The sequence below is a fragment of the Crocinitomix catalasitica ATCC 23190 genome, assembly GCF_000621625.1.
Lineage (GTDB): Bacteria > Bacteroidota > Bacteroidia > Flavobacteriales_D > Crocinitomicaceae > Crocinitomix > Crocinitomix catalasitica.
The window spans coordinates 1-96,514 of the sequence record NZ_JHXV01000017.1; the positions used below are offsets into that span (position 1 = coordinate 1).

Consider the following 96,514-nt stretch of genomic DNA (forward strand, 5'->3'; position numbering starts at 1 on the left):
AAGGAGAGGGTCCTGGGTTCGAGCCCCAGCCAGATCACAAATAAAAAAAAGACTTCAATCATTTCGATTGGAGTTTTTTTTTGTTCCAAATTTTATAGGCGAGAAGTTTACCCTGAGCTTTTGTCGATTTAAAAGTTGTTCATTATTGAAACAATCCTTATTGTCAAGATTTTATTATTCAATTCGCTTGAACAATAAATAAATTTGAAACCTTATATTCGTTTTGGGTATGAACTTAAACAAAGCTTTATTACAATCTAAAATAGAAACGCGTTATCATTCAAGAGAATTGATTAAAGCTGTATTTATAGCAACGGAGAACTTCTTAAAGGCAGATCAAGAACAATTTGGTCCTTTACTTCGAAAAAAGGCTTTAGGAATCTCTTCTTATTTAACACACGGTACGGTAAAATCGAACGTAGAGGAGCAAAAAGAAGACTTTATAATAGTAATGGGAGAATTAAGAGAATTACTTAAACTCATTACAATTGCCAATCATTTAGGATATACAAGTGACAAGGACAAAGCCATAGTAAGATTGGGAATTTCAACCTTAATTAATTCCTTAGATAAATTGGTAATTCTCCTTGGTGGCTTCGAACCAAAAAGTTGAGAAATCAAATTCGGTAAAGCTTCGGACAACCATTAGAAAAAAATTACCGTATTAGAGTTAACGAATTAACTTTTATTTTATAAATTAGTGCTCAAATGAGAAAAACAATAACTATTCCGCTTATTACCCTACTTAGTGTTTTTGGGTTCATTAGCTGTGATAAAGTCGGTTGTACCGATGAAGACGCTAAAAATTATAATGTAGACGCTGACGATGATGATGGTACTTGTACTTATACAGGTCAAATTTCATTTTGGTGTTTGCCTGACGTTTCTGATGCTTTAATAGCTGCTGGACATGTCATGTTATATTTTGAATTGGAAGGCGAGATTGTTGATTCTAATTTAACAGAGACTTTTTTCGCTGCAGATGGAACTTGTAATGCACCTGGTGTTAAGACCATTGTTCGTGATTTTACTGGTGATTCTAAGCATTATTACAAATATCGCGTTCGTGGATGGGAAAATGCAGTTTTATTTGAAGATTTTCTTCAATTAGAGGCGAATGCATGTTTGCCAATTGAACTAGAAATTCCTTAAATTTTCCCCTTTATTTCTTCTTTCTCCTAAATAACCTATATCTTCGCAGGCATTATTCGTCGTGACCATGATCTATATTGTTGTATATTTATTACTATAATGGTTTTATTTGCTTATGATAATGATCGAAAAGCGAATTGACTTAAGAAAATAGCATCTATTTTGCCCAGGTGCTGATCCCGATAGCTATCGGGATGGTAGACAGGCTAAAAAAATTGTACCTATTTGCCCAGGTGCTGATCCCGATAGCTATCGGGATGGTAGACAGGCTAAAAAAATTGTACCTATTTGCCCAGGTGCTGAAATTGGTAGACAGGCCACCTTGAGGGGGTGGTGTCCTACGGGCGTGCGGGTTCGAGTCCCGCTCTGGGCACAAAAGAAATCCGATCAGTCTTTGGCTGGTTGGATTTTTTAGTTTACTACGAGTCGAAACAAAGTTTCAGCGAAGTGTAAGCTAAAAAAGATAAAAAGCGCAGCGTATCGGATTTTATGCTCGGGCTGTACAAAATATTGGGATCATAAGAATATTCACACTCTACTTCGAAAAGATTCGCAACCATTCGCACAAAAAAAGACCTAACTCCAAAGTTTGGAATTAAGTCTTAATAATTTCTTTTGAATTTTACTTCACAAATTTCAACATTTTAGTGTTCCCTTCTTTATCTCGAAGGTTGAACAAATACATTTCGTTTTGTAATTCTGAAACATTAATTTCATTAATTCCGACAGTTAATTCGCCGGTTAGCACTACTCTACCATGAACATCATAAATTTCATAGAAGTGAAAGTCATTATTTTCAAAACTCAATAGATCACTTACAGGGTTTGGGTACAATTTAATATCTGTTGAAACAAGATCTTCTACACCTGCTACCCCGCACATTATTTCATTTAAATACTCCCAGATTGTATTGTTAAATACCGTTGGTACTAACGATTCTAATCCTGTTGGAGCTTGCCCCATTCTAATGACGATTAAATTTTCAGATGGAACAACGTTCAAATATTGTCCATTTTTTCCAATCGCTGCAAACATATCATCTGGTGCAGCCTCAATCAAAGGACCATCAAATACCATTTCAGTTTGCGGTAACATATATGATTCTTTGCCATTCAACCACCACAAATATCCATATGCTTCGTTTAAAGATTGACTTGTACTTACCATTGCATCGAAGTAAACTTCATCAGTTAAAACATCTGTTAAATCCCATTGACCTCTATTGAGCATCAATAAACCAAAGCGAGCCATAGATCTAGGTGTACTAAAAAACACATTATTATCGTCAACCGGAACGTATACACCATCCATACCTGTTCTTGATTTTACGCGACTGTTCAGATATAAATTCATTGACAAACCTGTCGCACTAGAGATTACCTCATCCATTAAAGTATAAGGACTATTGTGGTAAGCCCAACGCTCATTTACATCTGCTTTAAAAATTAAACATTCTGGATCAGTACAATATGCTTCAAACTCCTCATCCAGGCCCGTTGTCATTGTAATTTGATTTAGAATAGTAATCTTTTCCTCTTGCTCAGGAGTACAACTCGTCCATCCCTCACCTAAATAAGTAGATGTTGTATCTGTGATACTTAATAATGCTTCTTGTTGCGCAATTCCTGTTAAAAAAGCAGTTAAACCTTTCCCTGCAGATGCCCAATACCATAAACTATCTTTTGTAAAAGTATCAAAGTATTTTTCTAGAACAATTTTACCATCCTTAAGCACTAAAAATGCTTTCGTGTTTTGATCATCTAAATACTCATAAAGCGGTGGAATTTCATCTTCACACCAGCCTAACTCACTTAAGGAAATTGTCTCCCAGCTATCGCCAGCTAATGGCGGAAAATATATGGCGCCTTGTGCATTAACATTTGTCAAATTCAAAAATAAAACACATATTAAAAATGTTATTCTTTTCATATCATTTAATTTAGGTTATACATTATTTGACTAAAAAAATGTCAAAAGGTTTAACGCTAAACAATTATTTTATAACTTCTGTATCTGCCTTATCTATATCACTCTTATAAACAATAGTTCGATAAGGAAAAGGAATTTCTATTTTGTTTCGATCAAACGCTTTCTTAACAGTATAAAGTAAATCACATTTCATTGCGAAACCAATATCATTATTCTTTGCCCAAACATATGCTTTTAAAGTTACAGCATATTCCCCCAAATCAATGACTCTAACCATTACATCAGGCATTCCAGCTTGTACTTCTTCAACCGTTCTTACGTCAAGATAATCCGGATGATTAAAGACTGTTTCTTTTAAAATTTTCATTGCTAAATCAACATCTGCATCATAAGCTATTCCAACTTCTATACTTTGTCTAACCGTTTCATCAATCGCGCTACTGTTGATTATGGTTTCATCGCTAATCATACTATTAGGTATGATAACGCGTCGAGATTCATAATCTCTAATAACAGTATGCCTTAAAGTAATCTCTTCTACATATCCCTTTCTATTGTTAGATATTTCAATAATATCCCCAACTCTAAACGGTTTAAAAAGTACAATAAAAATTCCACCGATGATATTTGAAAATGCTTGTTGAGAAGCAAATCCAATTATAGCGGCCAAAATCCCAGCACTGGCAAACAACGCCGACCCTAAGGAGGAAAAGTAGGGTATTTGATAAAAAATCCAAATTATTGCAATGGAATACAATATAAATGTGATTGAATTTTTTAAAAATGAAAAGGTCGTTGTATTGACACCTAAATGCTCCGCATTCTTTCGAATAATTAAATTAAAAACTTTACGAAGCACAACGGAAAGTATTGTCACCACTGTTAAAGTAACAATAACTAACAATATATAATGAGTTGTTTCTTTTGTCATTTCGATGGTAAAACTAAACGTCGAATTGTGTTAAGTGATGATCCAAATGCTTATAGAACATATTGTTCCATTCTTTAAGGGTCAACTTACCAAAAGAATGAGACTCTTTACCTTCATAAAACACAGGTCCATCTTGCTGTGCTTTAAGTAAATAATTCTTCAATTTTTCCTTTTCTTTTGCAAAATCTCTTTCGTCAGCGATTAAATAATCTGGAGCTGTTCTGCCGTTACGTTTATATGGCTTTTCTCCTACCACTATTCCTTTAATAAATGTTTTAAGAAAAAATTTCTTCAAGCCTTTAGCTGGCGGAGAACTATTTTCATAAATGGTGTCATAAGTAACCGAACAATGCGCCATCATTTGAGCAACATTCATTTTTCCCCAAACAGGTTTTGTGTCTTTATTCAGGGAATCAATGCGACCAATGAGTTCATTGGTCACATTTTCGTCAAATACATTTTTTATTGCCATCGATATTTAAGTTTATTGGTTCCCTAAAATAATTGGTAATCCTCCTTCACCACCGCCTATTACAATAACTTTAGAGTTAGGCGATTTCGACAATTCTAAAGTAGCTTCGATACCTTTTTCTTGAAGAATATTCGGCGTTAAAGATGCATTTAGAATTCGATTCGCATCGGCTTTACCTTGTGCTGCAATTTTAATCCTGTCAGCTTCTTTCTTTTCTTTTTGCAATCTGAATTCGTATTGTAAAGACTCTTGCTCTTTCTTTAACTTTTCTTCAATCGCACTTTTAATTGTTGGAGGCAATGTAATATCGCGCACCAAAACTTCATTTACTTGCACATATTGTTTTTCGATAATTTTTATCGTTTCAACATCAATCTCATCTTGAATTACATCCCTTTTGGAGGCATAAATTTCCTCAGGTGTATATCTTCCAATAACGCTTCTTGTAGCTGAACGAATTGCTGGACGAACAATGTCTTCGATATATTGTTGCCCTTTTTCTTTGTGTAATAATGGTAACGTTTTTTTTACCGGTTGAAATTGTAAAGTAACGTCTACTTCAATTTCCAAACCATTTGAAGATAAGACATTCATTGTCTCTGATATTTTTTGTTGTCTTACTTCATAAACTATCATTTTATTCCATGGCGCTATGATATGAAAACCTTCATCATAAGGTTGGTCTATATAAACACCATTACTGAATGTTTGAAATAAAACTCCATTCTGCCCTGAATTAATTGTTATTGACGATTTAAACAATACGACTATCGTAATTACTACTACCGCTATTAACGCTATTAATTTAACTGGTACTTCCTTCATAATCTTCTTCCTTTATTTAGTATTTACGAAATCCATTTGGACGTTCCAAAATTTGGCTTTCGTTTTTCTAAAAATGCATCGCGCCCCTCTTTAGCCTCTTCAGTCATGTATGCTAATCTTGTAGCTTCTCCAGCAAAAACCTGCTGTCCTACCATCCCATCATCAGTCAAATTCATTGCGAATTTTAGCATTTTAATAGATGTTGGCGACTTTTCTAAAATTTCTTGTGCCCATGCATAAGCAGTCTGCTCCAATTCGTCATGTGGAATAACAGCATTAACCATGCCCATTTCTAAAGCGTCCTGTGCAGAATAATTTCGACCTAAAAAGAAAATTTCTCTTGCTTTTTTCTGCCCGACCATTTTAGCCAAATAAGCAGAACCATAACCACCGTCAAAACTCGTTACATCAGCATCTGTTTGCTTAAATATAGCATGTTCTTTACTCGCTAAAGTTAAGTCACAAACGACATGCAAACTATGTCCACCTCCAACTGCCCAACCTGGCACAACGGCAATGACAACTTTTGGCATAAAACGAATTAATCGTTGTACTTCTAGTATATTTAAACGATGTGCGCCATCCTCACCAACATAACCTTGATGTCCTCTACTCTTTTGATCTCCTCCACTACAAAAAGAAAATATACCGTCTTTTGGTGAAGGGCCTTCTCCTGATAAGAGTACTACTCCAATACTACTATCCTCTTGCGCATCATAAAATGCCCGATACAATTCAGATGTTGTCTTTGGACGAAAAGCGTTCCTCACTTCAGGTCTATTAAAGGCTATTCTTGCAACGCCATTGCACTTTTTATAAGTTATATCTTCAAATTCTATTGCAGTTTCCCACTTTATCATGTTTTTCTATTTTTAGGTATAAAAATAGCAAAGTTAAAAGGTTCGAACGTTATAAACTACCTTTAAATCAAAATTCAATAAGATTTAAATAATGGGCTACTGTTCATCATCTTGATTTACCTTTTATCCTAATAATATACCTAAACTATAAACAAGGCATAATTGTTGAGACTGATCAATTAAATTTAAGCATAGGACATTTATTTTTTTTAAATTGGTACGTCCAAAATATTTTTAGACCAATTTTAACATAAGCTAGTACACGAAAAATGATTAAAACAAAATTTACAATTCTTTCAATATTCTTTTTAACAGTAGGATATTCACAGCATACAGAATTAGAAACTACTGCAAAATTTCAAGAAATTTTCAATTATATTAATGCTGTATATGTTGATGAATTCGATGGCGCAAAAATAACCGATGCTGCAATCGTTGCAATGCTTAAAGAACTCGATCCACATACCTATTATATACCTGCGAAGGAAGTTGACGATGCCAATCAGCAAATTAATGGAAGCTTTGTCGGAGTTGGAATTCAATTCAGAATCATTGATGACACTTTGACTGTGATCAACACCATTGAAGGTGGACCAAGTGAAAAGGTTGGCATCCTAGCAGGCGATAAAATTATCAATATTGACAGTGAGCTTGTCGCAGGAACAGGACTATTAAACTCTGGTGTTAGAGAACGTTTATTGGGAGATAAGGGGTCGAAGGTTACACTTGAAGTTCAACGCAGAAACAATAAAAAACTAGTTCCTTTTGAAGTTATTCGTGACAAAATACCTGTTCATAGTGTCGTAAGTCATTATATGGCAACAGAAGAAACAGGATATATCAAATTGACAAGTTTTTCACGAACTACTACGGAGGAAATGATGAATGCGATTATTGAATTGAAATCGCAAGGGATGAAGAATTTAATACTCGACTTGCAAGGAAACGGTGGAGGGTTATTATTTGTTGCTAAGTATTTGGCTGACGAATTCCTTGATGATGATAAGTTAATCGTTTATTCTAAAGGCCGCATTCAACCAAGAAATGAATATATCGCAGATGATTTAGATTTACGCCATAGACCCTTTAATAAAAGTGGTAAAGGCAATTTTGAAAAAGGAAAATTGATTGTACTGATTAATGAACAATCTGCGTCAGCATCTGAAATCGTTGCGGGAGCTGTTCAAGATTGGGACAGAGCACTAATTGTTGGTCGTCGTTCTTTTGGAAAAGGACTTGTACAAAGACCTTATGATTTGTCTGATGGATCGCAAGTTCGAATCACCATAGCAAGATATTATACACCTTCTGGCAGGTTCATTCAAAAGCCTTATGACGACGGTGCAGACGCATACAGAGAGACTTATTTGAAACGATTCGAACATGGTGAATATATGCACCAAGATAGTATCAAATTTCCAGATTCATTAACTTATAAAACCATGAAACTAGAAAGAGATGTATTTGGTGGAGGAGGAATTATGCCTGATTATTTTGTTCCATTGGATACCACAGAGTTTTCAACATTATATTCAAGTTTAAGTCGTAAAGGTATTTTAAACACCTTCAGTTTTGCTTATGTAGATAAACATCGCGCAGAAATAAATGCGGCATACCCAACTTTTGAGGAGTTTGAAGCTAATTTTGAACCTGATGAGGCACTTATGAAAGAATTCTGGAAATACGCAAAAGATGAAGGTGATATCGAATTCAACGCAGAAGAATTTGAAACATCGAAAAAATTAATCCTGACTTTAATTAAAGCACGTATCGCTTCTGATAATTGGGACAATTCTAAATATTATCCTATATATAATAAGAATGAAAACGAAATTTATATCAAAGCCCTCGAATTAATTGAAGGAAATACGATTAAAAAATTAGGCTTAGATTATTAAATTTGTAAAAAAAAACATAAATAAAATGAAACGAATATTTCTCTCGATTGCTACTGTAGTCGTACTTTTTAGCTGTAATAATGAACAGGATACCTCATCAACAAACTCTTTGGTCGCAACTACAGAACCGAAAGAGGGTATTGGCCCTAATGATGTAGATAAATCTAGCGAAATGACAAGTATTGAATACTTAGAAACAAGCTATGATTTTGGAGAAGTTCAATATCCAGGAGAAAATTTACATACATTTAAATTTAAAAATTCTGGAAATGCACCACTAGTTATTAAAGAAGCTACAGCGTCTTGCGGTTGTACAATTCCAAATAAACCTGACAAACCTATTATGCCTGGCGAGTATGGAGAACTTGATGTAATATTTAAACCTAAACAAGGTCAGGTCGGTAAACCGGTAACTAAAAAAATTACCGTGACGGCAAATACAACTCCTACTCAAACATATTTGGAAATTTCTGCGAGAGTTAAGTAACATTGTTACTAACATTTTATTCATACAATTAAGACTGAGGTTGAAAATTTAACATTTTATTCACATTTGTTAAATATTCAACCTTTTTTTTATAACTTTATCCTTTTAGACTGAAGACTAGAAATTTAACAAGAAATTCCTATTGTTCAGTCCTTAACTTTAATTTAATGATATGAAACAAAAATTTTTAATGACATTTGCTGCTCTCTCTATGTTTTACGGTGCTAATGCACAGTACTGTGGCGGAGGGCCAACATCTACAATTGATTCGAATTTAGAGTCTATTGTTCTAAATGGTGAAGAAGAAACTATTGACTTTACTTTAACTTGTCCAGGTTTAACTGGAATTCAAGATCAAACTGATTTAGTAGCTGACCTAGTAGCAGGCTCGTCGTATTCCGTAGATGTCACTTATGGAACCTGTGGGTCTGAATATAGTTTTGTTGGATCTGCGTGGATTGATTTTGATGGAGATGAATCTTTTGATGAAGACGAATTACTTGGCTCAATCGACCTTGAAGATGGCGGTGTTGTAACAGAAACTTACGATTTCACTGTTCCTGTTGACGCTCTGAATGGTTTTACACGAATGCGTGTAATTCAATATGAATCAGGATCTCTACCTATTAATCCTTGTACAGGTTTTAACTGGGGATCAGCTGTTGATTTCTCAATTCAAATTACAGGAGGTTTTGGATGTCCAAGACCTTATGGGTTGGAGTTTTTAGAACTAACAACTACAACAGTTAATTTCGAATGGGAAACTGGAGGATCAAGAGATTGGGAATTTGCACTTTTACCTAGTGGAGACGATATCGATCTAGATGATTTAACAGAGGTTTCTGTTTTCCCAACTACAGGTGTTATAAGTGATTTAACGCCAAATACTGCATACGATTTCTATTTGAGATCAATTTGTGGTGAAGAAGTTGGTGACACTTCACTTTTCTTAGGTCCAATTACTTTTAGAACGCCTTGCGAAACAATTTCGGGAGATGACTTTTGTGAATCTTTCGAACCAGCTTCTTTATATGAAGATTGTTGGACTGTTTTAAATTTAGATGGTTTAGAGGACACTTGGGATCTTGATTATGGATTCAATGCAAGAACTGGATCTCAGTCAGCTGGTTTTTATACAGATTACAACGCCGGTGACAATGATGATTGGTTAATTTCACCTAAATTAAACTTAGACAGCCCTAAGTTTTTAAGCTTTTGGTACCGCGTACAAAGTGCGTTCGAACCAAACGACTTTGAAGTTCTTTTATCGACTACAGGTGCTGATCCAGAAGATTTTACAGAAACTTTAATGGAATTAAGTTCTTATGATAACATTGTTTATATTGATACATTAATTGATTTAGCTGCCTATGCTGATGAAGATGTTTATATCGCTTTTCACGTACCTTCTGGTGGATTGGATGGTTGGAGATTGTATTTAGATGATATTTGTATTACAAATTGTCCTTCTTTGAGTGATCTTACTTTGAATTCTATCTCGGCTACAACTGCCGAATTTGAATGGCTTGCTGGAGGTGATGAAACTGAATGGGTAATTGATTTTGGTCCAACAGGTTTTATACCTGGAGAAGAAGATCCTTACGGAGTTGCTACTACAATTGAAACTTTAACTGATCTTACTCCTAATAGCTATTACGACATTTATGTTCGTGGTATTTGTCCAAGTGGTGATTCCACTTTATGGGTAGGACCTTTATCTATACACACCAATTGTGAGACTTTTGATAATCCAATTTTCTGTGAAGGTTTTGAAGTAGAATCAACAACACAAGACTGTTGGTCAGTAATTGATGTAAACGGCGACGGTGATATGTTTGATATAAATTATGCATTAAATGCAAGAACTGGTTTAGAAAGTGCTGCACTCTATACTGATTTTAATGCAGGTTCTGATGACGACTGGTTGGTTTCTCCGCACTTAACTTTATCAGGAAATGAAGTAATGAGTTTTTGGTCGAGAGTTCAGAGCACATTTGAACCAAACGGTTTCGAAGTATTACTTTCAACAACAGGAAATAATCCTGAGGATTTTACAGAAAACTTATTAGAATATGCTGAATACGACAATATTGAATATGTATTAACTGAAATTGACTTATCAGCTTATACGGGTGATGTTTATATCGCATTCCACGTACCTACAGGGTCTCCTGATGGTTGGAGATTGTATTTTGATGATGTTTGTTTTAACATTTGTAATCCAGCACCTGGTACTGATGGTGATGTTGACGTATGTAGAGCTGACGAAGTTGTAAACTTAAACTTAGTTATTACACCAGGTGAAGAATTTGGTGAATGGACTTTCCCTGCTAATCCTACGTTAATTACGGATGGATCAACATTTAACTATAGCATTCTACCTGTCGGAACGTATGAAGTTTTCTATACAGTTGCAGGTGCATGTTCTGTTGATTCTACTAGTGCATTCATTACTGTATATGACGCACCTTTATCTGGTGAAGGAACTACACTAACAGTTTGTAGAAACCAACCATTTGATTTATTATCTGGTTTAACAGGAATTGCACAATTAGACGGAACTTGGATTTCTCCAGAAGGAACAGAATTAGATGGTTCAAACATCATCGCAACAAATGAGGCTGGAACTTATACATACACTTACAGTGTGTCAAATGGTGTTTGTCCAGACGAAGAATCGGAAATAACAGTAATCGTTGAAAATTGTGATTATTTATCAATTGATAATCAATTAGGAGCTTCTATTTCTATCTATCCGAATCCGACAAATGGTATAGTAAATATAGCTTTAAATGGCGCTGACGAAGTATTCAATTATACGATCACTGATATTGCTGGTAGAACGATTGGCCAACAAACCAATTCAATGTCGGGTAATTCAATCGTATCTATTGACTTAACTGATTTCGAAAATGGTATCTACTTAGTGAAATTATTTAATGGATCAGCAGAACAAACTTTTAGAATCGTTAAAAACTAACAGTTCTTTTGTTTGAATATTGATTCATTCAAAACTTAATAAAAGCACCAACATTTATTTTTGTTGGTGCTTTTTTTTTGAACAAGTCCCCATTTTAAAAATCAAAATCAATAAAAAACATACAACTATTCTCGGTATATCTAATTTTTAAAGTAATACCTCCATATGTTAAATTTTCTAAAAAGTTGTTAACCACGTGTTAATTTTTCAATTATAATAGTGTATTTTTGTTAAAAAACATAATATGAAATTAAAACAACTACTCTTTAATGCAACTATCGGGTTGCTTGCCTTCCCGGCAATAGGTCAAACTATTTACGAGGAAGACTTTAACGATTCTGACGGCGGATGGACTGTAACGTCAGGTGTTGATTGGGAACACGGCACTCCTCTTAGTGCAAATATTAATCATGAAGGAAATCCTTGTGGAGGAGATGCATGGGTAACCAATCTTGACGGTGATTATACAAACTCTGCAAATGCAGTAGTAGAATCACCAGCGATTGACTGTAGCGGTGCTATTGTCGATCCTATTTTAGCTTTTAACCTTAACTATATTACAGAATCATGTTGTGATGAAGGTTGGGTTGAATTTTCTCTAGATGGAGGAGCAACATGGACAAAACTTATCGATGACGGAGACGCTATTGGTTGGTACAATGATTTAGGTAATGAATGGTGGGACGACTCAAACGATGGTTGGAGTGTTGTTTCTAACGTGATTCCAGGTGCTGCAGGAATGGCTGATGTTCGTATCAGATTTCACTTCAGTTCTGATGGAAGTGTTGGAAGAGAAGGTTTCGGATTCGATGATATCGTAGTAGCAACTTTCTTCCAAAGTCTTACCATGAATGGTCAAACTAACATTAACTCAGGTTTAGTTTTAACGGATTCAGAAAACATTGAAATTTCTTTGACAAATAATACTGCAACAGATCTTACTGATGTTGAAGTATGTTTTGTAGTAAACGAAGAATTACCTGTTTGTGAATTAATACCAACTGTTATTCCTGGTGAAAACACTTATACTTTTGTAGGAACAGCTGATTTTTCTTTAGTAGGTGATTATGAAATATTTACTTATGCTACAGCATTAAGATTTGATCCAAATCAATGTGATGATTCAGCATTAGTTGCGATAGAATTATATGATCCAATCGCTGAATTCCCTTATGTGGAAAACTTTGAAGATGTTAATGCTTTCGATTATTCTGGTGTTTGGGAATACGGTGAGCCTCTTGAAGGATCTCCTTTCGATAATACCTTAGCTTGTCCATCAGATTCTATGGTAATGGGTACTGTAATTCGTGGTGATTATTTAAATAGTATCACTGATTACGTTTATACACCAATTTTTGATTTTAGTAGCTTTATTGCTGATCCTTACGTAATGTTCGATCTTTTTAGAAATACTGAAAGCTGTTGTGACGAAGCTTGGATGGATGTTTCAGTAGACGGTGGATTAACATGGTCTAGAGTTGGAGCTGAAGGTTCTGGTTTTAACTGGTATAACGATGCGTTTAACCAGTGGTGGGATGGAGAAAGTGGAGGATGGGTTTATGCTCACCACGAATTAACTGGTTTAGCTGGTGAAGAAAATGTTAGATTCAGATTTGCAATTAGTACTGATGGAAGTGTAACAAGAACTGGTATTGCTATTGATAACTTTGTTATTCAAGAATCAATTCCATTCATTGTAGATCCTGCAACAGTTAGCTTAACAATGGAGTCTGATTATGTTCTTTGTGGATTTAGTAGCGTAGATTATTTAGTTGCTGATTTCACGAATAATGGAGTAGATTCATTAATCGGTTTTACAGTTTGTTATGACATAGGTTATGGTTTGATTTGTGAAACACTTTTAGATACAATTTTACCAGGTGAAATTTTCACTTATACTTTCGGAGATATCATTGACTTTACAGATGCTGCTTCGCATGATATCATCTTAACAATCTCTTCTGATGATGACTTTAGAAGTTGTGAATTAAACTCTGTATTTACTTTAAGTACGCCGTTAACTCACTTGTCTGGAACAACAACAATAACTGATATTTCTTGTAATGGTGAAGCTGATGGAGATATTTTCGTAAACCCTCAATTTGGTACTCCTGGTTATGGTGTGACATGGGACTCTGGTGATGCTGGATTTATTTTAGGAGATTTAGCTGCAGGTTACCATGTGTATACAATCACAGATGCTAATGGATGTGAATACACTGATTCTGCCGAAGTAATTGAACCTGACGCTATTACTTTAACTGCTGATGCAATAGATGAGTCTGAATTAGGAAACGGAGCAATTAACTTAACTGTTATGGGTGGTACTTCTCCTTATACCTTTGATTGGGACAATGACGGTACTGGTGACTTTGATGCACAAGATCTTACTAATTTAGATCCTGGTACTTATACAGTTATTGTGACTGATGCAAATGGTTGTACAGAAACTTTAACTATCTCTGTAGGTAGTGTTGTTGGTATCAATACTTTAAACGGTACAAATGTTGACATCTACCCTAACCCTACTAATGGTTTAGTAAATTTTGCTTTAACAGGTTCTGACGAAATATTTAATTATACAGTTACTGATATTGCTGGTAAAACAATTGGTACACAAACCAATTCTATTACAGGAAATTCAATCTTATCAATAGACTTAACTGATTTCGAAAGTGGTTTATACTTAGTGAAATTATTCAATGAATCTTCTGAGCAAACTTTTAGAATCGTTAAAAACTAACGGTAAAAATGTTTAAAACGTAGTTCATTCGAACTTTATTTGAAACGCCAACAATATTTTTATTGTTGGCGTTTTTTTGTGCCCAATTCTTTAGTTTTTAAACTGATTATATAAAAGTAATGCCGAAAAAATTGCTTTATTAAGAAAATTACAATAATTTTAAAGTGTATCAAATTAAAACTATTCCTTTATTCTAAATGAAAAAAACGACAGGTAACCAATCATTTATACTCAATATTTCAATTTGATATGAGACTTATAATTCTCTTTATTATAAGTATGACCATGGTAAGTTTTACTGGCCGATCCCAATATTGTATGGATGCCGGACCAACATCAATTGAAGACAGTAATTTAAGTTCCTTTAATTTAATAGGTGAGTCTTTTGAAATAAATTATGAAGGCTGCCCTGGTGTAATTGGTGTTGATGACCAAACTGTACAAGTAGCAGACTTAATTAGCCTATCAACATATGTTTTTGAAGTTAATTGGGGAACTTGCAATAGGATTATTGATTGTGCAGGATCAGCTTGGATTGATTTTAATAATAATGATGAGTTTGAACCTACAGAACTTTTCTTTTCTCAAGAGAACTTTGAAGGAGGATTACTTTCTATTGAGTATGAAATTACTATGCCATTTATGCCTACTGGTGATTACCGATTGAGAATAATGGAGATGGCGCACGGCGAATTACCATTAGACCCTTGTGCTACTTTTGAAAATGGTAGTATAACCGATTTCACCATCCGTATCATTGATGCCCCCTCTTGTCCAGCACCAAGTCGTTTAACTTTGGATGAGTTAAGTTATAATTCGGCTGAAATATCTTGGACTGAGGGTGGAGATGAACGCGAATGGTATATTGATTGGGGAATATCAGGTTTTGTTCCAGGAGAAAGCGATCCAAGGTCAACAATATTTAGCTATCTTGAATTTATTGACCTCGAACCAAAAACAAGTTATGACTTTTATGTAAAAGCAATATGCGCTATAGGCGATTCTTCTATTTGGAGAGGTCCTTATACTTTTGAAACAAAATGTAGACCTGCTGTTTCGCCTTATTTCTGTGAAAATTTCGAAGATACCTCTGCCACATTAAACTGTTGGACAATTTTAAATGAAAATGGTGATGGCGATGAATTTTCTTTAAATTTTACAGAGTATCCAAGGAGTGGTTTAAAATCAGCTGGTATCAATACTAATCTCAACGAAGGAAATAATGATGATTGGTTAATATCCCCTCCAATAGAATTAACGGACAATGGAGCGGCTACATTCTGGGTTAAGGTCTCTAACAGTTTTGAACCAAATATTATGGAGGTTTTACTTTCAACAACAGGCACTGATCCTGATGACTTTACTGAAACAGTATTAGAAAGAGCAGTTTACAACAATTCAATATATGAAAAACATGTAATTGATTTAACTGATTATACTGGTGTTGTCTATATAGGCTTCCATATTCCGACAGATGGACTGGACGGATCAAAACTTTTTATTGATGATGTGTGTTTTGGTAAATGCATGCCAACACCTAGTGAAAATGACACTTTAGACATCTGTATTACAGAAGATTATTTAGACTTGCGAACAGTAATTGATATTCGAGACACTGATGGAGTTTGGACATATCAATGGGACCCTGATCGTGTTGTATCAGATCACTTTTTTGATATGACAGATATTGCAGCTGGGGAATATGAATTATTTTTTATCAGCGAAGGGATGTGTGATAAAGATACAACAATAGCATACGTAAGAGTATTAGAAGAATTAGATGGAAGCGGGGGAACCTTAACTGTATGTATGAAAGAGCCCGTAAATTTATTCTCTGGTTTAGTCGGAGTTGAGATTAATACCGGTGCTTGGACTTTCGAAGATGGTTCGCCTTTACCTACCCCACTCTTCGTAGCTCCAGAGGAAGTTGGTTCTACAAATTATTTATACACGTATGACAATGGTGCCTGTCCTGAAATTACTGTGAGCGTGACATTGATCATAGAAGACTGTAAATATGTTGCTATTGATAATATAACAGACGCCAAATTTATAGTATACCCTAATCCTGCAAGAGAATATCTATTTATTGAGATAAAGAATCATAACGTACCAATGCAATTGGAGCTCCTTGACATTTCAGGGAAAACAATCTTACAATTAAACGAATCAAATTGGATATCTAATCAACTACAAATAAATATTAAAAACCTCACAGACGGGACTTATTTTATAAGATTGATAGATAACGAATCAGTTTATACCTCACCCATCATTATTTCAAAATAACCATCAAATTATTTCCATTTTTCTTAATAAGAAAGAAGCATTCATATTTTGACATATCCCATCCTTAAAACGGTAATCAAAATACAATTCGTCATTCACTATTTCAGCATCAAAGTATTTATTCTCTATTGCTGGATACGTTTCCGACAACTCACACAAGCTTAAATCATGCGTAGCAATAATACCCGTTGATTTAGAATTAACAAGTTTAGATACAAATTTGGCAGAACCTTCAGCTTTATCTTTACTATTCGTCCCTTTTAGAATCTCATCAAGAATGACAAAATAGGTGTCCTTTTTTAACGATTCTACAATAAATTTTAAGCGTTTCAATTCCGAAAAGAAGTAAGACTCGTCATTTTGTAACGAATCGGATGTACGCATGCTCGATATTAATTTAATCGGTCGATAATTAAATTTAGTCGCACAAACAGGTAATCCAACATTCGCTAACACTATATTTATTGCTACTGTTCTCAAAAAAGTACTCTTACCAGCCATATTCGCTCCAGTAATGATTATAAAAGATTCCTTATCAATTTTAAAATCATTGTCCACTCTTTTCTCTTTAATTAATAGCGGATGCCCTAAATCTGCTGCTTCAATTATTATAGATTCATCTGAAACTAGCTCAGGATAAACATAATCAACCGAATTATAAGCAAAGTTCCCGAATGAATTATAAGCATCAAAAAACTCAATCACTTCAAACCAATTCTCAACAGTTTGTGTATGACTTTTGATCCAATTTTCAATTCTAAATGCATACTTTAAATCCCATAGAAACAAACCATTTGCAAACAAAGCAAACAGTATATTATTCCTTTGATCCAAACTATTCAATTCTTTAGATAATTGTCTCAATACAGCAGATGCTTTCTTTTCGCCACCGTAAATATTTTTCTTAGCTTTTTTTAATAAATCTGCTTCAAAATCTTCATTCTCTACTTGATCTAATAATTGGCTATATTGTGTAAAGGTTCCAGTCATTGCAGACGTTGAAGAATACAAATCATTTATTTTCTTCAAATAAACACCTGTAATAAATAATCCTCCGAAAAATGAAACCAAGACAAACCCAATTTCAATTACCGAAAACAAATACAACCCAAACAACGTTACAGAAACTAATGAATAAACTGTCGGCAGATATTTAAATAAATTGGGGATTTTAGATTTATAATCTCTGAGCCAATTCAATATAGTATCCGATTTAATTTCAGTTTTAATCAACGCCCCAATCGCCTGATAATTTTGCCTCCAGTCAATCTTCTTGGAGAGTTCTGCAATGGCTTCTTGTTTTAATTTAATATCTTCCAGCAAATTGCTGTTTAATATCTCAGCTAATAATTGCTCTCCTTTTAATGTACTTGTTCGATTGATCATTTGAAAAACAGATCCCTTTCCAAACAAATCAATATCTTGATTATAATCGTGCAATTCCGATAAATACGTTAACCCCTCTTTAATACCGTCAAAATTTCTGTTAATCACATTGATTTCTAATTTATTTAAAGTTAAAAGTTGAACAACTTTACTTTTTTCTCGCCTTTTATTTTCATTTTTAGAAACTAAATACAAGAATAAAACGATTCCTACTAAAAGGCTAATAAATATTGAGCGTGTATCGTCAATTAACAGATATACAGCTAAACTCGTCAACAAAAAAATTGAGATCCGTAATAGACCAAAAACCAATAATTGTTTTTTTATTTTGACCAGTTGTTCTTCAAGATTCTTACATTTAGCATTGTAGTAATCTTCGGGGTTATAAGACATGTTATTCATTAATTAAGTAGGACTTTGATTTTTGATGATTTTCCAGAATAATTTCGGTGAAAATCGTTTAATATATACCGGCAAAATTTCTTTATTGCCAACTAAAACAGACTTCTTCTTTTTACTTACTGCTACTAATATTTTTTTGACACACACTTCCACAGGCATTCCTGTTGCTTGATTGTGGTCCATTTTTCCATTCGCCTTGCCGTCAGCCGTCAAAGCAGACATTGAAATTGGAGTATTAATTTTACCTGGATAAGCGATCGTCACATTTATATTATGTTCAGCTTCTTCTAACAATAAACTTTCGTAAAAACCTTGTAGGGCGTGTTTAGAAGCGGAATAAGCCGATCTTAGAAAAAAGCCAAACTTTCCTGCAATACTTGAAATCACGACGATATGTCCAGATTTTTTGGTAATCATATATGGCAAGACCGCTTTTGTCAATGCAATATTTCCGAAGTAATTAATTTCCATAATCCTTCTGTCTATCGCTATGCTGGTATCTCTTGCATTACCTCTTTGACTAACCCCTCCATTATTAAATAAAAAATCAATTTTACCTTTTTTATCAACAATTTTTTGCGCCAAGGATTCAAATAATTCAGACTGCTCTAAATCCATTTCTACAACCATTGATTCTGACGGGAATTCTAAACTACTTTGAACGGCTAACAACTCCTTATGTTTTCTTGCTGAGAGAATTACGAATGCCCCTAACTTATTCAGTTGAATAGCCAACTCTGCTCCGATTCCCGAAGACGCTCCGATTATCCAAACGACTTTATTTTTGAATTCATTTTTCATTTGTGACGAATTTACGGATTTATAGAAAGTTGACGAATAGAATTGATAATTATATTCTACTATATTTGTTTGCGTAGCCAACAAAATATGAAGATAATTCCCACACCGAAATACGAAGAGTATTTTGATATCTCGAGATACATTTTAACATTTAAGATTAATCTCTTTATGTCTGTTGTAGAGATTATTTTGGCGACAATATTTTATTTTCTGGAAGAGCCTGCTTTTATACCAACAGTGATAGGCGTTTGTGTCAACTTCATATTCATGGCTATTTTAATTAAAACACAGCGCTACGAATTCGTTGCAATCCTATTTATAATTACAGGACCATTAATATCTATTTATACATTAAATGCTATCGACGATCGCTTGCACTTCGTTGACCCTGTATGGATGCTAATCATAGCATTATACGCCTATTTTACAATTGGAAAAATTGCCGGAAACATAAGTATCCTGGTTCAATTCGCTGGAATTATATATTATCTACTTTTTAATCTAGAAAACAACTTACTCGAACTAAAGGAACTTACAAAACCAGAAATATATTCGTTGTCCTTTAATATCGCATCATGTGGACTAGTTTTATCATATATCATTCACCAATTTATTAAAAGAAATTCGTTCGCGGTCCAGCAATACAAAGACGTTGCAATGGAACTGCAAAATAAGAATATCATCGTTCAAAAGCAGAATATTGAAAAAACTGCAATGTTAAAAGAGATACACCATCGCGTGAAGAACAATCTGCAAGTAATTACCAGTTTATTAAGATTGCAATCAAGAGAAATAGATAATCTTGAAATTCAAGCCCACTTCCAAGAAGCCATCAATAGAATAGCTACAATGTCATTGATACATAATAAAATGTACCAAGCAAATGACTTAAGTCAAATAGATATAAAATCTTATTTTCAAACATTGAGTGAAGACCTGATTCAGTCTTACGCCATTCATAAAAAAATTCATTTAAACCTTAATATTGCTGTTGAAAACATACTACCTAATACGTTGGTTCCACTAGCATTGATCTATAACGAACTTTTTAGCAATTCACTTAAACATGCTTTTAAAGACAATGAAGAAGGAACAATTACGTTTGAAATATTACATCAGGAATCAAGTTTCTATATGAATTATTCAGATAATGGTACTTGGTTAGCCCCTTTAAAATCGGAGACTTTCGGACTCGAACTTATTGATACATTAGCACAACAATTAAATGGCAATGTAAATAGAACAACTGAAAATGGAACGCATTTCAAAATAAAGTTCGAAAACTCTTAATAAATATTTTAAAGTTCCTTAGGCTTTACTTATTTTTGTTAATGTGGAAAAGATAACAATTGCAATAGACGGATATTCTTCATGTGGTAAAAGCACATTAGCGAAAGAGATAGCACGCGAACTAAATTATATTTATATTGATAGTGGTGCTATGTATCGCGCTGTTACTTTACATTTAATGAATAAAGGCATTATTAAAGATCATGCTTTCATAGAAGAGCAAGCGCTACAACAACTAGCAAATATCGATATTGATTTTCATTTTGATTCTCAAACTGAAAAATCTGAAACTTTGCTAAATGGAGTAAATGTTGAAAAAGAAATTCGTTCGAGTATTGTTTCAAGAGAAGTAAGTGCTGTAAGTGCACTAAAAGAAGTTCGAGAAAAACTGGTTGATCTTCAGCAAAAACTAGGTCAAAAGGGAGGCGTCGTGATGGATGGAAGAGATATTGGGACGGTTGTTTTTCCAAATGCAGAAATTAAACTATTCATGACTGCATCCAATAATATTCGCGCAGAAAGAAGGTATAAAGAATTAATCGAAAAAGGTGAAAACATCAGCAAAAATGATGTTGGAGCAGACTTAGCAAGGCGTGATCATATCGACATGACACGCGAGATTAGTCCATTGAGTAAAGCAACTGATGCGATTGAAATTGACAATAGCAATTTAACCCGAGAAGAACAGTTGGATTTAGCACTAAAATATATTAATGAGAAAATTGAACTCGCTAAGAATTAAGCTTAAATTAGTTTAAAATCTTGCGATAATCGATAAATGAACCACAATAGGATAAATTGAAAGCGATAATTAATGAATTTACTGGAAAGTTTTTTATTTTTGCGCCTTCAATTATATTATTTTAAACAGAATTATAATGGCTGCAAACAAAGTTCTTGAATTATTAGGTAAAGAAGGAGAGCAACTTCTACAACACGAATGTAAAACTATTTCTAAAAATTTATTGCACCTTCCAGGGAGTGATTTTGTTGATAGATCGTTTGCATTATCAAATAGAAGTCCACAAGTTTTAAGAAGTTTGGAGGATTTATATAGTCATGGTAGACTAGGTGGAACAGGTTATGTATCTTTCTTACCGGTTGACCAAGGTATCGAACATTCGGCTGGTGCTTCTTTTGCACCAAACCCTATTTATTTCGATCCTGAAAACATAGTAAAGTTAGCCATAGAAGGTGGATGTAATGGTGTTGCTTCAACATTTGGAGTATTGGCATCTTGTGCAAGAAAATACGCACACAAAATTCCTTTTATTGTTAAATTGAATCACAACGAATTTTTATCATATCCTAATACATACAACCAAATTGAATTTGGATCTGTAGATGATGCTTGGAATATGGGAGCAACTGCTGTTGGTGCAACAATTTATTTCGGTTCTCCAGAATCTGAAAGACAAATCGTTGAAGTAGCACAAGCTTTCGAAAGAGCGCACGAATTAGGTATGGCTACAATATTATGGTGTTATTTAAGAAACCCAGGCTTCAAAAAAGATGGGGTAGATTACCATACAGCTACAGATATAACAGCTCAAGCCAATCATATTGGTGTTACGATTCAAGCGGATATTATCAAACAAAAATTACCAACATTAAATGGAGGTTATCCTGCAATTAATTTTGGTAAATCTCACCCTAATATGTACAGTCATTTATCAACTGACAACCCTATTGATTTATGTAGATACCAAGTAGCAAACTGTTATATGGGTAGAAATGGCTTAATCAATTCAGGTGGAGCATCTCTTGGTGACGGCATGAGTGATTTACAAGATGCGGTTAAAACTGCAGTAATCAATAAGCGTGGCGCAGGTCATGGTCTTATTTCTGGTCGTAAAGCATTCCAGAAAGATATGAAAGTTGGTGTTGAATTATTAAATGCAATTCAAGATGTTTATTTAGATGATTCAATTACAATTGCGTAATTTAAAGATAGTTTAACCGAATAAAAAATTGATACGATGGGATGGTTTACGAGAAAAAAAGAAGGCATATCAACTTCAACGGCTGACAAAAAAAAAACACCAGAAGGTTTATGGTATAAATGTCCTAAATGTAAAGCTGTAATACCTTCTGAAGATCACCACCTCAACTTCTTCGTTTGTTCGAATTGTGATCATCATGAAAGAATTTCAGCTTCTGATTATTTTGAAATCTTTTTTGATAGTAAAAAAGGGACAGAATTTGCACGTGGAATATCAAGTGCCGATCCTTTAAAATTTGAAGACACCAAAAAGTATGTTGACCGTGTTAAACAAGTTCAAGAAAAAACTGGACTTAAAGATGCGATGAAGACAGCATATGGTAAAATGAATAATAAGCCTATTGTTATTGCAGCAATGGATTTTGGTTTTATTGGTGGATCAATGGGATCTGTTGTTGGTGAAAAAATTGCTCGATCTGTGGATAAAGCAATTGAATTAAATTGCCCTTTAATGATTATTTCAAAATCAGGTGGAGCAAGAATGATGGAAGCTGGTTTGTCATTAATGCAAATGGCTAAAACTTCAGCAAAATTAAATCAATTATCTAAAGCTAAACTTCCTTTTATCTCTCTTTTAACGGATCCTACTACTGGTGGTGTTACTGCATCATTCGCCATGTTAGGAGATATTAATATTGCAGAACCAAATGCATTAATCGCGTTTGCAGGACCGAGAGTTGTAAAAGAAACAATTGGTAGAGATTTACCTGTTGGGTTCCAAAAATCAGAATTCGTTTTAGAGCACGGATTCCTTGACTTAATTGTTCATAGAAAAGATTTAAAAGACAAAATTGAAAGTTTGATTGATATGTTTGAAAATTGATTTCGCGTTCACTTGAATAAATAATTTAAAAAATAGAGGTAATTAATTTATTACTACTATCTTTGCACCCGAATTACATAATAATCATTTAAAATAATATTGGCATGTATTTAGCACCAGAAAAGAAAGAAGAAATATTTAAAGAGCACGGATCCAGCGCAAAAGACACTGGAAGTTCTGAAGGTCAAATCGCACTATTTACTTATAGAATTGCGCATTTAACTGAGCACTTAAAGAAAAACAGAAAAGATTACGGAACGCAAAGAGCGCTTCAAATCTTAGTAGGTAAACGTAGAAGTTTACTTGATTATTTGAAAAAGATTGACATCGAACGATACAGAGCAATCGTTAAGAAATTGAGCTTAAGACGATAGTTTTGAATTTCATACTGAATTAATTTTAAGGGCAATTGGATATTTTATTCCAATTGCCTTTTTTATTGATTAATACAATTAGACGCACAAAGAGGAAATTAGAAAAAAAGTAATATAAAATAAACAAACGAAGCGGTAACCAGAGAATGCTGGAATAAAGAAGCCCCGCTTCAAAAAACAAACAAATATGAATATAATAACAAAATCAATTGATACTGGCAACGGTAGAGAAATCACTGTTGAAACAGGAAAACTTGCAAAGCAAGCGGATGGTTCAGTTGTAGTGAAATGTGGAGGAACAATGATTCTTTCTACAGTCGTTTCAAATAAAGGTGCTAAAGAAGGAGTAGATTTTTTACCACTTACAGTTGATTATAGAGAGAAATTTTCTGCCGGTGGTAAAATACCTGGTGGTTACTTAAAGCGTGAAGCACGTCCCTCTGATGATGAAATTTTGATCATGAGATTAGTAGATAGAGCTTTACGTCCATTGTTCCCGGATGATTACCATGCGGATACTCAATTAATGATGCAATTGATTTCATTTGATGGTGTTAACATGCCTGATTCTTTAGCTGGATTTGCTGCTTCTGCAGCTTTAGCTGTTTCAGATATTCCATTTAATGGCCCAATGTCTGAAGTAAGAGTTGGTAGAATTGATGGTGAATGGATTATTAATCCAACTTTCGAACAATTTGAGCAATCTGATGTAGATTGTATGATTGCAGGAACAGCTGAAAACATTGTAATGTTAGAAGGTGAAATGCATGAGATTTCTGAAGCAGAAATGGTTGAGATTATCAAAGTGGCACACGTTGCAATTAAAAAACAATGTGAATTCCAAGTTGAATTGGCTGCACAGGTTCCTGTATCACAAACAAAAAGAGAATATTCTCACGAAAATCATGATGAAGATGTTAGAGCTAAAGTTCATGCTGCAACATACGAAAAATGTAAAGCAGTTGCTGCTCAAGGTTTAGCTGATAAAGCGCTAAGAGGTCAACTTTTCGGTGAGATTAAAGATGAATATATTGCTTCTTTATCTGAAGAAGAATTAGCAGTTCAAAGTCCTTTTATTGGTGTTTACTTTAAAGAATCAATGAAAGCTGCTGTTAGACGTGTAATGTTAGATGATAGAATTCGTTTAGATGGTCGTAAAATGGATGAGATTCGTCCAATTTGGTCTGAAATTGATTATATCCCTTCTTCTCACGGTTCTGCAATTTTCACACGTGGTGAAACACAATCTTTAACGACTTTAACTTTAGGTGGTAAACTAGATGAGCAAATGATCGATTCAATGGCTGATAAGCGTTTTGAGAGATTTATGTTACATTATAATTTTCCTCCATTTTCAACTGGTGAAGCTAGACCAATTAGAGGAGTATCTCGTCGTGAAATTGGACATGGTAACTTAGCTTTAAGAGCTTTGAAAAATATGTTACCAACTGGTGAGGATAACCCTTATACAATTCGTTTAGTTTCTGATATCCTTGAATCTAATGGTTCGTCTTCAATGGCAACTGTTTGTGCAAGTACACTTGCATTAATGGATGGTGGTATCAAATTAAAGAAACCAGTTTCTGGTATTGCAATGGGATTAATTTCTGATGCTGACGGTAAATATGCTGTATTGTCTGATATTTTAGGTGATGAAGATCATTTAGGTGATATGGACTTTAAAGTAACAGGAACAGCTGACGGTATTACTGCTTGTCAAATGGATATTAAAGTGGATGGTTTATCTTTCGAAGTATTAACTGAAGCTTTAGAACAAGCGCGTGCTGGTCGTTTACATATCTTAAATGAATTATTGAAAACTATCGATAAGCCTCGTACTGAAATGAAACCTAATGCACCTCGTATTGAGAGTTTCGTTGTACCTAACGAATCGATTGGAGCAATTATCGGACCTGGTGGAAAGATCATTCAAGAAATGCAAAAAGAAACGAATACAACAATCACGATTGAAGAAATTTCAACTGGTGAAGGTTCTGTTCAAATCGTTGCTACGAATGGTGAAGATATGGACAACGCGAAAAACCGTATCAAATCAATCGCTTTCCCTCCAACTGTTGAAGTTGGTGCTGAATACGAAGGAAAAGTTAAATCAATTCAATCTTACGGTTGTTTCGTAGAAATTTTACCTGGTGTTGACGGTCTTATTCATATTTCTGAACTTGAACATAGAAGATTAGAAAAAGTTGAAGAGGTTGTTAAAGAAGGTGACGTTCTTAAATTTAAAGTAATTGGACAAGATCCAAAAACTAAAAAATTCAAATTATCTCGTAAAGTTTTACTTCCTAAACCGGAAGCTAAAACAGCTGAGTAATTTTTATTAAATATTGAATTCGAAATCCCTATCATACATTTGGTAGGGATTTTTTTATTTATTGCTATAATCGAACAATGTTAGACAAAGTAAGCTTTCTTATCATTCGAACATGAATCATCTTACAGGCTTTTCCCCACTACCCATTGAATGTCTGCTAAAGCATAAAAACTTAAACCTAATACACATTGTTCATCTCATATATATCAATCGGAATATATAGCTATTTCTACTTATTTAAGGACATCTCCCTAAAGAATAAAGTAAAGACATCAACATTGTTTAATATATTGTCAAAACCTTCCATTTCCATTCAAGCTCAAGTATCCTATCTCCTCCACTCGCTTAATAAAAATAATGTTTAGTATTCGTGATGCGCTAATTAAGCACAAAAAAAACGTACCCCAAATGAAGTACGTTTTTTAAATGTTTTTTCAAAATCGATTATCCAACCACAACAACTAGATATTTAGATACCTTCCAGAAAGATTTAGGATCTTTAATTTTTATAATATTGTTCTCACCTTCAGTTTTAATCTCATAAGAACTTGATGGGTGATCAGTAATAAAGTTTAATTTCTTACCAATTATTTCAATTGCATCTTTTTGTGTTAAATCTATTTCAGTAAAGTAATCATCGTTAAAATCACTCTTAAGCGCTTGCTTCTTCCCTATTCCAATAAAACCACCTTCTTTAATAATAACACCGTTTGCGATTAATTCATCTTGCGAACCATAAGCATAATAAGCTTTATTCAATTCTTTAATGGTAGCAACTGTTATTTCTGTTTGCTCTTGGTATGCTTCTAATAATTCAACATATTCTCTATCCAATTCAGCTAACTCTACACGCAACATTTCAATTTCTTCTTCTTGCACTTGAATTTTATTCATCAAGTTAGACACCAAAGATTTTAACTCGCTAATCTCAATATCCTTATTGTTTAATTTAACGTTTAACTCTTTTACCTTTTTCTGGTTGGCCTCACGCAAATAATTTATATTTTGAATTTCTTGTATAATCCATTGTTTCCCATCTTCCGCCAACTCAACATCATTCGTTCTAAAACGAATCTCATCTTCTTTAAGGTTAATTTTTGCTAAATTCTCTTCTATTTCATTGAATAACATAAAAGATTCGTTCAATACAGAGTCTTTTTCAACCAATCTATCTTCTAATGCACGATTTTCTGACTTTAACCTTGCTAGTTCCTCATTATTAGCGGATCCAATAGAACCTGTAGTATCATTATCTCCATTACAACTAATTAATAATGACGTTCCAATTAAAAAATAAAATAAATGCTTCATAATTTGTAGTGATTTCTGTTGCAACAAAACTAATTAATATTTAATTCAAATGCTTATTTTTGAACTAAAATCAAGTAAAATGATCAAATCTATTTTTTTATCGTTGGCGTTAATCTCTTTTTCGTTCAACATCTTTTCTTTAACAGTTAATTATTCAGTAAAAATGGAATCTCCGAACAGTCATTATTTTGACGTTGAGATGACCATCTCTGATCTTAAATTAAAAACTACCGAAATAAAAATGCCAGTTTGGGCACCAGGATCATATTTAGTTAGAGAATTTGCGAAGAGTATTAACCAAGTAACCGTTCTAGACGCGTCGGGTAATCCAATCAAAGCTGAAAAAACAGAAAAAAATACTTGGTCAATTGATACAAAAGGTCATCGTCAAATCAAAGTGAAGTATCAAGTTTATGCATTCGAACTTTCTGTTCGTACAAGTTTCTTGGATGATTCGCACGGTTATATTAATGGCTCAAGTGTTTTTATGTATGTGGCTGGAAATAAAAACATCAGTGGAGAATTAGAGATTATACCTCATGCAAGTTTCAAAACTATTTCTACTGCATTGGAAAAAAAATCTAACCGTATTTATGCTTTTAAAAATTATGATCATTTAATTGATTGTCCAATTGAAATTGGTAATCATATCGAATTTAGTTTTGATGCAGCAGGTGTACATCATACAGTTGCTATGTATGGCGAAGGAAATTTTGACGTTGAGACGCTAAAACGTGACATGTCAAAAATTATTGAATCGGAAACTAAAGTAATGGGAGTTAACCCAAACAAAAACTACTTGTTCATCATTCACAACTTAACTGTTCCTTCTGGTGGACTTGAACATGTTAATTCAACTACTTTACAAGTGAATAGATGGACTTATAAAGGTGCTGATTATTTAGATTTTTTAAGTTTAGTTGCGCATGAATATTTCCATTTATGGAATGTAAAAAGAATGCGACCAAAAGAATTAGGACCTTTTGACTATGACAAAGAAAATTATACTGACTTGTTATGGGTTATGGAAGGTTTCACATCGTATTATGACGAATTAATTTTAAGACGTGCAGGTTTCTATTCTGAAGATGATTATCTAAACAAACTATTTGGTACAATTAATTATGTTGAAAACCAACCAGGAAATAGAGTTCAACCAGTTGCTCACGCTAGTTTTGACGCTTGGATTAAATCTTATCGTCCTAACGAGAACAGTGTTAATACTACGATTTCATACTATTCTAAAGGGCAAATTTTAGCTGCCATGTTAGATTTATATATCATCAAGAAATTTGATGCTAAAAAATCTTTAGATGAGTTTTTACAACAACTTTATCAAGATTTTTATGTAAAGTTAGATGTAGGTTTTACCGAAGAAGAATTTCAAGCGAATTTGGAAAAATTTATAGGTGAAGAATTGGATTGGTTCTTTGACAAGTATGTTTATGGTACCGATATTATCGATTATGCTGAGTTTTTTAAAACTGTTGGTCTAGATATCATGGATAAAACAACAAGTTCAAGTCCGTCATTAGGAATTAGAACATCATCAAGTGAAAATGGATTGGTGATCTCTACAGTTTATCTAAATTCTGCAGCTGAACAACAAGGTTTAAGCGTAAATGATGAAATTGTAGCGATTAATGGATTTAGAATGAATAGCGAGACTTTCGCTGAGTTTATGGAAAGTATTGAAATTGGCGACGAATTTGAAATTCTTTTGTCTAGAGATAATATCTTAAAAACTTATACGATTAAAATGGGAGAATCTAAGCGATACCAATATGGCTATGAACCTAACTTTACAGATAAGTCAATCGAACATTTTCAATATTGGTTAAGAATTGATTAATAAAAACGTGGGTACACTTAAAAGTCTGATTCCTAATTATTTTTTAAAGTTTCTATTAAAGATACTTTCGTTAGCTGTGATTTTTACTTTGTGTAGAATCCTATTTTTATTGTTTAACAACAACCTTTTTCCTGTTGTTTATTTTACAGATTTTTTAGCCGGGTTTTGGTTCGACTTAGTGACTGCAGCAATCGTATGTTTACCTCTAGTTGCTATTGAGATGTTTCCCAATAAATGGCGAAATTCTAAAGTTTATAAACAAATAATATTCTACAGTTTTAATATCATCCTGTTCTTAACAGTTTTGATGAATCTGATTGACATCGAATATTTTCGGCACACCTCTTCCCGATCGACGAGTTCGTTATTTAAAATGTTAGGATTCGGCAACGATTTGTCTCAACAATTACCTGGTTTTTTAAGCGAATTTTGGTATTTGCTGATCTTTTTGGTACTCATTCAAATTCTCGGTATTTTCATATACAAAAGAATAACTCGATTAAAAGATGATAGTTCTGAGGTTTCGTGGATTAAACAAATCGTGTTTTTTCTCTTGTCAGCAACCATTTGTGTACTAATTGGCCGTGGAGGCGTTGGTTTGAAACCAATAGCTGCTCCTAACGCTGCAAAGTATACCATTGATCAAAATGTACAACTCATTCTGAACTCAGCTTTTACCGTAATAAAAACATGGGGAGATGTTAGTCTTGACGAGAAGAATTACTTCTCAGAAAAAGAACTTCGAGAACGGTTTACACCTATTCATAACGAAGAACCCATTGCCGTTTTAGACAAACCGAATATTGTATTGATTTTATTGGAGAGTTTTTCTGTCGAATATATATCAAGCATTAACGGAGAAGAAGCGCAATACACACCATTTTTAGATAGCCTAATTGATGAAGGATTGGTTTTTACCAATTGTTATGCCAACGGTAAAAAATCAGTGGACGCAGCTCCGTCTATCATTTCTTCTATTCCGAAGTTGATGGAAATCGAATATTTAACATCCTCTTATGCTGCCAACACTATATCCTCACTACCTAAAATATTAAAAGAACAAGGCTATTCAAGTGGATTTTATCATTCTGCAACCAATGGTTCTATGAATTTTGATGTCTTTTCTGAAGTGAGTGGATTTGATAAATATTATGGTCGAAGTGAATATAATAATGAAGCTGATTTTGACGGTACTTGGGGGATTTTTGATGAACCATTTTTAGAATGGTCTGTTGATCAAATATCGGCCATGAAAAAACCATTCTTTTCAACCATATTTACAATATCATCTCACCCTCCCTATACCATACCCGAAAAATACGGAGATAAATTTAGTAAAGGGCCAACCCAAATGCACGACGCTGTTCGCTACGCTGATCATTCATTAGCTCAATTTTTTCAAAAAGCAAAAGAAAAGGATTGGTATGACAATACTTTATTTGTCATTGTTGCTGATCATACACCAGCCTCTAGTACGCCAATTTATTATAAGGAAATGGGGAATATGCATATACCACTTGTATTTTTTCATCCCAATCAAGATTTCTTTAAAGGGAGAAATGATAAAATTGTAAGTCAGGCAGATATTATGCCTTCCCTTTTATCAATAATAGGTTATCAAAATCCTTATTTTGCCTTTGGAAATTCAGTTTTCTCAAAACAACCTGGATATAGCGCAAGTTTTATAGGCGATCGATTTTTATATTTTGGAACTTTTGAAAACGAACATTATTTACTAACTTTCCAAAACGAGGAGGTTTTAAGTCTCTATAGTTTAGATGACGCCCTGCAAACATTAAATTTAGCAGGCAATAAAACAGCTGCAAGAGTTGAATTAACAGACCAGCTCAAAGCATTGATTCAAACATATAACCATTCGTTAATCAATAACGAAATGACAATAAAATAGCGTGACCGAAAGTAAGAGGCATATTCTTTTTATAATCAATCCAATTTCTGGAGTTGGTAAAAAGAATGTTATTCCTCCACTTATCGAACGTTATATAGATAGCGCAAAATTTAATTGGGAGATCCGATATACCGAATATCGCAATCACGGATTTGAAATTGCGAATATCGAAAAAGTGAATTTTGATGCTATTATCGCTGTTGGAGGTGACGGATCAGTGAATGAAATTGGTCGGGCTTTAATCCATACTAATTGTGCCTTAGGTATTATACCAAGTGGTTCAGGCAATGGAATTGCAAGACATTTAGACATCCCTTTAAACTTTAGTGCGGCCATTCGTCAAATCAACGGATTTGAACCAATGCGTATTGACACTGGCTTGGTGAATAAAAAAGTGTTTATTGGTATTTGTGGTTTTGGTTTAGATGCGCATATAGCTTCAAAATTTGAAGCGCATGCAAAACGAGGATTCTTAACTTACGCCAAGCTTGTATTAAAAGAGTTTAGCAGTTTCAAACCACAGCAATTCCAGATAAAAATTGAAGATACTATTCAAAAAAATCATGGTATATTGTGCACCATTGCCAATTCATCACAATTCGGTAATGGCTTTACGATTTCACCAAAATCAGACCTACAAGATGGGAAATTTGAAATCGTTTTTATTGAACAGTTTAAAGTATTAAAGGGGTTCGACTTGGCCTATAAATTCTTCACTAAATCTATCCATAAATCAACTAAGTTTAAAAGCTTATCATTTACTGATAGTATAGAACTGAACATAGAGAATACGGAAATAATAGATTACCATATTGACGGTGAATCTAACCACTCTAAAGGTCCATTCACTATTGAAATTCAACCACTAAGCTTGTCTATTTTATAGCTTATTTTCTTTCTTCTTTCAAGATAGAATTGTAACTTTTGTTCATCTCATTTGTTTTAGCTTCCAAACGAACCTATCTTAATCTATCACTTATGAAAAAAGTTAATCTAATCCTATTCATTTTATTTCTTGGGTTAAATTTAAATGGACAAGAACGTCTATTTAACATGAATAATTCCATGAGTTTTTCGAATAATCCAGCAAGAACAGGCATGTCACCTGCTACACAAATAAATTATGGTTTGGGGATGTATGACCTGAATTCTAGTTTCCGTAAATTCAATCAATTGTTAAACTTTGATACTTATATTCCTAAAATTAAAGGTGGAGTTGGTTTGGAAATAGGAACATTTAATGCTGGAAAAGATTTCTTAAATGCGCAAACTTTTATCGTTACCTACGCATACCCAATCATAAATAAAACCAATACTTTACTCTCTGTAGGAGCAGGTTTAGGAATGAATAGAAACAAAACTGATTTCACCGAATTAGTATTCGGTGAAATCAATCATATAGTGAGTGAACGATACCACATGAGAGCTAATTATGGATTTCATTTTTCATATAAATCTATATTTATTGAAGGTAGTCAGTCGTTTTACAAAAGAATAAGTTATACACCTAGCGAACTTGATTATAGTGCATTAACACGCCTTCAAATAGGACATACTTTAACTCCATTCAAGAATAAAAACTTGAAATTCTCCAATGCTTTACAATTCATGACTGAGAACGGGTTCTACAATATTAATTGGGGCTTAAACTTCAATACATCACGATTTGCAATTGGCGGAAACATCAATTTTTTATACGATTATATGGCCAATGCAGCTGTTCGACTTGGACCGGTTTGGATTCGATATGCTTATCAATTCAGCTCAAGTCCATTGACTTACGCCAACCACTCAGATCACGAGATTGCTTTAAAATACATTTTCAAAAAACCTATGAATCCACTTTTAAAGAAGTTCGATCAGTTTTTATTCTAAGTAGAAGAAGCGTTAAAGTATTTTCTTTTTATTGATTTCAAAACTCTTGAAGTTTCTCAAAAGGAAATAAAACCCAACCAAAACAAGTGGAATACTTAACCATTGCCCCATATTTAAATTGAGTAATAGCTCACCGTTATCTGCACCACCTTGACTTTCTTTTGTGAATTCGATAATAAATCGCGCAGAAAATAATAGGATAAAGAATAAGCCGAATAAGAACCCTTTGATTTGTCCAGCATTTGTTTTCCAGTAGATAAAGTAAACAACCAAGAAAATAAATAGGTATGCTATTGCTTCATACAATTGAGAAGGATGTCTATTCGGTAAAGTATTTACTAAATCAACATACAATGGATCATTCGCTATTTTATTAAAAGCATCATGAAGATTATCCGTATTTGTAATTTTCATAGCTTGCCAACCTGGAATTTCGTGTCGTAAAAATTTAAAACCGTATTCAGTTAATGTGGGTTTCCCTACAATTTCATGATTAAATAAGTTACCTATACGAATGAAAAATGTTGCTAATGCAGACGGAACAACTAATCGATCCAATGTCCAGAACATTGATCTTTTTGATACTTTTTTAGAGAAAAAATAAGTGGCAATTAAAATACCAAGAACACCTCCGTGACTAGCTAATCCGCCTTCCCATATTTTAAGTATCTCAATCGGGTTTGCTAAATAATAACTTGGTTCGTAAAATAAACAATGGCCCAATCTTGCACCCAAAACACCACCTAAAAGTGTATAAACAAGAATTTTGTCCATCCATTCGTCTGGAACATCTTCTGATTTAAACATTTTCGATAAAATTTTATAGCCTATTATAAAACTAATAGCCCATAAAAGTCCATACCAAACTGGCATTTTTAAAGAAGGTATCACTCTAGGCTCAAAATTCCAAATTATCTCTAATAAAGTCACGCTTATTTTTTTTGCTAAATTAATCAATATCTCACTATGAATTTAGTAATTGTTGAAAAACCGTTAAAGTTTAACCTAAGATTTTATGCTATTTCACATAAAAAAGTTAACCTTTGTAAGTGTATTAAAAAGTCAAAAAATATGTCAACTAAATATAATTTCGGAGCTGGTCCTTGTATTTTGCCTCAGGAAGTTTTCAAAGAAGCATCAAATGCAGTTTTAAATTTTAACGGCCTATCAATTTTAGAGGTTTCTCATAGAAGTCCTGAATTTGTTGCGGTAATGGATGAAGCCATCGCATTGGTTAAAGAAGTATTAAATGTACCTGCTGGTTATAGCGTCATGTTTTTACAAGGCGGTGCAAGCTTAGGTTTTTTAATCTCGGCATTAAACATGTCTGGAAAAAACAAAAAAGCAGCGTATATCAATACTGGAACATGGTCTTCTAAAGCAATAAAAGAAGCAAAGAATGCCGGTCTAGAAGTTGTTGAAATTGGCAGTTCTGAGGATAAAAACTTTAATTATATCCCTAAAGATTTAACGATACCAAATGATTGTGATTTTTTACATTTCACATCGAATAATACAATATTTGGGACACAATTTAAGGCATTTCCAAAAGGAGACATTCCTTTAGTATGTGATATGTCTTCTGATATCTTCTCTCAAGAAATTAATGTCGCTGATTTTGATATTATTTATGCTGGCGCTCAAAAGAATTTAGGTCCAGCTGGAGCAACATTATTCATTGTTAAAGAATCTATTTTAGGGAATTCAACAGCTGAATGGTTGCCAACTTATTTAAATCTTAAAACACATCACGATAAGGAGTCAATGTTCAATACGCCTCCTGTATTCTCAATTTATGTTTCGATGTTAAACTTGAGACACTTAAAGCAAAACGGTGGTGTACCAGCTATTGAGAAAATAAATATTGAAAAAGCAAACATATTATATACTGAAATTGACGTGAACCCTCTTTTTGAAGGAGCTACAGCAGTTGAAGATAGATCGAATATGAACGTTACTTTCAAATTAAAAAATGAAAGCTTAACAGATGCATTTAATAAAGCATGGAATGAGGCAGGTATTGTAGGATTAAAAGGTCACAGATCTGTAGGCGGATATCGTGCTTCAATATATAATGCCCTTCCATTATCTTCAGTTCAAGTATTGGTTAACTTAATGCGAGATTTCGCAAAAGCAAATTCTTAAAAAATGAAAATTCTAGCAAACGACGGTATTGCGCCAGAAGGTGTTTTATTATTAGAAAAAAATGGTTTTACAGTGAGTACAGTAAATGTACCACAAGACCAACTTATTGAAACCATTCAAAAAGAAAATTACGTAGGATTATTAGTGCGAAGTGCTACTACTGCTCGTCAAGATTTAATTGATGCTTGCCCGAACCTTAAATTAATCGGTCGTGGTGGGGTTGGTATGGATAATATTGATGTGGATTATGCTAAATCTAAAGGTTTACATGTAATTAATACTCCTGCTGCATCGTCGCAATCTGTTGCAGAAATGGTAATGGGGAATTTATTTTCATTATCAAGATCGCTTTATAATTCACATTTATTAATGCCACAAAGCGGTGATAGTGAATTCAAAGCTTTAAAAAAGAAATACGGTAAAGGTCAAGAATTAAGAGGTAAGACTTTAGGTATTGTTGGTTTTGGTAGAATTGGAAAAGCACTTGCTGCTTATGCTTTAGGTGTTGGAATGAAGGTTATTGCTGTTGATACACAAACGAATCCAGTTCTTATCCCTATTAAGATTGAAGGCCTCGCAGAAATCAATGCAACTGTTCAACCTACAAATAAATTAGCGGACGTTATTGGCGACATGGATTATATTAGTCTGCACGTGCCAAAACAAAAAGATAATTCGGCAGTGATTGACGCAGATATGATCTCTAAAATGAAAGATGGAGTAATATTAGTGAATGCTGCTAGAGGTGGTGTTGTTGATGAGAGCGCTCTTATTTCAGCATTATCGTCAGGTAAAATCAGAGCGGCAGGTTTAGATGTTTTCGAGAACGAACCTAATCCTAGAAAAGATATCCTTCAACATGAAAATATTGCGAGTACACCTCATATTGGAGCAGCTACTCAAGAAGCACAAACAAGAATTGGAATTGAATTAGCAGAACAAATTATAAATCTATTAAAATAACAGTATGACAATTGTATCTCCTTCACTTTTAGCTTCCGATTTTGCAAATTTGCAAAGCGAGGTAGAAATGATTAACAATAGTAATGCAGATTGGTTCCACGTAGATGTGATGGATGGCAACTTTGTTCCTAATTTATCATTTGGTTTACCAGCTGTTAAAGCTGTAGCTAAACATGCTAAAAAACCTTTAGATATACATTTGATGATTCAAAATCCAGATCTATATATCGATGCTTTTAAAGATGCTGGAGCGGATTATTTGACAGTACATTACGAAGCATGTACACATTTACACCGAACAATTAAAGCAATTAAAGCTGCAGGAATGAAAGCTGGTGTTGCTTTGAATCCACATACACCAGTTGAGTTATTAAACGAAATTATAAATGATTTGGATCTCGTTCTGATTATGTCTGTAAATCCAGGATTTGGTGGTCAAAAATTTATTGAAGCTGCAATCAATAAAACTAAAAAATTAAAAGACCTTATCGTAAATAAAGGAGCAAACACGCTAATTGAAATTGACGGAGGTGTGAATGCTGAAACTGGAAAAAAATTAGTTGATGCTGGAGCCGATGCTTTAGTTGCTGGTAGTTATGTGTTTAACTCTTCGAATCCAAGCGACACAATTGACATCTTGAAAAAATTATAAGCCATACGAAAGCAATTATTAGAACAATTAATTAACGCTTAAATAATATTGAAATAATCTTCAATTGAAATTTGTTAATTAAAAAACAGTAAAAATCGAAATATAACCTATCCTTTTGCTTTAATTTGCGTAATAATAGCAAAGAGAAAGATTCAAGTGATCAAATTACCAAAAAAAAATACCCCACGATTAGTTATTTTTATAGCTGATTTATTTGTTGCGTTCACAGCTTTGCTGATGGCGTATATTATTCGATTTGACTCGTCGCAATTACCTTTTGAAACTGAACTTCATATTTTTGAACGCGGTTTACCGATTTATTTATTAATTCGAGGATTTGCTTTTTATATTTTTAGAATCCACAGAGGAATTGTTCGTTATACAAGTACCGAGGATATTAAACGGATCACAATATCTGTCCTTGTCGGAACTTTCATGATCGGAATCGTATCTGCTTTTTTCTATAAATTTGGAGACGGATACTTCTTATTTCCGATCTCTATAATTCTGGCAGAATTTTTCGCATGTATTTTCTTCATGTTAGTATTTAGATTGTCAATAAAACTGATTTATTCAGAACAATTAAAAAAAGAAAAAGACCTCACTCCTACCATTATTTATGGTGCGGGTATTTATGGCGTAATTACCAAACATGCTTTGGAAAAAGAAGCAAATATAGATGGAAAGATCGTTTGTTTTATTGATGATAATAAATCTAAGTTAGGAAAGACACTTGAAGGTGTTAAGATCTATCACACATCGAACCTTGAGAATATCATTAAAAAAGAAAATGTCAAAAAATTGATCATGGCGATCAAACAGCCCGATAAGAAAAAAAGGCGAGATGTTATTGATGTTTGTCTTGCGAATGATGTTCAAATTCTAAACGTGCCCTCTCCTGCCCAATGGATTAATGGGGAGTTTACATTGAATCAAATTAAACCTGTTCTAATTGAAGATTTACTTGGTAGAGAGAGTATAAAATTAGATCCGGAAAGATTAATTAATGAATTTAAAGGCAAAAAAATATTAGTTACTGGTGCTGCAGGAAGTATTGGTAGTGAAATTGTTCGACAATTAGTTTCTTATGATCCTGAGATTGTAATAATGTTAGATCAAGCCGAATCTGCCATTTACGATCTAGAAATAGAACTTAAGACGAAAAAAACTGACAGTTGTACTGAAACAGTGATCGGTGATATTAGAAATTTAGATCGTCTTAAAAATGTTTTTGAGACATTTAAACCTGATATGATCTTTCACGCGGCAGCATATAAACATGTACCGTTGATGGAAAACAATCCATCTGAGGCTTTAATAACAAATGTTTTAGGAACGAAAAACTTGGTTGATTTAGCGTTGAAGTATGATGTTGAGCGATTTATATTGATCTCAACAGATAAAGCAGTAAATCCAACAAATGTGATGGGATGCTCTAAACGAATTGCTGAGATTTACTCTCAATCAGCTAATCAACTTGGAAAAACTAAATTTATCACTACACGATTTGGAAACGTACTTGGTTCGAACGGTTCCGTGATTCCTTTATTTAAAAAACAAATTGCAAACGGTGGACCATTAACGGTTACTGATAAAGATATTACAAGATATTTCATGACGATTCCTGAAGCTTGCCAATTGGTACTTGAAGCTGAATCAATGGGGAATGGCGGTGAAATATTTGTTTTTGACATGGGTGAGTCAGTGAAGATATACGACTTGGCTAAAAAAATGATCAAACTCAGTGGACTGGAGTTAGATAGAGACATACAAATTAAGTTCACAGGACTGAGACCAGGCGAAAAATTGTATGAAGAGTTATTAACGAATGAGGAGAATACAATAGAGACACATCATCCGCAAATACTTGTGGCTAAAGTGCGAGATTATAATTTTGAAACAATCTCTAAAGATATCTGTCTTTTAACCAGTTTGTTTGAAAGTCAAAACAATTCCCTTATCGTTCAAAAAATGAAAGAAATTGTTCCAGAATATAAAAGTAACAACTCTATTTTTGAGAAATTAGATCAATGATATCAACCAAAATTCAATTAAGATTTAGTGATTTTGACATGGGCAATCATGTGCATAACGCCGCTTATTTACAATATTTTGAAATCGCTAGAATTGGTTTTTTTACCAAAAGTTTAGGTGACGATTGGGATTGGAAGAAAAATGGTATCATCATAAAGAAGAATACGATTGAATATCTGAAGCCTATCTTCATTGACGCACAGATAAGTGTTGAAGTAACATGTAGCCAAATAGGAAATAAAAGTTTTACCTTGGCATATCAAGTCAAAGATCAAAATGGAGATTTAAAAGCATTTGGAGAATCACTCGTTGTTTGTTTTGACTATATCGATAATGTGACCACAACTATTCCTAAAACAATACTCAATATTCTCGAATTAAATAAAGCATAACTAATTCGATTATTTTATTTTAATTTCATTGCGGTATAATTATTGCTTCATAAAATATCATTAAATTAACGATTTAAAATCTCCTCAAATGAAAAGCATATTTCCATTTCTAATTTTACTTATTTCATTCTCCAGTTATACCCAATCTTTAGGCGAAATTAATTCAGACGCTAAAAAAGAAGATAACAAAGGTATTTTATGTATCAATGAAGAATTACGTATGGTACCTGATTGCAATGGCTTTGTATACGAAGAAACATTGAAAATTGAAGGTAAAGATGAAGTTGTCGTTTATCATTCAAAATCAGGTAAACCCTTTTCAGGAGAATGTAAAGTGTGTTATGACAACATGCAGCTTAAAATGAAAATAGAATACAGCAATGGAAGATTAATAGGTCAAGACACTGTCTATTATCAAAATGGAAATGTTCAATTTATTTATAGTCACGATAATTTAGGTTATGGAAAAGAGGATGGTGCACAAATTTACTATAGAGAAGATGGAAGTTTAAAATGGGAAAAAAATTATGTGATGGGGATGGCTGACGGTGAATTCCGTTATTATTTTGCTGACACATCTATCTTTAAAATAGAACGGTATAAAAACAATCAATTACATGGTAAAAAACAAGAGTTCTATTCGAATGGAGCAATCAAAAAAGAAATTGATTATAAAAACGGTATGTGGAATGGGACCTATATCACTTATTTTGCAGATGGTAAAGTAGAGTCAGAACAACAATTCGTCAATGACGAAAAGGATGGACCATCAACCTACTATTATGCAACAGGTGATTTGTTTTATTCAGAGAATCACGAAAAAGGATCTAAAGAAGGAGCATTTAAAAGAATGTATGCAACAGGTAGGATGTGGACAAAAGAGAGTTATAAAAATGACCTTAGAGATGGCGAATTTGAAGAATATTACGACAATGAAAAGAATACCATTAAATACCGTGCAACATATAAAAAAGGTAATTTATTAAGTGAAACTTATTACGACGAATTGGGTGGAGAAACAATGCCTCCTGAAAAAATCGAACAAATAAAAAATTCTCAAGAAGAAGGTGACGATCAGAGTGAACCTATAGAAAATCAAAAGAATAAGAAGAAGAAAGAGAAGAAGAGAAAATAAACTTTAAATTCTCATCTCTTTATTATTTTATTAAACCAGCCGTTAATATCTTCAGAAAATTTGAATTTTAAAATTATCACCCAGTATATTGTGGCCCAAAAAATTAATCGTGCAACAATTTCGAAATGCGTTGGAAGATTAAAATTCATGAAATTTACTGCAAGAATTAAACCTGCTAAAATAAATAAGACAACTGCAAACTTACGATTGAAAGGTTGTAATTTGTATTTCTTGATTAAATACAGGCAACGCAATGAGTTAATGATAATGACGGCTAAAAATGAAGCAATTGCCGCTCCAACTATTCCATATAAAGAAATAAGAAAGTAGTTTAATATAATTGCCAATACTGCTAACCCAATATTAAAATATGTATTTGCACGATAGACTCTTGATGTCGCAATTATCTCAGAATTCACACCAGTCATCATTTCAACAAGTTGAGCTAAACCAATAAAGAAGAAAACATACAATCCCTCTTTGTAATCTGGCAAGTAATATAATGCCAATTCTATACATGCCCAGCCAATAGTGAATAAAAATCCGCCTAAAATCAAATTAGTAAGTGAACTTTTTTCATAAACAGATTGAATATTTTTTAAATCATTATTCTTCCATGAATCGGACAATACTGCCACTGAAATTCTTTTAACACCTCTTGAAGGTACACTTACTAAAATACCGGCAAAAAACATTATGGCATAAATACCTAGAGCATCAGTCCCTAACATTCTGTTAATCATTAATTGGTCAACAGAAATAATTATCATGCTAGATGCAGTTGCTAAAATTCCATATAAGCCAAAACCATATATTTTTTTTCTAGCTGAAGCAGTAAAATTTTCTTTTTTGGGCAAAATTAATTTTCCTGTTTTTGAAACAGCTGTAATCAACAAAGCTAGACCGGGTAAAGAAAAGGCGACCACATATAAATAAATTAAATGCTCAAAATCAATCACTCCTGACCAAAACACAATTAATACTAATAATAATAGTATTTTCAATATAAATGACTCCCAAAACGTACCAATTACAGAACTATATAACATCCGTAAATAAATGTCCATATTTTTCGCGAAAATTTGAAAAATAATTAGCGGAATCAATAATATTGAGAAGGCTTGAATAGTTTGATTAGAAACTTCTGTACCAACTAAAAAGTCCTTAAAAAAAATAAAGGTAGAGACACCTAATACTATACCTATAATAGTCACAAATAATGCAAACGCAAAATAGCCTGAATGACCATTTTTTTCATTTTTGAAATTTGAAAAAGAATTTAAAGTTATTTGAGTAAACCCAAGGCAAAAAAAAGTAGATAGAACTGAAGAAACTGAGTCCAACAATGCCAAAGTCCCAACTTGGTTTTTTGTTAAAATGAATGGCATTAACAATCGCGAAACGGTTCCGAATAAAATTCCACCGAATATAAATATTGTTGATAGCGTTGCTTGTTTTTGAATTATACCCATTTTTTCTTTAGAATCAAACTAAACGTTAAATATACGCTTCTTACAATGATACTTAATAAACTAAATAAAAAAACAAACAAAATTGCATTAATTTAACACCCTCAATTTTAATTTAAAAACACTTGTAACCCTTTAAATTTCAAGAACCAAGACGACCATTAAAAATCAAAATTTTAGATGCTATTTTTGCTGTTTATACATTAACGTATAAACTTAATTTATGTTTCTCTTTCTAATGAAGTATTGTTAACTTTGTTAAGATATCGATTAAATATGAATATAAATAAAACAGTAAAAATTGGAAAATTCGTTTTAAATGAAAGTAATCCAGTTTTCATAATTGCTGAAGCAGGTGTAAATCATAATGGAGATTTGAAATTAGCGAAACAATTAATAGATGTTGCTGCAGAAGCTGGAGCTGATGCTGTTAAATTTCAATCATTCATTACAGAGGAGTTAATTTTAGAAAATGTCGAAAAAGCAGATTATCAGAAAACCACTACAGGTAAACTGGAATCTCAGTTTTCAATGCTTAAAAAACTGGAGTTGGAAGTTGATAAAATGAAGGAGGTTAAGCTTTATTGTGAATCGAAAAACATACTTTTTTTAACTACCCCATTTGATGAAAAAAGTCTAAATCTTTTAGACGAGCTTAATCTTGATGCATACAAAGTTTCATCCACTGATACAACAAATATTGGATTTATCAGAAAGGTAGCTTCCAAGGGTAAACCCATTATTTTATCGACGGGAATGTGCTCAATGACTGAGGTTGAAATAGCTGTAACAGCAGCTCGAGAAATTAATCCAAATGTTATATTATTACAATGTACATCTAATTATCCTGTTCCAGATAACGAAGTTAATTTAAATGTAATCACAACATTTAAAAGAAAATTCGATATGCTCATAGGTTTTTCAGACCATACCCCTTCAATCGGTGCTTCTCCTTATGCCGTTGTTTTAGGGGCTAAAGTTGTTGAAAAACACTTTACGTTGGATAAGAATATGGATGGCCCCGACCATAAAGCTTCGCTGGATCCCAAAGAATTACAAATGTTTGTAAAAGAAATTAGAAAAGTTGAAAAGTATTTAGGGTCATTTGAAAAAACTCCTTCACAAAGCGAAATAAAAACAAAAAGCAAATTACAGAAGTCACTAGTTGCTGCCACCACAATATTAAAAGGAATGAAGTTTGATAGCAACAATATTGTTGCAAAAAGAACAGGTGGCAATGGGCATTCAGCTATAGAATTAGATTATATTTTAGGAAAAACTGCCCAAAAGGACTTTAAAGTAAATGAACTTATTATACTTGAATGAATCCTATTAATTCAATATCATCAAAATCCATTGTACTTATAGGAGCAGGTGGACATGTTAGACCGATAATTGATGCTGCATATTTAAATGGATTCAAAATCGAAGGAATTATAGATCCATCATTTAAAGGAATTCCTGAAAAAATAATGGGCATACCTGTTATGGGTGGCATTGATACTTTACGGGAGTTGTCAAACAAAATAGAAATCTTTATTGCCATTGGGGATAATTTTAAAAGAAAAGAAATGTATCTTGAATTAAAAAATCAAGGCTATAAATTCATCAATATAATACACCCAACCGCAATCATATCTAAATATTTAACTTTAGGAGAAGCAATTTTTATAAACGCGGGTGCAATAGTAAATGCTGGCGTAAAAATAGGTAATGCTTCGATCATCAATACAGGTGTTATAGTAGACCATGAAACTCAAATTGAATCCTTTGTTCATCTTTCACCTGGTGTAACTATTGCTGGCAGAGTGCAAATAGGAGATGAAACATTTATTGGTATTGGCAGCACAGTTATCGATAAAATAAAAATTGGAGCAAATGTGACCATTGGAGCGAATAGCACAATTATTAAAAATATTGACTCCAATTTAAAAATTATTGGCGTCTCTAAAACCATCCCTTAATATGCCATATATTTCTTCTGCCTGTGTTAAACACGCCAAAATAAAAGATTCTTTAATTGAATTATCAGAATTTGGATTTAAATCAATTGAATTATCCGGCGGTACAAGACCATACCCCGAATTGAAAAAGGACCTAGTATCTCTCAAAAAAGATTTAGAGTTGAACCTATTGCTGCACAATTATTTCCCGCCTCCAATTAAAGACTTTGTATTAAACCTTGCATCCTCTAATTCTGACATTCTTAACAGTAGCATTGATCATTGCAAAAAAGCGATTGAATTATCCTATTTATTGGATTCAAAAATTTTTGGATTTCATGCAGGCTTTTATATCGACATTTTAACATCAGAGATAGGTAAAAAAATAAATGCTAAAGCTATAAACACTCAAGAAAAGTCACTTGATATTTTTTGTGAATCGTACACAGAATTAGTTAATTTCGCTGGAAAAGATGTTAAATTATATGTAGAAAACAATGTGATTTCTACAGAAAATTTTAAATCATTTAACGAAAAAAATCCACTGATGCTAACAAGTGTAACTGATTATGAAGAACTATCGGATCGTATAGATTTTAATTTGCTTTTAGACGTTGCTCATTTAAAAGTAAGTTGTCAAACATTGAATAATAATTTTCAAAGTTCTCTTCAAGAATTATTCTCTATTTCTGACTACATTCATGTTAGTGATAATAATGGTATGGTTGATAGTAATAATTTTATTAGCGAGGAGTCTCAACTGTATCAGGATTTGGAAAAACTAGATTGGGAAGATAAAACTGTAACTATTGAGGTATACGAACCTTTAATAAAAGTAGAAGAATCTATGAATAATCTTAAAAAACTTAGAAATGCTAGATCAACTAATTTGTAAATTATCTGCAAATATTTTTGACGTCTTACAAGTCATAAATAATAATGCTAAAGGAATTGCTTTTATTATCGGTGATAATAATAAATTTATTGGTGTTCTAACCGATGGCGATATTAGAAGGGTATTATTAGAAGGCAATGACTTAAATACTCCCATAAAAGGAATAGTCAACAAGCATTGTACTGTCGCAAATGACGGAGAGTCCTTTCATGAGATGCTAGCAAAAACGAACGAAAAGGTTAACATTTTACCGATAGTTGATGTAAACAATATTTTGGTCGATTTTTTTCAATATCAAAACAACGTCTATGTTCCAGTGGCCTCCCCTAACCTAAGAGGCAATGAATTTAAATATTTAGTTGATGCTTTTTTGTCTACTTGGATTTCAAGTTCAGGTAAATATATCGGCCAATTCGAAGAAAAATTTTCATCATATTGCGAATGCCAGCATGGCGTAGCGGTATCTAATGGAACAGTTGCTATACATCTAGCTCTTATTACGTTAGGAATTGGTACGGGAGATGAAGTTATAATTCCCGATTTAACGTTTGCGGCAACGATTAACGCAGTTTTGCATGCCGGAGCGACACCTGTAATTGTTGATGTAGATATAGACAGTTGGTGTATTGACCCTCTAGAAATTGAAAAAGCAATTTCTCCAAAAACAAAAGCAATAATTCCGGTTCACTTATATGGTCAATCATGTGATATGGAATCAATAATGAAAATCGCAAGCAAAAACAAACTTTTCGTGATTGAAGATTGTGCGGAAGCACATGGCGCAGAATATAAGGGTAAAAAAGTTGGTTCATTTGGAGATATTTCCACGTTTTCGTTTTTTGCAAATAAAATTATAACAACAGGCGAAGGAGGAATGTGTGTTACCAACTCAAAAGAGTTAAGCGATAAAATGTGTGTTTTGAGAGATCACGGCATGAGTAAGACACGAAAGTATTGGCATACTGCGGTGGGTTATAATTATAGAATGACAAACCTTCAAGCAGCAATTGGTGTTGCACAATTAGAAAGGATTGATGAAATTCTAACATATAGACGACAAATTGAAAATGATTATAGATCGTTTCTATCTACTTTTCCTTTTATTAAATTTCAAAAAAATATTGAAGATAGGCATCGCGTAACATGGTTAGTTTCGGCCATTTTGGAAACGAATAAAAGAGATGAATTGATTATTAGATTAAAAGATGAAAATATTGATGCTCGACCATTCTTTTTTCCTTTAGGAGAAATGGATATTTATAAAGAATTTTTATTCTCTAACCAAAACAGCCAAAAGTTGTCAATTCAAGGAATTAATTTCCCAACTTCCGAAAAACTATCATCTTCGGTTAAAGAAAGAATACTTGAAATATTTAATAAGTTATAATGAAAGTTTTAGCCATTATACCTGCACGAGGCGGAAGTAAGCGAGTGATTGACAAAAATACAAAGTTATTAAATGGTAAGCCCTTAATAAGCTACACTATCAACGCGGCAAAAGCTTCTGAATTATTATTTGATATAATTATCTCCACTGATAGTAATCAAATTGCTAATGTTGCTCAAAAACATGGAGGAAAAGTACCCTTTCTGCGACCAAAAGAATTTGCAGCAGATTCAAGTGGAGATCGCGATTATTTAATACACGCTTTAACTTGGTATCAGAACGAATTGAATGTCAAAATAGACGCCGTTTGCATATTGCGTCCAACTTCACCCTTTAGAACTGCAGAACTTATAGATAAAGGAATAGAATTATTAGAGAATTCTTCATGTGATTCAATTCGCAGTATGTCAATTGTTTCGGGAGTTCATCATCCATACTGGATGTATAAAGAAGAAAATAGTTTTGCTAAAGAAATAATTGATGGAATCAGCATTGAACAATATTTTCAAAGTCAATTATTACCCGACGTTTATCGACTAAATGGCTGCGTGGATATAATAAAATCTGATTGTCTATTAAACTTAGAAAAAAACTTGTACGGCACTAATATAAAAATCCTAGAAACTCCAAAAAAACAAGATTTAGACATTGATACCCCAGAAGATTTCGAATATTGCGAATGGTTAATGACGAAGTAATCAATTAGTCATTGCCTTCTATCTTATCTAGAATAAGTTCAATCGCTTTATTCCCATTACAGAAAAAATAGTTATTTATAAATGACAAATAAGCCTCCTTGTTTATTTTAATATTCTTTTGTTGAAGTACATGAAGTAAGTCCTCTTCGCTGTAAATAGGAATGCCTACACCTTCTTTTATGTAATTTACTTTATCCTGTTTAAGTAAGTCCAGAATAACTAATGGTTTGTTAAATGCAACAAATTCGGCTCCAACAGTCGAATAACTGGTTATTAATAGACTACATTTTTCAAAATGAGTAACCAAATCGGACGTTCTATCAATATAAAAATTACTAAAACTAATGGTATCCCCTATTTTATAAAAATAAGCATCATCCTTTTCTGATGGATGAGGCCTTAAAACGAGCCTGTACCTATCCCCCATCTTCTGAATCACAGATAATACGGTTAACAATTCCTTTTTTCTTAAGTTTATATCGGGTTGTGGCTGTGTAGCGTAAACTATTAGTTCTTGATCAGTATTCAGTAGTTGACTCGAAATACGTTGACCGTTATTTTCAGGAATTCTACCTGTAGTAAGTACTTGATTAGATGAATACCCTCCACTTGTCAATAATAAATTTGTATAATACTCCCCCCATGTAAATGTTGTGTCTGGAAGTAGCGGTGATTCTTTATAATGACCATACATATAGGCAGGATGTAAAGTATAAATCATTCCGTGTTGAACGGCAAAAACTCGTAATTTTGCTTGCTTCGCAGCATACTGAATAACCTTTTGCTGTGGACTATTTTCATCTATCAAAAGGATAGACTTGAGACTTTGTTTTTTAAAAAAATGTTTGAATGAAAAATAGCGTATTAAGAAAAAATATATACTACTCTTTTGATTAAATAAAAAGGAACAAATAAGTCGAGAATCTTCACTGGTCGAATATTCTATCAAATCTTTCTGAATTTGTTTATTTGCTTTAACAAATTCCTTCATTTCCTTAATCCATTTAAAACTAAAAAAATAATTCCCTACAATGTTATCGACATTAATTCTCTTTTTGTATTCTTTTTTATCTACCAGCTTTTTTTTAGAATCAAATTGATTTCGATTATAGATTAAATCAAATTTCGATGCTAATTCACCAAATCTAAAATTTATTTGACCTGGTTGCCCAATTAGAATATGTTCAGTATTAAACCTTAAATTGGGTTTAAATTGAGTAAGTATCTGCCAACTTTCTTTGACTAAAAATTTCTTATCGGTAACGTTGACTTTGGCGGCTACCAATTTTATACTGTCCTTGTCAATATAGTTAAATAACTTTCGATCTGCAGTTATAACAATCGTTTCTGGTGAAGATTTAAGTTGATTTTTAATGCACGCCAGGTTGAGTAAAAAATTTTTGTATTGAAAGTAAGTGCGGAAATGGGTTAAAAACCAAATATTTACTCCTACACGATTCTCAAAAATCTTAAAATAAGGTAAATTTTCATTGTAAAATGATCCGATTTTTTCAAAACTATTATTAATGATTTTTTTCTGTTCATCACTATCAAGAGTCAGTACAGTTAGATTTTTAGTATTTTGGTTGGTATAATTTGAGGTAAAGTATTTTATATTCTCATCAGTTTCCCGCTCATATTCGATATTTCGATCCAGATAATAATTCATGAAACTAATTTTGAATCTTTTCAATAATACCAACTAATTTTTTTGTTAAATTCTCTCTAGAAAAATACTCTAGGCCTGCGAAAGAGAATTTTATTTCTCTATTAACCAAATTTGATATAAACAATTCTAATCCATATTGATCATCATAATTAAATATTTTTCCTGCATCAACTTTATTGAGAATTTCTGCAGCGTCACCATCTAATGGTCCTATAGCTACAATGGGCTTCTTATAACTCATATATTCAAAGATCTTCCCAGTAACTATTCCTTTATTACCTTTAGTATCAGGTATGGCTAAAAAAAGCACATCACTATTAGCATAATAATTGACTAAATCAGACTTTTTCACATAACCGTAAAAACTAATATAATTACTCAAACCTAATTCTTCCACAAGATCATGAATACTTTGATCTTGTACTCCTACAAAACTTAAATGAAGCCCAGGAATTAGTTGAGTTACGTTCTTAAAAGCTTTAAAAAAAGTCTTAATATTATAGAGGCTGGAAATTACACCTACATATAGTAGATTATATTTACCTTTTAATTTAAAATTGGGAACAATCTGCGAAGTTATTATGTCTGCTGTGTCAAAACCGTTTTCAACTACATAAATATTCTCAGAATGGGCAGATTTCATTGAAAAAGTTTCCTTCAATCCATCACTAACTGTTAAAACTAAATCAGCTTCATTAATCACTCGTTTTTCTAATTCTTCTTCTTTATCCTTTAAATATTTAATTTTTGACAATTGATCGTAATAAAATATATCTGTCCATGGGTCTCTTAAGTCTGCAATCCAAATAATATCTCGATTTAACTTTAAATTTAAGCCAATTAATTGTGATGAGTGTGGCGGACTTGTCGTTACCACATATTTTATCTGATACTTATCTATTATTTCTACTGCTGTTTTATAAGCATATTTATTCCAGCCTTTCCTTGGATCAACTTTAAAAAGATTGCCTCGAATGTATCGAAACAATGTTTGTATTCGGGAATTCGAATTTACATTACTGAACCCCGAATGTGGCATATTTTTTTTCCCTAAAATCTTTGAAAACAATCGGATTGGTTCAAATGAATTAGTTCGATAAATCTTTATACTTTCATCCACATCATTCAAAAGTGAATTGTCTAATAGAAAATATGAAGCTTTATCTGGATCAACCGTAATAATTACTGGCTCCCAATTATTCTTGGGCAAATACTTTGCAAACTTGAGCCAACGTTGTACTCCTGATCCACCACTAGGCGGCCAATAATACGATATGATAAGGATTTTTTGTTTAACTGGCTGGTTGTTCATCTATTGTCTCAATAACAGCATCGTCATTTCGTTTTGTAAACAAATAAATACCAGCACCCAATAAAATTATCATAATTATATTGGCTATTAAACTCATTGTACTAGCTATTTGAAATGATTCCAATTGAAAAGTAAATCTTATATCATGTTCTCCCGCAGGAATTTCAATACCTCTCAAAATGTAATTAACACGAGACACTGGCACTTCTTTGTCATCAATAAATGCTTTCCAACCATCTTCGTAGAAGATTTCAGAGAATACAACAAATTGATTTTCTTTCGAACTAAATTTATAAGTTAAATTGTCCGGTGAATAATCTGTCATTTCAATCGATCCATTTCCTGAATAAGCTTCTGATGAAATTTGATCTTTAAATCGTTCATCCACTATTGTTAAACTATTCGGATCCCATCCTCCAACGTCACCACCTGTAATAGAGAAAATCTTATTGAATAAAGAATCTGGAGCAGAATCATACAACCAATTTAGACCGGTTGAATCTGAAACAAGTGCCAATGGTTGATTAGCTGACTCTCTTAAAGGTAAATTGTTTACAGGAATTAATTCTCCTGGATTTTGAGCCAACTCAATTTCAATTTTTTCAGTTCCTTTAATTTTTTGATTCGTTACAACCTTACCATTTACATAAATCTTCCCTGATCCACCTTTAGATATAATTGAATATTCGACAAAAGAACCTAGACTTTGTATTTCTTCGTCCGCATTTTCAACGAATTGAATATTCTTAGTCAACCATGCATTACCCATTGCTTCATTATTAATAGCAGTAACTTGAGTAACTAAATTCCCGTTTTTATCTTGTTGACGTGCCAGTCGATATTTCATATTCAGCATATTTAAAACTGCTGGATTATTCTGTGAAATATGAAAGTCAATTAAATCTTGATAACGACTTAATTTAGCACCATGGTAACCACCAATCGATTTAAAGAAATAAGAAGTGTATGAGCTATTAAAAGGATTACCTTCTTCAAATACTCTAAAATTTGTATAGCGATTTAAAACTCTGAACGTAGTATAGTCTCGCATCGCTTGTTTAACATTCCCATTAACATCCATCGTTTTTAATTCGCTATTTAATTCGGAAATAGCCGCATCAATTTCTGTTTTTATTTGTGGATTCGCTTGTAATTCATTTCTTAAAATAGTGTTCTCACCTTCCGATGCATTAAACGGATACATTTTGGCATTTCTATCTACCCAATCAGACCCATTCTTTCCAAGATTTTCATTATTTATAAATCTTTTATCAATTGACACTAGATCAGCAAATATCAAGACTGCGAGTGCACCACTAAGAATATATTTTGAAAAAGAAGTTTTTAAATACACAAATATTAAAAGCACTGAAACAATTAAAAAGCCTAATGAACGACCAACATCAGCTTTGAAGATTCCAATACGAACATTTTCTAAATCACCAGTTAAAATGCTGACAGCTTCGGCATTGGCGGTCCCTTCATAAGAGGCGAACTGCTCGATTTCTTTTGCAGATAAGAAATTATTAAAAGAAGATGGTAGAATATAAAACACTAATAATAATGCGACTAGAGCTCCTGATACGATATAGAATTTATTCATATCTGCTTTAATCTCTTCTTTCGCATCAACCAATTTTTGTAAAAATATTATCCCTAAAATCGGTAATGTGATTTCAACAACAACTAAAATAATGGTAACTGCCCGAAGTTTATCATATCCGGGAATAGTATTCAAGAAAAAATCAGTTAAACTCGTTTCTGAAATTGCCGTTCCACTTGTTACAATAAATAATAATATTGCTGTATTAATGGCATTAAAAATTAAACGCTGTTTATTGTTAAGGAAGATATTTACCATATACAGAAGTATCGGTAAAAGAACTAATGCTGCAACAAAGTTATGGCCCCAACTCAAGGTTATAGCCAAAAGTGTAGCTGTTAATAATGCCCATTTATATTTATCTTTAACATAAACCATTGCTAGTAATGCTAATAAAACAATAATAATACCTACATATACAGGACCGGATGTGAAAGGCTGTTCTCCCCAATATTGACTACTATTAGCAACATTATTTCTAAACCTAGAATCAGTTTCTTTCAATAATTCTTTATTCGCTTCTTCTCCGCCAATTGCCACACTTTGGCCACCTTTAAAATTGGGCACCATTAAGGTGAAAGTTTCCCCAATACCATAACTCCAATTAGTTACATAATCCCTATCCAAACCTCCTGTTTTGATATTGTCATTGCTTGAACCGTCAGGATTAATTGTTAACTCCGTACCACCTCTAATCGTTTGTTTTGCATATTCAGCTGTTCCGAATATATTCCCATAATTGGCAATCAACGCGACTCCATACCCTAAGAGTAAAGCGACAGTTATTTTCACAAATTTAAATACCTTTTTATTTTTATAGTATTTAACAAATTCAACAATCCCAAGGAATAATAATAAAAATCCAGAGTAATAAGTTATTTGTACGTGATTTACTGACAATTCTAAAGCCATAAATATTGTGGCACAAGCTACGCCAAACAGCCAATTTTTATTCCTATATGCCATTATAAATCCAGCTAACATTAAAGGAACGAGCCCAATTGCTGCTGCTTTCGTATTGTGACCAGCTTCGAGAATAACAATAAAATACGATGAAAATCCGAATGCTATGGATCCAATTATACCAATAAATGGCTTTATTCTTAAAGACAATGAAAGTATATAAAAACTTATGAAATATACGAAAAGAAAAAATATAGGTGAAGGCAAACCTAATCTCAATAAATTAGTTAAACCTCTTGTCAACCAAGTGTTTTCGTAATGCAATGAAATTTGTGTCGTTGGCATTCCTGAAAACATTGCGTTTGTCCACAAAATATTTTCATTATTATTTTCGCGATAATCAACAGCCTCTCTGGACATCCCAATAAAATTGGTAACGTCACCTTGTTTTAAATCATATCCTTTTAAAGCCGGAGAGAAATAAGAAATTGCAATAACTATAAATAACACGATAGCACCTAAATGCCACAAATTTTCCTTTTGAAGAATAGTCTCTTTTATACGCATAGAATCAATTTAATATTGTCTTGTATTCGCTTAATTTAGAAGCGTGAATGAAATAAAAATCTTGGTTAAATATATTAATTTCTTCGATAGGAACTTCTTTTAACTTATTCTGCTGAAGGACATGGATATGATAATCTTTTTCAGTTAAGAAATTAGTCACATTCTGCTTGTTCTCTTTGCCATTCAGTTCTATTTGAATAACTGGAGAGAATTTTTCAATGGAAAAAATTAACGAAGGCATGACAAATTGTTCATATCCTTCAACATCACATTTAATAAAATTTAACTTTTGCAAAGCCAAACCTTCTAAGATATTATCTCCAATTTTCATAGGCACATCAAAACTCAATGCTGCTTGGTCGACATTATTTTCATCAACTTTAGTTAAACCGTGCCTTACTACTCCATTTACGATTGGAATTGACATTTTTACATTAGCTGATTCGGCTTCGCCTAAAGCAATATTAAATAAATTGAGTTGGACTTTATTCGACCATTTACGCATATTACTTTTCCAAATATCAGCAAAAAGAGGAATAGGTTCAACAGCGATCAACAGACCTTTTGGTTGAATTTTTTTTGCTAGGAAATACGAATAGTACCCGAGATTTGCACCTATATCCAATACAGTATCATTCGGTCGAACTAGTTCTTTAACAAAATGTAATTCGGCATATTTCTTTTTAAAAAAACCTAGACGCATCAGTAAAATATAAATCTTACTTATCAGTTGCAAATACGCTTTGATTCCAATTATTTTAACAAGAATTTTTCGAATTAATTTCATATTAGTCTACTTCTTGATAATCGGTATAATCACCTTTATTTAAATCGCTTTTGTCAACTTTAGAAATACTAACACGACCATAATTTTTAGCTGCATTAACCTTATCATTTCGACTTTTCTTTGCATTTGCCTCATGTGTTTTTTGTTCGGCAACAGTCCTACGAACCGTCATCATTTTACCAATGACTCTTAGCAATAAAAAAATACCAAGAATTATTAATACTGTCCGAAAAAGTCCAACTATGCTTAAAAGAATCATTATTTACTCAAATAAAGATTTCTTTCGCTATAGATTTTCTGAAAATAAGGGTCTTTTAAATCTTTGATGAAATATATTCCTTCACCAGTCGATTTCATTTCAGGTCCTAATTCTTTATTCACATTCGGGAATTTATCAAAAGAGAAAACAGGTACCTTAATCGCATAACCTTCTTTAAACGGTTTGAAATCAAAATCAGTTACTTTAGCTCCCAACATTACTTTTGTCGCATAATTCACATAAGGCTCTCTATAAGCTTTAGCAATAAAAGGAACAGTACGAGAAGCTCTTGGATTTGCTTCAATTACATATACCTTATCATCTTTAATAGCAAATTGGATATTAATCAATCCAACTGTTCTTAATGCGACTGCAATTTTATTAGTGATTTCCGTAATTTGCTGCAATACTAAATCTCCCAGGTTATAAGGAGGCAATAATGCGTAAGAATCACCAGAGTGAATTCCTGCAGGTTCAATATGTTGCATTATACCAATAATGTAAACATTCTCTCCATCACAAATAGCATCTGCTTCAGCCTCTATAGCTCCGCCTAAGAAGTGATCTAATAATATTTGGTTATCTGGTAGTTCATTTAAAATATCGACAACATGGTGCTCTAATGCTTCTTTATTGATTACAATTTTCATTTTTTGACCTCCCAATACATAAGAAGGTCTTACCAATAACGGGAATCCTAAATCATCAGCTAATTCAAGCGCTTGCTCAGCACTTTCTACTACGCCGAATTCAGGATAAGGAATATTGTATTCTTTTAAAAGATTTGAAAATCTACCTCTATCTTCAGCTAAATCCAAAGCATCGTATGAAGTTCCCATTACTTTAATTCCATATCGCTCTAGCTTCTCAGCTAATTTAAGTGCTGTTTGCCCACCTAATTGAACTATTACACCTTCTGGTTTTTCATGCTTAATGATATCATATATATGTTCCCAGAATACTGGTTCGAAATATAATTTGTCAGCTGTATCAAAATCAGTTGAAACTGTTTCAGGGTTACAGTTAATCATTATGGTTTCATATCCACATTCCTTCGCTGCTAATACACCGTGAACACACGAATAATCGAATTCTATACCTTGACCGATTCTATTCGGACCAGATCCTAAAACAACTATTTTTTTCTTATCTGAAACGATTGATTCATTTTCATACTCGAAAGTTGAATAATAATATGGCGTTTCGGCTGCAAATTCTGCGGCACAAGTATCAACAATTTTATAAACTCTATTTATTCCAAAATCAGTTCGTTTTGTATAAACTTCCGATTCTAAACATCTTAAAAGGTGCGCTATTTGTCTATCAGCGTATCCTTTTTGTTTCGCTTCGAAAATTAATTCTTCTGGCACATTAGAAACGTTGAATTTCTCAACACGCTTTTCCAATAAAACTAAATCTTCAATTTGTCTTAAAAACCAATTATCAATTTTAGTTTTTTCACGAATAGTTTTGAATGGTATCCCTAATTTAATCGCATCATAAATATGGAATAAACGGTCCCAACTAGGGAATTCTAAACTTTCTAGTATTTTATTTTGATCGTGAATTTCTTTACCATCTGCACCTAAGCCATTACGGCCGATTTCAAGCGACTGACAGGCTTTTTGTAAAGCTTCTTGGAAACTGCGTCCAATTGCCATTACTTCTCCAACAGATTTCATTTGAAGACCTAATTTATCATCAGCTCCTTCAAATTTTGAGAAATTCCATCTTGGTATTTTCACAATCACATAATCCAATGTTGGTTCAAAGAACGCAGACGTTGTTTTTGTAATTTGATTTTTTAATTCATCTAAATGGTAACCTATTGCCAATTTTGCAGCAATTTTCGCAATCGGATAACCTGTTGCTTTCGATGCTAATGCTGAAGATCGAGATACACGCGGGTTAATTTCAATTGCAATAATATCTTCGTTCTCATCTGGGCTTACTGCGAACTGAACATTACATCCACCTGCAAAGTTCCCTATCTTTCTCATCATTTTGATCGCCATATCACGCATTTTCTGATATGTTTTATCAGATAATGTCATTGCTGGTGCTACGGTAATTGAGTCCCCCGTATGCACACCCATTGGATCAAAATTTTCAATTGAACAGATGATGACAACGTTGTCATTCGCATCTCTCAACAATTCTAATTCATATTCTTTCCATCCCAACAATGCTTTATCAATCATCACCTCATGAATTGGTGATAAATGAAGACCTCTTGTTAGTAATTTATCAAATTCACTTTCATTGTATACAATTGCAGCTCCCGTTCCACCAAGTGTATAAGAAGCACGAATACACAAAGGAAACCCATAATTTTGAGCAATTCCTTTACCTTCTAAAAATGACTTTGCAGTTGCTTGAGGTGCCATCGGCACATCAATTTGTTCCATTAAATTACGAAACGATTCTCGATTTTCAGTAATCTCAATCGCATCGATATCGACTCCAATGATTTTAACACCGTGCTCTTCCCAAACACCTTGCTCATCACATTTTATTGCTAGATTCAAGGCTGTCTGACCACCCATAGTTGGCAGAACTGCGTCAATTTTATGTTTTTCTAAAATTTCTTTGATTGAAGCAACCTCTAAAGGTTTCAAGTAAATATTATCAGCCATGACGGGATCCGTCATAATTGTAGCTGGATTACTATTTATTAGCGTAACTTCAATTCCTTCTTCTCTCAGTGATCTAGCAGCTTGAGATCCCGAATAATCAAATTCACATGCTTGCCCAATTACGATTGGTCCACTTCCTATAATTAAAACTGATTTAATGCTATTATCTCTTGGCATAACCTTATATAATTCCTCCGTTTAAAATTCCGCCAAAATTAGGGAGAATTATCTAGAAATCTATGAACAAATGTTGAATCTTATTCACAGTTTGTCATTTTGAAGGCAGATTTTCCTCTTGAACACGGTCTAATAAAATATATTATTAGACTGATGTGAAATTAATTAAAATGAGTTATATCTTTGAATTATGAAAGGTAAATCGATAGTATTAAGTGGCGGGCAAATTGAGCAAAAAATTGAACGTATCGCTTACCAAATATATGAGAACACTTTTAATGAAAAGGTTGTCTTTTTAGGTGGTATAGCGGGAAACGGTTATATACTCGCCGAACGAATTCAAAAGCAATTAAAGAAAATTAGCAATTTAGACATTCAATTATTTGAAATTAACGTCAATAAAGAAGCTCCATTATCTCAAGAAATCACTTTATCAATCGATGATGAACGTTTAAATCAATCATCTTTAATCTTAATAGATGATGTGATCAACTCTGGAAGAACAATGATTTATGCTGTAGGTCGTATTTTACAGAATGAAATACACGTTTTAAAAATTGCTACACTTGTTAATAGAACACATAGACGTTACCCTGTAAAAGCTGATTTTGTTGGCTTAAACATTGCAACAACCTTACAAGATAGTATCACAGTTGAATTCGGAACAGATGAAATAGCTTACCTAAATTAATACTTGAACCAAGGTTCTGCTTCAGCTACTGTTTCTTCTTTTTTTGAATTCTTTTTCGACGCTTTTAGATTTATTTTTCCTCGGTGGAACAACTTCTTTTGTTGTCTTTTCCATTCACGATTATTCTTTTGATGAAATTTGAGTGCCTTTCGTTTATTTTGGCTCCATTTAATTTTTTTACCGTTTAAATATTGATGAAATCCAAGCAAAATATAAGACTCCATCACATAAGGATCATAAATTCCAACAGCATGGAAACATCTAGAGAATTTTGAATAGCCTTCCAAGCCAAACTCTTTTCGTATTCTCGAATCTTTGGTATAAATACCTTTAATTATCACCTCATCAATCGTCAATCGTCAATCTCTTAAAACTTGCTAAATTTCTCGGCGTACAGGTTGCTAAAATTTCAAATGCGTGAAATAAAGAAGAAGGAATATATTTTGGCGTATACACATAATAATTATATGCAGCTTTGTTCAGAACGATTGCAGGATAATTGGGATGTATAAAAAGTGTATCATTTGCTTTTACGCTATGAAAATCAATCAAAAAAAACAATAATACTAAAAGCTTTAGCTTAACCATTGGAATAAAAATATATCCTTATAAGTTAAATTCGCTTGAATGGTACACTTAATCTGAAAAATTAATTCTGATTTAGACTTTATTTGTCGATAGCAAATTGTTCCGCAATTTTTTCTACACAGCGCATTCCATCTACAGCTGCTGACATAATTCCTCCCGCAAAGCCTGCTCCTTCGCCACAAGGGTACAAACCTTTGATTTCAATATGTTGTAAAGTTTCATTATCACGAGGGATTTTAACCGGAGAAGAAGTTCTTGATTCAGGTGCATGCAAAACAGCCTCATTAGTCAAAAAACCTTTCATTTTTTTTCCGAATTCCGTAAAAGCGATATTTAATCTTTTTGAAATTAAGCTCGGTAGGGCCTTATTCAAATCAACAGAAACAACACCAGGTTGGTATGATGAATTTGGCAAATCTTTAGACTTAACACCTTTTAGAAAGTCGAGTAATCTTTGAGCTGGGACTGCTTGAGTTTTACCTGCTGCTTCCCAACAATCCCTTTCAACTTGTTCTTGAAATTTTAAACTAACAAAAGGATCATCTTCATTGTAATTAGGAAGATCCTCAGGTGAAACCTGAACTACTATTCCCGAATTAGCGAAAGGGTTATTTCTTTTTGAAGGAGACCAGCCATTTGTCACCACTTCTTCATTTTTTGTTGCGCACGGCGCTATAATCCCTCCAGGGCACATACAAAATGAATAAACTCCCATATCTTCGGCTTGCGTTACAAGCGAATAAGAAGCGGGTGGTAAATTTTCGCCACTTAATTGACCGTGATATTGTATTTGATCTATTATTTCTTGTGCATGCTCTATTCGCACCCCAATAGCAAATGGTTTCGCTTCAAGGTAAACGTTTCTTTGATTCAATAAGTAGAATATATCTCTAGCAGAATGACCTGTAGCAAGAATCAAGTTATTTGTTTCTTTCCAAATGTCATTTTTAATCTGTATCGCTGATATTTCTTGATTTAAAATTCTAATATCAGTCAACTTGCTTTCAAAATGGACTTCACCTCCACATTTTAATATTTCTTCTCGAATAAGTTGAATGATTTTCGGCAATTTATTCGTTCCGATATGTGGATGGGCATCAACTAGAATACTTCTATCAGCACCAAAATGAACGAACCATTCTAATACTTTTTTAGTATTGCCTCTCTTTTTTGACCTCGTATATAATTTCCCATCCGAATAAGTTCCTGCACCGCCTTCACCAAAACAATAATTCGAATCCTCGTCAACAATATGTTCTTTATGAATTTTTGCCAAATCACGCCGTCTTGCACGCACATCTTTTCCCCTTTCATAGATAATAGGTTTTAATCCATTTTCTATGGCATGTAGACCTGCAAACATACCCGCTGGACCAGCACCAATAATAACTACTTCCTTTGATTTTTTAACATCTTGAGGATTAAAGTAAGAAGAGATTGGATTAAATTCTTCACCTATATAAACAGCAACTTTTAAGTTATATTTAATCTTTGATTTACGCGCATCAATCGATCGCTTTAAAATTTCTATATGATTAACGTCATCAATACGAATTTGCAGTTGTTCTAAAATGCACGCATTAATGAAGTCTTCATTATTTATGTGTTCGGAATCTATTCTTAGATTTAATTCTTTAACCATTATCCTTCAAAGGTAAGTGAAAACCACCAAACTCTTGTTTTCAAACTCTCAAGAGGTGACGAAAAAAATGTATCGTCTTGAATCAATAAGTTTTTCATTCCATTGGATAGTTTGATCTCAATACCAAATTTGAAATAAGGAAGGTAGAAGTCAAAACCTCCGCCTACTTGATAAGAAAAATCATGTCTAGTTAATTTAATAATGGGATCAGAAACTTTTTGCTCTACATCTTCCTGACTAGCAAGGTCAAAACTATAAACAAGTCCACCAATTGCATATGCCGAAAAATTATTTATCCGTTTCGTATTCAATTTTAATATCAACGGCAAATTCACTAAAACAGGTTCCGATCGCGTTTGCTTAATTTCAGTTTTACCATTACTTATGTATGAATATTCAAAAGTTGATTCGTGAAATGTAAGCGATGGAATTGTGCGTAGATGAACTGTTGGTGACAAATTCCAAGAAATTAGCGGAATGTGAATGGCAAAACCTGGCCCACTTTTAATACTAACATTATATACGGAATCAAAACTTGAATAATTTTGTTTTAAAGTATAATTATAAGCAGTAGATGTCACACCTAGCGCAATACCAAAATGAAATTTATTCCGTTCGAAATTCGGAATATTTTTACCATAGCGTTGACCGAAACTTACAACTGAAAGTAACAGGAATAAAATAGTTATGTATCTACTTATTTTCACACCTAACGGTAAACGACTGATTTTTATAAATATTATTAAATTTAATTGATAAATTAAGCCTTGTACCCATAATAAATGGTTGCAATTCCGCCTCCTACCAATTTGGCATCTATCTTATTAAAACCTACTTCAGCCATTATCTTTTTAAACGCTTCTCCTTCAGGGAAAGCTTGAACAGACTCTGGCAAGTATGTATACGCTGCTTTATCTTTAGATATCATCTTCCCAATTGTAGGAATAATATATTTAGAATGAAATTTATAGTATTGTTTTACAGGAAATTTCTTAGGTTTTGAAAACTCTAAAATCACGCCAATTCCTCCGGGTCTTAAAACTCTTAAAAGCTCAGATAACCCTTTAGATAAGTCTTGAAAATTCCGAACACCAAATCCAACAGTAAATCCGTCAAACGTATTCGTTTCAAAATTCAAATTTTCTGAATCACCTTGATGCATTTCAATTATATGATCAATATTTTTTTTAATCATTTTATTACGCCCTACTTCAAGCATCCCATTCGACAAATCTACACCTACAATTTTGGTTGGATTTAATTTAAGGGATTCAATTGCAAAATCTCCCGTTCCTGTTGCCATGTCAAGAATTACTTTAGGTTTTACTTTCCCTAAAATCTTCACGGCTTTTTTTCGCCAAATTTTATCTATTCCCAACGAAAGGAAATGGTTCAAGAAATCGTATTTAACAGAAATATTATCAAACATTTCTGCAACTTCTTCTTTTTTAGAAGTATTCTCTTTGTTGTATGGTTTTACCGTGGTTCCCAAGTTGATATTTTTTTTAAAATTCAATTCTATAAGAGCATTAAAACTTCGCTCATTAATTTTTCTTTATCTACAGTGACTACGCCTATTTTTTCACAAACTAGTCCACCTGCAATATTCGATACTTTTGCAATATCTTCTGAAGAAACACCACTTACTAAACATAATGTTGCCACACTAATCACTGTATCACCTGCTCCTGAAACATCTGCAATTGTTCTTAAATGTGCTGGAACATAATAATGCTTATCAGCATCATTCATATAAACTCCATTTTCAGATAATGTTACAAAAACATACTTCGGGTTGATAATCGTTTTCAGTTGATTAATCGCTTCTTGAAAATCTTCTCTTTCTTTGCTATCAATTATTCGATCTAAACCTTCTCTTAACTCTTTTAAATTAGGCTTGAATAAGGTAACATTTTTATAAGTAAGAAAATTAAGTTTTTTGGGATCAACGGTTGTTACAATATTATTAAGATTCGCAAATTCGATAATAGAATTTATAACGTTCTCAGTTAAGATTCCTTTATTATAATCCTCAAAAATAATACCATCAATTCCTTCTTTAAGAACAATCTCCTTTACTTTTTCAATTAAAGCAAATTCTGCTAAAGAGTTAATTTCAGTAGTGTCTTCATTGTCTACTCTTAAGAGCTGTTGATTATTTCCAATCACTCTAGTTTTTACTGTCGTTACTCTGTCATCGCCCTTTAAAATCCCTTTAGTTGAAAGCTTATTTTCGTTTAACAACTTAAACAAAAGATCAGCCTGTTCATCTTTCCCCACTATGGTACAAATAAAAGGTTGAGCTCCCAAGCTTTGAAGATTTAACGCGACATTTGCAGCCCCTCCCAAACGGTGTTCACGTGATTTAAATTGAACAATTGGCACTGGTGCTTCAGGAGAAATCCTTTGAACAGAGCCGTTTAAATATGTATCAATCATCACATCGCCGATTACAATTATCTTCTTTGTGGAAAATTCAGTAAATGTATTTTTCAAACGATTCATTCAACTATTTCAATTTTTCTAATGCGCGCTTAATTCTACTAATCGCTTCTATTAACTCCGCTTCTGAAGCTGCATAAGATATCCGTATACAATTTGGATCACCAAAAGCCTCTCCTGTAACAATTGCTACAAGCGCTTCTGATAAAAGATAAAGCGATAAGTCAGTCGCATTATTCACTTTAAAGTCGCCATTTGTTTTTCCAAAGAAAGATGAAATATCTGGAAACACGTAAAAAGCGCCTTCAGGATTATTAATTTTCAGTCCTTCTATTTCTTTAAGCAGACCAACAACAAGGTCTCTTCGTTTTTTAAACGCATCGACCATAAACCTAATTTCTTCCGGATCTGCTTCAACAGCTGCCTTAGCCGCTCTTTGACTAATAGATGCTGCTCCAGACGTATATTGACCCTGTATTTTAATACAAGCATTTGCAATTTCAACCGGCGCACCAATATATCCAATTCTCCAACCAGTCATAGCAAATGCTTTTGACACACCATTTACGGTAATTGTTTTATCGAATACATTATCAAATTGAGCGAAACTTTCCGCTTTATGTGCAAAAGATATATGTTCGTATATCTCGTCTGAAATCACATAAAAATCTTCAGTATCAGCTACAACATCTGCTAATGCACTTAATTCACTTTTAGTATATGATGTTCCTGTTGGATTACAAGGATTACTAAACAACATCAATTTTGATTTTGGTCCTAAAGCAGCCTTTAACTGTGCTGGACTAATCTTAAAATCGTTTTCTATACTCGTTGGCAATTCGATTGGAATTCCTCCTGCCATTCTTACTTGCTCAACATAAGTTACCCAATATGGTGCAGGAACTATTACCTCATCACCAGGATTAACAAGACTTAATATTAAATTAATAAGACTTTGTTTAGCACCTGTTGAAACTACAATTTGATTCGGCTGATATTTCAGTCCATTATCACGTTGGAATTTGTTAGCGATTGCGATCCTCATATCCTCATAACCAGGAACAGGCATGTAGGTTGAATAATTTTGATCAATCCCTTCTTTCGCTGCTTCTTTTATAAATTCAGGCGTTTTAAAGTCAGGCTCTCCAAGACTTAAAGAAATAATATCTTTTCCTTCCGCCTTTAACTGTCTGCTTTTAGCTGCCATAGCTAAGGTTGCAGACTCAGACATATCTGATACACGTTGTGCAATTTTTATCATTGAGACAATTTTATTAGATGCAAATTTAATTAAAAAAATCTACGATTGTAGAATCGATTGAGCATATTAAAATTAGAAGTTTTAATCCTTCTAAAAAATAAAAAAAGGATTAGATGATACTATATCAAAGTCATACCACTTTTATGATAAGGATATGCATTGAAAGTTCCTGTCGCAACAGCAACCATAGTATTATCCTTCTTATTTCTAATTTCTCCTTGACAAACAATAATTCTTTTCCCTTTTGAAACAACCTTACCTATACCAACTAGAACGTCCCCAATTCGAACTGGACTTATGAAATTTATTTTAAACTCTACAGTTGAAACTAGATTTCCTTCTTCTGACGAAACATACAATGCAGCCAAACCAATTACCGCATCCATATACCCAGCAATCACACCTCCATGCGCTGTGGTTGGCGTAGCCAAATGTTTCGATTTCACCTCCAGCTCATAAACTATTTCATCACTTTCAAATTTAATCAATTCAAAACCTTGATTGATTCCAAATAAATTTGATTTTTGATATTTTTCAATAAGATTTTCCCTAAAACTACTCATGATATTTGCCCTTGATTTTAATTTTCCCTCTGGAAAGATTGACAAAGTTAATGAGAAAATAAGAATTTGAATTTTTTAGCTTACCCTTGATCGCCTCACTCGCTATCAAATCTAAAACCTAACGTGAATAAAACTTGAGAATTACTGAGATCAATATTAGCATAACTGCCATTCAAAGTTGGATCATAAGCATAATAATCCATCTTATGTAATTTCAAAGCGTAAGCCATATCAATGAATACATTACCCCAATTATACCCCAAACCCAGGGTATAAAAATAAGTAGGAGCTGCATTGGCTACTTTGTTACTTTGGTAAGGACTTGGATAATAAGCTGCCCCACCTCGGAGATAAGCTTGAGGATTTAACCGAATTTCCATTCCCAATTTCACATTAAAAACTGATCTATATAAGTTTTCTATTTGAAAATTTTCTGCTGTAAAACTATATCTATCTTGACTTTTTTTATTTGTCTTTAAGATCGAATTACTATAATCAACCATTTCAACTTCTAAACCGATCGAACCAAATTTCTTCAAAATCAACCCTATAGAACCATTAGCTCTAAATGGGGTACGCACACGATAATCATACCTCCCTACATAAACATATGATGGATCTACTGTTTTAGGACCATCTTTTGTATCCGCCGTCATATTGTTTGTCCAGCGATCATTCAAATTAAAAACAGTTGGTAGTTGAGCTCCTAACCCCACTCTTAAATAATCAAAAGGCATATAGATCACCCCTAACCTCGCTGAATAACCCCAACCTTCAATATCTAATTCCCCAGTGTAATTAATCGAATTTAAAAATATACTGTCATCTGTAAAAGTTTCTACATGTTGAAATCTCTCACTAAAATTGGACTTAATAAAGGTTAACCCTCCTCCAATTAGCAACTTATTTCCATAATTTCCACTCAATGTAAAATTATACTCTGTCATCCCTCCAGTTCTTGTAATTTGCCTGTCGTGTACAGACTGACCAGAATTGAACGAGGTTGTGTACTCATCCCCTCCCGGAGGTGTATCGATTCCATAAGCGTAATACGCCAACCCAGAAGAAAACGGATATGCATCTAATAGCAAACTATCAGGGGTACCATTGGCTTCAGCAATGAATGAATGTAAAATAGAAGAATCTGCAACACCACCGTAATTAATTCTTTCCTGAAAACTATTTACCCTATTTAACCCCATACCTAATTGAACACCGTACCAATTATTAAATTTTTTAGGATCAAGATTATATGCTTTTACATAAGATAAATTACTAAGATTAGCAGTGGAACCTGACTCATTTTTAACCGCTCCATAGAAAGTTGATTCCGCATTTAACAATTCAACATTTAATGTCGCAGAAAAATTATCTTTTGTCATTTTACCAATCCCTGCGGGGTTTGATGTCGCTACTGAAAAATCACCACCTAAGGCTGTCATTGCTCCGGCAAGACTTATATTTCTTGCGGAACCGCCGAAATTGGTCATTGTATACCTCAGTACATCCTCTTCGTTTTGCGCAAAAGAATATGTCGTTCCTACGCATAGAAATATTATTAAAGCTATTTTTTTCATTCTAGAAAATTTATTTGATCTCAGTCTACCTTCTACCGCTTGGTGCTGTTCTTGAACTTGAACCACTTCTTGTAGAACCTCCCGAACTACTACTTGGAGAAGTACGTGTACCATAAGAACTTGTATTCTGTTTTGGCTGCGTAGGCTGCGTTCGTGTAGGTTGAGCTCTTGTTGGCTGTGTTCTTGTTGGTTGAGCACGCGAATTACCTCCTCTATTAACATTAGAATTTTGAGTTTGAGTACCTCTATAAGTTGAACTTCCAGAAGGAACACTTTTTGGACTAGAACTAGGCAAATACTTATTATTCGACTTATTAGATGTTGTTGTTGTTGTTACAGTTGTACCAGAATTAGACCCTTTTGTTTTATTTGTCCCAACACTATTACTATTATAAGACCTATTTGTTGTTTGATTCCCAACCTTAAACTTGTCCGATGCAGGCTGAACGTATACCTTGTCAGACTTAACCGTATTCGTTCCAGATTTATTCGAGTTAGCATTCAACCCTGTATTTGTTTTGGAAGTACTTCCCTTGACGTTAGCATTTACCGTATTCGAATTAGTATTTTGTGTAGTATTAGTCGTATAACTACTCTTAGCCTGAACACTTTTTGAAGTAAAGTCATTATTTGCTTTCGTACTTTTTACAGTACTACTGACTACATTTGGTTTATCATTCGGAGCAACAGTATTAGAAATTACATTCTTATTTGTATTTCCAATATTAGTCAGTTTACTACCTGAATGGGATCCAACCAAATTATCGTTCTTATTTTCAGCAACTACATTTGACACACTGCTGCCAGAAGAATAAGCTTTAAACGGTTTCTTTTTTTCAACAACACTCTCTACTGTATGACCATAGGTCGTCGTATTTGATGAACCTGTTGACATTCCATTTCGATGCCCATAATAATTATTACCAGGACTATTTCCACCCCCACTCGTTGACCCACCACCATAATATGGGTTACCATTATAGTAAGGATTACCTCCGTAATAAGGGTAACCACCGTAGTAAGGATTATCATAAATATAAGGAGCTCCATAACCATTATGGTTATAATATCGACCATAATAAAAAGCTCCTCTGTAAGCGTATGGATTGTAAGAACCATACATCCCGTAAGGATTATAATAATGTCCGTAGAAGTCATACGGTCTATAAGGTCTATAATTACCCCAAGCATCATAATAACCGCCTCCCATGCTTGAAAAACCAAAGAACGTATATCCATGACCAGTAAAGTTTGAGCGATAGTAACTGGATCCATTATGTCTACATCTACCATAGCGCATATAATCATTACAATTATAACTACAATAATTATCCATATTGTTCGGCCCGTTCGATTCGTTGTAATTATTCACAGTAATATTACCACCTTGAGAATTATATGTACCTGTTGATGTATATGCACCCGCTGAAGAATTTGGATTTTGATCCAAAACTTCAACCTCGTAATCCGCTTCATTACCATCAATATAATCTTCATAACCTAATTCATCATTAGCTTGCGAAACATCTTGTTCTGGAACAACATAATACACATCATCATACACTTCTTGTGTCCCAACACAAGCGGTTAATAAAAGAATTGGTAATAAATATTTTAAATTTTTCATAGCGAATACAATTGGAATGGATAAAACTTATAATTACATTTGTTATTTCCCAATAAAGTTACAAAAATTATACCAAAAAATGGCAGAAAAGATTACACCAAGAAAAGAAGACTATTCGAAATGGTATTTAGACATCGTTAAAGTCGCAGATTTAGCAGAAAACTCGGACGTTAGAGGCTGTATGATCATCAAACCATATGGGTATGCTATTTGGGAAAAAATGAAAGAACAATTGGACAAAATGTTCAAAGAAACAGGACATCAAAATGCCTATTTTCCACTTTTCGTTCCAAAAAAATTGTTCGAGGCGGAAGAAACTAATGCGGAAGGTTTTGCAAAAGAATGTGCTGTTGTAACACATTATCGATTAAAATCTGATCCTAATAATAAAGGAAAATTAATTGTAGACCCAGATGCTAAACTGGAGGAAGAACTTATTGTTCGACCAACTAGTGAGGCCATTATTTGGAGTACATATAAAAAATGGATTCAATCGTATAGAGATTTACCTATCTTAATTAACCAATGGGCAAATGTTGTACGTTGGGAAATGAGAACACGACTATTTTTAAGAACTGCTGAATTTCTATGGCAGGAAGGGCATACAGCACATGCAACTAAAAATGAAGCTATAGAAGAATCAGAACAAATGATTAATATCTATGCTAAATTCGCAGAAGTGCATATGGCAATGCCTGTAATTAAAGGAACAAAATCTGAGAGTGAAAGATTTGCTGGAGCAGATGAAACTTATACAATAGAGGCAATGATGCAAGATGGAAAAGCACTTCAGTCTGGCACGTCTCACTTCTTAGGACAGAATTTCGCAAAAGCTTTTGATGTCAAATTTGTTGATCAAACAGGTAAGCAAGATTTTGTTTGGGCGACCTCATGGGGAGTTTCAACAAGGTTAATGGGAGCTTTAATAATGACCCATTCAGATGACTTCGGCTTAGTACTACCTCCTAAATTAGCTCCTATACATGTTGCTATCGTTCCAATTTATAAGAACGAAGAGGATTTAGTTAAAATTGAAGAAAAGCTGAACCCTATCATTAATGCACTAAAAGAGAAAAACATAAGCGTTAAGTTTGATTATGACGATAAAAAAAGACCAGGTTGGAAATTCGCTGAATATGAAGCAAAAGGTGTTCCAGTACGATACGCAATCGGCTTAAGAGACTTAGATAACAATCAAATTGAAGTTGCTCGTCGAGATACACGTGAAAAAAATTCAATTCCATTAAATGAGGTTGTTAAATATACTGAAGATCTATTAAAAGAAATTCAAGAGAATTTGTTCACAAAAGCGACTGCTTACAGACAAGAGCAAACACAAGAAATAGACGATTACGAAGTTTTTAAGAAAAAAATTGAAACTGAGCCTGGCTTCTTCCTAGCACATTGGGACGGAACAATAGAAACTGAAGAGAAAATACAACAAGAAACGAAGGCAACTATAAGATGTATTCCTTTAGACGGGAAAGAAGAGCAAGGAAAATGTATGGTAACCGGAAAACCATCTAAAAGACGTGTTATATTTGCTAAAGCATATTAAGATGAAAAAAGAAAATAAAATTGAAGATCACTTGGCTGAAGGTAGGAATCATTTAATTGGCCTTTTAAAAAGTAAGACGACTTTAAAACAAGATATTTATAAAAACACGATTAGCTGGTTCGGTCAAGTTAAAATTGCTTTACAAAATTGCGTTGAAATACTTCGAAAAGAAATTCCCGATAAAAGAATACGTTTACGATACGAAGATAAAGGAGATATTGAAGCACAATTATTCATTGGAAGCGATGTCCTTATCTTCTCAATGCATACCAACGTATTTAAGCTACCCGATTCGGATTATGCTAGTCAGACTTCATATATAAAAAATAATCCTGCTAACGCTTATTGTGGAATAATTAACATTTATAACTTCTTAGCTGATTCTTATGAATATAATAGGCAAGAAGATATAGGATATTTAATTGGAAGAATTTTTATAAATAAAGATGATCACTTTATGGTTGAAGGAAAAGGGCAACTTGGATTTATTTATAAAGACTTAATGCACCAAAAACTTGATCAAATAATCATTCGAGACATCATATTAAGAGTTGGAATTCATGCGATTAACTTCGACCTATATACTCCTCCTTATCGTGCAGTGCAGAAGGCTACCGTGGGAGATTTATTGGCAAGAACGCAAAGTTCTAAGCTAAAAACAGGCAAAAGATTGGGCTTTAAATTCGAGTCAAGACAAAATATTTCATAAAAAAGTAAAAAAATATTTGCAGTTAGGAAATTAAGAATTATATTTGCACTCGTTTTTGCGGAAAGCATCGCAAAATAAAGTAGTTTGGCCCATTCGTCTAGTGGTTAGGACGCCAGGTTTTCATCCTGGAAACAGGAGTTCGATTCTCCTATGGGCTACTTAATATTTACAAACGCTTAAATTGGCCCATTCGTCTAGTGGTTAGGACGCCAGGTTTTCATCCTGGAAACAGGAGTTCGATTCTCCTATGGGCTACCAAGTTTTAAAAACTAAATTGAATTATGGCAAATCATAAATCTGCATTAAAAAGAATAAGATCTAACAATGCGAAACGTCTTAGAAACAAATATCAGCATAAAACAATGAGAAATGCTGTTAAGTCTTTAAGAGAAATGACAGACAAAAAAGAAGCAGCGGTAATTTTACCAAAGGTTTCTTCTTTGATTGATAAATTAGCAAAGAGAAGTGTAATACACAAAAACAAGGCTGCAAATTTAAAGTCAAGCTTAACGATTCACGTTAACAAACTTTAAGACAGACCAAAGTTTTTTTTAAAATATTCAAGGTCTAGTGCTTCATGCATTAGGCCTTTTTTAGGTTTAGGACTATGGCTATTTTCAAGCAACTTTCGCAATCTTGGCAAATAAAACTGTCACATGTTTTGTCAACTGAGGAAATATTGTCGCTCGATAGAAGAGTTACTGATCTATATCAATCGGAACATGTTTTACCTGTCAAAGAAAATTTATTCCGTGCATTCGACTTGTGTAGTTTTGAGGATGTCAAAATTGTAATTATCGGTCAAGACCCCTACCCAACTCCTGGTCATGCAGATGGACTTTGTTTTTCAGTTCCAGAAAATATAAAGCCTTTGGCAAAATCCTTAAAAAATATATTAAAAGAAATTCAATCCGATATCGGTGAAACTTCGCTCACTTCAGGCTCATTAAAAAGTTGGGCTAAACAGGGTATTCTTTTATTAAATACTACCTTAACGGTAAAAGCTGGCGAAACAAATGCCCATAGTAAAATTGGATGGCAAAAATTCACAGATGAAGTCATTAAAAAAATAGCAAAAGAAAAAGAAGAAATTGTATTTTTGTTGTGGGGTTCAAAAGCGATGTTGAAATCGGATTTAATTGATTCGACTAAACATTTTATTTTAACAGCTCCACATCCTTCTCCACTTTCTGCGTACAGAGGATTTTTTGGATGTAAACACTTTAGCGAAACAAATACAATTCTTGCACGGTTAGGCAAAAAAACTATCAATTGGTAAAGCATGACAGAATATAAAAATAATACGTTTTTAAACATGGTGAATGGAATACCTACCGATAGGTATCCCGTATGGTTAATGAGACAAGCTGGTAGAATTCTTCCAGAGTACAGAGCTATTAGATCAAGTCTAAGTGGTTTTAAAGAACTAGTCGAGACACCAGAGCTAGCAGCAGAAGTAACGATTCAACCTGTTGATTTATTAGGTGTAGATGCTGCAATAATTTTTTCAGATATTCTGGTTATACCTGAAGCTATGGGACTGCCATATCAAATGATTGAAAAACAAGGTCCATGGTTTGAAAAAACGATCCAACAAGAAAGTGATTTAGATTTAATCGATGAAAATATTGATGTTGCAGATCGCTTAAGCTACGTCTTTGATGCAATCAAATTAACAAAAATAGGATTAGATAACCGGGTACCATTAATTGGTTTCTGTGGAGCACCTTGGACTATATTTTGTTATATGGTAGAAGGACAAGGATCGAAAACCTTTTCGAAGGCAAAAAAATTGATGGTAACAAATCCTAAATTCACACATCAACTATTAGATCGAATTACAAATGTTACTATCGATTACTTAAAACTTCAAATTAAAGCCGGTGCAGATTTAGTTCAAGTATTTGATTCATGGGCAGGTATACTCTCTCCTACTGATTATTCAGAGTTTGGAACGATATATGTAAGAAGGATATGTGATGCAATTAAAGAGGTACCTGTAACAGTTTTTGCAAAAGGAGCGTATTATGCAAGAGAAGAGATTGCAAAATTAGATTGTCAGGTAATTGGACTGGATTGGAATATGGATATAGCGGAAAGCAGAAAGATTATTGGACTGAACAAAACCTTACAAGGTAATTTAGATCCGACATCACTCTATGCCGATTATAACACATTAGAGAAAACTACAAAAAAAATGTTGAATTCCTTTGCTAATCGCCGCCATATTGCTAATTTGGGGCACGGAGTTTATCCCGATACCGACCCAGATAAAGTTAAATGTTTTATTGAGACTGTTAAACAGTTTCCGATTAATTAAAAAAAATAAGAAAATGAAAAAATTAATTATTTCATTCATGTCATTAAGCGTTATTTTTAGCGTCAATGGACAAGACATGAACAATTTAGTTGAAAACCCTAGTTTTGAATCTATTGAAGGTAAAATCAAAAGAAACGGGGCAATTGCAGCTGCTGTTGGTTGGATGTCTCCTACTAGAGCTGCAGCCGATTTATTTTCAGCAAAAATCAAAGATGGGTATGGAACTCCGCAAAACAACTTAGGTTATGAAGAACCTCAAGATGGTTCCAATTATGCTGGAATTAGAGCTTTTAGTTATAATGACAAGGAGCCAAGGAATTATATTTCAACTAAATTAAAATCAACTTTACTAAAAGATAAAAAGTACTGTGTTACGTTTTATGTGAATTTAGGTGAAAGTTCTAAGTACGCCTCAAATAATATTGGTCTTAATTTTTCAAAAAAGCAATATAATATTGATGAAAACAAGAGTATTCTAACCTCAACTAGCATTCAACATAAAGACAATCCAATTTTCAATGCTAAATTTGGATGGGAACAAGTTTGTGGAACATACATTGCTGAAGGTGGTGAAAAATTTCTTACAATCGGTAATTTCTATTCGAACGGTGAAACGTTGAATGAAAGAATGAAGAAAGACAAAGATTTTGTTGGAGCATCTGTAATGAGTGCATATTACTTTGTCGATAATGTATCTGTAGTTATGGTAGGAGATGAATCAGAATGTAAATGTTCTGCTGATGAAAAAACGCCAGAAACTAAATTCGTATTCTCTTCAGCTCCGATTGCAACGGAAGGTTTAGAGCCTGCTCAAATTGCTCAATTTACTACAATTTATTATGGATATGGTGATTCTGAAGTTGATCTTGGTGCACAAGGACATTTAGATAACATCCTAAAAATATTACTTAAAAACAATAAAGGTAAAATCAAAATCACTAGTCATTTAGATGACAACGAAGCGTTTGATCCTGAATTGAAAGCACTTGGAGAAGCGAGAACAGAGGCTATTAAACTATTCTTAATGACCAACGGGATTAATTATACACGTATCTTAACAGAAGATGCAAAAGACACAAAACCAGCTGATACATCTGGAACAGATTTGGCTAAAGCTAAAAATAGACGAGTAACGTTTACATACATTCCTTAATCAAATCCTATTCATATTTTCTAATCCAGCTTTTCAATCTTGAGGGGCTGGATTTTTTATTTCATATTTATAGTAATTAACTGACCATTTTTTGCACTTTTGTTAAAATCGATTTCATGATTAAAAGAGGAGATAAAAAAACAATGAACGCTTGGGCGTTCTACGACTTAGCTAATTCAGTATACCCATTGGTTATTTCAACTGCTATCTTTCCAATTTTTTACGAAACTGTTACCAGTGAAAATGGCTATGGTGTAAATTGTGATGAAATTATATTCTTCGGTAGCTATATAAAAAATACCGTTCTTTATTCTTATACCGTCGCAGCATCATTTGTTGCGGTTTGTTTTCTTTCCCCTCTTTTATCTGGAATTGCAGATTATAGCGGGAGTAAGAAAAAATTTCTACAGTTCTTTTGTTACTTGGGAGCAATTGCTACCGCTTCACTTTACTTTTTTAACCCTGAGTTTATTGAATGGAGTATGCTATCTATTTTCCTTGCAAGTCTAGGATTTTGGAACAGTCTTGTTTTTTATAATGCATACCTTCCAGAAGTTGCTGAACCAAAAGACCATGATAAGTTAAGTGCAAAAGGTTTTGCCTTAGGATATGCTGGTGCCTCATTACTATTAATCGTTTGTCTTATATTAATTCAAGTTTTCGGCATGCCTGCTAAGTATGCTTTTGTTCTGACGGGCGTTTGGTGGATTAGTTTTAGTCAAATTACGTATCGTTATTTACCTTCTCCTCCAAAAAAGAATAAAATAACTAAGAAAATTTTAGGCGACGGATTTAGAGAATTAAAAAAGGTTGGGCTTTTTGTTAAAAGTACCGTTCGATTGAAACGATACTTAATCTCATTCTTTTTATTCAGTATGGGGGTGCAAACAGTCATGCTGATGGCTGTTCTATTCGCAAAGAAGGAAGTGTTTACGGATGGAGATTCTAGTGGCTTAATCATCGCTGTACTATTAATTCAATTTATAGCAATTATTGGCGCATATTGTTTTAGTGCGATTTCAAAAAGAATTGGCAATATTAAAACCTTAGGAATAGCTTTAGCAATTTGGTGTATTTGTTGTCTTTATGCCTATTTCTATGTTACAAATCCTTTAAACTTCTATATTCTTGCAGGCTTCGTTGGTTTTGTAATGGGAGGAACGCAAGCTTTGTCAAGATCGACATATTCAAAATATCTTCCTGAAACAAAAGACACCGCATCATTCTTTAGCTTCTATGACATAACTGAGAAGTTGGGAATTATTATTGGGATGGTAATTTTTGGTTTTGTTGAAGCAAGCTCAGGCGATATGAGAATGTCAGTCTTAGCTTTAATCATCTTCTTTATTCTTGGTTTAATCGCTTTATTCTTTATACCGAAAGAAGAGGCACAAAAGAATGTCGTTTAGATTGACTGTTTTATTCGCTTTCTTTTGGTGAATTTTCGATAGATACTGGAGAGTAATCTTCACCTCTTAAATTCGCTATAAAAATTGTAAGTATTGTTAAGAATATGATGGTAAATGGGTTTAGTGACGCTACTAACCATGACTCATACATAATATTAAAGCAAATACATATAAAAAATGCGATTACCAAATAATTCTTTTTCATTGCTTTAATTACAGCAGTTAATAATCCTCCAAAATATAATATAACACCTATAATACCGGTATTTAACCAAAAAGTTAAATACGAATTATGAGCATTACCTTCATGTCCTAATCGAGATAAAACACTATAATTAGCAGCGTACAAATCAGCTGCATAGCCAAAACCACCACCGAAAAAATAATACTTCTCAACCTGTTGCCAACCAAATACCCACGCCACTTTTCTTCCTGATCCTTCTTCTATCGATTCAATTCTGAAGAATTCTTGCAATCCAAAAAATTCAATTATATCAATCAAAAGCTCAAAAAATGGATCACTTAAAATAACGATTGCAGCAACCATTAATAAGGCCAAAAACCAGTTTATTTTTATGATTTTATACACAAAGTAGAATATCATAATTGACATCATTGCATTTCGTGAACCTGACCAAATAAGAGAAATTAGTATTACGCCAAAAATATAACGATTCTCAAGTCTAGTAAATTTAGTTAAGCCATACTCCCTAAGAACAATCCAAAGGACAAATACAAGATTTAAGAATAAACCGACACCGTTGGGATTACCAAATATTCCTTTAAACCTACCTGAAGAAATATTTGCGATATCAGGCGCTACAAATCTCAAAACTATCCCTATTGTTAGCATACCTATAATAAAAGTCATAAGGGATTGCCAAAACATCATTTTTTGAGTACGATGCAAAAAAACAACAAAAATAGGAACTGTTGAATAGAGCAGGATAAACGAAACTGTTTTTGGCAATGTACTTGCCATATTTTGAGCTAGAAAGAGAGAAATTGTTGCAGATATAAAAAAAGGAACAAAATAAATAAAGACTTTGGGAACCTTACCGAATAATTGACGGTCTTTTAAATAAAAGAGAAAAAAAAGTATGGGTATTAATGGTTTTAGATCTTTTGCAAATTGAAGATCATCATGAGTAGCACTTTTTACAGGGACATAATCAGACAATATCAACATCCAAATTGCTATGATAAAAATTTCGAAAAATCTGTTCTTTAGCCCTAAAAGTAACATCATTAAAGGGAGAAGTACATAAATTATTGGTCCACCCCACACTCCGATTACATACAGAATTATAAGTAAAAAAATAAACTGACTATGAACTTTATAAGCTGTAATCATTAACGACAATTAGCCAAGAGGTGTTTTGCTTTTATAAAAATCCCATCTTAGAATTTTTACAAAAATACTATTTTCCAACGTTAAACTCTAAAAATACATTTTAAATCAAATTTATCAAACAATCCTAAAAAGCCTGATTGCGTTTATCCAATAATTTTAATAAATATTGTCCATATTGATTTTTTGATAATGGAATCGCCAAGGCTCTTAACTGATCGTCATTAATATAACCTTTACGGTAAGCGATCTCTTCTAAACAAGCGACTTTTAAACCTTGTCTTTGTTCGATTGAAGCGATGAAATTAGATGCTTGCATTAATGATTCATGCGTTCCGGTGTCCAACCAAGCCATTCCTCTACCTAGGAGTTCAGTTTTTAGTGTACCCTCTTCTAAGTATAACTTATTTAAATCTGTTATTTCAAGTTCGCCTCTTTGAGATGGTTTAAGCGATTTAGCTTTTTCGACCACAGTATTGTCATAAAAATATAACCCTGTAACCGCATAATTAGATTTAGGATCGGTTGGTTTCTCCTCCAGACCTACTACATTTCTATCTTTATCAAACTCAACTACACCATATCTCTCAGGGTCATTAACATAATAACCAAATACAACGGACCCTTTTTCTGTTTGAGCAGCATTCTCTAATATCTTTGCTAAACCATAACCATAGAAAATATTATCTCCAAGAACTAAACAAACATTATCGTCACCTATAAAGGATTCTCCTAGAATAAATGCCTGCGCCAAACCATCTGGTGAAGGCTGTACTTTATAAGAAATACTCATTCCTATATTTTTACCGTCACCGAACAATTCTTTAAAAGTCTCAATATCTCTTGGTGTTGAAATGATTAACACTTCTTTAATACCCGCTAACATCAGCACTGACATTGGGTAGTAAATCATTGGTTTATCGTAAATCGGTAAGATTTGTTTAGATACGGCTTGTGTAAGTGGATACAATCTGGTTCCGGACCCACCAGCTAAAATTATTCCTTTCATGAGATGGTATTGTTCAATTAATTTGATGGACTAAATTAAACAAATAATTTTGATCAGGACTTAATAAACAGATGAAGAATTATTTAAATCATTTAGGATTAATCTCACTTGATTTCTTTGTAAATTTGCTTTAGTATATTCTTTCCGATAAAAAGAAAATTTAATGATGATTAATAGTAATTCCAAGAAGATGCCCTTTATTATAGCAGGTCCATGTAGTGCTGAATCTGAAGAACAATTAATAGAAACAGCTAAGAAAATCAGCGCTTCAGGGAAAGTTAATATGTTGAGGGCTGGAATTTGGAAACCAAGAACGAGACCTAATGCTTTTGAAGGTGTTGGCTCAATTGGTTTACCGTGGTTAATTGAAGCTGGAAAACAAGCAAACTTACCGGTAGTAACTGAGATTGCTAATGCTAAACATGTTGAGTTAGTGCTTAAAGCGGGGATTAAACATATTTGGATTGGTGCAAGAACCAGTGTAAATCCATTTGCAATTCAGGAAATTGCAGATAGTCTAAAAGGCTCTTCTATTGAAGTTTTTGTTAAAAACCCCATTAATCCTGACTTAAATTTATGGATTGGAGCGATTGAACGACTCAAAAATGCAGATATAAAAGATGTGCATGCCATTCATAGAGGCTTCTCTTCTTTTAAACCTAATAAATACCGCAATGAGCCAATGTGGGAAATCCCAATTGCGTTAAAAAATGAATTTCCAGACATTCAATTATTATGTGACCCTAGTCATATTGGCGGCAAAAGAGATCTCATTCAATCCATTTCTCAAAAAGCTTTAGACTTGAATTATGACGGATTGATGATTGAAACGCATCGTGATCCCGATAAGGCTTGGAGTGACGCTGAACAACAAATAACACCAACTGAATTAGACGTTATATTAGCAAATTTAGTGTTGCGCCAAGAACAAAACATAAATAAAAATTTGTCTTCGGATTTAAGTACACTTCGTGAAAATATCGATAAAATAGACCGTGATATATTAACGTTATTAGGCAATAGAATGAAAATAGCAGATGAAATTGGTATCTATAAGAAAACGAATAACATTACTATTCTTCAACTTAATCGTTGGAGAGAAATTCAGCAAGCCCAACAATCGTATGGTCCAGAACAAGGTTTGTCATTAAAATTCATTGAGAAATATCTTGAAGCATTACACCAAGAATCAATTCGACACCAAACTAAAATAATGAATGACTAATGGAATTTTTTGTCACTGCAAATACCAAAATTAAAAAGGTCTATTCTACCCCTTCTAAAAGTTTTGCTCAACGTGCAATTTTAGCAGCAACTTTAAGTAAAAAGACTTCAACAATATCGAATATTGGGACTAGTGACGACGTCAAAAACATGCTTAAAATAGCAGCTCAACTTGGTGCTAAAGTCGAAATATTTGAGGATACTGTTAAAATAAAAGGTCTTCAAAAAAAGGTCAAGTCAAAATTGAATTGTGGTGAATCTGGATTAGGACTTCGAATTACAACAATAATAGGAACTGCCTTATCAGAAAATTATACAGTCAACGGAAAAGGAAGCCTTCTTAAAAGGTCTATGATTGATTTCAATTCAATCATGAAGGAACTTCAGTTAGAAATTATTAGTAATGATAATTTTTTACCTATTTCAATATCGGGAAAGGTTAAAGGTGGACACTTAACAATAGACGGATCAAATTCGTCTCAATATCTTACTGGTTTATTATTGTTATTACCAACATTAGCTGAAAATTCGACTATAATTGTTAAGCATTTGAAAAGCAAACCTTATATAGATATCACTATAGAACTGCTCAATAAATTTGGAATTAAAATTCGACACAAAAATTATGAAAAGTTCGTCATTAAAGGCAATCAAAAATATAATCTAACCGACGAATTGATTATTGAAAATGATTATAGTGAAGCTGCCAATTGGATGGTTTATGGTGCTATTAATAAAGGAATAAAAATTGAAGGCTTAAATAAAAATTCTGTTCAAGCTGACGTAATGATGTTAAAAGCTTTAAAAGCTGCAGAAATTAAACATAAGTGGAAGAAAGGTGATTTATCGATTAAAAAGAGTAAACCTTCACCTTTCAAATTTGACGCAACCGATTGTCCAGATTTATTTCCGCCATTAGTTATACTTGCGGCTTCGGCAAAGGGCTTATCTAAAATTAGCGGCGTCAATAGATTAATCAACAAAGAGAGTAACAGAGGTATTGTTCTAGCGAAACAATTCGGAAAACTCGGATTGGAGATTGAGATTGTTAATGATGTGATGCTTATTTACGGCACTGGAACTTTAGAAAGTGGATCTATTCATTCGAATAATGATCATAGAATAGCAATGGCAGGTGCTATTGCAGCCAGTCTAACTAAAAAAGGAATTAAAATCGAAAAAGCAGAAGCGGTTAAAAAGAGTGCTCCTCACTTTTGGCAAAATTTTCAATGAGATCTATAATCTCAAATACTCTGCATGAATTGATGTTTTCCGAGGATTCCAGGTATCCTTGTATGACATTTTAAAGAAAATTTCTTGTAGATAAGCTATCGTTCGAACTGCTCTTAAAAACAAACCAAAATATAAAACCATACATGGCAAGTAAATCAAGAAATAGGAAACAGATGAATGTGAACGATCTCGGAATAGCGAAAAGAGTAAAAATTTGATATAGTTCATTATTGTATATAAGAGTACATTCGTTATAAAAACATTGATAAATAAGGGACGGTAAAACGTCAACATTATTGTCAAATAGATATACCATTTAAAATTTAAAACCACATTGTAAAAAAAATTTTCAAATGCGGAGAAAAAATCTAATAATCGAAATGATGCTTGCACTTTGAAAACATCATTATGTTTTCTCAATCTAAATCTAATTAACGATTTATCCCAACGTAAGCGTTGCTTTACTAATTTTTTAAAGGTATTAGGCACAGATGTAAGACAATGTGCATCGGCGGCAAAACGAATTTTATATCCTTTTTTCCTAATTTTCACAGTAATATCACCATCCAAACCAGGACCTATATCCCAACCACCTATACTCTTAATAACATCAGCACGGAAAGCCCCAAAAGCTCCCGAAATAACTCTATAAATACCTAAATAAGAAGTTACCTTTCTTCCAATTGTAATCGCATTGTAATATTCAACGCCTTGCAGTGTTGTTACCAAACTATGCTTATAATTACGAACGTTTACATTCCCTCCTACCCCTCCAACACCAAGTTCCATATAGAATGGAATGAGAATATTTTCTATCGCATCAAAGTCATACGAGCAATCAGCATCTAAGTGAATAATATATTTACCTTTCGAATAACGTAAAGCTAAATTTGCTCCGGATGCTTTACCACCTCTTACTTCATTCCTTAAAAACACATCAATTAAACCCGCTTTTTCAAGCATACGACCAATTGCAGGAGTATCATCATCAGATCCATCGTCAACAACAATTATCTCAATATTCTTATACGTTTGTTCACTCAGCGAATTAACCAATTTATAAAGATGTTTTCCTTCATTTTTACCTGGAATTAAAATTGAGACAAGTGGATTTTCAAAGAATAACTCTGCTGATGCAGATGCTCTTTGCTTACGAGAAGTTACTTTTTTAACTTCAGTTAGTATTAAAACAATAAACTCCACTAAGAAATAACGGAAAAACTCAAATATTAAAAAAAACCAGAAAAATTCGAGGAAATCTGCCGGCGTTAGCGTTGACAAAAACCTTAAATAATTATCTATGATTTTATCAATCATTAAATAAAATCAATTGTTAATTCAGTAATATGCTCTTCGTATGGCTTATGGTGATCTAATGCTACAACCTTATACTCAAATTGAACATCTAATTTTTTAAATGTAGAAGCTATCAATTCTTCTAATAAGCGAACCATGTTCCCCATTATCTTATTCGAAATTTTATTTGGAATTTCGTTCATTGACAGGATGATTGTAGACGAACTCACAAAAGAAATCACATCTGAAGATCTAATATTACTTCTTATAACACTAATTAAATCTTTTAAAAGGCCTTTTTGTAAAGTACTTCCCAATTTTGAATAAACTAGAGATGAATTTCGTATGTAAATCGCGCATATATTACTCGATCCTTCCGTCTGTTTAAGTCGTTCAATTTCATACTTTAACATTGTCTTAAAAGTATCGAACTTTATTGTTCCAAAAATTTCATCAATGTCCTTCGTAGTTGTAACAAAACCTTTTATTGCAGCTGACTCTCCTTTTTTAGTTAGGAAATAAGATTTGATTATTTTTGACTTTAATTGCTCAACACTTCTATCAGATCCACAAGACAAACATTTAGCGTTGACGAAAAAATCTTGGAAGGTATGACTACAGTTTTTACATTCATGAATAACTGATGGTTTATCATAATCTACGCCTATATGGCGTAACCTTTTATTACATTTTGGGCAATCTAATTTATCATCAATTTCATTCTTAAAATCTTGCATTGGCCCCACATAACCACATGGAAAATGGTGAATTATGTCATCAGACTTAGTATTAGAGCTACTGCACTTTGGACACACTTCTCGATAGCTTAAATGACTGCTAGAACATTGGTTACACAAATAAATACGATCATAATATTCTGACCTAAAAAGACCTTCCGATTCTGCAATGTCTAAAATATTGAGAACAGCATGTTCGTCAGTTTCAGAAAAATTCACAGAAAGTAATGGGTAGGCAAAATTTATGCTGGAATAAATATAAGGTATAGGTAAAAGCGATTTTTGGTCCTTTGTATACATCAAAGTGATCATTTTAGTGATCATTTGTGCTTCAAAAGAAATTGAATTCGCAAATGTTAAATCCTGGACACGATTTAAATTTTCTTCTACTAACTCAACTAAAGATGCCACTTTGTCCAAATTAGAAATCCTTCCATCTACTAGGTTTTCTAACACCAAATCATTTATAGAATTTCTACTTTGAAGAAAAATAGGTTTTAAATATATATCCGGAGCGATATTTCCTCTAATTCGGCTAACAATCATCCTCACATAATCCAAATCTCGTGTTTCAATAATCACAGCGCTATGATTCTTTACATCTTCAATATTTAAAGATTCTAAATGTTTGATATGTAAAAATGAATGCCCTGCGTATTCAATTCTCGTTCCTCTATTTTCGCTATGATGTATTGCCTGACCCATTAAAAAGTCCTTTTAGTTAATGTAACACTCATTTTATAATATCTTTTCCAAACATCTAAATTTGCTCCTTCAGCTGGAATAACATCCACTGCGATGGTTCTTTTAATTGATTCAAATTTCTTTTGAAATTCTACTGGTAATAATACCGTAGACGCATAAAATCTATTAATGATACCTTCACTTCTTTTTCCGTCTGCAAAATCAACAGTTACCTTGTCTCCGATTTCAATATACCTTAGGTCTTCTTGCTCAAAATACGCTTCAATATGTGCTAAATCTGCTTGAAAAATATTCATTATCATTTGATTTCTTATCGCCACCTCATAAGGTTGTTTGAAAATTGTTGCAACATACCCGTCAATTGGAGATAAGAAATATCTATATGGAGATGAAGTGGCAGTGGTCCTGGAAGAGTCTAGTTGTTGATCAGAGATTTCTTTTGACTTTACATCACCCAACTGTCTATTTAAAATAGCATTTTCATTTCTATTCAGTGTAATTACCGCTTCTACTTTTTTAATTTGATATCTAATATTTACCAAATCCTTTTCAGATGCTGTACCCAATATAACCTCATTCTCTAATCGATTCAACTGTGACTGATAAGATGCCAATAATTGCTTATCGCTGCGAATTTTACTATTATTTAGATCAATGCTTTTCTTCAATGAATAGGTCTCTCTATCGGCCCAATTACTTGAACTTGGTGTATTCACTATTTCATCACCTCCATAAACAAGATCTTCTGTTAAATAAGAAAATAAAGTATCTCCTTTCTTAACATTTTCACCTTCATTAATATAAAATTTTTCAATTCTTATATCTTCCGTATAACTTATATCCACATCCTCAAATAATATCTGTCCATCAGCTTTTATATAGAATGTACTATAGAAAAAATAGCGCAAGGAAAAAAACAAAATCAATCCAAGAATTGATAAATAAATCAATTTATCCCAATTAAAATTACTTCTCCTGTTCGTTTTACCTTCTTCGATAAAACGTAAATGACTATCATCTTTACGTTTAAAATTTAAACTTTTCATTATTATCTTAATCCACTTTTATCCAATGAAATCATTCGGGATAAATCGTGGTATGCAAATTTAATTATCCCTAATCTTTCTTTTAATTCACTTACTTTATTTTCCATCGCTAAGCGATTTTCAAAGTCTTCTGTTCTTAATGCTATAACGACTTTATCCTGATGTGCATCAACATAGGGTTTTAATTTTCTAATTAAGAAATCAGTATCGACATTTTCATAACACATAAAGTAAACCTCATCAACAACATCAAAGAGCTGATTCATTATCAATTCATTATAATGTTTAGGTACGGATATTTGTAGTTTAAGTTCGTTTTTATCACAAAATATTTTCGCTTGTTTAACTAAATTTAAGTAGTCCTCCTGCATTTTAACTTTATGCTCATCCCATTCTGGCATTGTATGCGGTTCAATATCCAAATGTATTCCAGTTGGACTTATTAACGGATAATTTTCTAATACCTCTGCCAAATAAACACCAATATTCTGATTGTAGAAGAGTTTATTATCCCCTAACATAAAATAAAGATCATTTGTCTCTTTCAATAACTTCATCAGCTTCCATTTCTCCTCAGTTTTCTCATATTTATTTACTGAAACAATCACATGATTAATTTCATTATAAATGATATATTCATTTAAAAAATCACTCGTATAATTATCAAAAGTACTTGACCAAACATAAATTGATCGGTCCTTTTTCTCAATAAATTGTATAAAGTCATTCGGAGTTACTGATTTAACAATTTCGTTTATAGCTACTTCATTTAACTTCGAATGGATTTTTAAAGCTTTTAAATAAAGATTTTGCAAATCCTCTATTAAGTTTAAATCTTCAAGTAACATATCATCATCCAGTTTTAAAATTGTAATTGGATCGACGTATTTATCGCTGATTTTCAACCGCGCCTTTTCAATTCGTAACTTCTCTGAAATTAATTTTCGTTTTTGATAATGTTCGATAAATGATTTAAGATGATGCCTGAAATCATAAGCGCTATTTAATACATCTTCTTGCAATTTAGATTGATCTCTTATGAATTGTGCATTGTCGTATTGCCATTTCTCATACTCTACTTCATTATTTAGTTGTGTACTGAAGTTTAAAGGGATTGAAAGATTAATCCCTCCAGCAAAGTATCCGCGATTCGGTCCTTGCAGTATATCGTAGTAATTATATCTTAAATATGGTTTTAAACTCATTTGATGATACCACGAAAAGTATGGTTTAAATTCGCTTGAATTTTCTAATGAATCACTTTGCAAACCTACCAATTCAAATATTCTTGTATAATCCAGATCAATCAAAGGAATTGTTTGCGAGGAGATATCGAACGATGACGGTTCAATTTGCATATATTCAGCATAAGATTCATATAAGTTTATTAAACTCTCCGTTTCTGTTAATTCCATTTCAACTTTTATCAATTCTTCTTTGCTCGATTTTCTCAATAAAACTAAATCTTGGATGATTTTATACTGCTTTTTTATTTGAATTAAACGCTGATTTAGAAGCTCTAACTTAAATTGATTAAAAAGAATTAAAGTTTGGTCAAATCGATAGATATATTGTTCCCCATTAACAGCTATATTATATTGTAATTTTTCACGATTTACTCTGTCAGAAATCATTTGAGATCTCACTCGATTCTCTAATAAACCATTGTTTAGTAAGTCCCATTCTACCCCTAACTGAACACGACCAGAATAACTTATATTCTCTTCAAGATCTGAGGATGGATCAAGATTGATATTTTGCTGATAACCGCTAGTAAAATCGACACCAATATCCTTTTTCAATTGTTCCGCTCTTTTTTCCAAATAAACTGAACGATCAATATTATTTGAGGTGGTGTTTTTTTTGGAAATTTCGTTTAAATAAGCAAGAGAAGTGTCCGTAAAATTTTTCGCTTGGTATGGCGATTCAAAAATTAATTTCTTTAATTCAAAAGCCATAATACTATACAACGAATCATTTTGACTAGTTGCCAGTATAGGCATAATAAATATTAACAATAAGATTTTTTTCATTTATTAAAAACCAAGTAGCAATTCATTCTTTTCAGGCTATTGGTCTTTAACTCCTTTAAAAGCTGAATATTACATCAAAAAGTCTTCAAAAAAGTAGAACAATTAACCCGCTATACAAAGATAATCAAATTAATTTTTAATTGCGCTTATATCAATATTCATCCCACACTTAAAATGACCTTTAGGACATTGCTTATAACCGTGCAAACCACAAGGTCTACAATTCAGTTTTTCTGGTGTTTGGATGATTTGTTGATCGGATGACAAAGGGCCAAATCCGAAGGTTGGGATTGTTGAACAGAAAAATGCAACAACTGGAGCATTCATTGCGCTTGCCAGATGCAACGGTGCAGAATCATTTACAAAAGACTTTTTTGCCTTACCTATTAATACAGCCGATTCCATTAAAGTTAACTCTCCAGCCAAATTAACCAACTGATCTATAGACTTTCCAATGCCTTCAATAATATTGTCAATTAGACCAATGTCTGAAGGTGCTCCTACAAAATATATCTTGCTTTTTTCTGAAAGAAAACGTTGACCTAGCTCAATCCATTTCTCTTGAGGAAGTTGCTTTGTGAACCATACTGAGGCTGGTGCAAACACAATAAATGAGTCGTCATTTTTAGTGAGTTCTTCGATTTTAGATTGATCTAAATTACTAGGGTAAAGCTTCGGTTTTTCAGCCTTCTCAAAACCATTTTCAGGATCAGCATTTAGCAACTTTAAATTGCGATCTATTTCATGTCCTCCATCTCCAATTTCATGTTTTACTTTAAAATTAAAAGTAAATGCAAATGGATTCTTATCATATCCTACTTTTATATCAGCATTTGAACGCCAAGTTAAAAAACCTGATGCCGCAAATCGTTGTAAATTATAAACTTTATTATAATTATTCGCTCTTATTTTTTTCGAGAGATTAAATAAATTTTTGTATTTATTTTTAGATTTATCCCAAACAATTACATTATTTATCTGCGGGTTATCCTTTAGCAAATTTTCATTTCCTTTTCTAACCAAAACATCTACCTGCCAAGAATCTCCGTGTACTTTCTTAATGGTTTCAATCAATGAGGTTGAAAGAATAACATCTCCTATAAAAGCGGTTTGTATGATGAGTATATTAATCAATTTGAAATCGCATATTTTTCACGAACACTGTCATCAATTGGAATAGACTTTCCGTTACTATCTATTCTAACAAAGATAAAAATTGTAGAACAAACTGTTTCTTCATTCCCTGAATAAAAATCTTTGGCTCGCGCCTCTATATAAACTGTCAAAGAAGATTTACCCACCCTTTTTACATCGCCATAAATAATTACTTGATCACCATTTTTAACAGGGCGTTCAAAAACCATCTCATCAATTTTAGCCGTTACCATGTTCGGGTTTTTACACACCGAACAAGCCCATGTTGCCGCGGCCTCATCTAACCAGGCTAACATATTTCCTCCAAATAAATTTCCATGAACACCAATATCCTTGGTCATACAAAGTTTTATCGCCAATTTCTCCATTAACTATTTTATTTTTAATAATGTATCCACCCAATCTTGGACTTGATGACTATTCCCGATTGAATGACTCTTCTCTCCCATCTCTATAATATCCGCATCACTCATTTGAATGATCCTTAACATTGCATTTTTAATTTCACTGATATTCCCTGCTTCGAATTGAATTCCGTTGCCTTGAAGGAATTTCTCGCTCGAGCCAATTTTATCACTCAATAGTAAAGGGAATCCACAAATAGCAAATTCTTGTGTGCTCACTCCCCACGGTTCGAATTTACTTGGTAAAATATAAACTGAGGTCGCCGCAATATATTTATCCATTTCGTCTGGTTGAACAAATCCAAAATGTTTAATCTTCTCTGATTCAACTTTATTCTCCCATTCCTCTCCTGTTCCTAAACACCATAATTCCCAATCATTAGGAAATTCTTCCTGAAGCTCAGTAAAAGCTTTCCACATCTCAAAAATTCCTTTATGCTCAACATACCTGGCTACATATAAGAACCTTTTGGGTAACTTTTCTTTTTTCCTTGTAAAAGTACTGTTGTATTTTTCGTTAAACAAAATAGTATCTGCACAATAAAAACCTTTTGATATCGCGCCTTTAAATCCTAATTTCTCTGCGTAACGTTCTTGCTTAACTCCTGGAACCCATGCGTGCGTAAAAATTCTCTTTAAATAAAAAGGAGAGATCATTGTGGCAATTCTTTGTTTCAAATTACCATTCCAATGATTATCCAGTGACAATACTTTTTGAACTTTCCTGTCTAGCTTTTTTAAAATTTTAAGATAATCTTTATCCATCCAGCCACTACAAACAATTGTATCTGGATTAAAGTCGAAAACTAATTTTTCAATTTCAGATAAGCTAAATTTCGATTTATCAATCATTTTTATCCTGTCATCAATTGCAAAATTGAAAGGTGCTTCACTATTTTTTGGCCAGTGAACTAACATCACATCGGCTTTTTGAACCAATGCATTTGCACAAGCCATAAAATAACCTGCTATTTCACTATATAAAAACACTATTTTTGTCTGTGACATTCCGATAAAATTCTGGATGTAAAAATATACATTTAAGTAGGATGAGTTTGGCAAAACATAGTTTTTTTTGTGAGAATATTGACGATTGCACTTTAGGTGAAGATGAATCTCACCATGCTGTTAGAGTACTTCGTCTAAAGGAGAATCAGCATATAACAGTAATTAATGGAACTGGTAGATTAGTTACGGCTAAAATTACAATGGCTGATAAAAAAGCAGTTTATTTTGAAATTATTGATGATTATCAACAAAAACTTAATGACTTTGATATCCATATTGCCATAGCTCCAACTAAAAATATTGATCGATTTAATTTTTTCTTAGAGAAAACTATTGAAATAGGCATTTCTCGAATCACACCCATACTTACTTCGAATTCAGAGCGTAAACATTTACAGCACGATAAATTAAGCAAGCAAATGTTGAGCGCACTTAAACAATCAGGTAATTTATATATACCCGTACTTGAAGAGTTAACGAGTTTAAGTGACTTTTTTCAAAATTTAAACACTACAAGCGCCAAATTCATTGCTCATTGTGAAAAAGAAAATGAAGGCAACGAATTAAGAGAAGTCCTTCCTAAAGATAAGAAAGTAGTTATTTTAATTGGGCCAGAGGGTGATTTTACGAAAGAAGAAATTAACTTAGCAATAGAAAATAATTTTAACCCCATTAAACTTGGTTCGACAAGATTAAGAACCGAAACAGCAGGAATAGTAGCATGTCATACCGTACACGTAATATAGTTTTATTAATTTTTATTTGTTTTATAAGCTTGGGCTTTACAATGCAGCAAACAAATACGCCTTCTTATCAGATTGCCGTACTAAAATATAAAGGTGGTGGTGATTGGTATGCCAATCCAACAGCTTTGCCGAATTTAGTAGCGTTTTGTAATCAAAAAATTAAAACCAATATCTCTACAACTATTGAAACTGTTGAAGTTGGTAGCAGTGATTTATTTAACTATCCTTTCGTTCATATGACAGGACATGGTAACGTCTTGTTTACAAATGACGACGTTGAAAACTTAAGAAATTATTTAATCGGTGGAGGATTTTTACATATTGATGATAATTATGGGATGGATAAATTTATTCGCGTCGAATTAAAAAAAGTATTCCCGAATAACGAGTTGGTTGTTTTACCTAATAATCATCCTATATTCAATCAGACTTATAAATTCCCTAATGGCTTACCTAAAATACACGAACATGACGACAAACCAAGTCAAGCGTTCGGCATTGTTTACGAAGGCAGATTGGTATGCTTGTACACATTTGAAACTGATTTAGGAGATGGTTGGGAAGATCAAGAAGTACATAACGACAGTCCAATTAAACGGAAGGAAGCGTTGGAAATGGGCGCAAATATTATAGAATATGTTTTCAGTGGTGGACGTTAAATATTTATTGATTTTTTGGAGTTTGTTTATGGCTTCATCATTCGCTGAAGCAAAACAAGGAGAAGTTATGTCTAAATATAAGACACAAACAAATCCTTATTTCATGTTCACAAAATTCAAACGTGGATTTGATAATGATTCTTTGCGATCTACTTTGGATGAACTTGAAAAAATTCCACGTAAAAAATGGACAAGAATTGACAGTCTTCAATTTGCAAGCACTTCATTAAAAACTGGTAATTTAAAATTAGCAGATTATTATTTTGAGCACATAACTTTAACAGCAAGTGATGAAGAATTCTGGTGGGACCATATGGTGCTTCATCTGTTAAACAAAGACTTTAAAGGTGGTTTGAAAGAAATTAAATCTAAATATCCAGGAATATTGGAATTTTCGGAAGTTTACTTCCTTGAGAAAATATTTCAAGCGTATTTGAGAATGAAAACGAACGAACAGTGGCATAAAACAGATGTTGTTTTAGACTGGGAAGTTGATAGTAACATTCTTTATATAGATAAAAACAATATTGAATTTGAGAGAAATATAATTACTCCATTAAACCATTTGAACAATGTATTGCATCGATTAATTCATCACATCCATTCCGAAGACCCAATTTTGGCAAGAGTTTGTTTTGAAATGGGAACAATTTTAGAAAAACACATTTCAGTAACACAAGCATATATAGCATATAATTTGGGACGTAATTATAATAAATGGGATAAAGAAATTTTAAATGCTGTTAAAGCGGCTAAATTTCAAATGAGTGAACAACAGCTGAAAATCCCAGTATTTCGACGCTACTTTCCTCGAATTGAACATTGGAGATTTGAATATGCCGTTCTAAAAGAGAAAATCAAAAATGCTCAAAACGACACCATTCACTATAAATCGCCAGTTTTAATGAAAAAAACCAAAGAGAATAAATTACCTATTCCCGCAGAGTTAGTAATTGTGATTGGTTTAGCATTAATATTTCTACTTATTTTAATTTTTGTACGAACGAAAAAATAAGGCCTTAATTATATGAAAGCTCTAAATATAACACTCATAACCCTTGTTTTTCAAATAGTTGCTTGCGGTAACGTAAAGCACATTGAAACCCAATCTGAAAATTTAGACAAAATAGTTGAAAAGATTCCATCTTCTGAGGAAAATGAAATGACAACCGCTATTTTAACGAATGATTGGGGGCTATACAGAGAAAGCGTAGCAATGAATATTCACGAAGTAGAAATCTCAGGCAATAAAATGACTGTTAAAGTATCATATAGTGGAGGTTGTAAAGAACATTATTTTAAAATGATAGGTTATCAATTCACTACGACAAGTATACCCACGGAGCGCGCAATTAAAATTTACCATGATACGAATCAAGATGATTGCAGAGAACTTATCTCTGACGTTTTAGAATTTGACATAAGTGCTTTAGGGCTGGATAATGCTACCCCAGTTAATCTTCAACTATATGGCTATGAAGGAGATATTATCTATACAAAAAATTAAACAAGTCACTTATCCATTCTGATATAATCGGGCAAAATCTTTAGCAAAATAAGTCAATATTATATCGGCTCCAGCTCTTTTAATACTCAATAACATTTCAGGCATTGCCAATTCATAATTTAACCAGCCTTTTTCGCAAGCCGCTTTTAACATAGCGTATTCGCCACTAACATTATAAGCAGCAATAGGTAAATTAGAACTTTCTTTTAGTACATGAATCACATCTAAATAACAAAGTGCAGGTTTAATCATTAAAAAATCAGCTCCTTCATCTGTATCTAACTCTGCCTCTATCAATGCTTCATTTTTATTCGCTGGATTCATTTGATACGTTTTTTTATCTCCAGCTTTTGGTGCTGAATCTAAAGCTTCTCTAAATGGTCCATAAAACGCACTTGCATATTTAGCTGTATAGGCCATAATAGAAACATCTTCGTAGGCATTCTCATCCAAACAAGTACGTATTGCTCCTACCCTGCCATCCATCATGTCTGACGGCCCAATAATATCTATACCAGCCTGGGCTTGAGCCAATGCCATTTTTGATAAAACAGTTAAAGATTCATCATTTAAAATCAATCCATTTTGCACAATACCATCATGACCATCAACATTATAAGGATCCAATGCAACATCACTCATTAAAACAACATTCGGAAAACGCAATTTTAAAGTTCGAATCGCTTCGAGATAAAAATTATCCTGATGATAACTATAAGAACCTATTGCATCTTTATATTCCTCTTTAATTACTGGAAACAAAACAAAGGTTTTAATTCCTAGCAATACACATTTTTCAATTTCTTTTGATAAATCATCAAGGTTTAGTCGATAAATTCCAGGCAATGATATTATTTCTGTGCTTGGTAAATTACCTTCAAGCAAGAACAAAGGGTAAATTAAATTCTTTGGTTGTAAGACGGTCTCTTCAATCATCTCCCTAATAATGGGACTTTTACGATTCCTACGTGGTCTATTTTTCATCTCTTAAACTCTTATCTAAAATTGATATTTACCTGCAAATTTAAAGAAAATTAAGCCTTAAAAGAAAGACAAATAAAATATCTAACACCTGTTGTTTTCTTGAACACCTATTTAATTTCTTTTAATCGAATAATTTTTATAGTTTTGGAATAAATTTGAACCATGAATTTTAATTTTAGTCTTTTTTCCGTTTTTGTATTAGGAATACTACTTACAGCATGTAATGGAGGTGCTGGTGGTGAACATTTGGACGATGCCGAAGGCAATGAGTTAAATGAAATTCCAAAAATATTACTCGAAGATACAGAAGCTTTAAAGACGAATATTAACGGTAAAATATTTAGTATTCCTTCTCCTGTTCAAATGGTAACCTTACTAAAAAAGGAAAATGATGTTTTTAATGAAAACTTATTAACGGATCCAAACTTGGTTGAAAGTTATACAGTTTCAAGTAAACGAGCATTAATAATGGGAGTTTACGGTGCTGATTTAGGTTATGCAACTATTTACGATAATAATTCAAAAGCCTTATCTTATTTCAATGCACTAGATAAGTTGTCAAACGACCTAGGTTTAAGTGGCGCTTTTGATGGCAATTTACTTGAAAGATTTATAGAGAACGGAAATAACCAAGATTCATTACTGGTTATTATGTCTGAAGGATATCGCGGTGGGGATCAATTTTTAAAAGACAATAAACAGCATGATGTTGCAGCCTTAATTTTAGTTGGTGGTTGGGTAGAAGCCCTTTATTTTGCTTCTGAAATTTATTCAAAAACTAAAAGTCAAGCAATCGCAAATAGAATTGGTGAACAAGCGACTGCATTGTCAACGTTTCTTGCTTTATTATCTGAGTATAATACTGATAATAAATTTGATGATTTAATTGCTGATTTTACAGATTTACAAGCTGATTTTAACAAAATTGAATTTGAATATGTCTATGCTGAACCGGTTCAATATCCGGAAAAATCTATGACACACATCAAAAGTACCTCTGCAGTTGTTGTTAATGAAAAGGTTTTATCTTCAATTGACGTATCCATTAAAAAACTTAGAAATAAAATAATCGGCTAACCATGAAAAAGCTTTTCTTATTTATTACTATAATGACCCTCACTATTAATTTAGTGGCACAAGAATGTGATTCTTTGGCAAAGGTCTGTTATAAGCAACTCTCTTCAAATGTTGAGCCCGGTAAAACATTTATTTCAGATGGTCAAGTTTATAAAGCATTTTTAGATGCAGAACAAGCCGCAGAATTTAAATCAACATTCTACGGCGGATCAACTTATAGAATTGCGTCAACGGCTGGAACAAAAGATGATTATGTTATTCTAAATGTCTATGACAAAGATCACAACCTTCTTTTTTCTAATGAAGATCATAAGAATCAACCATATTGGGATTTTAAAATTGATAGTACTTTAGATTGTTATATTGAAGCTAAATTAGATATCGACAAAAAAGTATCTGGTTGTATAGTAGTATTGATAGGTTTCCTGAAATAAGAAAGAATAATAAATGAGTCAAAGAATCCTTCGAGCACTAATGCAACTCTTTGCGATAATCGCGAGAGTTGATGAGGAAATAGACTTAAATAATCCTATTACAAAAGGTGCTGGTCGGAAAATTGTTCACGCATTTCTTAAACAAGAATTAGGTTCTGCCACAGTTGAAGAATATCTCAAAATTTTTGATGAATATTTAATTGCCTATCAAGGTCAATCAAATAAAAAAGATGGTCGTCGTAAAAAGACTTCCGTTCATTCAGTAAAAGTCTTAAGAATTTGTACTGAAATTAATGCTGAATTAACACAAAGTCAAAAAATCATTGTAATTGTTAGGATTCTTGAATTTATTAATGCTAACGAAGTCGTTACTCAACAGGAAAGAGATTTTGCCGAAACAGTTGCGGATACATTTAATATATCAATTGAAGAATTTAGTACGATCACAAGTTTTGTTGAATCTAAAGAATCCAACAAAATAGATAAATCTGAATTTTTATATATTACCAATAACCAAACAGAGAATTTTACCGCAGCCAAACATATATATTCAGAAAGTCTAGTTGGAGAAATAAGGGTATTAAAAATAGAAAGTTTAAACCTTCACTTTTTTAAATATTTAGGCAAAGCCGAACTGAATTTAAATGGACAAGCCTTAATTCCTAATAGACACTTAATATTAAATCAAGGAAGTTCTATAAGATCGTCAAAAGTTAGTCCCATATATTATAGCGATATAATCGGTAGATTTTTATCTGATAAAACACAAGATAAAATTGTCTTTAAGGCTAAAGATGTTGTTTACAAGTTTAAAGGTGGAGGCATTGGCTTACACACCTTTAATTTCGCACAAGAATCTGGATCCCTTTTAGGTATTATGGGAGGTTCTGGTGCAGGAAAATCAACCTTATTAAACGTACTTAATGCCAATTATAAACCCGCTTCCGGAACGGTAACCATTAATGGTGTAGATATTCACCATGAAAAGCACAAAATTGAAGGTGTTATTGGTTATGTATCACAAGATGATTTATTAATTGAAGAATTAACAGTTTATCAAAACTTATTTTATAATGCGAAATTGTGTTTTGGAAAACTGAACGATGATCAAATATCAGAAAAGGTACTAGCTTTATTACGTTCATTAGGACTGTTTGATACAAGAGATTTAAAAGTTGGTAGCCCATTAGAAAAAACAATTTCTGGAGGTCAGCGAAAACGATTAAATATAGCACTCGAATTAATTCGGGAGCCTTCTGTACTCTTTGTAGACGAACCTACCTCAGGTTTATCTTCAAGGGATTCAGAAAATATAATGGACTTACTAAAAGAGTTGGCACTAAAAGGAAAACTAGTTTTTGTTGTCATACACCAACCCTCTTCTGACATTTTTAAAATGTTCGATAAATTATTAATTCTTGACAAAGGCGGCTATGTTATTTATAATGGAAACCCAGTAGATGCGGTAATTTATTTTAAGGATTTAATTAATCACGCAAATATAAATGAGAGTGAATGCCACGTTTGTGGTAATGTAAATCCTGAACAAATTTTCAATATAATTGAATCGAAAGTAGTTGATGAATATGGTACATTGACAACTAACCGTAAAGTTTCTCCGATTGAATGGAATGGTAATTATTTAGAATTATTAGAGAAAAATCCTGATAAAGTTGCCAATGAAACTACTATTCCACAAAGTACCTTTAAAAAACCTGGATTTTTAAGCCAATTCAAAGTATTTTTTGTTCGTGATGTATTGTCTAAACTGACCAATAAACAATACATGATTATTAATTTGTTAGAAGCGCCAATTCTCGCTTTTATTCTCGCTTTCTTCGTTAAATTTTACAAGGCTAATGCGAATGGTATTTATGCTTTTGACGAAAATCAAAACATTCCACCTTTCCTATTTATAGCAGTAATAGTTGCATTATTCATTGGCTTAACCGTTGCTGCCGAAGAAATTATTAAAGATCAAAAAATATTAAAAAGAGAATCATTTCTGAATTTAAGTAAGGGCTCGTACCTTTTCTCAAAAATCATGATAATGTTCCTTATCTCGGCTATACAAATGTTTTTATTTGTAATTATTGGGAATTGGGTACTTGAAATACAAGGCATGTGGTTTGAATATTGGATCGTACTATTTAGCCTCTCTTGTTTTGCGAACTTACTAGGACTTAATATTTCTGCAAGTTTTAACTCGGTTAAGGTTATCTATATCTTAATTCCAATTTTAATAATTCCTCAACTATTATTCAGCGGTGTAATCGTTAAGTTTGATAAGCTCCACCCCATTTTTGGTGATGAAAGTTCTGTGCCTGCAATCGGAAATGTAATGGCTTCAAGATGGGCTTATGAAGCTTTAGCTGTTACTCAATTTAAGGATAATCAATACAACGTATATTACTTCAAACTTGAAAAAAATAGGAGTATTGCTTCTTGGAAAAAAGATTATTGGTTACAAGAATTAAGCGCAAGTTTAGATTATGTTAAAACTAATATTGACAATCCTGAAAGGAAATTTCCAACAGAGGATGCATTATTACTTTTAAAGAATGAAATTCAACGTGAAGAAATCAAGATCTCTAACGCTGTATGTAAAAATTGTGTTGAAAACCTCACCATTGACAAATTTGATGAGGAAACCTATAAAAATATTAAGGCTTACTTTAACTTGTTAAAGAGTCACTATAAAACAATAGTAGACAATAATCGGATGCAAATAGACCTTGTCACTAAAACGTTTATTGACGAATATGGAAAAGACGTTTATTTGGAACTCGTAAAAAAACATACGAATAAAGCGCTTACTCAATTTGTCACAAATAAAAATGATTTAAATAAAATTGTAGAGAGCAAACACCGCCTCATTCAAAAATCAGACCCTATTTATAACGATCCTTGGGATAAAGGATTCTTAGAAGCTCAATTTTATGCACCAAGAAAAAAGTTTTTTGGGACTTACGTTTCAACCTTCGCAGCGAATGTAGCTGTCATTTGGTTTATGTCTATCCTCCTAATAATCACACTATATCTTGATCTATTAAAACGAATTTTAGATTTTATGGAAAAATTATTTTCTAAAATAAAATTCGGCAAATAAAATTTCTCTTTTTTTTGATCTTAAATGAATCGTATTTAAGAAAAATAATTTATATTTGCGCTCTCAATTTGCCTACAAGGACAACAGGTTTGGAATAGGTTAATTGTTTTTAAATGGTGGATGTAGCTCAGCTGGTTAGAGTATCGGTTTGTGGTACCGAGGGTCGCCGGTTCGAACCCGGTCTTCCACCCATTTATTTTAAAGCTTCATGGAAACATGAAGCTTTTTTTTTACCCTTTTTTTAACGCTTAAATGACCGGGGAGAAGTTTATGCTGAGCAATGTCGAAGTGAACCCGGTCTTCCACCCATTTATTTTAAAGCTTCATGGAAACATAGCCACATACAAAATCGGGATCAAGACCAATTGTGGATCAAGACCAATTGTTGGGGACTAGGCATATATTTTAGTTAATCTGAATAAAAAGAAAGCAACATTTTTCACACCTCTAAATTGGGATCTAAACGCTTTAATTTTTGCATTAAAAGATTCTGCAGCTGCATTTGTACTTCTGTGTTCAAAATAATTAACAATCCCCTCGTAGTTGATTCGAATAGTATTCATAATGGTAGCAAAACTTTTAAATCCTGATTTTTCAACCTTATCATACCACTGGGCTAATTTTGTTAAAGCAATACCTTTTCCTGTTTTAGTATTAAAAAATAATCTAAGCTCTTGTGATAATTTATAAGCCTGTTCAATTTCAGG

At 33.0% G+C, this 96,514-nt stretch carries 82 protein-coding genes and 4 tRNA genes; 49 read left to right on the top strand and 37 right to left on the bottom strand.

Translation table 11 applies throughout. From position 1 onward, the window contains the following. The first annotated feature begins 229 nt into the window (after window positions 1–229). The 3 genes from T367_RS0110880 to T367_RS0110890 all read left to right on the top strand — a co-directional run bounded on the left by T367_RS0110880 (window position 230) and on the right by T367_RS0110890 (window position 1,525). Window positions 230–613 carry a four helix bundle protein gene (locus T367_RS0110880; protein WP_027419875.1) on the top strand — a complete coding sequence of 128 codons (384 nt, stop codon included), beginning with the start codon at window positions 230–232 and terminating at the stop codon, window positions 611–613. Window positions 614–708: 95 nt separating this feature from the next. After that, a complete protein-coding gene (locus T367_RS0110885; RefSeq protein ID WP_027419876.1) occupies window positions 709–1,152 on the top strand; it encodes a hypothetical protein in 444 nt (147 codons plus the stop codon). A 290-nt stretch (window positions 1,153–1,442) separates the two neighbouring features. Continuing rightward, a tRNA-Leu gene (locus T367_RS0110890) sits at window positions 1,443–1,525 on the top strand. 249 nt (window positions 1,526–1,774) lie between these two features. Here the strand turns inward: T367_RS0110890 and T367_RS0110895 are convergent. The 5 genes from T367_RS0110895 to T367_RS0110915 all read right to left on the bottom strand — a co-directional run bounded on the left by T367_RS0110895 (window position 1,775) and on the right by T367_RS0110915 (window position 6,170). Next, complete coding sequence (locus T367_RS0110895; RefSeq protein WP_027419877.1) at window positions 1,775–3,082, bottom strand: serine hydrolase; 1,308 nt, start codon at window positions 3,080–3,082, stop codon at window positions 1,775–1,777. Window positions 3,083–3,146: 64 nt separating this feature from the next. Continuing rightward, complete coding sequence (locus T367_RS0110900; protein WP_035843268.1) at window positions 3,147–4,013, bottom strand: mechanosensitive ion channel family protein; 867 nt, start codon at window positions 4,011–4,013, stop codon at window positions 3,147–3,149. A gap of 13 nt (window positions 4,014–4,026) precedes the next feature. Beyond that, window positions 4,027–4,485 (bottom strand): hypothetical protein, encoded by a 459-nt coding sequence (locus T367_RS0110905; RefSeq protein WP_035843271.1) that lies wholly within the window; start codon window positions 4,483–4,485, stop codon window positions 4,027–4,029. A 12-nt stretch (window positions 4,486–4,497) separates the two neighbouring features. Continuing rightward, on the bottom strand, window positions 4,498–5,310 hold the full coding sequence (locus tag T367_RS0110910; protein ID WP_027419880.1) for a prohibitin family protein: 813 nt from the start codon (window positions 5,308–5,310) through the stop codon (window positions 4,498–4,500). Window positions 5,311–5,333: 23 nt separating this feature from the next. Beyond that, complete coding sequence (locus T367_RS0110915; protein ID WP_027419881.1) at window positions 5,334–6,170, bottom strand: 1,4-dihydroxy-2-naphthoyl-CoA synthase; 837 nt, start codon at window positions 6,168–6,170, stop codon at window positions 5,334–5,336. Between the two features lie 269 nt (window positions 6,171–6,439). Here T367_RS0110915 and T367_RS0110920 point away from each other — a divergent pair, with 269 nt between their 5' ends. The 5 genes from T367_RS0110920 (at window position 6,440) to T367_RS0110940 (ending at window position 16,567) form a co-directional block, all read left to right on the top strand. Further along, window positions 6,440–8,068, top strand: a complete 1,629-nt coding sequence (locus tag T367_RS0110920) for a S41 family peptidase (protein WP_027419882.1) — start codon at window positions 6,440–6,442, stop codon at window positions 8,066–8,068. A gap of 25 nt (window positions 8,069–8,093) precedes the next feature. Beyond that, window positions 8,094–8,555, top strand: coding sequence for a DUF1573 domain-containing protein (locus T367_RS23925; protein ID WP_051568496.1), 462 nt, complete (start codon window positions 8,094–8,096; stop codon window positions 8,553–8,555). A 172-nt stretch (window positions 8,556–8,727) separates the two neighbouring features. Then, complete coding sequence (locus T367_RS23930; RefSeq protein WP_084274394.1) at window positions 8,728–11,535, top strand: T9SS-dependent choice-of-anchor J family protein; 2,808 nt, start codon at window positions 8,728–8,730, stop codon at window positions 11,533–11,535. Between the two features lie 244 nt (window positions 11,536–11,779). Continuing rightward, the gene (locus T367_RS22100; RefSeq protein WP_035843272.1) at window positions 11,780–14,278 is read left to right on the top strand and encodes a T9SS type A sorting domain-containing protein; all 2,499 of its coding nucleotides are present in this window, start codon (window positions 11,780–11,782) and stop codon (window positions 14,276–14,278) included. A gap of 249 nt (window positions 14,279–14,527) precedes the next feature. Continuing rightward, the gene (locus T367_RS0110940) at window positions 14,528–16,567 is read left to right on the top strand and encodes a T9SS-dependent choice-of-anchor J family protein (RefSeq protein WP_084274395.1); all 2,040 of its coding nucleotides are present in this window, start codon (window positions 14,528–14,530) and stop codon (window positions 16,565–16,567) included. A gap of 3 nt (window positions 16,568–16,570) precedes the next feature. On the opposite strand, the gene T367_RS0110945 is transcribed toward T367_RS0110940, so the two are convergent. Next, the gene (locus tag T367_RS0110945; RefSeq protein WP_027419885.1) at window positions 16,571–18,355 is read right to left on the bottom strand and encodes a MutS-related protein; all 1,785 of its coding nucleotides are present in this window, start codon (window positions 18,353–18,355) and stop codon (window positions 16,571–16,573) included. A gap of 3 nt (window positions 18,356–18,358) precedes the next feature. Then, complete coding sequence (locus T367_RS0110950; protein ID WP_027419886.1) at window positions 18,359–19,156, bottom strand: SDR family oxidoreductase; 798 nt, start codon at window positions 19,154–19,156, stop codon at window positions 18,359–18,361. Between the two features lie 87 nt (window positions 19,157–19,243). On the opposite strand from T367_RS0110950, the gene T367_RS23935 reads away from it, so the two are divergent. From T367_RS23935 to T367_RS0110980, 6 genes are all read left to right on the top strand, one after another. Then, a complete protein-coding gene (locus tag T367_RS23935) occupies window positions 19,244–20,446 on the top strand; it encodes a sensor histidine kinase (RefSeq protein WP_051568497.1) in 1,203 nt (400 codons plus the stop codon). 43 nt (window positions 20,447–20,489) lie between these two features. Then, entirely contained in the window at window positions 20,490–21,188 is a 699-nt protein-coding gene (gene cmk, locus T367_RS0110960) for a (d)CMP kinase (protein ID WP_027419887.1), read from the top strand. A gap of 136 nt (window positions 21,189–21,324) precedes the next feature. Next, the gene (locus T367_RS0110965) at window positions 21,325–22,389 is read left to right on the top strand and encodes a class I fructose-bisphosphate aldolase (protein ID WP_027419888.1); all 1,065 of its coding nucleotides are present in this window, start codon (window positions 21,325–21,327) and stop codon (window positions 22,387–22,389) included. Window positions 22,390–22,425: 36 nt separating this feature from the next. Beyond that, window positions 22,426–23,271, top strand: a complete 846-nt coding sequence (accD, locus tag T367_RS0110970) for an acetyl-CoA carboxylase, carboxyltransferase subunit beta (RefSeq protein ID WP_027419889.1) — start codon at window positions 22,426–22,428, stop codon at window positions 23,269–23,271. 104 nt (window positions 23,272–23,375) lie between these two features. Next, window positions 23,376–23,645, top strand: coding sequence for a 30S ribosomal protein S15 (gene rpsO / locus T367_RS0110975; RefSeq protein ID WP_027419890.1), 270 nt, complete (start codon window positions 23,376–23,378; stop codon window positions 23,643–23,645). 187 nt (window positions 23,646–23,832) lie between these two features. Continuing rightward, window positions 23,833–25,977, top strand: a complete 2,145-nt coding sequence (locus T367_RS0110980) for a polyribonucleotide nucleotidyltransferase (protein WP_027419891.1) — start codon at window positions 23,833–23,835, stop codon at window positions 25,975–25,977. A 444-nt stretch (window positions 25,978–26,421) separates the two neighbouring features. On the opposite strand, the gene T367_RS23940 is transcribed toward T367_RS0110980, so the two are convergent. Next, a complete protein-coding gene (locus T367_RS23940; RefSeq protein ID WP_027419892.1) occupies window positions 26,422–27,288 on the bottom strand; it encodes a Cbp1 family collagen-binding glycoprotein adhesin in 867 nt (288 codons plus the stop codon). A gap of 79 nt (window positions 27,289–27,367) precedes the next feature. Here T367_RS23940 and T367_RS0110990 point away from each other — a divergent pair, with 79 nt between their 5' ends. The 4 genes from T367_RS0110990 (at window position 27,368) to T367_RS0111005 (ending at window position 32,924) form a co-directional block, all read left to right on the top strand. Further along, on the top strand, window positions 27,368–29,140 hold the full coding sequence (locus tag T367_RS0110990; RefSeq protein ID WP_027419893.1) for a M61 family metallopeptidase: 1,773 nt from the start codon (window positions 27,368–27,370) through the stop codon (window positions 29,138–29,140). A 109-nt stretch (window positions 29,141–29,249) separates the two neighbouring features. Then, window positions 29,250–31,049, top strand: coding sequence for an LTA synthase family protein (locus tag T367_RS0110995; RefSeq protein WP_027419894.1), 1,800 nt, complete (start codon window positions 29,250–29,252; stop codon window positions 31,047–31,049). A gap of 1 nt (window position 31,050) precedes the next feature. Beyond that, window positions 31,051–31,935 (top strand): diacylglycerol/lipid kinase family protein, encoded by an 885-nt coding sequence (locus tag T367_RS22115; protein WP_051568498.1) that lies wholly within the window; start codon window positions 31,051–31,053, stop codon window positions 31,933–31,935. Window positions 31,936–32,027: 92 nt separating this feature from the next. Then, a complete protein-coding gene (locus tag T367_RS0111005) occupies window positions 32,028–32,924 on the top strand; it encodes a type IX secretion system membrane protein PorP/SprF (RefSeq protein WP_027419895.1) in 897 nt (298 codons plus the stop codon). 12 nt (window positions 32,925–32,936) lie between these two features. Here T367_RS0111005 and lgt read toward each other — a convergent pair whose 3' ends face one another. Further along, a complete protein-coding gene (gene lgt / locus T367_RS0111010; RefSeq protein ID WP_035843333.1) occupies window positions 32,937–33,854 on the bottom strand; it encodes a prolipoprotein diacylglyceryl transferase in 918 nt (305 codons plus the stop codon). A 141-nt stretch (window positions 33,855–33,995) separates the two neighbouring features. On the opposite strand from lgt, the gene serC reads away from it, so the two are divergent. The 6 genes from serC (at window position 33,996) to T367_RS0111040 (ending at window position 40,245) form a co-directional block, all read left to right on the top strand. Further along, window positions 33,996–35,069, top strand: a complete 1,074-nt coding sequence (gene serC / locus T367_RS0111015) for a 3-phosphoserine/phosphohydroxythreonine transaminase (RefSeq protein ID WP_035843336.1) — start codon at window positions 33,996–33,998, stop codon at window positions 35,067–35,069. A gap of 3 nt (window positions 35,070–35,072) precedes the next feature. Then, window positions 35,073–36,032, top strand: coding sequence for a D-2-hydroxyacid dehydrogenase (locus T367_RS0111020; RefSeq protein WP_027419898.1), 960 nt, complete (start codon window positions 35,073–35,075; stop codon window positions 36,030–36,032). Window positions 36,033–36,036: 4 nt separating this feature from the next. Then, window positions 36,037–36,684, top strand: coding sequence for a ribulose-phosphate 3-epimerase (gene rpe / locus T367_RS0111025; RefSeq protein ID WP_027419899.1), 648 nt, complete (start codon window positions 36,037–36,039; stop codon window positions 36,682–36,684). 237 nt (window positions 36,685–36,921) lie between these two features. Next, window positions 36,922–38,718 (top strand): polysaccharide biosynthesis protein, encoded by a 1,797-nt coding sequence (locus T367_RS0111030; RefSeq protein WP_084274400.1) that lies wholly within the window; start codon window positions 36,922–36,924, stop codon window positions 38,716–38,718. Next, complete coding sequence (locus T367_RS22120; RefSeq protein ID WP_051568500.1) at window positions 38,715–39,110, top strand: acyl-CoA thioesterase; 396 nt, start codon at window positions 38,715–38,717, stop codon at window positions 39,108–39,110. Before T367_RS0111030 ends, T367_RS22120 begins: the two co-directional genes overlap by 4 nt. Window positions 39,111–39,198: 88 nt before the next feature. Further along, entirely contained in the window at window positions 39,199–40,245 is a 1,047-nt protein-coding gene (locus tag T367_RS0111040; protein WP_027419901.1) for a toxin-antitoxin system YwqK family antitoxin, read from the top strand. Window positions 40,246–40,256: 11 nt separating this feature from the next. Here the strand turns inward: T367_RS0111040 and T367_RS0111045 are convergent, their stop codons facing one another. After that, window positions 40,257–41,717 (bottom strand): lipopolysaccharide biosynthesis protein, encoded by a 1,461-nt coding sequence (locus T367_RS0111045; protein ID WP_027419902.1) that lies wholly within the window; start codon window positions 41,715–41,717, stop codon window positions 40,257–40,259. Window positions 41,718–41,990: 273 nt separating this feature from the next. Between T367_RS0111045 and neuB the strand changes: the two genes are divergently transcribed. From neuB to T367_RS0111070, 5 genes are read left to right on the top strand one after another with little or no spacing between them, the layout of a single operon-like run. Further along, window positions 41,991–43,040 carry an N-acetylneuraminate synthase gene (gene neuB / locus T367_RS0111050; protein WP_035843279.1) on the top strand — a complete coding sequence of 350 codons (1,050 nt, stop codon included), beginning with the start codon at window positions 41,991–41,993 and terminating at the stop codon, window positions 43,038–43,040. After that, window positions 43,037–43,678: an acetyltransferase gene (locus tag T367_RS0111055; protein ID WP_027419904.1), complete on the top strand. Its 642-nt coding sequence runs from the start codon at window positions 43,037–43,039 to the stop codon at window positions 43,676–43,678. The genes neuB and T367_RS0111055 overlap by 4 nt, the downstream gene beginning before the upstream one ends. 1 nt (window position 43,679) lies before the next feature. Further along, the gene (locus T367_RS0111060; RefSeq protein ID WP_027419905.1) at window positions 43,680–44,552 is read left to right on the top strand and encodes a TIM barrel protein; all 873 of its coding nucleotides are present in this window, start codon (window positions 43,680–43,682) and stop codon (window positions 44,550–44,552) included. Further along, the gene (locus T367_RS0111065) at window positions 44,530–45,939 is read left to right on the top strand and encodes an aminotransferase class I/II-fold pyridoxal phosphate-dependent enzyme (protein ID WP_027419906.1); all 1,410 of its coding nucleotides are present in this window, start codon (window positions 44,530–44,532) and stop codon (window positions 45,937–45,939) included. The genes T367_RS0111060 and T367_RS0111065 overlap by 23 nt, the downstream gene beginning before the upstream one ends. Next, a complete protein-coding gene (locus T367_RS0111070) occupies window positions 45,939–46,637 on the top strand; it encodes an acylneuraminate cytidylyltransferase family protein (protein ID WP_035843281.1) in 699 nt (232 codons plus the stop codon). Before T367_RS0111065 ends, T367_RS0111070 begins: the two co-directional genes overlap by 1 nt. A gap of 4 nt (window positions 46,638–46,641) precedes the next feature. Here T367_RS0111070 and T367_RS0111075 read toward each other — a convergent pair whose 3' ends face one another. The 6 genes from T367_RS0111075 to carB are packed head-to-tail and all read right to left on the bottom strand — an operon-like array spanning window position 46,642 to window position 56,550. After that, entirely contained in the window at window positions 46,642–48,306 is a 1,665-nt protein-coding gene (locus T367_RS0111075; RefSeq protein WP_157454203.1) for a CDP-glycerol glycerophosphotransferase family protein, read from the bottom strand. Between the two features lie 4 nt (window positions 48,307–48,310). Further along, complete coding sequence (locus T367_RS0111080) at window positions 48,311–49,618, bottom strand: glycosyltransferase family 4 protein (RefSeq protein ID WP_027419909.1); 1,308 nt, start codon at window positions 49,616–49,618, stop codon at window positions 48,311–48,313. Continuing rightward, window positions 49,599–52,691 (bottom strand): YfhO family protein, encoded by a 3,093-nt coding sequence (locus T367_RS0111085; RefSeq protein WP_027419910.1) that lies wholly within the window; start codon window positions 52,689–52,691, stop codon window positions 49,599–49,601. Before T367_RS0111085 ends, T367_RS0111080 begins: the two co-directional genes overlap by 20 nt. Before the next feature lie 4 nt (window positions 52,692–52,695). Further along, the gene (locus T367_RS0111090; RefSeq protein WP_035843283.1) at window positions 52,696–53,478 is read right to left on the bottom strand and encodes an FkbM family methyltransferase; all 783 of its coding nucleotides are present in this window, start codon (window positions 53,476–53,478) and stop codon (window positions 52,696–52,698) included. Window position 53,479: 1 nt separating this feature from the next. After that, window positions 53,480–53,737 (bottom strand): hypothetical protein, encoded by a 258-nt coding sequence (locus T367_RS0111095; protein ID WP_027419912.1) that lies wholly within the window; start codon window positions 53,735–53,737, stop codon window positions 53,480–53,482. Next, window positions 53,737–56,550 (bottom strand): carbamoyl-phosphate synthase large subunit, encoded by a 2,814-nt coding sequence (carB, locus tag T367_RS0111100; RefSeq protein WP_027419913.1) that lies wholly within the window; start codon window positions 56,548–56,550, stop codon window positions 53,737–53,739. The genes T367_RS0111095 and carB overlap by 1 nt, the downstream gene beginning before the upstream one ends. A gap of 190 nt (window positions 56,551–56,740) precedes the next feature. On the opposite strand from carB, the gene T367_RS0111105 reads away from it, so the two are divergent. Next, entirely contained in the window at window positions 56,741–57,241 is a 501-nt protein-coding gene (locus T367_RS0111105) for a phosphoribosyltransferase family protein (protein ID WP_027419914.1), read from the top strand. On the opposite strand, the gene T367_RS0111110 is transcribed toward T367_RS0111105, so the two are convergent. The 10 genes from T367_RS0111110 to T367_RS25150 all read right to left on the bottom strand — a co-directional run bounded on the left by T367_RS0111110 (window position 57,238) and on the right by T367_RS25150 (window position 66,941). After that, entirely contained in the window at window positions 57,238–57,597 is a 360-nt protein-coding gene (locus T367_RS0111110; protein WP_027419915.1) for a hypothetical protein, read from the bottom strand. The genes T367_RS0111105 and T367_RS0111110 overlap by 4 nt on opposite strands. After that, window positions 57,587–57,829 (bottom strand): hypothetical protein, encoded by a 243-nt coding sequence (locus T367_RS0111115; protein WP_027419916.1) that lies wholly within the window; start codon window positions 57,827–57,829, stop codon window positions 57,587–57,589. The genes T367_RS0111110 and T367_RS0111115 overlap by 11 nt, the downstream gene beginning before the upstream one ends. Window positions 57,830–57,908: 79 nt before the next feature. After that, on the bottom strand, window positions 57,909–59,471 hold the full coding sequence (locus T367_RS0111120; protein ID WP_027419917.1) for an NAD(P)/FAD-dependent oxidoreductase: 1,563 nt from the start codon (window positions 59,469–59,471) through the stop codon (window positions 57,909–57,911). After that, window positions 59,471–60,178, bottom strand: a complete 708-nt coding sequence (porT, locus tag T367_RS23945; RefSeq protein WP_051568501.1) for a type IX secretion/gliding motility protein PorT/SprT — start codon at window positions 60,176–60,178, stop codon at window positions 59,471–59,473. Before porT ends, T367_RS0111120 begins: the two co-directional genes overlap by 1 nt. 53 nt (window positions 60,179–60,231) lie before the next feature. Continuing rightward, window positions 60,232–60,963, bottom strand: coding sequence for a bifunctional demethylmenaquinone methyltransferase/2-methoxy-6-polyprenyl-1,4-benzoquinol methylase UbiE (gene ubiE, locus T367_RS0111130; RefSeq protein WP_035843344.1), 732 nt, complete (start codon window positions 60,961–60,963; stop codon window positions 60,232–60,234). A gap of 26 nt (window positions 60,964–60,989) precedes the next feature. Beyond that, a complete protein-coding gene (locus T367_RS0111135) occupies window positions 60,990–61,976 on the bottom strand; it encodes a bifunctional heptose 7-phosphate kinase/heptose 1-phosphate adenyltransferase (protein ID WP_035843285.1) in 987 nt (328 codons plus the stop codon). A gap of 4 nt (window positions 61,977–61,980) precedes the next feature. Then, complete coding sequence (locus T367_RS0111140; protein ID WP_027419920.1) at window positions 61,981–63,174, bottom strand: pyridoxal phosphate-dependent aminotransferase; 1,194 nt, start codon at window positions 63,172–63,174, stop codon at window positions 61,981–61,983. Window positions 63,175–63,293: 119 nt separating this feature from the next. Continuing rightward, window positions 63,294–63,737: a PaaI family thioesterase gene (locus T367_RS22130; RefSeq protein WP_072032196.1), complete on the bottom strand. Its 444-nt coding sequence runs from the start codon at window positions 63,735–63,737 to the stop codon at window positions 63,294–63,296. 95 nt (window positions 63,738–63,832) lie between these two features. Continuing rightward, complete coding sequence (locus T367_RS0111150; protein ID WP_169736058.1) at window positions 63,833–65,314, bottom strand: OmpP1/FadL family transporter; 1,482 nt, start codon at window positions 65,312–65,314, stop codon at window positions 63,833–63,835. Between the two features lie 25 nt (window positions 65,315–65,339). Further along, complete coding sequence (locus T367_RS25150) at window positions 65,340–66,941, bottom strand: hypothetical protein (RefSeq protein WP_027419922.1); 1,602 nt, start codon at window positions 66,939–66,941, stop codon at window positions 65,340–65,342. A gap of 79 nt (window positions 66,942–67,020) precedes the next feature. On the opposite strand from T367_RS25150, the gene proS reads away from it, so the two are divergent. The 9 genes from proS (at window position 67,021) to T367_RS0111205 (ending at window position 74,090) form a co-directional block, all read left to right on the top strand. Next, on the top strand, window positions 67,021–68,499 hold the full coding sequence (gene proS, locus T367_RS0111160) for a proline--tRNA ligase (RefSeq protein ID WP_027419923.1): 1,479 nt from the start codon (window positions 67,021–67,023) through the stop codon (window positions 68,497–68,499). Window position 68,500: 1 nt separating this feature from the next. Beyond that, the gene (locus T367_RS0111165; protein WP_051568503.1) at window positions 68,501–69,208 is read left to right on the top strand and encodes a hypothetical protein; all 708 of its coding nucleotides are present in this window, start codon (window positions 68,501–68,503) and stop codon (window positions 69,206–69,208) included. 86 nt (window positions 69,209–69,294) lie between these two features. Further along, window positions 69,295–69,366 (top strand) — tRNA-Glu (locus T367_RS0111170). 25 nt (window positions 69,367–69,391) lie between these two features. After that, window positions 69,392–69,466, top strand: a tRNA-Glu gene (locus T367_RS0111175). A 23-nt stretch (window positions 69,467–69,489) separates the two neighbouring features. After that, on the top strand, window positions 69,490–69,741 hold the full coding sequence (rpsT, locus tag T367_RS0111180; RefSeq protein WP_027419925.1) for a 30S ribosomal protein S20: 252 nt from the start codon (window positions 69,490–69,492) through the stop codon (window positions 69,739–69,741). Between the two features lie 74 nt (window positions 69,742–69,815). Beyond that, on the top strand, window positions 69,816–70,487 hold the full coding sequence (locus T367_RS0111190; protein ID WP_027419926.1) for a uracil-DNA glycosylase: 672 nt from the start codon (window positions 69,816–69,818) through the stop codon (window positions 70,485–70,487). A 3-nt stretch (window positions 70,488–70,490) separates the two neighbouring features. After that, window positions 70,491–71,528 carry a uroporphyrinogen decarboxylase gene (hemE, locus tag T367_RS0111195; protein ID WP_072032195.1) on the top strand — a complete coding sequence of 346 codons (1,038 nt, stop codon included), beginning with the start codon at window positions 70,491–70,493 and terminating at the stop codon, window positions 71,526–71,528. Window positions 71,529–71,541: 13 nt separating this feature from the next. Next, window positions 71,542–72,681: an OmpA family protein gene (locus T367_RS0111200; protein ID WP_027419928.1), complete on the top strand. Its 1,140-nt coding sequence runs from the start codon at window positions 71,542–71,544 to the stop codon at window positions 72,679–72,681. 116 nt (window positions 72,682–72,797) lie between these two features. Next, on the top strand, window positions 72,798–74,090 hold the full coding sequence (locus T367_RS0111205) for an MFS transporter (protein WP_027419929.1): 1,293 nt from the start codon (window positions 72,798–72,800) through the stop codon (window positions 74,088–74,090). A gap of 10 nt (window positions 74,091–74,100) precedes the next feature. On the opposite strand, the gene T367_RS0111210 is transcribed toward T367_RS0111205, so the two are convergent. Together T367_RS0111210 and rfbA are read right to left on the bottom strand one after the other, a co-directional pair. Next, entirely contained in the window at window positions 74,101–75,444 is a 1,344-nt protein-coding gene (locus T367_RS0111210; RefSeq protein WP_027419930.1) for an O-antigen ligase family protein, read from the bottom strand. A gap of 124 nt (window positions 75,445–75,568) precedes the next feature. Beyond that, the gene (gene rfbA, locus T367_RS0111215; RefSeq protein ID WP_027419931.1) at window positions 75,569–76,450 is read right to left on the bottom strand and encodes a glucose-1-phosphate thymidylyltransferase RfbA; all 882 of its coding nucleotides are present in this window, start codon (window positions 76,448–76,450) and stop codon (window positions 75,569–75,571) included. Between the two features lie 163 nt (window positions 76,451–76,613). Between rfbA and T367_RS0111220 the strand changes: the two genes are divergently transcribed. Together T367_RS0111220 and aroA are read left to right on the top strand one after the other, a co-directional pair. Beyond that, on the top strand, window positions 76,614–77,675 hold the full coding sequence (locus tag T367_RS0111220) for a chorismate mutase (RefSeq protein ID WP_027419932.1): 1,062 nt from the start codon (window positions 76,614–76,616) through the stop codon (window positions 77,673–77,675). Continuing rightward, the gene (gene aroA, locus T367_RS22135; protein ID WP_035843286.1) at window positions 77,675–78,907 is read left to right on the top strand and encodes a 3-phosphoshikimate 1-carboxyvinyltransferase; all 1,233 of its coding nucleotides are present in this window, start codon (window positions 77,675–77,677) and stop codon (window positions 78,905–78,907) included. The genes T367_RS0111220 and aroA overlap by 1 nt, the downstream gene beginning before the upstream one ends. A 3-nt stretch (window positions 78,908–78,910) precedes the next feature. Here aroA and T367_RS0111230 read toward each other — a convergent pair whose 3' ends face one another. From T367_RS0111230 to T367_RS0111260, 7 genes are all read right to left on the bottom strand, one after another. Next, window positions 78,911–80,224, bottom strand: coding sequence for a glycosyltransferase (locus tag T367_RS0111230; protein ID WP_035843290.1), 1,314 nt, complete (start codon window positions 80,222–80,224; stop codon window positions 78,911–78,913). Next, window positions 80,224–81,645, bottom strand: coding sequence for a TackOD1 domain-containing metal-binding protein (locus tag T367_RS23950; protein WP_027419934.1), 1,422 nt, complete (start codon window positions 81,643–81,645; stop codon window positions 80,224–80,226). The genes T367_RS0111230 and T367_RS23950 overlap by 1 nt, the downstream gene beginning before the upstream one ends. Then, the gene (locus tag T367_RS0111240; RefSeq protein WP_027419935.1) at window positions 81,645–82,691 is read right to left on the bottom strand and encodes an HlyD family secretion protein; all 1,047 of its coding nucleotides are present in this window, start codon (window positions 82,689–82,691) and stop codon (window positions 81,645–81,647) included. Before T367_RS0111240 ends, T367_RS23950 begins: the two co-directional genes overlap by 1 nt. 2 nt (window positions 82,692–82,693) lie before the next feature. Beyond that, on the bottom strand, window positions 82,694–84,724 hold the full coding sequence (locus tag T367_RS0111245; RefSeq protein WP_027419936.1) for a TolC family protein: 2,031 nt from the start codon (window positions 84,722–84,724) through the stop codon (window positions 82,694–82,696). A gap of 129 nt (window positions 84,725–84,853) precedes the next feature. Beyond that, window positions 84,854–85,858, bottom strand: a complete 1,005-nt coding sequence (locus tag T367_RS0111250) for a glycosyltransferase family 9 protein (RefSeq protein WP_211252704.1) — start codon at window positions 85,856–85,858, stop codon at window positions 84,854–84,856. Then, on the bottom strand, window positions 85,855–86,247 hold the full coding sequence (locus tag T367_RS0111255) for an acyl-CoA thioesterase (protein ID WP_027419938.1): 393 nt from the start codon (window positions 86,245–86,247) through the stop codon (window positions 85,855–85,857). The genes T367_RS0111250 and T367_RS0111255 overlap by 4 nt, the downstream gene beginning before the upstream one ends. 3 nt (window positions 86,248–86,250) lie before the next feature. Continuing rightward, window positions 86,251–87,291, bottom strand: a complete 1,041-nt coding sequence (locus tag T367_RS0111260) for a glycosyltransferase family 4 protein (protein ID WP_035843299.1) — start codon at window positions 87,289–87,291, stop codon at window positions 86,251–86,253. 41 nt (window positions 87,292–87,332) lie between these two features. Here T367_RS0111260 and T367_RS0111265 point away from each other — a divergent pair, with 41 nt between their 5' ends. Genes T367_RS0111265 through T367_RS0111280 form a run of 4 tightly spaced genes read left to right on the top strand, consistent with a single transcriptional unit; the run spans window position 87,333 to window position 90,203 of the window. Continuing rightward, the gene (locus T367_RS0111265) at window positions 87,333–88,037 is read left to right on the top strand and encodes a 16S rRNA (uracil(1498)-N(3))-methyltransferase (RefSeq protein ID WP_027419940.1); all 705 of its coding nucleotides are present in this window, start codon (window positions 87,333–87,335) and stop codon (window positions 88,035–88,037) included. Window positions 88,038–88,078: 41 nt separating this feature from the next. Then, the gene (locus tag T367_RS0111270; RefSeq protein ID WP_157454204.1) at window positions 88,079–88,696 is read left to right on the top strand and encodes a DUF4159 domain-containing protein; all 618 of its coding nucleotides are present in this window, start codon (window positions 88,079–88,081) and stop codon (window positions 88,694–88,696) included. 28 nt (window positions 88,697–88,724) lie between these two features. Further along, window positions 88,725–89,711: a hypothetical protein gene (locus tag T367_RS0111275; RefSeq protein ID WP_027419942.1), complete on the top strand. Its 987-nt coding sequence runs from the start codon at window positions 88,725–88,727 to the stop codon at window positions 89,709–89,711. A 12-nt stretch (window positions 89,712–89,723) separates the two neighbouring features. Next, window positions 89,724–90,203 carry a hypothetical protein gene (locus T367_RS0111280; protein WP_027419943.1) on the top strand — a complete coding sequence of 160 codons (480 nt, stop codon included), beginning with the start codon at window positions 89,724–89,726 and terminating at the stop codon, window positions 90,201–90,203. Between the two features lie 9 nt (window positions 90,204–90,212). Here T367_RS0111280 and hemB read toward each other — a convergent pair whose 3' ends face one another. Beyond that, on the bottom strand, window positions 90,213–91,187 hold the full coding sequence (gene hemB, locus T367_RS0111285) for a porphobilinogen synthase (RefSeq protein ID WP_027419944.1): 975 nt from the start codon (window positions 91,185–91,187) through the stop codon (window positions 90,213–90,215). 162 nt (window positions 91,188–91,349) lie between these two features. Here hemB and T367_RS0111290 point away from each other — a divergent pair, with 162 nt between their 5' ends. The 4 genes from T367_RS0111290 to T367_RS0111305 all read left to right on the top strand — a co-directional run bounded on the left by T367_RS0111290 (window position 91,350) and on the right by T367_RS0111305 (window position 95,998). Continuing rightward, window positions 91,350–92,264 (top strand): hypothetical protein, encoded by a 915-nt coding sequence (locus T367_RS0111290; protein ID WP_027419945.1) that lies wholly within the window; start codon window positions 91,350–91,352, stop codon window positions 92,262–92,264. Window positions 92,265–92,266: 2 nt separating this feature from the next. Continuing rightward, entirely contained in the window at window positions 92,267–92,698 is a 432-nt protein-coding gene (locus tag T367_RS0111295; RefSeq protein ID WP_157454205.1) for a hypothetical protein, read from the top strand. 13 nt (window positions 92,699–92,711) lie between these two features. Further along, complete coding sequence (locus T367_RS0111300) at window positions 92,712–95,807, top strand: ATP-binding cassette domain-containing protein (RefSeq protein WP_027419947.1); 3,096 nt, start codon at window positions 92,712–92,714, stop codon at window positions 95,805–95,807. A 115-nt stretch (window positions 95,808–95,922) separates the two neighbouring features. Further along, a tRNA-His gene (locus tag T367_RS0111305) sits at window positions 95,923–95,998 on the top strand. Window positions 95,999–96,199: 201 nt separating this feature from the next. Here T367_RS0111305 and T367_RS0111310 read toward each other — a convergent pair. After that, window positions 96,200–96,514: transposase (locus T367_RS0111310; protein WP_027419948.1), on the bottom strand; the 315-nt coding region annotated here is incomplete at its 5' end.

Bases quoted from the DNA above. Each gene is read 5' to 3' on its own strand.
- T367_RS0110880 (WP_027419875.1), top strand. From the start codon at position 230: ATGAACTTAAACAAAGCTTTATTACAATCTAAAATAGAAACGCGTTAT.
- T367_RS0110885 (WP_027419876.1), top strand. From the start codon at position 709: ATGAGAAAAACAATAACTATTCCGCTTATTACCCTACTTAGTGTTTTT.
- T367_RS0110895 (WP_027419877.1), bottom strand. From the start codon at position 3,082: ATGAAAAGAATAACATTTTTAATATGTGTTTTATTTTTGAATTTGACA.
- T367_RS0110900 (WP_035843268.1), bottom strand. From the start codon at position 4,013: ATGACAAAAGAAACAACTCATTATATATTGTTAGTTATTGTTACTTTA.
- T367_RS0110905 (WP_035843271.1), bottom strand. From the start codon at position 4,485: ATGGCAATAAAAAATGTATTTGACGAAAATGTGACCAATGAACTCATT.
- T367_RS0110910 (WP_027419880.1), bottom strand. From the start codon at position 5,310: ATGAAGGAAGTACCAGTTAAATTAATAGCGTTAATAGCGGTAGTAGTA.
- T367_RS0110915 (WP_027419881.1), bottom strand. From the start codon at position 6,170: ATGATAAAGTGGGAAACTGCAATAGAATTTGAAGATATAACTTATAAA.
- T367_RS0110920 (WP_027419882.1), top strand. From the start codon at position 6,440: ATGATTAAAACAAAATTTACAATTCTTTCAATATTCTTTTTAACAGTA.
- T367_RS23925 (WP_051568496.1), top strand. From the start codon at position 8,094: ATGAAACGAATATTTCTCTCGATTGCTACTGTAGTCGTACTTTTTAGC.
- T367_RS23930 (WP_084274394.1), top strand. From the start codon at position 8,728: ATGAAACAAAAATTTTTAATGACATTTGCTGCTCTCTCTATGTTTTAC.
- T367_RS22100 (WP_035843272.1), top strand. From the start codon at position 11,780: ATGAAATTAAAACAACTACTCTTTAATGCAACTATCGGGTTGCTTGCC.
- T367_RS0110940 (WP_084274395.1), top strand. From the start codon at position 14,528: ATGAGACTTATAATTCTCTTTATTATAAGTATGACCATGGTAAGTTTT.
- T367_RS0110945 (WP_027419885.1), bottom strand. From the start codon at position 18,355: ATGAATAACATGTCTTATAACCCCGAAGATTACTACAATGCTAAATGT.
- T367_RS0110950 (WP_027419886.1), bottom strand. From the start codon at position 19,156: ATGAAAAATGAATTCAAAAATAAAGTCGTTTGGATAATCGGAGCGTCT.
- T367_RS23935 (WP_051568497.1), top strand. From the start codon at position 19,244: ATGAAGATAATTCCCACACCGAAATACGAAGAGTATTTTGATATCTCG.
- T367_RS0110965 (WP_027419888.1), top strand. From the start codon at position 21,325: ATGGCTGCAAACAAAGTTCTTGAATTATTAGGTAAAGAAGGAGAGCAA.
- accD (WP_027419889.1), top strand. From the start codon at position 22,426: ATGGGATGGTTTACGAGAAAAAAAGAAGGCATATCAACTTCAACGGCT.
- rpsO (WP_027419890.1), top strand. From the start codon at position 23,376: ATGTATTTAGCACCAGAAAAGAAAGAAGAAATATTTAAAGAGCACGGA.
- T367_RS0110980 (WP_027419891.1), top strand. From the start codon at position 23,833: ATGAATATAATAACAAAATCAATTGATACTGGCAACGGTAGAGAAATC.
- T367_RS23940 (WP_027419892.1), bottom strand. From the start codon at position 27,288: ATGAAGCATTTATTTTATTTTTTAATTGGAACGTCATTATTAATTAGT.
- T367_RS0110990 (WP_027419893.1), top strand. From the start codon at position 27,368: ATGATCAAATCTATTTTTTTATCGTTGGCGTTAATCTCTTTTTCGTTC.
- T367_RS0111005 (WP_027419895.1), top strand. From the start codon at position 32,028: ATGAAAAAAGTTAATCTAATCCTATTCATTTTATTTCTTGGGTTAAAT.
- serC (WP_035843336.1), top strand. From the start codon at position 33,996: ATGTCAACTAAATATAATTTCGGAGCTGGTCCTTGTATTTTGCCTCAG.
- T367_RS0111020 (WP_027419898.1), top strand. From the start codon at position 35,073: ATGAAAATTCTAGCAAACGACGGTATTGCGCCAGAAGGTGTTTTATTA.
- rpe (WP_027419899.1), top strand. From the start codon at position 36,037: ATGACAATTGTATCTCCTTCACTTTTAGCTTCCGATTTTGCAAATTTG.
- T367_RS0111030 (WP_084274400.1), top strand. From the start codon at position 36,922: ATGGCGTATATTATTCGATTTGACTCGTCGCAATTACCTTTTGAAACT.
- T367_RS22120 (WP_051568500.1), top strand. From the start codon at position 38,715: ATGATATCAACCAAAATTCAATTAAGATTTAGTGATTTTGACATGGGC.
- T367_RS0111040 (WP_027419901.1), top strand. From the start codon at position 39,199: ATGAAAAGCATATTTCCATTTCTAATTTTACTTATTTCATTCTCCAGT.
- T367_RS0111045 (WP_027419902.1), bottom strand. From the start codon at position 41,717: ATGGGTATAATTCAAAAACAAGCAACGCTATCAACAATATTTATATTC.
- neuB (WP_035843279.1), top strand. From the start codon at position 41,991: ATGAATATAAATAAAACAGTAAAAATTGGAAAATTCGTTTTAAATGAA.
- T367_RS0111055 (WP_027419904.1), top strand. From the start codon at position 43,037: ATGAATCCTATTAATTCAATATCATCAAAATCCATTGTACTTATAGGA.
- T367_RS0111060 (WP_027419905.1), top strand. From the start codon at position 43,680: ATGCCATATATTTCTTCTGCCTGTGTTAAACACGCCAAAATAAAAGAT.
- T367_RS0111065 (WP_027419906.1), top strand. From the start codon at position 44,530: ATGCTAGATCAACTAATTTGTAAATTATCTGCAAATATTTTTGACGTC.
- T367_RS0111070 (WP_035843281.1), top strand. From the start codon at position 45,939: ATGAAAGTTTTAGCCATTATACCTGCACGAGGCGGAAGTAAGCGAGTG.
- T367_RS0111075 (WP_157454203.1), bottom strand. From the start codon at position 48,306: ATGAATTATTATCTGGATCGAAATATCGAATATGAGCGGGAAACTGAT.
- T367_RS0111080 (WP_027419909.1), bottom strand. From the start codon at position 49,618: ATGAACAACCAGCCAGTTAAACAAAAAATCCTTATCATATCGTATTAT.
- T367_RS0111085 (WP_027419910.1), bottom strand. From the start codon at position 52,691: ATGCGTATAAAAGAGACTATTCTTCAAAAGGAAAATTTGTGGCATTTA.
- T367_RS0111090 (WP_035843283.1), bottom strand. From the start codon at position 53,478: ATGAAATTAATTCGAAAAATTCTTGTTAAAATAATTGGAATCAAAGCG.
- T367_RS0111095 (WP_027419912.1), bottom strand. From the start codon at position 53,737: ATGATTCTTTTAAGCATAGTTGGACTTTTTCGGACAGTATTAATAATT.
- carB (WP_027419913.1), bottom strand. From the start codon at position 56,550: ATGCCAAGAGATAATAGCATTAAATCAGTTTTAATTATAGGAAGTGGA.
- T367_RS0111105 (WP_027419914.1), top strand. From the start codon at position 56,741: ATGAAAGGTAAATCGATAGTATTAAGTGGCGGGCAAATTGAGCAAAAA.
- T367_RS0111115 (WP_027419916.1), bottom strand. From the start codon at position 57,829: ATGGTTAAGCTAAAGCTTTTAGTATTATTGTTTTTTTTGATTGATTTT.
- T367_RS0111120 (WP_027419917.1), bottom strand. From the start codon at position 59,471: ATGGTTAAAGAATTAAATCTAAGAATAGATTCCGAACACATAAATAAT.
- T367_RS0111135 (WP_035843285.1), bottom strand. From the start codon at position 61,976: ATGAATCGTTTGAAAAATACATTTACTGAATTTTCCACAAAGAAGATA.
- T367_RS0111140 (WP_027419920.1), bottom strand. From the start codon at position 63,174: ATGATAAAAATTGCACAACGTGTATCAGATATGTCTGAGTCTGCAACC.
- T367_RS22130 (WP_072032196.1), bottom strand. From the start codon at position 63,737: ATGAGTAGTTTTAGGGAAAATCTTATTGAAAAATATCAAAAATCAAAT.
- T367_RS0111150 (WP_169736058.1), bottom strand. From the start codon at position 65,314: ATGAAAAAAATAGCTTTAATAATATTTCTATGCGTAGGAACGACATAT.
- T367_RS25150 (WP_027419922.1), bottom strand. From the start codon at position 66,941: ATGAAAAATTTAAAATATTTATTACCAATTCTTTTATTAACCGCTTGT.
- proS (WP_027419923.1), top strand. From the start codon at position 67,021: ATGGCAGAAAAGATTACACCAAGAAAAGAAGACTATTCGAAATGGTAT.
- T367_RS0111165 (WP_051568503.1), top strand. From the start codon at position 68,501: ATGAAAAAAGAAAATAAAATTGAAGATCACTTGGCTGAAGGTAGGAAT.
- rpsT (WP_027419925.1), top strand. From the start codon at position 69,490: ATGGCAAATCATAAATCTGCATTAAAAAGAATAAGATCTAACAATGCG.
- T367_RS0111190 (WP_027419926.1), top strand. From the start codon at position 69,816: ATGGCTATTTTCAAGCAACTTTCGCAATCTTGGCAAATAAAACTGTCA.
- hemE (WP_072032195.1), top strand. From the start codon at position 70,491: ATGACAGAATATAAAAATAATACGTTTTTAAACATGGTGAATGGAATA.
- T367_RS0111200 (WP_027419928.1), top strand. From the start codon at position 71,542: ATGAAAAAATTAATTATTTCATTCATGTCATTAAGCGTTATTTTTAGC.
- T367_RS0111205 (WP_027419929.1), top strand. From the start codon at position 72,798: ATGATTAAAAGAGGAGATAAAAAAACAATGAACGCTTGGGCGTTCTAC.
- T367_RS0111210 (WP_027419930.1), bottom strand. From the start codon at position 75,444: ATGATTACAGCTTATAAAGTTCATAGTCAGTTTATTTTTTTACTTATA.
- rfbA (WP_027419931.1), bottom strand. From the start codon at position 76,450: ATGAAAGGAATAATTTTAGCTGGTGGGTCCGGAACCAGATTGTATCCA.
- T367_RS0111220 (WP_027419932.1), top strand. From the start codon at position 76,614: ATGATGATTAATAGTAATTCCAAGAAGATGCCCTTTATTATAGCAGGT.
- aroA (WP_035843286.1), top strand. From the start codon at position 77,675: ATGGAATTTTTTGTCACTGCAAATACCAAAATTAAAAAGGTCTATTCT.
- T367_RS0111230 (WP_035843290.1), bottom strand. From the start codon at position 80,224: ATGATTGATAAAATCATAGATAATTATTTAAGGTTTTTGTCAACGCTA.
- T367_RS23950 (WP_027419934.1), bottom strand. From the start codon at position 81,645: ATGGGTCAGGCAATACATCATAGCGAAAATAGAGGAACGAGAATTGAA.
- T367_RS0111240 (WP_027419935.1), bottom strand. From the start codon at position 82,691: ATGAAAAGTTTAAATTTTAAACGTAAAGATGATAGTCATTTACGTTTT.
- T367_RS0111245 (WP_027419936.1), bottom strand. From the start codon at position 84,724: ATGAAAAAAATCTTATTGTTAATATTTATTATGCCTATACTGGCAACT.
- T367_RS0111255 (WP_027419938.1), bottom strand. From the start codon at position 86,247: ATGGAGAAATTGGCGATAAAACTTTGTATGACCAAGGATATTGGTGTT.
- T367_RS0111260 (WP_035843299.1), bottom strand. From the start codon at position 87,291: ATGTCACAGACAAAAATAGTGTTTTTATATAGTGAAATAGCAGGTTAT.
- T367_RS0111265 (WP_027419940.1), top strand. From the start codon at position 87,333: ATGAGTTTGGCAAAACATAGTTTTTTTTGTGAGAATATTGACGATTGC.
- T367_RS0111270 (WP_157454204.1), top strand. From the start codon at position 88,079: ATGCAGCAAACAAATACGCCTTCTTATCAGATTGCCGTACTAAAATAT.
- T367_RS0111275 (WP_027419942.1), top strand. From the start codon at position 88,725: ATGGCTTCATCATTCGCTGAAGCAAAACAAGGAGAAGTTATGTCTAAA.
- T367_RS0111280 (WP_027419943.1), top strand. From the start codon at position 89,724: ATGAAAGCTCTAAATATAACACTCATAACCCTTGTTTTTCAAATAGTT.
- hemB (WP_027419944.1), bottom strand. From the start codon at position 91,187: ATGAAAAATAGACCACGTAGGAATCGTAAAAGTCCCATTATTAGGGAG.
- T367_RS0111290 (WP_027419945.1), top strand. From the start codon at position 91,350: ATGAATTTTAATTTTAGTCTTTTTTCCGTTTTTGTATTAGGAATACTA.
- T367_RS0111295 (WP_157454205.1), top strand. From the start codon at position 92,267: ATGAAAAAGCTTTTCTTATTTATTACTATAATGACCCTCACTATTAAT.
- T367_RS0111300 (WP_027419947.1), top strand. From the start codon at position 92,712: ATGAGTCAAAGAATCCTTCGAGCACTAATGCAACTCTTTGCGATAATC.